General features: G+C 68.5%; 74 protein-coding genes, 3 tRNA genes, 1 pseudogene and 1 riboswitch. Of the genes and pseudogenes, 39 read left to right on the top strand and 39 right to left on the bottom strand.

Translation table 11 applies throughout. The features are described from left to right. The 3 genes from KLK06_RS30065 to KLK06_RS30055 form a co-directional block, all read right to left on the bottom strand. Window positions 1-502: winged helix-turn-helix domain-containing protein (locus KLK06_RS30065; RefSeq protein WP_214638981.1), on the bottom strand; the 502-nt coding region annotated here is incomplete at its 3' end. Between the two features lie 77 nt (window positions 503-579). Continuing rightward, window positions 580-1,599 carry a Glu/Leu/Phe/Val dehydrogenase dimerization domain-containing protein gene (locus KLK06_RS30060; RefSeq protein ID WP_214638980.1) on the bottom strand — a complete coding sequence of 340 codons (1,020 nt, stop codon included), beginning with the start codon at window positions 1,597-1,599 and terminating at the stop codon, window positions 580-582. Between the two features lie 66 nt (window positions 1,600-1,665). Then, window positions 1,666-1,914 carry an SCO4226 family nickel-binding protein gene (locus KLK06_RS30055; protein ID WP_214638979.1) on the bottom strand — a complete coding sequence of 83 codons (249 nt, stop codon included), beginning with the start codon at window positions 1,912-1,914 and terminating at the stop codon, window positions 1,666-1,668. A 206-nt stretch (window positions 1,915-2,120) separates the two neighbouring features. Here KLK06_RS30055 and KLK06_RS30050 point away from each other — a divergent pair, with 206 nt between their 5' ends. The 9 genes from KLK06_RS30050 to KLK06_RS30010 all read left to right on the top strand — a co-directional run bounded on the left by KLK06_RS30050 (window position 2,121) and on the right by KLK06_RS30010 (window position 9,051). Then, window positions 2,121-2,924 (top strand): SAM-dependent methyltransferase, encoded by an 804-nt coding sequence (locus KLK06_RS30050; RefSeq protein ID WP_214638978.1) that lies wholly within the window; start codon window positions 2,121-2,123, stop codon window positions 2,922-2,924. A gap of 65 nt (window positions 2,925-2,989) precedes the next feature. After that, window positions 2,990-3,436, top strand: a complete 447-nt coding sequence (locus tag KLK06_RS30045; protein ID WP_214638977.1) for a MarR family winged helix-turn-helix transcriptional regulator — start codon at window positions 2,990-2,992, stop codon at window positions 3,434-3,436. A gap of 77 nt (window positions 3,437-3,513) precedes the next feature. Further along, window positions 3,514-4,779, top strand: a complete 1,266-nt coding sequence (locus KLK06_RS30040; RefSeq protein WP_214638976.1) for a PP2C family protein-serine/threonine phosphatase — start codon at window positions 3,514-3,516, stop codon at window positions 4,777-4,779. Window positions 4,780-5,002: 223 nt separating this feature from the next. Then, on the top strand, window positions 5,003-5,206 hold the full coding sequence (locus tag KLK06_RS30035) for a cold-shock protein (RefSeq protein ID WP_030475722.1): 204 nt from the start codon (window positions 5,003-5,005) through the stop codon (window positions 5,204-5,206). 159 nt (window positions 5,207-5,365) lie between these two features. Beyond that, on the top strand, window positions 5,366-6,196 hold the full coding sequence (locus tag KLK06_RS30030; RefSeq protein WP_214638975.1) for an ACT domain-containing protein: 831 nt from the start codon (window positions 5,366-5,368) through the stop codon (window positions 6,194-6,196). Window positions 6,197-6,313: 117 nt separating this feature from the next. Then, window positions 6,314-6,736 carry a hypothetical protein gene (locus tag KLK06_RS30025; RefSeq protein ID WP_214638974.1) on the top strand — a complete coding sequence of 141 codons (423 nt, stop codon included), beginning with the start codon at window positions 6,314-6,316 and terminating at the stop codon, window positions 6,734-6,736. Window positions 6,737-6,741: 5 nt separating this feature from the next. Next, window positions 6,742-7,779: a hypothetical protein gene (locus KLK06_RS30020; RefSeq protein WP_214638973.1), complete on the top strand. Its 1,038-nt coding sequence runs from the start codon at window positions 6,742-6,744 to the stop codon at window positions 7,777-7,779. A 245-nt stretch (window positions 7,780-8,024) separates the two neighbouring features. Next, complete coding sequence (locus KLK06_RS30015; RefSeq protein ID WP_214638972.1) at window positions 8,025-8,816, top strand: hypothetical protein; 792 nt, start codon at window positions 8,025-8,027, stop codon at window positions 8,814-8,816. A gap of 70 nt (window positions 8,817-8,886) precedes the next feature. Further along, entirely contained in the window at window positions 8,887-9,051 is a 165-nt protein-coding gene (locus KLK06_RS30010) for a hypothetical protein (protein WP_214638971.1), read from the top strand. A 119-nt stretch (window positions 9,052-9,170) separates the two neighbouring features. Here KLK06_RS30010 and KLK06_RS30005 read toward each other — a convergent pair whose 3' ends face one another. From KLK06_RS30005 to KLK06_RS29960, 10 genes are all read right to left on the bottom strand, one after another. Next, window positions 9,171-11,009, bottom strand: a complete 1,839-nt coding sequence (locus tag KLK06_RS30005; protein ID WP_250906187.1) for a glycoside hydrolase family 2 protein — start codon at window positions 11,007-11,009, stop codon at window positions 9,171-9,173. A 108-nt stretch (window positions 11,010-11,117) separates the two neighbouring features. Next, window positions 11,118-12,533, bottom strand: coding sequence for a DHA2 family efflux MFS transporter permease subunit (locus KLK06_RS30000; protein WP_214638969.1), 1,416 nt, complete (start codon window positions 12,531-12,533; stop codon window positions 11,118-11,120). 1 nt (window position 12,534) lies between these two features. Beyond that, on the bottom strand, window positions 12,535-14,160 hold the full coding sequence (locus tag KLK06_RS29995; protein ID WP_214638968.1) for an AMP-binding protein: 1,626 nt from the start codon (window positions 14,158-14,160) through the stop codon (window positions 12,535-12,537). Window positions 14,161-14,262: 102 nt separating this feature from the next. Further along, the gene (locus tag KLK06_RS29990; RefSeq protein WP_214638967.1) at window positions 14,263-15,120 is read right to left on the bottom strand and encodes a family 3 encapsulin nanocompartment shell protein; all 858 of its coding nucleotides are present in this window, start codon (window positions 15,118-15,120) and stop codon (window positions 14,263-14,265) included. Between the two features lie 12 nt (window positions 15,121-15,132). Next, complete coding sequence (locus KLK06_RS29985) at window positions 15,133-15,855, bottom strand: hypothetical protein (protein ID WP_214638966.1); 723 nt, start codon at window positions 15,853-15,855, stop codon at window positions 15,133-15,135. After that, complete coding sequence (locus KLK06_RS29980; protein ID WP_214638965.1) at window positions 15,852-16,835, bottom strand: aldo/keto reductase; 984 nt, start codon at window positions 16,833-16,835, stop codon at window positions 15,852-15,854. The genes KLK06_RS29985 and KLK06_RS29980 overlap by 4 nt, the downstream gene beginning before the upstream one ends. Window positions 16,836-16,855: 20 nt before the next feature. Further along, on the bottom strand, window positions 16,856-19,909 hold the full coding sequence (locus KLK06_RS29975; RefSeq protein WP_214638964.1) for an amino acid adenylation domain-containing protein: 3,054 nt from the start codon (window positions 19,907-19,909) through the stop codon (window positions 16,856-16,858). 82 nt (window positions 19,910-19,991) lie between these two features. Beyond that, the gene (locus tag KLK06_RS29970) at window positions 19,992-21,134 is read right to left on the bottom strand and encodes an FAD-binding oxidoreductase (protein ID WP_214638963.1); all 1,143 of its coding nucleotides are present in this window, start codon (window positions 21,132-21,134) and stop codon (window positions 19,992-19,994) included. A gap of 403 nt (window positions 21,135-21,537) precedes the next feature. Continuing rightward, entirely contained in the window at window positions 21,538-22,050 is a 513-nt protein-coding gene (locus tag KLK06_RS60260; protein WP_250906186.1) for a calmodulin-binding protein, read from the bottom strand. A 103-nt stretch (window positions 22,051-22,153) separates the two neighbouring features. Continuing rightward, the gene (locus KLK06_RS29960) at window positions 22,154-22,765 is read right to left on the bottom strand and encodes a helix-turn-helix domain-containing protein (protein WP_214638962.1); all 612 of its coding nucleotides are present in this window, start codon (window positions 22,763-22,765) and stop codon (window positions 22,154-22,156) included. Window positions 22,766-22,917: 152 nt separating this feature from the next. Between KLK06_RS29960 and KLK06_RS29955 the strand changes: the two genes are divergently transcribed. The 3 genes from KLK06_RS29955 to KLK06_RS63145 all read left to right on the top strand — a co-directional run bounded on the left by KLK06_RS29955 (window position 22,918) and on the right by KLK06_RS63145 (window position 25,878). Beyond that, complete coding sequence (locus tag KLK06_RS29955; RefSeq protein WP_214638961.1) at window positions 22,918-24,471, top strand: NCS1 family nucleobase:cation symporter-1; 1,554 nt, start codon at window positions 22,918-22,920, stop codon at window positions 24,469-24,471. Next, a complete protein-coding gene (locus KLK06_RS29950; RefSeq protein ID WP_214638960.1) occupies window positions 24,471-25,208 on the top strand; it encodes an aspartate/glutamate racemase family protein in 738 nt (245 codons plus the stop codon). Before KLK06_RS29955 ends, KLK06_RS29950 begins: the two co-directional genes overlap by 1 nt. Window positions 25,209-25,332: 124 nt before the next feature. Then, window positions 25,333-25,878: an ATP-binding protein gene (locus KLK06_RS63145; RefSeq protein WP_374197158.1), complete on the top strand. Its 546-nt coding sequence runs from the start codon at window positions 25,333-25,335 to the stop codon at window positions 25,876-25,878. Window positions 25,879-26,110: 232 nt separating this feature from the next. Here the strand turns inward: KLK06_RS63145 and KLK06_RS29940 are convergent, their stop codons facing one another. Then, window positions 26,111-28,174: an NB-ARC domain-containing protein gene (locus KLK06_RS29940; RefSeq protein ID WP_214638958.1), complete on the bottom strand. Its 2,064-nt coding sequence runs from the start codon at window positions 28,172-28,174 to the stop codon at window positions 26,111-26,113. A 226-nt stretch (window positions 28,175-28,400) separates the two neighbouring features. On the opposite strand from KLK06_RS29940, the gene KLK06_RS29935 reads away from it, so the two are divergent. Both KLK06_RS29935 and KLK06_RS29930 read left to right on the top strand, forming a co-directional pair. Continuing rightward, window positions 28,401-30,764, top strand: a complete 2,364-nt coding sequence (locus tag KLK06_RS29935) for a LuxR C-terminal-related transcriptional regulator (protein WP_214638957.1) — start codon at window positions 28,401-28,403, stop codon at window positions 30,762-30,764. A gap of 105 nt (window positions 30,765-30,869) precedes the next feature. Next, window positions 30,870-31,706: an SAM-dependent methyltransferase gene (locus KLK06_RS29930; protein ID WP_308168507.1), complete on the top strand. Its 837-nt coding sequence runs from the start codon at window positions 30,870-30,872 to the stop codon at window positions 31,704-31,706. Between the two features lies 1 nt (window position 31,707). On the opposite strand, the gene KLK06_RS29925 is transcribed toward KLK06_RS29930, so the two are convergent. Continuing rightward, window positions 31,708-32,880, bottom strand: coding sequence for a cytochrome P450 (locus KLK06_RS29925; protein WP_214638955.1), 1,173 nt, complete (start codon window positions 32,878-32,880; stop codon window positions 31,708-31,710). Window positions 32,881-33,097: 217 nt separating this feature from the next. On the opposite strand from KLK06_RS29925, the gene KLK06_RS29920 reads away from it, so the two are divergent. Continuing rightward, window positions 33,098-34,492 (top strand): amino acid permease, encoded by a 1,395-nt coding sequence (locus KLK06_RS29920; protein WP_214638954.1) that lies wholly within the window; start codon window positions 33,098-33,100, stop codon window positions 34,490-34,492. 48 nt (window positions 34,493-34,540) lie between these two features. Here KLK06_RS29920 and KLK06_RS29915 read toward each other — a convergent pair. The 4 genes from KLK06_RS29915 to KLK06_RS29895 form a co-directional block, all read right to left on the bottom strand. After that, a tRNA-Val gene (locus KLK06_RS29915) sits at window positions 34,541-34,615 on the bottom strand. A 22-nt stretch (window positions 34,616-34,637) separates the two neighbouring features. Beyond that, a tRNA-Gly gene (locus KLK06_RS29910) sits at window positions 34,638-34,709 on the bottom strand. Window positions 34,710-34,794: 85 nt separating this feature from the next. Further along, window positions 34,795-37,011, bottom strand: a complete 2,217-nt coding sequence (locus KLK06_RS29905; protein WP_250906184.1) for an N-acetylmuramoyl-L-alanine amidase — start codon at window positions 37,009-37,011, stop codon at window positions 34,795-34,797. Window positions 37,012-37,254: 243 nt separating this feature from the next. Then, window positions 37,255-37,869, bottom strand: coding sequence for a TetR/AcrR family transcriptional regulator (locus KLK06_RS29895; RefSeq protein WP_214638953.1), 615 nt, complete (start codon window positions 37,867-37,869; stop codon window positions 37,255-37,257). Window positions 37,870-37,926: 57 nt separating this feature from the next. On the opposite strand from KLK06_RS29895, the gene KLK06_RS29890 reads away from it, so the two are divergent. From KLK06_RS29890 to KLK06_RS29850, 9 genes are all read left to right on the top strand, one after another. Next, window positions 37,927-38,733: an ABC transporter ATP-binding protein gene (locus KLK06_RS29890; protein WP_214638952.1), complete on the top strand. Its 807-nt coding sequence runs from the start codon at window positions 37,927-37,929 to the stop codon at window positions 38,731-38,733. Further along, window positions 38,723-39,463 (top strand): ABC transporter permease, encoded by a 741-nt coding sequence (locus tag KLK06_RS29885; RefSeq protein ID WP_214638951.1) that lies wholly within the window; start codon window positions 38,723-38,725, stop codon window positions 39,461-39,463. The genes KLK06_RS29890 and KLK06_RS29885 overlap by 11 nt, the downstream gene beginning before the upstream one ends. Window positions 39,464-39,499: 36 nt before the next feature. Next, window positions 39,500-39,808 carry a hypothetical protein gene (locus KLK06_RS29880; RefSeq protein WP_214638950.1) on the top strand — a complete coding sequence of 103 codons (309 nt, stop codon included), beginning with the start codon at window positions 39,500-39,502 and terminating at the stop codon, window positions 39,806-39,808. 52 nt (window positions 39,809-39,860) lie between these two features. Further along, on the top strand, window positions 39,861-41,681 hold the full coding sequence (glmS, locus tag KLK06_RS29875; RefSeq protein ID WP_214638949.1) for a glutamine--fructose-6-phosphate transaminase (isomerizing): 1,821 nt from the start codon (window positions 39,861-39,863) through the stop codon (window positions 41,679-41,681). Window positions 41,682-41,718: 37 nt separating this feature from the next. Next, window positions 41,719-42,522 carry an SAM-dependent methyltransferase gene (locus tag KLK06_RS29870; protein WP_308168506.1) on the top strand — a complete coding sequence of 268 codons (804 nt, stop codon included), beginning with the start codon at window positions 41,719-41,721 and terminating at the stop codon, window positions 42,520-42,522. Between the two features lie 106 nt (window positions 42,523-42,628). Continuing rightward, entirely contained in the window at window positions 42,629-43,594 is a 966-nt protein-coding gene (locus tag KLK06_RS29865; protein ID WP_214638947.1) for a tripartite tricarboxylate transporter substrate binding protein, read from the top strand. Window positions 43,595-43,598: 4 nt separating this feature from the next. Beyond that, a riboswitch (cobalamin riboswitch) is annotated at window positions 43,599-43,798 on the top strand. 125 nt (window positions 43,799-43,923) lie between these two features. Continuing rightward, window positions 43,924-46,116 (top strand): ribonucleoside-diphosphate reductase subunit alpha, encoded by a 2,193-nt coding sequence (locus tag KLK06_RS29860; RefSeq protein WP_214638946.1) that lies wholly within the window; start codon window positions 43,924-43,926, stop codon window positions 46,114-46,116. 24 nt (window positions 46,117-46,140) lie between these two features. Continuing rightward, the gene (locus KLK06_RS29855; protein WP_214638945.1) at window positions 46,141-47,136 is read left to right on the top strand and encodes a ribonucleotide-diphosphate reductase subunit beta; all 996 of its coding nucleotides are present in this window, start codon (window positions 46,141-46,143) and stop codon (window positions 47,134-47,136) included. 12 nt (window positions 47,137-47,148) lie between these two features. Beyond that, window positions 47,149-48,234 (top strand): mechanosensitive ion channel family protein, encoded by a 1,086-nt coding sequence (locus tag KLK06_RS29850; protein ID WP_214638944.1) that lies wholly within the window; start codon window positions 47,149-47,151, stop codon window positions 48,232-48,234. A gap of 26 nt (window positions 48,235-48,260) precedes the next feature. Here KLK06_RS29850 and KLK06_RS29845 read toward each other — a convergent pair whose 3' ends face one another. Then, window positions 48,261-49,136, bottom strand: coding sequence for an EamA family transporter (locus KLK06_RS29845; protein WP_308168505.1), 876 nt, complete (start codon window positions 49,134-49,136; stop codon window positions 48,261-48,263). Window positions 49,137-49,219: 83 nt separating this feature from the next. Between KLK06_RS29845 and KLK06_RS29840 the strand changes: the two genes are divergently transcribed. Further along, window positions 49,220-49,771 (top strand): ABATE domain-containing protein, encoded by a 552-nt coding sequence (locus tag KLK06_RS29840; protein ID WP_214638943.1) that lies wholly within the window; start codon window positions 49,220-49,222, stop codon window positions 49,769-49,771. 12 nt (window positions 49,772-49,783) lie between these two features. Here KLK06_RS29840 and KLK06_RS29835 read toward each other — a convergent pair whose 3' ends face one another. Genes KLK06_RS29835 through KLK06_RS29825 form a run of 3 tightly spaced genes read right to left on the bottom strand, consistent with a single transcriptional unit; the run spans window position 49,784 to window position 51,855 of the window. Continuing rightward, window positions 49,784-50,596 (bottom strand): cytochrome c biogenesis CcdA family protein, encoded by an 813-nt coding sequence (locus KLK06_RS29835; RefSeq protein WP_214638942.1) that lies wholly within the window; start codon window positions 50,594-50,596, stop codon window positions 49,784-49,786. Continuing rightward, the gene (locus KLK06_RS29830) at window positions 50,593-51,438 is read right to left on the bottom strand and encodes a thioredoxin domain-containing protein (RefSeq protein ID WP_214638941.1); all 846 of its coding nucleotides are present in this window, start codon (window positions 51,436-51,438) and stop codon (window positions 50,593-50,595) included. Before KLK06_RS29830 ends, KLK06_RS29835 begins: the two co-directional genes overlap by 4 nt. Window positions 51,439-51,483: 45 nt before the next feature. Beyond that, complete coding sequence (locus tag KLK06_RS29825) at window positions 51,484-51,855, bottom strand: YciI family protein (RefSeq protein WP_214638940.1); 372 nt, start codon at window positions 51,853-51,855, stop codon at window positions 51,484-51,486. Between the two features lie 393 nt (window positions 51,856-52,248). Here KLK06_RS29825 and KLK06_RS29820 point away from each other — a divergent pair. From KLK06_RS29820 to KLK06_RS60255, 3 genes and pseudogenes are all read left to right on the top strand, one after another. After that, window positions 52,249-52,322, top strand: a tRNA-Leu gene (locus KLK06_RS29820). Between the two features lie 254 nt (window positions 52,323-52,576). After that, window positions 52,577-53,961 (top strand): annotated as a pseudogene (locus tag KLK06_RS29815) (ISL3 family transposase). Between the two features lie 516 nt (window positions 53,962-54,477). Continuing rightward, a complete protein-coding gene (locus tag KLK06_RS60255) occupies window positions 54,478-56,337 on the top strand; it encodes an ATP-dependent endonuclease (RefSeq protein WP_214638939.1) in 1,860 nt (619 codons plus the stop codon). Between the two features lie 567 nt (window positions 56,338-56,904). On the opposite strand, the gene KLK06_RS62530 is transcribed toward KLK06_RS60255, so the two are convergent. Both KLK06_RS62530 and KLK06_RS29800 read right to left on the bottom strand, forming a co-directional pair. Further along, entirely contained in the window at window positions 56,905-60,642 is a 3,738-nt protein-coding gene (locus KLK06_RS62530; RefSeq protein ID WP_214638938.1) for a WD40 repeat domain-containing protein, read from the bottom strand. 747 nt (window positions 60,643-61,389) lie between these two features. Beyond that, window positions 61,390-62,319, bottom strand: a complete 930-nt coding sequence (locus KLK06_RS29800; protein ID WP_214638937.1) for a hypothetical protein — start codon at window positions 62,317-62,319, stop codon at window positions 61,390-61,392. Window positions 62,320-62,484: 165 nt separating this feature from the next. Between KLK06_RS29800 and KLK06_RS29795 the strand changes: the two genes are divergently transcribed. The 3 genes from KLK06_RS29795 to KLK06_RS29785 all read left to right on the top strand — a co-directional run bounded on the left by KLK06_RS29795 (window position 62,485) and on the right by KLK06_RS29785 (window position 65,071). After that, entirely contained in the window at window positions 62,485-63,534 is a 1,050-nt protein-coding gene (locus KLK06_RS29795) for an SH3-like domain-containing protein (RefSeq protein ID WP_214638936.1), read from the top strand. Between the two features lie 296 nt (window positions 63,535-63,830). Then, window positions 63,831-64,289 carry a hypothetical protein gene (locus KLK06_RS29790; protein ID WP_214638935.1) on the top strand — a complete coding sequence of 153 codons (459 nt, stop codon included), beginning with the start codon at window positions 63,831-63,833 and terminating at the stop codon, window positions 64,287-64,289. Between the two features lie 182 nt (window positions 64,290-64,471). Continuing rightward, entirely contained in the window at window positions 64,472-65,071 is a 600-nt protein-coding gene (locus KLK06_RS29785; RefSeq protein ID WP_214638934.1) for a hypothetical protein, read from the top strand. Window positions 65,072-65,295: 224 nt separating this feature from the next. On the opposite strand, the gene KLK06_RS29780 is transcribed toward KLK06_RS29785, so the two are convergent. Further along, complete coding sequence (locus KLK06_RS29780; RefSeq protein WP_214638933.1) at window positions 65,296-65,538, bottom strand: hypothetical protein; 243 nt, start codon at window positions 65,536-65,538, stop codon at window positions 65,296-65,298. Between the two features lie 338 nt (window positions 65,539-65,876). On the opposite strand from KLK06_RS29780, the gene KLK06_RS29775 reads away from it, so the two are divergent. Next, entirely contained in the window at window positions 65,877-66,365 is a 489-nt protein-coding gene (locus tag KLK06_RS29775; RefSeq protein ID WP_308168504.1) for a hypothetical protein, read from the top strand. Window positions 66,366-67,035: 670 nt separating this feature from the next. Here KLK06_RS29775 and KLK06_RS29770 read toward each other — a convergent pair. From KLK06_RS29770 to KLK06_RS29740, 7 genes are all read right to left on the bottom strand, one after another. Continuing rightward, window positions 67,036-67,722 (bottom strand): FadR/GntR family transcriptional regulator, encoded by a 687-nt coding sequence (locus KLK06_RS29770; RefSeq protein WP_214638931.1) that lies wholly within the window; start codon window positions 67,720-67,722, stop codon window positions 67,036-67,038. Window positions 67,723-68,088: 366 nt separating this feature from the next. Beyond that, window positions 68,089-69,990 carry a sialidase family protein gene (locus KLK06_RS29765; RefSeq protein WP_214638930.1) on the bottom strand — a complete coding sequence of 634 codons (1,902 nt, stop codon included), beginning with the start codon at window positions 69,988-69,990 and terminating at the stop codon, window positions 68,089-68,091. A gap of 259 nt (window positions 69,991-70,249) precedes the next feature. Then, complete coding sequence (locus KLK06_RS29760) at window positions 70,250-71,725, bottom strand: alpha-N-arabinofuranosidase (RefSeq protein WP_214638929.1); 1,476 nt, start codon at window positions 71,723-71,725, stop codon at window positions 70,250-70,252. 3 nt (window positions 71,726-71,728) lie between these two features. Then, the gene (locus tag KLK06_RS29755; protein ID WP_214638928.1) at window positions 71,729-73,852 is read right to left on the bottom strand and encodes a family 43 glycosylhydrolase; all 2,124 of its coding nucleotides are present in this window, start codon (window positions 73,850-73,852) and stop codon (window positions 71,729-71,731) included. Window positions 73,853-73,855: 3 nt separating this feature from the next. Further along, the gene (locus tag KLK06_RS29750; RefSeq protein WP_214638927.1) at window positions 73,856-74,665 is read right to left on the bottom strand and encodes a carbohydrate ABC transporter permease; all 810 of its coding nucleotides are present in this window, start codon (window positions 74,663-74,665) and stop codon (window positions 73,856-73,858) included. After that, a complete protein-coding gene (locus tag KLK06_RS29745; protein ID WP_214638926.1) occupies window positions 74,662-75,573 on the bottom strand; it encodes a carbohydrate ABC transporter permease in 912 nt (303 codons plus the stop codon). Before KLK06_RS29745 ends, KLK06_RS29750 begins: the two co-directional genes overlap by 4 nt. Further along, a complete protein-coding gene (locus KLK06_RS29740; protein WP_214638925.1) occupies window positions 75,573-76,904 on the bottom strand; it encodes an ABC transporter substrate-binding protein in 1,332 nt (443 codons plus the stop codon). Before KLK06_RS29740 ends, KLK06_RS29745 begins: the two co-directional genes overlap by 1 nt. A 124-nt stretch (window positions 76,905-77,028) precedes the next feature. On the opposite strand from KLK06_RS29740, the gene KLK06_RS29735 reads away from it, so the two are divergent. Continuing rightward, entirely contained in the window at window positions 77,029-78,069 is a 1,041-nt protein-coding gene (locus KLK06_RS29735; protein ID WP_214638924.1) for a LacI family DNA-binding transcriptional regulator, read from the top strand. A 557-nt stretch (window positions 78,070-78,626) separates the two neighbouring features. On the opposite strand, the gene KLK06_RS29730 is transcribed toward KLK06_RS29735, so the two are convergent. Beyond that, window positions 78,627-79,049, bottom strand: coding sequence for a MarR family winged helix-turn-helix transcriptional regulator (locus KLK06_RS29730; protein WP_214638923.1), 423 nt, complete (start codon window positions 79,047-79,049; stop codon window positions 78,627-78,629). Window positions 79,050-79,091: 42 nt separating this feature from the next. Here KLK06_RS29730 and KLK06_RS29725 point away from each other — a divergent pair, with 42 nt between their 5' ends. The 4 genes from KLK06_RS29725 (at window position 79,092) to KLK06_RS29710 (ending at window position 84,074) form a co-directional block, all read left to right on the top strand. Further along, window positions 79,092-79,433, top strand: coding sequence for an antibiotic biosynthesis monooxygenase (locus KLK06_RS29725; protein WP_250906181.1), 342 nt, complete (start codon window positions 79,092-79,094; stop codon window positions 79,431-79,433). An 83-nt stretch (window positions 79,434-79,516) separates the two neighbouring features. Continuing rightward, the gene (locus KLK06_RS29720; protein WP_214638922.1) at window positions 79,517-81,541 is read left to right on the top strand and encodes a hydantoinase/oxoprolinase family protein; all 2,025 of its coding nucleotides are present in this window, start codon (window positions 79,517-79,519) and stop codon (window positions 81,539-81,541) included. After that, the gene (locus tag KLK06_RS29715; RefSeq protein WP_214638921.1) at window positions 81,538-83,112 is read left to right on the top strand and encodes a hydantoinase B/oxoprolinase family protein; all 1,575 of its coding nucleotides are present in this window, start codon (window positions 81,538-81,540) and stop codon (window positions 83,110-83,112) included. Before KLK06_RS29720 ends, KLK06_RS29715 begins: the two co-directional genes overlap by 4 nt. A 425-nt stretch (window positions 83,113-83,537) precedes the next feature. Further along, window positions 83,538-84,074, top strand: coding sequence for a GtrA family protein (locus KLK06_RS29710; protein ID WP_250906254.1), 537 nt, complete (start codon window positions 83,538-83,540; stop codon window positions 84,072-84,074). Window positions 84,075-84,291: 217 nt separating this feature from the next. Here the strand turns inward: KLK06_RS29710 and KLK06_RS29705 are convergent, their stop codons facing one another. From KLK06_RS29705 to KLK06_RS29685, 5 genes are all read right to left on the bottom strand, one after another. Next, a complete protein-coding gene (locus KLK06_RS29705; protein ID WP_214638920.1) occupies window positions 84,292-86,154 on the bottom strand; it encodes an ABC transporter ATP-binding protein in 1,863 nt (620 codons plus the stop codon). After that, on the bottom strand, window positions 86,147-86,524 hold the full coding sequence (locus KLK06_RS29700) for a hypothetical protein (RefSeq protein ID WP_214638919.1): 378 nt from the start codon (window positions 86,522-86,524) through the stop codon (window positions 86,147-86,149). The genes KLK06_RS29705 and KLK06_RS29700 overlap by 8 nt, the downstream gene beginning before the upstream one ends. 72 nt (window positions 86,525-86,596) lie before the next feature. Then, window positions 86,597-87,592 carry an N-acetylglucosamine kinase gene (locus KLK06_RS29695; RefSeq protein WP_214638918.1) on the bottom strand — a complete coding sequence of 332 codons (996 nt, stop codon included), beginning with the start codon at window positions 87,590-87,592 and terminating at the stop codon, window positions 86,597-86,599. Next, complete coding sequence (locus KLK06_RS29690; RefSeq protein ID WP_214638917.1) at window positions 87,593-88,489, bottom strand: N-acetylmuramic acid 6-phosphate etherase; 897 nt, start codon at window positions 88,487-88,489, stop codon at window positions 87,593-87,595. Between the two features lie 8 nt (window positions 88,490-88,497). After that, window positions 88,498-90,654: an alpha-N-acetylglucosaminidase gene (locus KLK06_RS29685; RefSeq protein ID WP_214638916.1), complete on the bottom strand. Its 2,157-nt coding sequence runs from the start codon at window positions 90,652-90,654 to the stop codon at window positions 88,498-88,500. A gap of 87 nt (window positions 90,655-90,741) precedes the next feature. Between KLK06_RS29685 and KLK06_RS29680 the strand changes: the two genes are divergently transcribed. Together KLK06_RS29680 and KLK06_RS29675 are read left to right on the top strand one after the other, a co-directional pair. Beyond that, window positions 90,742-92,010: an ROK family transcriptional regulator gene (locus KLK06_RS29680; protein WP_214638915.1), complete on the top strand. Its 1,269-nt coding sequence runs from the start codon at window positions 90,742-90,744 to the stop codon at window positions 92,008-92,010. 55 nt (window positions 92,011-92,065) lie between these two features. Further along, window positions 92,066-93,361, top strand: a 1,296-nt coding sequence (locus KLK06_RS29675) for an ABC transporter substrate-binding protein (RefSeq protein ID WP_250906180.1), incomplete at its 3' end; no start/stop codon positions are given.

Raw genomic sequence — 93,361 nt, 5'->3', positions numbered from 1 at the left:
GCCGGAGCAGCCCGGCCGCCTCGCCCCGCGCCGCCGCCGCCCAAGGCGCGTCGGATTCCCCATCCAGTACGGCACCGCCGTCGAGCAGTTCGATCGCCCGCGTCGCCGCGGCGACGGCCACGGCCGCCTCGTCCACCGCCAGCCGGCCCTCCGCCTCCGCGACCAGCGCGGTGGCCTCGTCGAGGTCCACGCTCACCGCCGGCGGATCGCCGAGCCGGTAGCACCGCCTGCCGCCCGTCACGGCCTCCGGGCCGAGTGTCCTGCGCAGCCGGCTCACCAGCGTGGCGACGTTCTCCACCGGCCGCTTCGGTGGGCGGTCGCCCCACAGCGCCTCCACGACGCGGTCGGTGGGCACGGCGTGGCCGCGCTCGACCGCGAGCAGTTTCAGCAGCGTCCTGGCCCGGCCGCCGACCGTCCCGCGCAGGCCATCCCGCTCAACCGCGAACGACCCCACCAGCCGGATCAGCACTCTGCTCTCGCGTCCGCCTGTCCCATCGATCATGGTGTTCCCGCCGCCTCCCGTCCCCCCACCTAGGAGGCGTGACAGGATGTTCCACGGCGTTCGCACCTCGATCGCCGTCAGCTACCGAGGCTTTGTGCCGCCAGTCTGGCGTGCGCGATCGCGGTGGCGGCTTCGACCGTGGTGATGTGCTCGCGGTCCGCCCGCTCGAAGACGTCGGCGACGATCTCTCCCACGCGTTCGACGCGCTCGCTCGAGCGGGCGTCGTCGTGGCCGAGGAGCCGGCCCTCCAGATACACCAGCCCTCCGGCGTTGGCGAGGAAGTCCGGCGCGTACAGGATGCCTCGCCTGGCGAGCGCGTCGGCGAGTCCCGGTTTGGCGAGCACGTTGTTCGCGCCCCCGGCGATCACGCGGCACCGCAGCCGGGGCAGCGTCTCCTCCGTCACCACCTCACCGAGAGCACAGGGCGCGAACACGTCACAGTGGGCCGAGACGATGTCCTGCGGTGACATCCGCCGCGCGCCGTACCGTTCGGCCACGTCGCGGGCGCGTTCGTCGACGAGGTCGGCGATCACCACCTCGGCCGACTCGGCACGCAGGAGGCGGGTCAGGTGGGATCCGACGTTGCCGGCTCCCTGTACGGCCACGGTCGCTCCCGCGAGCTCGCCGGAGCCTTGGGCGGCGCGCAGCCCGGCACGGATCGACGCGAGAACCCCCAGAGCCGTGTACGGAGAGGGGTCGCCTTTGTCACAGACGGGCGCGGTCTCGCGGCCGATGACCTCGATATCCGCCTGTACGGTTCCGACGTCGTTGACCGGGATGAACCGGCCGCCCAGCGTGGCGATGAACCGGCCGTGGGCGAGCAGGAGGGCTTCGGACTTGTCGCGTGCCGGATCGCCGATGACGATGGCGGCGCCGCCGCCGAGGCCGAGCCCCGCGGCCGCGGCCTTCAGCGTCATGGCCCGTGCCAGGCGCAGGCCGTCGGCGAGCGCCGCTGCCTCGCTCGCGTACGGCCACATCCGCACCCCGCCCAGTGCGGGCCCGAGCGTGGTGTCGTGGATGACGATGATCGAGCGCAGCCCGGTGGCCGGGTCACTCTCGAACACGACCTGTTCCGCCTCGTCCGTTGTCTTCGACATACGGCGACTCTAGGAGGCTTCGGCGGCCGTGCCCGCTGGAACGGCCGCTGGGCTGGGACGCGGCGGTCAGAGCGCCAGCGGCACGGGGTGGATCTCGTCGGCGGGGTGGCCCGACCGCTGGTGAATCCGCTGTACGGCCTCCGCGCTCGGCGCGTCGGACAGGCAGTAGATGACACCTTCGTCGGGATCCGCCCACGCCTGCACGAAGGACACCCCTTCCTCACCCTGGATCGCGAGGTCGGCCTCGTGCGCTTCACGGAACTGCTCGTCAGTGATGCCCACCATGTTGTGGTGAACGTCCATGAACCTCGTCATGGGGTCCTCCAGCTGTAGACGGCGAAATCCCTCCCAGCCTAAATCCGACATACGCCATTAATCACCCCAAGATTCATCAAATGGCATGTCAGGGAATGGTCGCTTACCCGGGTTTAGTGGCCTGCTTATCACCTTAAAACTGCGTCTTCCTCATCTTTCCGTCATATGATCATCAAGACTGTTTCCGACCTCGCGAGGAGTCCACTGTGACCGACAAGTCGGACTTGTGGGCAAACGGCATCGACACAACGCGGCCCAGCATCGCCCGGGCCTATGACGTCGTGCTCAACGGCAAGGACAACTTCGAGGTCGACCGCGCATTCGTCGCCGAGATCGTGAAGGTCGTCCCCGAGATCTACGATGTGGCCACGTACAACAGGCAGGTTCTCGGCCGGGGCGTGCGCTTTCTCGCCGAGCGTGGCATCACGCAGTTCATCGACCTCGGCTCCGGCCTGCCGACGGTGGAGAACACGCATCACGTCGCGCAGCGGGCGAACCCGGACTCGCACGTGGTGTACGTCGACAACGACCCGATGGTGCTGGCCCACGGCCGGGCGATCCTGGCCGAGAACGACCTGACCGGGGTGGTCACGTCCGACCTGCGTGACCCGGCGGCGATCCTGGCCGACGAGACGGTCAAGCGGCTCATCGACCTGGACCGGCCGGTGGGCCTGATGCTGGTCGGCATCCTGCACCACCTGCACGACAGCGAGGACCCCAAGGGCATCGTCGATGCCTACATGGCGGCGATCCCGTCGGGCAGCTACCTGTTCATCACCCATTTCTGCTCCGCCACCCAGGACGCGCGTGACGCGGAGAAGAAGTTCCTCGCGCTGCTCGGCACCGGCCGCTTCCGGACCCCCGAGGAGATCACCGGGTTCTTCGACGGGTTCGAACTGCTCGAGCCGGGGGTCGTCCCGCTGCCCCTGTGGCGTCCCGATGACACCGTCCCCGAGGTGCTCAGCGTTGGTCAGCGCCTCATGTACGGTGGCATCGCCAGGAAGCCCTGACCCGCTGCCGGGCCGACGGTAACGGGAATCGTGGGTAGCGCCAACGGATTGGCTAGACTTCCCGCATGGAGACAGCCCCCAGCCGCCTGCGCGGGAAAGCCAGTTGGCTGATCAACAAGACCTCGCTGCACGCGCACCGGCTGATCACCGAGGGGCTGAGCCCGATCGACGCCCGGGGCTACCACTTCGCGATACTCGCCGCGCTGGAGGAGTATGGTCCCGCGAGCCAGGCGAGCCTCAGCCAGCGCTGCGGGATCGACCGCAGCGACACCGTCGCGATGGTCAACGAACTCGCCGATCAGCAGCTGGTCGTACGCGCTCCCGATCCGGACGACCGGCGGCGCAACGTCATCACCATGACCCCGGAGGGTCGCCGGCGGCTCGATCAACTGGACGCCGTGCTGGGCGAGGTCCAGCGCGACCTGCTGGCCCCGCTGTCACCCGCCGACCGCGAGCGGCTGGTCGAGCTGCTGGGCCGCGTCCTGGACCACCACACCTCGTCGAGCAGGTGACCGGGCGCACCGGATCTTCTCGATAGGCTGTTCCAAAGTCCGGCATCACCTGCCGGGCGAGCCAGGCGTAGAAGGCGGTGAAGGCACTGGACGCCCTGGAGCGCCTGGGCCTGCTCTCGGAAGTGTCCAAGGCGATGAACAGCAGCCTGGACGCCGACACGGCCCTGCACCGCCTGGCCCGGCTCCTGGTGCCCCGGCTGGCCGACTGGTGCGCGGTCGACCTGGTCGAGAACGACACCGTCCGGCGGGTGAGCGTGGCCCATCGCGGCTCGCACGCGCAGGCCGCGGGCCTGCCGGACGTCCTCGGACCGCTGCCCCTGGACGTGGAGACGCCGCTGCTGCGCGCGCTGCGCAGCTCCGGCCCGCTGCTGATCAACTCCGCGTCGGCGGACAGCCCGGACGACGGCACGCTCCGCGAGGCCCGTGTGCTGCTCCACCGGCTGCTGGGCGCCGACTCCGCGTTCGTGGCCCCCATCCGCGTGCGCGGCAACGTGCTGGGCGCGCTGACCCTGGTACGCGTCCAGCCGGGCGCCGCCTTCACTCTCGACGACCTGCCGGTGGTCGAGGACCTGGCCCACCGCGCGGGGCTCGCCCTGGACAACGCGCGCCTGTACGGCCTGCAGCACGAGATGGCCTACCGGCTCCAGCATTCGCTCCTGCCCCAGTTGCCGGACGTCCACCCGCTGCGACTGGCCGCCCGCTACCTGCCGGCCCGCCAGTCCTCCCGGGTCGGCGGCGACTGGTACGACGCCTTCGTCCTTTCCGGCGGAGCGGTCACCCTGGTGATCGGCGACGTCGCCGGTCACGACATCGCCGCGGCCGCGCAGATGAGCGAGGTCCGCAACATGCTCCGCGCGCTGGCCTTCGACCGGCGCGAGCCGCCGAGCGGCATCGTGACCCGCCTGGACCGGGCGCTCACCGGCCTCGGCGGCGGCTTCATCGCGACCATGGTGCTGGCCCGGGTGGAAGGCCCGCCGGGCGGGCCCTGGCGAATGCGCTGGACCAACGCCGGCCATCCGGCGCCGCTGTTGATCACCCGTGAGGGCGGCACCCGCTTCCTCGAGGACGGCCGCGCGACCCTGCTCGGCGTCGACGCGGCCCTTCCCCGGCAGAACGCCGTCGAAGCGCTGCCGCCCCACTCGACCGTCGTGCTCTACACCGACGGGTTGATCGAACGCCGCACCGAGCCGTTGGAACGCGGCATGACCAGGCTGCGCAGGCGGGCCGCCGCGCTGGCCGGGGCCGAGGTCGAGACGTTCTGCGACGAGCTGCTGGCCGCGAACGGCACCGCCAACGAGGACGACATCGCCCTGCTGGCCGTCCGTCTGCCCGGCCGCTCATGAAGGCGGTCGCCGCGGTGGCCGCGTGTCGGCCCATCGACGGGGGGTACGTGCTATCCTGAACTCAGTTGCAGTTCTGGTACCCAATGAACTTTGTGTGCGCCTGACGGGACGTAGCCCTCGGGCGCATTTTGTTTGCCGGTCATTTCCGGATGGGTCATTTCGGCGACGTGGGGCCCGTGACGTGCGGGTTCTGACTACTGCGCCTATCCAAGAGGAGATCGACATGGCGACTGGCACCGTGAAGTGGTTCAACGCAGAAAAGGGTTTCGGCTTCATCGAGCAGGACGGCGGCGGCGCTGACGTCTTCGCCCACTACTCGAACATCGCCGCCCAGGGCTTCCGCGAGCTGCAGGAAGGCCAGAAGGTCAGCTTCGACATCACCCAGGGCCAGAAGGGCCCGCAGGCCGAGAACATCGTTCCCGCCTGACGTTACGCACAACGAGCCGGGGCTCGCACCTGAAGAGGTGCGGGCCCCGGCTCGTTCGCGTTGTGGGCCCGAGTCGCGGGCGCGGCGCCCCGTGAGGATTAATGTCGGCGAAACCGCACGTCACGTGGCCGCGAAACAGCCGGCTGCCATCCTGCCTCCATGAGCGATGCGAAAGATGTAGATCGGGCGCACACTCCTGAGCAGGCCACCGCCTCGTGGAAGCGTGAGGTCGTAGAGCTGGCGGTGCTGTTCGTCGCGGTCGGTCTTGCCCACCTGTTCGCCACTCTTATGGGGCACTCCGCCCCGGGCCCCGCGGTGCTGATCGCACTCGGTGCGGGGCTGATCGTCTGCGCCTTCGTCCACAAACGGCTCGGCGCGCGGCGCGGAACCCGGCGCCCCGCCGCCGAAGTGATCGATATCGAGGGAGGCCGGCCCATGAAGCTGTGGCGTATCCGCACTCGGGTGGTCGACCGTCCGGGCCGGCTGGCGGAACTGGCGGCGGCGTTCGCCAGGCTGGACTGCAACGTCCTGGCCCTGCACATCGCCGCGACGGGCAGCAGCGCGATCTCTCCGTCCGGCTGCGACGCGCTGGACGAGTTCGTGGTCGAGGCGCCCGCTGAGCTGAGCGAGAAGAACCTGCGGTCGGCGGTCGACAAGGCCGGCGGGCTCGACATCGTCATCGTCCGCGCGTACGTCAAAGATCTGGTAGATCTCGGTGTCCAGGCCCTCGTCCTGGCCCACGCCGTCAGCGAGGATCCCGAGCAGTTGCCCCACGCGATGGCGGAGCTCCTGCGCGCCACGGACGTCCAATGGCGACTGCCCGGAGACACCGTCGCCGACGGTGGCGAGTCCGGCACCACCATGGTGATCTCCGTCCATCCCGAACGGGCGCTCCTGGTCAGCCGCCCCGCATTGCCGTTCACGCCGGCGGAGGCGGCCCGAGCCGCCGCGCTGGCCGCCAGCGTGAGACAGCGGCGCTACTCCGACTGAACACCGACTCGCGACCACCCGGGCCCGGGCACCGCATACCATCTCTATGATGACTACATATAGTCATCTCATGATCGCAGAGGGTTGATGGATGGTTGCTCGGGCCGTTTCAGCCGGGTGATCGCGGAGCAGGATGAGATCACCCGGGAGCGCATCCAGACGGGACGCCGGGTTCTACGGAAGGAATCGGCAATGTTCAAGAGCTGTCTGCGCAACCGGCGCGCCGCGCTCGTCGCCACCTGGGTGGCGTCGGTGAACGCCTCGGCGGGAGGCTTCACGACGGGCGCCGGCACCCCCGCTGAGACCATTCCCAACACGGATGTTCTGTACTGGTCCGGCACCGCGACCGCCACCACCTTCGTCCCCGGCCAGGTCAACGCGGCGGCCGCGCAAGCGCTGAACGTATCGCGCATCGCCTTCAGCAAGACCACCGGCTCTGGTGACAACTCCGCCGTCTGGAATCCGACGATCGTCATCGATGTCCCCGCCCAAGCGGTGGAAGGCACCTGTACCGGCACGGTGAACCACTCCGTCGCCTAGTTCGTATGCCTATTTCGCTGTTGCGCAGGCCCGTCTCCGTGACGCTGACGGCGCTCCTGCTGCATGTGGTGATCAGCGCTCCCGCGGTCGCGGACTCGGGGAGCCGAGACGGGGCGAGTTCGAGCGGTAGGGACAGCATCGGCATCAAGCTGCTGGAGGTTCCCGCCAACTGGATGGACGACCCGCGTTCGCACGCCTTCATCGTCGACCATGTCAATCCCGGCACCACCTTCACCCGGAGCTTCGAGGTCTTCAGCACCTCACGCGAGCCTCAGCACGTGGAGTTGTACGCGGCCGCCGCCGGTATCAAGGACGGCCGCTACACCTTCGCGCCGGACCGCACCTCCAACGAGCTGAGCGAGTGGGTCAGGCTCAACCGTTCGTCCGTCGACCTGCCGGCGAACGGCAGGACGCGGGTGAAGGCGACCGTCGCCGTGCCGGAATGGGCCAGCAAAGGAGAGCGGTACGCCGTCGTATGGGCACAGGTCTCCTCGGACAGGCCTGGATCGAAGGGACACGTGAAGCTCGTCCATCGCGTCGGGATCCGTTCCTATCTCGACGTGGGTTTGGGCGGGGAGCCGCCCTCGGACTTCGAGATCGGCGAGGTGGTGCCAAGGCGGACCGAAGACGGACAGCCGCAGATCGTGGTGGACGTCTCCAACACCGGCGAACGCGCGCTCGACTTCGACGGAGAGCTGTCGCTGTCGGACGGGCCGAGCTTTCTGCGCGCCGGCCCCTTCCCGGTCAATCGTGACACCACCCTGGCGCCCGGGGGCCAGGGAAACGTCATCGCACTGATGGGCAAGGACCTCCCCGCCGGGCCGTGGAAGTTCCACCTCACCCTTCGCAGCGGCCGGGTCAGCCGCACGGCGAACGGAGCGCTTACCTTCCCCGAAAAGCCCGGAACGTGGGGCCTGCCGGGGTCGTTGGACTCCCCTTGGACGCTGGCCCTCGCGGCCGCCGGGCTGATAGCCCTCATCGCCGGGGTGATCCTCCTCGTCGCGTTCCGTCGCTTCCGCGCGCGCCGGCCGAGTCCGACATGAGATTTCGCACGATTATAGGGCCCGAATTGATTAGTGCCCGCGTTTCTTTTTCATTGACGCGGTGTCGAGCCCGACTAATCACATAGGTGGCTTATAGGAGAGATGTCCGATCGCTATAGTGTCGGATTGGTGATGATCCTCTGTCTATGAACGTTCTTGTGGCTACAGCGCCTGGCTCACGTTATCTTGTCACGGCGGATACTTCCGTGAACCGGTAGCTCAAGATCGGCAAAGGACGTCGGCTGATGAAAAGCAAGCGCACCTGGCAGGTCATGAGGAATTTCGCCGACAAGGCGCTCCTCAACCTTCCCGTCACGGCACTTCTTGGAATGGCGGTTCCGGGCCTTGGCGTCGCGGTGACACTTGTCGACGGGCAGGCTCATGATGCCGTTGTCTTGGCCTTATTGATGTGCGCGGCGCTCGGCGGACTTTCGATATGGCTGAGGCACACCAGCGATGCCGGCTACAAAGAGGTCGCTGCACGATTGGCCCGGACGCTCTCCGGCGGAGGTCTCCCGGTCATCGTCGCCCTTGGCCGGTTGTGCAGTAAGAACGACACAATCGAGGCGAAGGCCGCAGCCGATATTCTGATCCACCAGATCGTCGCCGCGGCCAGGCGTACCTGCAGTCATGCCAAGCAGCCGAGCTTGACGCGGGCTGCTTACTATAAGTTCGGGCCAGATGGGTATCTTCAACTGGTAAGCGCGCTTTGGGGGGTCGGCTCGCCGCGGACCAGGTTAGGTGTCGATGGTGATCACGATAGAGATCTTCTGCAATTCGCATCGAACCATCTAAGGGTGAAGCGCGTAGATGATATTAGCCTGGAGGATTCCTTCCTCGATGTCCTGGAGATGGGGAAACCCCGGTATAGGAGCTGTATCGCCAGCTCTGTCGGCGTCAAGGAGGCCGGTCTCAAAGAAGGGCTGCTTGTTGTGGTCTCGCCCGAGGCGAAAGCGTTCGAAGATTCGGATGTAGAGACGCTCAGACTGCTCGGCGGGGCGCTGGCCGCAGGTCTGGCGCATGTTCATGGTCTGTGAGACTTTGATGGCAGCGCATAGGAGGGGCAGTCAATGCAGGGAGGGAGCCTAAATGGAAAACGGACCTACGGTGAGTGACGAAGTCATCGAAAGAGCCGAGCAGGTCGCGGACGAGCGGCTCGATGTGGACGAGTATTACACGGACGTCGAACGACGCGCCGTCCTGCTGGTGGAGAACGAAGTCAAGAGGCGCCGCGCGAGACTCCGACTTCGCTGGCGGGCCACCGAAGCTTGATCGCTGGAAGTCCCCCGAGCGGCGGCGCCTGCGTTGCTGTCAACGGGTATGACTACGCAGCGCAGGCAGTTGCGGTCCCTACCCCTGAGGTTGGCTCGCGTTGTCCTTCGCCACCCGACTCAGCCGGACCGCTCGGCGGCGGTGGGCTTCAGCTGGATCGCACGGACCCTTTCGACATCGAGCTTCACCGACCGATCGAAGGTGTAGATGCCGTTCTGCTCTTGGAACACGTCGGTGAGCTGCGTATAGCAATAGCCAAACATGTCCGGATTGTCGAGTAATGCGCCGACGAGGCCGCCGAACCGCGCGTAGAACTCCTCTTCGCCGTTCGGACGGTTGCCGTATCCCCACGACCGATCGAGCGAATCACCGCCATCGTCGGCGCCCGGAACCCACCAGATCCCACCGAACTCGCTGACGAAGTACGGTTGCCCCCGATAGGCAGCGGACATCGGCTGCCCACCGTCCGGGCTCGTGTTCATGAACGGCCGCCCCGAGGCTAGGCCGGCATGGTTCGCGGCGAAGACCGCCGGCTCCTGCTCATAGTCGTGCGAGTCGACGACGTCGGTCTCCGGGACGCGGTGCGCGTAGCCCGACACGTCCAGCACGGGGCGCGTCGGATCGGCGAGCTTCGTCGCCAGCCACATCGCCCGCGTCACGTCGTCGAGCTGGGTGATCCGGTCTGTCAGGATCTGCGAGGTCTCGTTCAGCGGGCACCAGCCGACGATCGACGGGTGGCTCAGGTCGCGGCGCACGGCTTCGAGCCATTGCGTCACCATCGAGGCCGTCGGCTGCTGGTTGTCCCCGGCCGGTCCGAAGGTGTCGACCCCCCAGTCGCCGAACTCCCCCCAGACCAGATAGCCCAGCCGGTCGGCGTGATAGAGGTATCGCTCCTCGAACACCTTCTGGTGGAGCCGGGCCCCGTTGAAGCCCGCCGCGATGCCGAGCTCGATGTCGTGGGCGAGCGCGCGGTCGCTCGGGGCCGTCATCAGCGACTGCGGCCAATACCCTTGATCGAGTACGAGCCGCTGGAACACCGGCCGGCCGTTGAGCAGCAGCCGGTTGCCGTCGATCGAGACCGAACGCAGCCCGGCGTACGATCTGACCTCGTCGACCACGGCCCCACCGGCGTCGAGGATCTGGACGGTCAGGCCGTACAGGTGCGGGTCCGCCGGCGACCAGGTCCGTGCCGAGCCTTCCGGCAGCCGCAGGGTGAGCTGGGGGGAGAGGTCGAGATCCGCGCGCACCTCCGCCTCGGCCAGGACGGCGCCGGCTGGACTGTTCGTGTCGTGATCGTAGGTCTCGGTGAGCCGGAGCCGGATACGGTGACCGGGCCGGTTGGCCGGCAACAGGACGGTGACGTCGAAGCTGTCCGACGCCAGCCGGGGCACGACCCGCACCTCGCGGGCATGGACGCCGCCGACCGGCTCCAGCCACACGGTCTGCCAGATCCCCGTCGTCCTGGTGTACAGGCAGCCCGCGTTGGCGAACTGCCTTGACTGCTTGCCCCGCGCCTGCGGGCTGTGGCGGCTGTCCCGGGCCCGGACCACGATCACGGCCTGCTCGCCCGGCACGGCCACGCCGGTGACATCGGCCGTGAACGGGGTGAAGCCGCCCCGGTGCCGGACGACCTCGCGGCCGTTGACCCAGACGGTCGCGTCATGGTCGACGGCGCCGAAATGCAGCAGCACGGTGCGCCCGGACCACGCGGCGGGAACGCGGACCGTCCGCCGATACCAGACCGCCTCCATGAAGTCGACGTTCGCGACGCCGGACAGCTCGGTCTCCGGGGCGAAGGGCACGGTGATCCGGCCCGACAGCTCACGTTCGACCAGTCCGCGTTCGAGACCGGAGTCGGCGGCGTCGATCTCGAACTGCCAGTCGCCGTTCAGATTCAGCCAGTCCGTACGCATCAGGGAGGGCCGCGGATACTCCGGGCGTGGCAGGGTCGAAGGCATCGCTTCCGTCACGTCGAGTGGGGCCTTTCTCGAGATCGGCGACATACGTCCCGGATCACTCTTCCAGCAGGCCGCGGCGCGACGCCAGGCGGGCGCGGGACCCGACGGTCACGGTGGCTCCGTGCCGGGCTCGCGCTGACCGGCGTTCGCCGTGGCGGGTGCCTCCGGGCTGCGCAGGCCCGCGGCGGCGACGGCGATGAAGGCGCAGATCCCGAGCATGGTCGCCCAGACGCCGTGATAGGCGCCGATCACGCCGACGCGGTGCCCCGACAGGACCAGCACGAGCGCCGACACGCCGATGACCGCGCCGCAGGCCCGCGAGGTGACGGACAAGGCGGTGCCGGTGGCGAGCCGCGCGGGCGGGATCTCGGCGACGGCGGCCCCGCTGAGCGACGTGACCAGCACGGCGACGCCCACCCCGGTGACGACGACCGCGGGGAAGACCACCGTGAGGTACGCCTGGCCGCCTCCGGTCGCGACCGCCAGGTAGGCCGTGGCGAGCGACAGCAGCACGACACCGCACAGCGCCAGCCTGCGATGCCCGGCTTTCGCCGCCAGCCGTCCGGCGATCGGCGCGGTGAGGACCTGCGCGACCGCCCCGGGAGTGACGGCGAGCCCCGCCTGGGTCTCGGAATATCCCCAGATCCTGGTCAGGAACAGGATATTGGCCAGCGGCAGGGCGAACATCACCAGGCCGAGCAGGAACATCGCGAGGTTGGCCCGCTGAGTGCTCCGGGCCCGGAGGATTCTCAGGTCCACGATCGGAGCGGGGTGCGAGCGCGCCCGCCGGACGAACAGCACGCCGACGACGATGCCCGCGACGAGAGCGGTGATCGTACCCGGGCTGCCCGGCCCCCACGCGTCACTCTGCACGATGGCCAGTGAGGGCAGGCCGATCGCCGCCACCAGCAGGATCAGGCCGACGATGTCCGGCAGCCTGGACGGGGTGGACGGGGTGGACGGGGGCGTGCGGGCCAGGGTCCGCCACGCGCCGGCCAGCACGACGAGCCCGACCGGCAGGTGCAGGAAGAACACCGTGCGCCAGTCCCAGACGCCGACCAGCAGACCGCCGAGCGAGGGCCCGGAGGCGGTCGCCACCGACTGCGTCGCGCTCCACAGCCCGATCGCCGTGCCGCGCCGCTCCGGCGGGTAGTACGGCAGGATCAGGGCCAGGGTCAGCGGAGTGATCACGCCGCCGCCCACGCCCTGCACGACCCTGGCGGCGATCAGGATGCCGGCCGAGGGGGCGATCGCGCACAGGGCGGCGCCGATCACGAACACCGTCAGCCCGGCGAGGAAGACCCGGCGATAGCCGAACCGATCGGCCAGGCCGCCCGCCGGCAGCAGCGCCGCCGTGAACGTGATCGCGTAGCCGTTGAACACCCACGAGAGTTCCGGCAGCCCGCTGCTCGGAAAGCTCCGGAGCATGTCGGGGAAGGCGATGTTCGCCAGTTGTACGTCGATCGCACCGAGAAAGGCGCTCCCGCACAGCACCGCCAGCGGGAGCGCCCGGGATCCGCGCATCTCAGCTGGACGCCGCGCCGAACCGCTCGCGGAGCTCGACCTTCCGGATCTTGCCGGTGAGGGTCCGTGGCATCGCCTCGACGAGTTCGAGGCGCTCGGGCCAGAACCAGCTGTTCACCCCGGCGTCCTTCAGGTGGGTCCGCAGGTCCTCCAGCGTGGGCGGCTCACCCGACGGCGTCACGACGGCGCACACCAGCTCGACCAGCTTCGGATCCGGGATGCCGATGAGCGCGATGTCCCGGACGGCGGGGTGCCTGCCGAGCACCGCCTCGATGTCGCTGACCGGCAGCTTGAGACACATGTTCGCGATGATGACGTCCTTGGTCCGGCCGGAGATGCGCACGCCGCCGTAGCCGTCGTCGCGGGCGAGGTCGCCGGTGTCGAACCAGCCGTCCGGCGTGAGTGACTTGGCGTAGATCTCGTCGCGCCGGTAGTAGCCGAGGCATTGGGCCGCGCCGCGTACCTGCAACGCGCCGATCTCGCCGGCCGGGACCGGCTGGTTCTCCTCGTCGACGATGCGCGCCTGCATGCCGGCCACGACGGTGCCGTCGCTCTCTCCGGCCCGCTCCGGCGGGTCTTCGGGCCGGGTCATGGTGACGCCGCCGTTCTCGGTCATGCCCCACAGCGCGTACACCCGTACTCCGAGGATCTCGCTCACCTGCTCCACCAGGTGCGGCGGGACGGGCGCCGAGCCGGACACGAAGATCTGCAGAGTGGGGATCTTCCGCGGATTGGCCTTCTGCTCCTCGCTGATCTCCCGGGCGAAGGGCGGCGTGCCGTAATACATCGTGACGCCGTGCTCGGCCATGAGGTCGAGGTAGACGCCGGGGTTCCAGAGGTCGGCCGTGACCGCGGTGCCGCCCAGCATCAACGCCTGCAGGTACGTCATCACCAGGCCTACATAGTGCATGGAGGTCTGCGCCGTCATGATGACCAGGCTGTCGTCGAGGCCGTACGCGTCCCCGTAGCCGCGGATGGCGGCATGCAGGGTGTTCTGGCTGTGCAGCGCGCCTTTGGGCTCTCCGGTCGTCCCCGAGGTGAACAGGATGAGGAACGGATCGTCCGGACCCAGCGCGCGCCCGGCCAGCTCCGCGGGGTCACCGGGTTCGGGGTCGAGGAGGTGCTCCTCGAATCCGAGGGACCCGGGCGGGCCGTCACCGCCGAGGATGACGACGTGCTCCAGGGTCGGGATCTCGCTCGCGAGCGTCATCGCGGTTTCGGCGGTCGGCAGGTCACCGAGGCGGTTCACGGTGATGAAGACGCGCGCCTCGGTCAGCCGGATCATGAAGTCGAGCTCGCGATGCCGGTAGATGGGGAACTGCGGCGCGATACGCGCGCCGATTTTGACGCAGGCCAGCGTCAGGGGAAGCATTTCCCGGCGATTGGGTAATTGGATCGCGATATAGTCTCCCGGCCGTACGCCAAGACGGATCAGGCCGTGGGCGATTCGGTCGGTCAGCCGGTCCAGTTCCGCGTAGGTGACGACGTCGGTACGGCCGTCGGCGACCCGTCGGCTGATCAGCGCGGGCTTGCCGGGAAATGCCGCCACGTTATGCCGAAGGTCATCCAGGAAGGTCGCGCTCCGCCACCAGCCGTTGCGCCGATATTCCTCATGTGTGTCTGTCACGGCCGTCCGCCTTTCGTCAGGCGCCCCGCGGACGCCTTTGTCTCCTCATTGCCATGAAATTCAAAGTACGGCACATAGGGCGATTCATCGCCGGCCGTCTGATCAGGGTTTCTCCGCAGGAGTGACGAGGAAGAACAGCGTCGGGAGATGGACCGCGACTCCCTCCCAAACCTCCGCGCAGACGGCCACCCCCGGCCGGGCGAACGTGCCGGGCGGCGGCTCGGCCACGCGGATCACCGAGCGACGCCCGTCGAGCAGCCTGGCCGCCACGGAGATGTCACCGACGAGGGCGGACCCCGGGCTGATCCACCGGTTACGGCAGATCTTCATGCCGTTGCCCGTCGCCAGGTCCGCCAGCAAGCCGTTGCGGCCGACGAGCCAGTGGTAGTAGTCGTTCGGGTTGATGATCATCGCGTGCGGTGTGGCCCCCGACTGCTCGACCTCGTCACAGGCGGCCAGAATCCCGGCGACGTAGTCGGTGTCGTAGGGGAGCCGGGCGATCTCCGGGTGGTGGAGCAGGTGGTTGGTCAGCGCGAGGTTCTCCGCGGTGGCGAGCCGTACCAGTAATCGGTAGTCGAGGAAGGTGGCCAGCGCGGCCGGGTCGTCGGCCAGCCCGTCGGGGATCTGCACCCACGCCTGGATCGGGTGCACCCCGGCCTCGGCCATGCCGAACCTGAACGCCGCCTCGCGGCGGACGTCGGCGTCGCGTACCGCCTTCCGCTCCTCTTCGCTGGGCGGGGACTCCGTCCAGAACCGGGCGACGTCGTCGGCGGGGCGGACCTTGAGCAGGTTGCGCACGGTCAGCCGGGGCCGGTCCTTGGTCGGCTCGTGTGCCTCGGTGATGGTGTAGTCGAAGGTCACCTCCGCGTGGCGGGGATCGGCCGCGAACGCCCGCGCGAATGCCTCGCCCGGGGACTGCTTCACGGTCGGCGCGCCGGCTGGGGCTGTGTCCGTTGACATTGATGCTCCCGGTCAGAAGTCGTGCTGGATGAGCCGCTGGTAGAAGGGCAGATGGTGGTCGTAGAAGGCCTTGAGGGCGGGGTGGTTGTCGACGGTGTCCGGGTAGGTGTTCCGGCGGTCCTCGAAGCCGGCGCTGCTGCTCGCGTCGAGATGCCATCGGCGGGTCCGCCGCCACTCGGGCCGATCCCCGGAGTCCCACGTGAGCGCCCGGGGGAGGAACGGCAGGCCGGCGTACGCGCAGAAGACCTCGGCCACCTTCGCCGGCTCCCGCACCAACCGCTCCGTGCGGATGACGAGCGGCTCGCGCCCGGTGGCCGACCAGACCAGCTCGAACAGCCGGTACAGGCGCTCGTAGCCGATCTCCGCGCAGGTCACCGCCGGTTTGATCGCGTAGTGCGAGCTGATGGTCGGCTTGGGGTCGCGGACGATGAACGTGTGGACGATCCCGGCGAGCTCGTCGGGGTGGTCGAAGAGGTAGGGGTACTCGTAGTCGAGGACCTCCTTGACGAACGCCGGACGGACCCGGGCCAGCTCCTTGAGGCCGGTGAGGAGCTCCTTCTCGGAGCGTGCCGTTGCCTGGCCGCCGTCCGGCGACGGAAGCGGGACCGCTCCCTCCTCGGTCAGGGCGAGGAACGGCTCGTGCAGGACGGCCACGTCGCCGCGCTCGATCATCATGCGCTCGAACGCCGTCGAGGCGGAGCGGGAGTGCGCCCACATGATGATCACCGGGTTCACCCCGACCACCAGGCCGGGACGCGGTCCCAGCGGTGCCGGCGGAGCTCCTGGAGCAGCGGGTCATCGAGCGGCCGGCCATCGCTGACGGCGAGGTTCGCCCGTACATGTGCGGGTCGGCGCATGCCCGGGATGACCGTGCTGACCGCCGGATGATTGAGGATGAACCGGAGGGCGAGCTCGGGGAGCGACATGCCCTCGGGGACGGCCGCCTTGAGGCGCTCGGCCCGCTCGACGCTCGGCCGGAGATTCTCCGCGCAGAAGTAGGTGCTGCGCCAGTCCTCCTCCGGCCAGGTGCTGCCGGCGCTCAGCGTGCCGGTGAGCGTGCCCTCGTCGAACGGGACGCGGGCGATGATCCCGATGCCGTCGCGCAGCGCGCGGTCGAACAGCTCGTCCTCGGGCGCCTGGTCGAAGATGTTGTAGATCACCTGGATGACGTCGATGAGGCCGGTGTCGAGGGCGGCGAAGCAGTTGGCCGGTTCCCACCGGTTGACGCTGATGCCGACCGCGTCGATGACCCCCTCACGCTTGAGGTCGGTGACGGCCTCCTGCCAGCGCTCGTCGCCCGCCCACCGGTCCTCCCAGGTGTGGAACTGCATCAGGTCGATGCGCGGCACGCCAAGGTTCTCCAGGCTCTTGTGGGTGTACTCCTTGATGTGGTCCGCGGGGTAGGCGTCGTCGAGGGTGTCGTCCGGTCCCGGCGGCCATTCGCGGTTCTTCGGGGGGATCTTCGTGGCTACGTACAGCTTCCGGCCGGGATGTCGGCGGAGCAGCGCGCCGAGCAACTGTTCGCTGATCCCTCGCCCGTACACCCAGGCCGTGTCGAAGAAGGTGCAGCCCAGCGCGACGGCCTCGTCGAGGCAGCGCGGGGCGACGTCGTAGTCCCAGCCGGTGAAGTTGCCGGGGCCGCCGCCGATGCCCCACATGCCGTATCCGACCTCGCTGACTTCCCAGCCGAGGTTTCCCATCTTGCGGTGTCGCATCCCTTGAACCCTCTGTCTTGTCAGCCGGTAGGCACCTGTCGATGTCCTTTCACCGCGCGGCCGCTCGCCAGCCGGGCGTGGTACGCGGTGATCGAGCCGTCCAGGCTGCCGTCGTCGAGCTGCCACCGCTGCTCGAGCCGGCGGCACTCGTCTTTGCGGAACAGCGCGGGATTGTCGGTCAGCAGACCGGCGAACGCCCGCTTCAGTCCGTCCTCGTCCGTGCCCTGCGGGCTGGGCAGGAGTGACGCGAGCGTGGTCAGCTCGCGGTCAGAGCTCGCCCGGCCCGCCTCGCGCACCAGCGTCACGAAGTCCCCGCACGGGATCGGTGCGATGGCCGCGCCCGCGCGCAGCAGGACGTCGTCGAAGCAGACGCTCTCCGCGCGGAAGACGTGCAGGGTACGGCCCCAGGCGGCACGATCGCACACCGCCGCGGCCACGCGTGCCGCCACATAATCGACCGGGGTGTAGTCGGACCGCGTGGCGACGTCCGGCCGGACGCCCAGCCGCAGGAAGGCCGACAGCAGCAGATGGGTGAACGCCACCGGATTCGGATATCCGTTGTCCGCGCTCGGCATCACCTCGCCGAGCCTGAGCACGGTGACCAGCGCGCCCCGGCGCCGGGCCTCGGCGAGGTAACGTTCGGCGATCCACTTGGACCGGCTGTACCCGCCGGCGGGCGTCCTGGCGAGGGACGGTTCGTAGTCCTCGGGGAGGCGGTCGTCCTGCCGGAGCGCCTCGTCCTGGAGCGCCGCGAGCGTCGACACATAGTGCACCGGTACGGGCCGGTAGGCCATCCCGAGCCGGACCAGCTCGATGGTGCCCCGGACGTTGATCTGACGATGGGCGCGGTAGTCGAACAGGAAGTTGACCAGGGCGCCGTTGTGGAGCACCAGGTCGCAGGTGCGTGCCAGGTGTTCCCAGGTACGGGGGGCCAGCCCGAGGCCCGGTAACGCCAGGTCGCCCGCGTACCCCTCGAGCCGGTCGGCGAACCGCGGCTCCCACAGCCCCCGCTCGATGAGCGCCTCGACGACCCGCGCGGTCGCGCCGGTGTCGTCGGCGGCCCGGGCGAGGCAGCGTACCCGCAGGTCAGTGTGGGCCAACAGCTCATGGACCAGGCGGCTGCCGACGAAGCCGGTCGCCCCGGTGACCAGGACGGTCCGCAGCCTCCCCGACCGGTCGGCGGGCCGGATGGGCTCGCCCTCGGGCACCGTCGGGTCGCGGGCCATGAGCACGGACTCGTCCTCGATGGCCACGCCGTCGCGCCGCCGCCGTTCGATCAGGGGGGTCAGCTCGTCCGCTGTGGGGTGGTCGTACAGGTCCTTGACGTCGACCCGTACGCCGCACTCCGCGGTGATCATGTGCACCACGGACAAGGCCTGGATGGAGTCGCCGCCCGCCTCCGCGAAGTGCGCGTCGGCCGTGAGGCCAGGCCGGCCGAGCGCCGACCGCAGCGTCCGCAGGACCTGGTCGGCCAGGGTCGCCGTCGGCGCGCTCTCGGCCAGCCGGGCGGTGTCCTCGGCGAGCCGGCCGTCGAGGACCGCCTGGAGCCGCCCGCGGTCGACCTTGCCGTTGTCGTTCAGCGGCATCTCCGGCAGCAGGAAGAAGTAGCGGGGCATGCTGGTCCTGGGCAGGGTGCGGCGCAGGTGCTCGCTGAGCCCGGCCTCGGTCAGCCCGCTGCCGGAGGCGAACAACGCCAGCGCCTTCGTCCCTGCCTGCTCGGCCACCAGGACCTCGGCCTGCCGTACACCGGGGCACTTCTCGGCCGCCACCTCGATCTCGCCCAGCTCGATCCGGACACCGTGGATCTTGACCTGGAAGTCCTTGCGCCCGGAGAAGAACAACCGGCCCTCGTCATCCAGGTGACCGAGGTCGCCGGTGAGGTAGAGCCGGTCTCCAGGGATGTTCGCCGGAAACGGATTACGGACGAACGCCTTGGCGGTGGAAGTGGGGTCACCCAAGTACCCTTCACCGAGGCAGGCGCCACCGATGGCGATCTCGCCGGTGGCGCCGGGCGGCGCCGGACGCAGGTCGTCGTCGACCACCACGGCATAGCAGTTGTCGATCGGGCGGCCCAGCGGAATCGTGTCCCCATCGGCCGCGGACACGCGGTGGAAGACCATCCCGATGGACGCCTCCGTCGGCCCGTAGCCATTGGTCACCTGAAGGCCCGGCAGCAGCGTCATCAGCCGGTGCACCGCCCGCGAGTTGACCGCCTCGCTGCCGACGATGAGCCGCCGGAGCGACGCGAGCTTCCGCAGCGCCTGCTCGTCGCTGTCCACGATGGCCACCAGCGCGTTGAAGACGCTCGAGACGAAGTCCGCGGTCGTGATGCCGTACTCGGCGATCAGGTCGATGGTGTGCTGCAGGTTGAGGAACTCTCCCTGCACGGGCAGGACGGTGTGGCCGCCCGTGGTCAGCGGCCAGAACAACTGCCAGAGCGAGGAGTCGGAGGTGTGCCTGCTGTTCTGCAGGACCACGTCGTCACCGGTCGCGGCGAAGTACCGCGTCATGAAGCGAAACCGGTTGGTCAACCCCGCGTGCCGGTTCATCGCGCACTTCGGCGTGCCCGTGGTGCCCGAGGTGAAGTAGCCGTAGATCAGGTCATCGGGGCCCACCGCCACCCCCGCGCGCCGGGGCGTCGGGTCGATCCGGCCGACCTCGACGGTGACCGCGCGATGCCGTAACTCCCGCGGCAGCGCATCGGCATCGGCGCACAGGATCGGCCCGGGCGGCAGCACCCCGAAGGTGCTGCGGATCCGGTCCTCCGGCCACGACGGGTCGAGCGGTACGAACGCCGCCCCCAGCTTCATCAGCGCCAGGTAGGTGACGGGCAGTTCCAGAGAGTTGACCAGCAGGACCGCGACCACATCGCCCTTGCCCACATCGTGCTCGGCCAGCGTGACCGCCAGGCCGTTCACCAGCTCGTCCAGCCGCCGATAGGTGAGCATCCGGCCGTCGAACGACACCGCCGGGCGCTCGGGATGGCGGTCCACCTGCTCCTCGATCAGCGCCCAGATCGGTTGGAACGCACCGAAGTCAACTGCTTGGCCAGCAAAGCTCCGGAGTCCGGTCATCTCCACCTCTCCCCAAGGAATGCCCCCATGCCGGCCGGGCCCCTTCTGGACCTGAGCCGGTGCCACGCCCCTGGCGCCTTACTCATAGGCGTTCCATGCCGTTCCATGTGCGCTGGTCAAGCAGGGGGCGTTCCGGTGAGAGGTGGGCGTACGCGACATCCGGCGGCGTGCGCCGCGCCGCCGCGGCAGCGATCCGGCCGACGGCGGGTGCGGTCTGCACCCCGTAACCACTGAGCGCGGCCAGCCAGACGAAGCCCGGCGCGTCCGGTGCCTCGCCGACCACCGGCGTCTCGTCCGCCACCGCGCTACGCAGGCCGGCCCACGCGTGCCGGACACTGCGGATCTCCAACGTGGTGGCCTTGTGTAATCGCTCTACCGCGATCGCGACGTCAAGGTCCTCGGGACGGACGTCACCGGGCGGCATCGGCGTCGCGTCGGCCGGCGAGATGAGCAGCCGTCCCGACTCGGGCTTGAAGTAGAAGGTGTCCGCCACGTCGGTGACCATCGGCCAGCGGGTCGCGTCGAGTCCGCCGGGCAGATCGACGAGGAAGGCGGTGCGGCGCAGCGGCCGCAGTCCGACGGGCCGCACCCCCGCGAGCACGGCCACCTCGTCGGCCCACGCCCCGGCCGCGTTGACCAGGATCGGCGCGGCGAACTCGGCCGCGTCGGTGGCCGCCCGCCAGAGCCCGCCGCGCCGGGACAGACTCCGCACCCGCGCCGAGGTGATCACCTGGCCGCCGCGCGCCCGGATGCCGCGGAGAAAGCCCTGGTGGAGCGCGTCCACGTCGATGTCCATCGCCGCGGGTTTCAGCAGGGCGCGGCTGTACCATCCGGACCGCACGATCGGGCAGTGCCGACGCACCTCGTCCGGATCGAGCTCACGGACCGGGGTGGGGGCCGACAGCCCGTCGGCCAGCATCTCGGCGAACCGCTCCGCCGCGTCCACCGCGCCCGCCGGGCACAACGTCAGCACGCCACGCGGGGTCAGCAGCGGACCGTCCGCGAAGCCGGGCGGTGGTGTGGTGAGAAACGGGCGGCTCGCGGTGGTAAGCGCTCGTACGGCCTGATTGCCGAAATACTCGGAGAAGAGCGCGGCCGACCGTCCGGTCGCGTGGTAGCCGGGGGCGTGCTCCATCTCGAGCAGCGTCACACTGCCGGACTCAGCGAGGAAGTATCCCGCGCTGGCACCGGCCATCCCGCCGCCTACGACGAGAAAATCTCTCACGGTGGTAATCGATCATATTTCGGGCCGGATTCGCAAATATTTTCTACATTTCCTGACTATTCGTTGATTATCCGGCGGGGATCTTGCTGGCGCGGCCCGTGCGCGATAGGCGCAGGTAGCGGTTATGGTGCATGACATTAAGGGGAAGAAGATCTTCCGAAACCGATTATGGTCAAATTAGATAAACGGCTTGAAAGTGAGCTAGCTTTCCGTTTTCGGGATATGGACGTCTTTTAGTGGGTTTGGTGGATGCTGAATATTCTGGAGCGTTCCTGAGAGCTGTCGGCCGTCGGCCTTGCCTTTCAGACCGAAAACCTCCGCGGGCGTGACCGCGGAGGTTTTCGGCTGTGCGGAGGGTGGTTCGTGGCCGGGGCCGGCTTCCCGGCACCGTGCGGGGTGGTGGTCAGGCGGGGGTGGCCTCGCGGACCAGCCTCGAGGTCCAGGGGCAGAAGATGCAGCCGGGCAGGAAGGCGCCGCATGCCTCGTCGAGATGCTCCTCGACGTACGACACCGTCGCGTCACAGACCTCGATGGCCATCGCGAAGAAGTCGATCGAGTTCGGGTCGTAGTGGAAGCTCCAGTGCGGGTTGTACGGGGCCGGTCTCTTGACGATCCGGCCTACCACGTGCACCTCGTCCTTCTCCTCGCCCCTGAGGATCCGCCGGGCGTGCTCGATCTTGGTGGGGTCGGTGAGCTGGAAGACGAACGGCGCGTTCTCGATGGTGCGCATCTCGAAGTAGACCGGCGCGACCGCGGCGGCCCGCGACGCTGATGTGGCCTGCGCGCTCTGGAGGGACGCGGGCAGACACGAACGTGCCGTGGCGGCCTGAACCGGCGCGGCCGTAAGTGCGGTCGTGACTGAGACGAGCAACGCGGCGATGACGAGTGATGATGCCGCGCGGGTGGGGATGCGCATCGGCTGCCTTCCAGTCGGGAGAGGTCCTCTGCACCGATTCCCGGCGGCAAAACTACTTAACGTAACTGTTCGACTACATAAAGCTATCGAGTCGAGCGAAGGGTCAGTGATGCACGATCAGCCAGGTGGCGACGGCGGTGACGGTCTCCGAGCGGTTGCCGATGATGTGCGGCCGGCTGCACGGGAACGTGATCGAGTCGCCCTTGGCGAGGGTGACGACCTCCGACTCGAACTCGATCGTGAGCTCGCCGGCGGTGACGGTGCCGACCTCGTAGCCGTCGTGCTTCAGGAACTGGCCGTGGGCGGTGGAGACGGCCTGCGGCGGATAGGTCGACTCGAAGAACTCCACGTCGGGCGTCGGTACGGGGGAGAGCCGGCGGAAGGTCACACCTCCGCTGAGCTGGATGGCCGACACCTCCCACGAGCGGCGGATGGCGAACGCGCGGGCGTCCGCCGGCTCCTCCGGCTCGGCGGAGGCGGTGTCCGGCACGTCGAAGACGGCCGCGAGCGGCACGTCGATGGCCGAGACGTAGCCGATCAGCCTGCTCACCGACGGGCGCATCATGCCCCGCTCGATCTGGGAGACGGCGCTCGCCGAGATGCCCAGCTCGCGCGCCACCGCTCGCAGGGACTTCCCCGACTGGACGCGGAGGTCGCGAAGCCGCTGGCCGAGCAGCTCGTTGCTGACCGCTTCCATGCCCGTATCGCTGGCCATGACCTCCACACCAGTTGTCACAGGGGGTTAACGCGAACGCAATGGATTAAGGCATACGTTAACAGCAAGCGTTAAGCGCTGACTTAACACTTCGTGCGCACTCCCCAAACGGACCTTGATCCAGACCGCACACTACCCTCCAGGATGCCGCAATGACCGAATCCGGCGCCCCACCTCGGCCCAGTCCCGAAGCCCTGATCGAACCGGCGGGCACACCCGCCGAGTCCGGCTACGACCCTCGCCTGACGAACGAGGACCTGGCCCCGCTGAAGAACCAGAGCTGGACGTCGTACAACATCTTCGCCTTCTGGATGTCGGACGTGCACAGCATCGGCGGCTACGTCACCGCGGGCAGCCTGTTCGCCCTCGGCCTGGCGAGCTGGCAGGTGCTGTTCTCGCTCATCGCCGGCATCGTCATCGTCAACGTGTTCTGCAACCTGGTCGCCAAGCCCAGCCAGGCCACCGGCGTGCCGTACCCGGTGATCAACCGAGCCGTCTTCGGCGTGCTCGGCGCGAACATCCCCGCGATCGTCCGCGGCGCCATCGCCATCGCCTGGTACGGCGTGCAGACCTACCTCGCCTCGCAGTCGCTCATCATCATCTTCCTCAAGTTCTGGCCCGCCACGGCGGCGCTGAACGAGGGCGGCTTCCTCGGCCTGCCGCCGCTCGGCTACATCTGTTACGCCATCCTCTGGGTCGCGCAGGCGGCGGTGTTCTGGAAGGGGATGGAGGCGATCCGCCGGTTCATCGACTGGGCGGGGCCCGCCGTCTACGTCGTCATGGTCGTGCTCGCCATCTACTTGGTCAGCAAGGCCGGATGGGAGAACATCAGCCTGGACCTGTCCAAGGGCGAGAGTCTCGGCCTGGGCGAGTCCATCTCGGTCATGCTCGGCGCGATCGCGCTGGTGGTGTCGTACTTCTCCGGGCCGATGCTCAACTTCGGCGACTTCTCGCGGTACGGGCGCTCGTTCGCGGCGGTCAAGAAGGGCAACTTCCTCGGCCTGCCGATCAACTTCCTGTTCTTCTCGCTGCTGACCGTGATCACCGCGTCGGCCACCGTGCCCGTGTTCGGTGAGCTGATCACCGATCCGATCCACACGGTCCAGCGGATCGACACGCCGTTCGCGATCCTGCTCGGGGGCCTCACCTTCGTCCTCGCGACGGTGGGCATCAACATCGTGGCCAACTTCATCTCCCCGGCCTTCGACTTCTCCAACGTCAGCCCGCAACGCATCAGCTGGCGCACCGGGGGCATGATCGCGGCGGTGGGCTCGGTGCTGCTCACGCCCTGGAACTGGTACAGCAACCCGGACGCCATCCACTACACGCTGGGACTGCTCGGCGCGCTCATCGGCCCGCTGTTCGGGATCCTGATCGCCGGCTACTACGTCTGCGCCCGGCAGCGGGTATGGGTGGACGAGCTGTTCACCCTCGACACGGCCGGGCGCTACTGGTTCCGCAACGGCTACAACCCCAACGCGATCTGGGCGATCATCGCCAGCGGGCTGCCCGCCATCGCCTCCGTCCTCGTCCCGAAGATGCTGCTCGACCTCGGAGTCATGACGGTCGATCTGACGTGGATCGCCGACTACAGCTGGTTCATCGGCTGCGGGCTCGGGTTCGTCGCGCTGGTCGTGCTGGAGCGGCGCTCGCCCCGGATCGCCGCCGGTGATCAGGCGCTGGACGGAGCGGCCCAGGCGCGTTGATGACGCACATCAAGGTGATCAATCCCAACACCGCCCGAGCCATGACCGAGGCCATCGGCCTCTGCGCCCGGGCGGTCGCGGCACCCTCGACCACCATCACGGCGGTCAGCCCGAGCATGGGCCCCGCCTCCATCGAGAGCCACTACGACGAGGCGCTGGCCGTGCCGGGCCTGCTCGCCGAGATCGCGGCGGGCGAGCACGCCGGGGTCGATGGATACGTCATCGCCTGCTTCGGCGACCCGGGCCTGCCCGCCGCGCGGGAGCTGGCGTCCGGGCCCGTAGTGGGGATCGCCGAGGCGGCCATGCACGCCGCCACCCTCGTCGGCCGCGGCTTCAGCGTCGTGACGACCCTGTCCAGAACGGTCGGCCGCGCCTGGGACCTCGCCCATCAGTACGGCTTCGCCAACGCCTGCCGTGGCGTGCACGCCTGCGACATCCCGGTACTGGAACTGGACGATCCGGCCTCCGACGCGCGGCGCGTCGTCACCGAGCTGTGCGCCGCGGCCGCCGAGGCGGACGGGAGCGACTCGATCGTGCTGGGCTGCGCGGGCATGGCGGCGTTCTGCGCGGAGGTCTCACGTGAGGTGGGCTTCCCGGTGATCGACGGCGTCGCCGTCGCCACGAAGCTGGTGGAGGCGCTGGTCTCGCTCGGCCTGCGAACCAGCACGCGAGGTGAGTACGCCCCGCCGCGGCCCAAGGAGTACGCAGGTCTCCTGCGCGAGTTCACCGTCGAGTAGGTACCTACGTACTCGGAAATAGGTAGTGATATGGGGATTTATCACATCTCGTCATTGCGGGGCGTGAGAAAGGCTGGTGACCAATACCAGTTCCGCCCGGAAGTGAGGATCGAGGCTCCGCGCCATGTACAAGCACCAGCCCCCCAAGCCCGCCCCCCTACGTTCCCGACCGCGAGGCGCGATGCTTCGCCAGCTACTGCTTGGAGCAGGGATGGGGTCTGCGCTGTCTGGGGATGGTGTGCATGGCCGGCACAGGTTGGAGGATGACCGCCTCGCCGGAGCGCGACGGGCGGCCTCATGGAGGCTCCCGCACAAGCCTTGCTCCGTGCCCAAGGCGCGCCACCTGACCCGTGAACTGCTGAGCGACTGGGGATACACCGGCCAGGGCGAGGTCGCCGAACTGCTCGTCAGCGAGTTGGTCACCAACGCGCTGAAATACGTGCAGGGGACCGTCGACCTCAGCTTTTCCGCTGAGGACGGGCTGCTGCGTGTCGAGGTCGAGGACACCAATCCCGAACTGCCGCGCGTGCGCACACCCCGCCCGGACGACGAGAGAGGACACGGGCTCCGCCTGGTCGAGTTGCTGTCGTGCTGCTGGGGCACCGTCCGCACCGGCCGGGGAAAGGTCGTCTGGTTCGAATTGCCGGCCTGTGCCATCGCCGAAGGCTGAGCCCGCAAGCCCGCACTCCTGAAAGGCAACGAGAGAGAGTCCATGCGTCAGATCCGGGTCCGCAAGCGCCCCATCCGCACCACAGACGACCGGCCAGATCTGCGGACGCCGTCAGGACGGCGGCTGCCGTACTGATCTATGAACCATATTGAACCCCCTCAGAAGGAACGCCGGAGTCGATCGGGTCACCGCCGAGATCGGCCCGGCGTTCCCTTCTGATCTCGGGCAGCGGTCATTCGGTGTCGGACTGCTTGATCGCATAGGTGATCGCGCGCTCCACCCCGAGCCGCGACCCTTGGCGGAAGACCGCCGAGAACACCCGCCCACCCAGTTCTTCACGTGCCCGCGCCATGCACTGCTCGTGCCCGCGCACGTGCGGGAACAGCCGGGTCGGCGAGGCGCCCATCGCCCGCCACAGCGGGTGGGCGGCGCCGAGTATCCGGGCCGCGCGCTCATACCGGCCCTGCGCGCAGGCGGTCCAGGCCAGGACCTCCAGGCATTGCGTGAGGCCCCACCGGTCGTTGATCAAGCTCCGCGACTCGGTCGCCTCCCTCATCAGGGACTCGGTCCTGCGCCAGTCACCCTGGTTCCACGCGGCGATGCCCAAGGCGAACAGCGCGTACCCGCGTGACACCTGGGCCTGCCGCGCCTCGGACAGCGCGAGGAACCGCTCGCTCAGGCTGATGCCGAGCTCCGGCACCTCGGCCGAGCCATAGGCGGCGGCATAGAAGAGATTGATGCTGGCGGCGTCGATATCGCCGCCGGCCAGGTGTCCGGCGCGCGCCTCCTCCAGGAGCGCGAGACCTTGCTTGGGATCACCTGCCGAGAACGCGGCGATGCCCGATACCTGGGTGGCGAACGCGAGAGCCGACGTGTCACCCAGCCGCCGGGCCACATCATGACATTCCGCGAGCCGCGGCATGGCCGTCTTCAGGTCGCCCTGATGGAGGGCGAGCAGGCCGTCGACCCACAGGGCGTTGGCCCGCTCGGTGCTCGCCTCCGGCACGAGTCGCAGGCCACGCTCCAGCCAGTGCCGGCCCTCGGTGATGGAGCCGGCGATGATCCAGAAGATCCACAGCGCCGAGGCGATCTCCAGCCCCACAGCGGGCCGGCCGGCCCGGCCGAAGCACAGGTCGAGCGCGACGCGCACGTTGGGACTCTCCAGTTGCAACGTCCTGAGGCCCTCGAGCTGACGGGGGGAGAGCCGATCCAACCGGTGCCGCTCGACCACGCGCCGGTAGTGCTCGATGTAGCGGCTGCCCAGCACCTTCGTCTCGGCGGAGGTCAGCCGCTCACGGCCGTACGCGCGGATGCTCTCGAGCATGTGGTAGCGCACCCCGAGCTCTCGCTGCTGCGCGATGAGCACGGATTTGTCCACCAGACCGGTGATCAGGTCGATGACGTCCGGCTGGTCGATCTCCGCTCCCGAGCAGATCGCCTCCGCCGCCTCCAGCTCGATGCCACCGGCGAACATCGACAGCCGGCTCCACAACCGCTGCTCGGCCGCGGAACACAGCCCGAAACTCCAGTCCAGGGTCCCGCGCAGCGACTGGTGCCGTGGCAGCGGGGAGGGGGCGTTCGCGGCCGGCACCTCGAAGTGTTGGTCCAGTTCCCGCATCAGCTGCTCCACCGGCGTCGTACGCAGCCGTACCGCGGCCAGCTCGATCGCCAGCGGGATGCCCTCAAGGCGCTGGGACAGCCGGGCCACCGTCTCGGCGTTGGCCGTGTCGACGGCGAACTCGGGTTGTACCTGAGCCGCTCGCTCCGCGAACAGGCGGACCGCGTCGTGGCGGAGGATGTCGCGTATCGCGGCGCCGGGGTCCGGTACCGACAGTGGCGGCACGTTCAGCACCTGCTCGCCGTACACGCCGAGCGCCTGCCGGCTGGTCGCCAGGATCCGCAGCCGCGGGGCGCCGCGCAGCAGCGAGCCCGTCAGGTGGGCACACGCCTCCAGCAGGTGCTCGCAGTTGTCCAGCACCAGGAGCATCCGTCGGTCGGCCAGGTAGTTCACCAGCGTGGTCATGGAGGAGGGGGCCATCTCCCGCAAGCCGAGCGCGGCGGCGACGGTCGGCTCCAGAAGGTCGCTGTCCTCGAGAGAGGCCAGCTCGACCAGCTCCACCCCGTGCGCGAACGTCCGCCGCAGGGCCTTGGCCACCTGCATGGCCAGCCGGGTCTTGCCGACTCCGCCGGTGCCCGTCAGGGTCAGCAACCGGGTGCCGCCCAGCATGCGCCGCACCGCCGACATCTCGTGCCTGCGCCCGATGAGGCCGGGTATGTCTACCAATGGACTCGACATGGTCGGCTCTTGGTGCCTGTCACCACCACATTCACCCTGCGTCGTAGGCGGGTCACCTGATGCTTCGGTAACCGCGCCATCACCACCAGGTTATGTCCACACGTCCAGATTCACCACCGCGCCATCGGCCCTGTGCGTATGAATCGGCCTGGGCATAATCTGGATAGTGAGAGGCCCGGATACCGTGCAGCGGTGACCTGCTGACCGGGCCGACAAGAAGGCGTCGATGGCAACGGTGGTAGCGGGCAACTCCCGGCGGCAGCAGATCGGCTGGCTGCCGGCCGAGGTGACGAGTTTCGTCGGACGTCGGCACGAGGTGGCCGAGGTCAAACAGCTCCTGTCCACATCCCGTGCGGTGACCCTGCTCGGCGTGGGCGGGGTGGGCAAGACCCGGCTGGCCCTGCGCGTGGGGAACGAGGTGCGGCGGGCGTTCCGCGACGGCGTCTGGCTGGTCGAACTCGCCGCGCTGACGGATCCGGACCTGCTCGCCCAGGTCGTGGCCGAGGCCCTGGAGATTCGCGACCATACCGTCTGTTCGCCCATGCAGGTGCTCATCGGGCATCTGCGCGACAAGCAGACGCTGCTGATCCTCGACAACTGCGAGCACCTGGTCAACGAGTGCGCCGTGGTGGCCGAGACGCTCCTGCGTGCCGCCCCTGAGCTGCGGATCCTGGCGACCAGCCGACAGGCGTTGGGGATCACCGGCGAGCAGACGCTGCCCGTGCCGACGCTTCCGCTGCCGGTCTCCGACCATCCGGGGATGCCCATCGAGGCGCTCATGCAGTGCGACGCGCTGCAGCTGTTCACGGAGCGGGCCCGGGCCATCCTGCCGACGTTCGCCATCACCGAGGACAATCAGGACGCCGTGCTGCGGATCTGCCGCCGGTTGGACGGCCTGCCGCTGGCCATCGAGCTGGCGGCGGTCCGGCTGCGGGCGCTTTCGGTCGGGCAGCTACTCGACCGGCTGGACGACCGGTTCCGGCTGCTCACCGCGGGGTCGCGGGCGACGCTGCCCCGCCACCAGACGCTCCGCGCGATGATCGACTGGAGCTTCAGCCTGTGTTCGGAGCGGGAGCGGCTGCTGTGGGAGCGCGCGTCGGTGTTCGCCGGCAGCCTGGATCTGGAGGCGGCGGAGGCGGTCTGCTCCGGCGACGGCCTCAGCCGCGAGGACGTCATCGACCTGGTGATCGGCCTGGTCGACAAGTCCGTCTTCCTGCGGGAGGAGCACCGTCCCGGCGTGCGGTACCGGCTTCTGGACACGATCCGTGAGTACGGCCGCGAACGGCTCATCGCCTCGGGCCAGGAGATGGCGCTGCAACGGCGACACCGCGACTACTACCGGGCAGTGGCGGCCCGGGCGCGGGCCGAATTGTTCGGCCCGTCGCAGGTGACCTGGTTCACCCGGCTGCAGCTCGAACACGCCAACCTGCGTACCGCTCTCGAAAGCTACTACGGCGACTCGGAGGAGGTCAGGGCCGGCCTGGGCATGGCCGCCGACCTGCTCTATCACTGGATCACCAGCTACTACCTCGCCGAAGGCCGGCGTTGGCTGGGCCGGGGGCTGGTCCTGGACACCGAACCGGGCGAGGTACGCGCCAGGGCGCTGTGGGCCAACAGCTGGCTGGCCATCATCCAGGCCGACATCACCTCCGCCACGGCCATGCTGGACGAGTGCCGGGCTCTGGGGGAGCAGTTGGGGGACGAGCTGGTCCGCGGCTATGTCGCGCTCTATTCGGGCATGACCGCCATGTACCGCGGCGACACCGAATCGGCGATCAGCCTCTACGAAGAGGCGGTGGCGCGGCACCGCACCACCGAGGACCCGGTCGGTCTGGCCCTGGCCCTCATCCGGCTGTCCCTCGCGCACTCGTACCTGGGCGACTCGTCGCAGGCCATCGCCCTGGGCGAAGACTGCCTGGCCGTGTGCGACGCCTACGGGGAGGGCTGGCACAAGGCGTACACGATGATGGCGCTCGGCGTGGAGGTGTGGCGGCAGGGAGACCTCCACCGCGCGACCGAACTCGAGAAGCAGAGCCTGATCTTCAATCGCTCGCTCGACGATCCGCTGGGTGTCGGGGTCAATCTCGAGGTGCTGGCCTGGATCGCCGCGACGGAGAGGCATTACCCGCGGGCCGCCCGGCTGCTGGGGATCCTGGAGACCGTCTGGCGGTCGATCGGCGCGCCACTGTCCGGGTTCGGGCACCTGGTGCGCTATCACGACGAATGCGAGAGCCGTACGCGCCATGCTCTCGGAGACTCGGCCTTCGACGCCGCGGTCAAGCGAGGTGCCCGGCTCTCCTACGATGAGGCGCTCGGCTACGCGCTCCAGGAGGACACTCCCCCCGACGAGAAGGCGCAGGCGGACCCGGCGCGGCTCACCCGCCGCGAGAGGGAGATCGCCGCGCTGGTCGCCCAAGGGATGACCAACAAGCAGATCGCCGCGGCACTGGTGATCGCCCAGCGCACCGCCGAAGCGCACATCGAGCACATCCTCAACAAACTCGGTTTCAACTCACGCGCCCAGATCGCCGTGTGGGTCGGGGATCAGGCCCGAGCCGCGGATGAGGAGTCCGGGGACGCGCGCGGTTGACCGAATCCGGTTGGTTCATCGTCCCCTGGGGCTTTTCGGGCCACCTGTCTGCGGCGTAGCTTGCTGTCGTTGGGCATAATCGAAGAGCTATTCGACCTGTGGAGGATGCAACGCATGAGTGACGAGGCCCGGTGGTCCGCAGGTATCGATTCCAGCACACCAAACCTCGCTCGCATGCACGATTACTTCATCGGGGGCAAGGACAACTTCGCCGTCGACCGAGAGGCGGCGGAGGCGGTGCTGGCCACCGCGCCGGAAGTGCGCGTCATGGCACAAGAGCACCAGGCGTTCCACGTACGCGTGATCCGGTTTCTCGTGGAGCAGGGCCTCACCCAGTTCATCAACCTGGGCTCGGGGCTCCCCAGCGACCTCAACACGCACGAACTGGTCCGATCCCGCACCCCCGACGCCCGTGTGGTCTACGTCGACAACGACCCGGTGGTGCTCGCGCACGGCAGGGCGATCCTCGCCAAGGGGCCCAGGACCGCCGTCGTCAAGGGCGGCATCATGCACCCCGCCGCACTGCTCGCCGACCCCGACCTGCGCGAGGTGATCGACCTCGACCAGCCGGTGGCGGTGCTGCTGTTCGGCGTCCTGCAGTACATCCCCGACGGCAGCGACCCCTTCCGGCGCGTGGCCGAGCTGCGTGACGCGCTGCCGGTCGGCAGCCACATCGTCATCACGCATGTCGTCTTCGACTCCCGCCCGGAGGCCGCGGAGCCGATCGTCAGCATCTACCGGAAAATGCTGGGCCAGGCCGATGGCGGCGCCCGTACGCGCGAGACGGTGCTGCCCTTCTTCGACGGACTCGAACTGGTCGATCCCGGTCTGGTGTACGTCCGTGAGTGGCAGCCCGACAGCCCATTCCTGTCCGAGCGGCCGGACAAGGCGTGGGTGATCGTCGGCGTCGGCCGCAAGACCGGGCCGGCGCCTCGCCCCTAGCTCAGCGCCGGTCGAAGGTCAGGTGCAGCTCGGCAGGGCTGCCGAAGGGCACGCCGGCCTGACGCGGGATGTCGGCGCCCTCCTCAAGCCGGAAGTTCGTCGCCTGCTTGAGCAGTTCCTCGAAGGCGATCATCAGTTGAATCCGGGCGAAGTGCTGGCCGAGGCAGCGATGCACACCCGCCCCGAACGCCAGGTGCGGGTTGAGATGCCGGTCGAAGACCAGTTCGTCGGGGCGGTCGAAGCGCGCGGCATCGCGATTGCCCGAGTAGAACTGCACGACGACCCGATCTCCGGGTTTCAACGGGGTTCCGGCGAGTTCGGTGTCCTGAGTCACCGTACGGGCCATGAACGCCACGGTCGTCTCGAAGCGCAGGAACTCATCCAGCGGCCCGCGCCACCAGACCGGGGTCCGCAGGATCGGCTCGACATCCTCGCGGGTGGCCAGATGATAGGCGATGTTGACGATCGCGCCGCGCGTCGTGTCCAGGCCACCGAGCAGCAGCGTGGTGACGATCGCCACCTGTTCCCCGGCGGTCAGGGGCCGCCCGTCGATGCTCGCCCCGGCCAGGGCGCCGAGGACATTCCGGTCGGCCGCCGACCGGTCGCCGGCCTCGGCGATCGCCTCCATCGCCAGCAGGGCGACCGCTTCGAACGTCTCGGGCGTGCTCTCGATCGCGCACCGCTTGACCGCCGCCACCCCCCGGCTCATCAGCTCCACATTGTCGGTGGCGAAGACGACCCGGGCCAGTGACCCGGCGATGAAGGGCACCGAGTAGTCACGCGCCATCTCCAGGCGGCCGTCGCCGATGAAGCCCGCTATGGCGTCCCGGGCGATCTCGCGCAACTGATCCTCGTAGCGGAGCAGGGATGAGCGCGAGAAGTAGTGGTCGAGGAGCCTGCGGTACTGACGGTGCTCCGGCGGGTCGACATCCAGCGGGATCAGGCGGACCGGTACGCCGCGCAGCCCCGGCTGCGCCGAACTGAAGATCGCCGGTCGCAGGCAGACCGCGCGGACGTCCTCGTAGCGGGTGACCAGGTAGTAGCCACCGTCGCTGTGCGTGTGCACGACCGGGCATTCCTTGCGCGCGACGGCCAGCGCCGCGAGGAGATGTTCGCGCTGGTCGTCGGCGAATAAATCGATGTTCGCCAGGATGTCCACCGCCGATGCGGTCATCTTTCCTCCACAAGGCGCCAACGACCAAGCTCCGCGGCACCACTCCGCGAGAGCTCACACCCGTCATTAGACCGCGTAGCGCCCATTTGACCAAGCGCCCGCGGACAGTACGTGAATCGACAACCATGTACGGCCCGGCGGCATTCACATGGGCTTAGGGACGCTCTGGGCGGGAAGACCGGACGCACGGGGTTGACAATCAGTCACTGGAGTCGTCATGGTCACTTCGCGAGGCGTCTTCAGACGCAAACCGGTGGAACAGATCGCCACCGAACACGAGGGCGAACTGTCCAGGTCACTCGGTCTGTGGCAGCTCACCGCCATCGGCGTGGGCGGCATCATCGGGGCGGGGATCTTCGCCCTGGCCGGCGCGGTCGCCAACCAGACCGCCGGACCGGCCGTGCTCGTGTCGTTCCTCATCGCCGGGGTCGCCAGCGCCGCCGCGGCGCTCTCGTACGCCGAGTTCGCCGGAATGATCCCGAAGGCGGGGTCCGCCTACACCTACGGGTACGCGGTCCTGGGGGAGATCGTCGGCTGGTTCATCGGCTGGGACCTGCTGCTGGAGTACACCGCGATCGTCGCGGTGGTGGCCATCGGCATCTCCGGCTACTTCGGCTTCCTCGTTCAGGAGCTCGGGTTCCGGCTGCCCGCGTGGATGCTCGGCGCGCCCGGCACCGGCGCGGGACACGTGGTGGACCTGTTCGCGGTGCTCTTGTGCCTGCTCATCGCCTTCCTGCTGAACCTCGGCATCCGCGCCGCGGCCAGGTTCGAGACGATCGTGGTGAGCATCAAGGTCGCCGTCGTGCTGCTGGTGATCGTGGTCGGCTTCTTCCACATCAACACCGCCAACTACCACCCCTTCTTCCCGTTCGGGATCGGCGGGGCGATCACCGGGGCCGCCACCGTGTTCTTCGCGGTGTTCGGCTACGACGCGATGAGCACCGCGGCCGAGGAGTCGCGGGACGCGCGGCGGCACATGCCGAAGGCGATCATCTACTCGCTGGCCATCTCCATGGTGCTGTACGTGCTGGCCACGCTGGTGCTCACCGGCATGCAGAACTACCGTCAGATCGACCCGGAGAGCGGTTTCTCCTCGGCGTTCGCCTCGGTCGGGCTGTCCGGGCTGGCGTCCGTGATCGCGGTGGGGGCGATCGTGGGCATCCTCACGGTCATGTTCACCTTCATGCTCGGCGTCACCCGGGTCTGGTTCTCGATGAGCCGGGACGGGCTGCTGCCGCAGTGGTTCGCCAAGCTGCACCCGGTGCGGCGGGTGCCGTCGCGGGTCACCTGGATCGTGGGCGCCGCCTCGGCGGCGATCGCCGGGTTCCTGCCTATCCGGGAGGCGGCCGAGCTGACGAACATCGGGATCCTGCTGGCGTTCGTGGTCGTCTGCGTGGCGGTGATCGTGCTCCGCTATCGGCAGCCCGACCTGCCCCGCTCGTTCAGGACACCGGGAATGCCGGTGGTGCCGGCTGTCGGGGTGCTCTTCAGCCTCTGGCTGATCACTTTTCTGGACCCGGTCACGTGGCTGCGGTTCGTCGTCTGGTTCGTGCTCGGGCTGATCGTGTACTTCGCTTACGGCCGCCGGCACTCTGTGCTGGAGTCGCAATAGCTGTCCGGTATGACAACAGCCCCAGGCTCAGATGAGCTGGGGCTGTAGTGGTGGACGATACTGGGATTGAACCAGTGACCTCTTCCGTGTCAGGGAAGCGCTCTCCCGCTGAGCTAATCGTCCTTGTCGAGTTAGAGAAACTCCGAGCGGAAGACGGGATTCGAACCCGCGACCCTCACCTTGGCAAGGTGATGCTCTACCACTGAGCCACTTCCGCGTGTTTCCGGCGATGACCGGCCACGGGAAAACCATATCGCCTTCGGAGAGTGCACGTGTGCGGTGAGCGGGCGTGCGGGTGAGATTCAGTGGGTCACACGGACGTCCTTGGCCATGACGTACATGACCCGGTGGCCGAACTGGATCTGGTGGTAGCGGGCCTTGCCCTTGACCATGACGTGTCCGGCCGGGTTGAAGGAGCCCGCCGCTTGGTACGTGCCGTGCAGCGTGAGGCCGAGCGAGTAGTACTGGCCGGGCTGGATGACGTAATTGAGCGGGATCGGGGCCTGGTAGGTGACGCCCCTGCGGCGATACGCGGGTTGTCCGGGGTAGGCGAGGCCGTACACCTTGACGTGCTTCCTGAGCGGAGTGACCAGCGGGCCTCTCGCCGGGAGGGCGGTGGGGGCGGAGGCGGGGTTGTAGAACCAGGCCTTGCTGCCCAGGTACCAGATGGCCGTCCAGTCGCCCGCCCTGCCCGCCACGGCGTATCGCTGGCCGGTCGAGGCGCGGGCGCTGTGGTCGTAGACGCTGTACGTGCTGGGCTTGCCGACGCGTTTGCCGATGTCGTCGACGAGCGGGGCGTCTTCACGGGGCTCCGTGCGCAGCCACACCGTGGAGGCGCCGTGCGGGGGACAGGACTTGCCGGACTTGCCGGATTTGGCGGTGCAGCCGGTGAATTGCGGCTGATTGGCGTCGTAGTTGGGGTGGATGATGACTGACGTGCCCTTCTTGGCTGCTTTGAGGGGGTGGCCCAGCAGGTCGAAGTAGTGTGCCCAGTCCCAGTACGGGCCCGGGTCCTCGTGCATGGACGAGACGGTTGTCGGGTTCGAGCCCGGTACGTTGTCGTGGCCGAGGATGTGTGCGCGGTCGAGTGGAATGTGGTGTTTGGCGGCCAGATATTTCACGAGTTTGGCCGACGCGATGTACATGGCCTCGGTGTACCAGGTGCCGCCTTTGGCCAGGTAGCCCTCGTGTTCGATGCCGATGGAGCGGGCGTTGACGTCCCAGTTGCCGGAGTGCCAGGCGATGTCCTTTGTGCGTACGTGCTGGGCGACATGTCCGTCGCTGGAGCGGATCGTGTAGTGCCAGCTCACGTACTCCGGATCGTGCACCATCGACGGGACGCCCGCGTAGGTGCCCTCGGTGTCGTGGATCACGATGTAGTCGATGCGTCTGGGGTGGTTCAGGGTGTCGTGGTTGCCGTAGCCGCCCTTGTCGGTGCGTTTGTAGGCGGCGGGCATCCACTCGCAGGCCAGCTCGGCGGGGCATTCGATGTTCGGGTTTCTGGGCGGGGTGGGGGAACTCGCGTGGCCGTCACGTGCCGCCGGCCGGTCCGCGTCGGGTTCGGGGGGCGGCAGCGGGTCTCCCTGGGAGGAGAACTGCGTCAGACTGGCGGGTCGCCCTGAGCTGGCCGTGGGCCGCGTCTCGTCGGCCGTGGATCGCCCCAGGCTGGTCGTGGGCCGTGTCTGGTCGGTCGTAGTTCGCCCTGTGCTGGCTGTGGGCCGTGTCTGGTCGGTCGTGGGTCGCGCCGAGTCGGCTGCGGGTTGCGTCTGGTCGGTCATGGGCCGCCCTGGGCCGACTGCGGGTTGCGTCTCGTCCGCCGGGGGCCGCGCCGGGTTGCTTGCGGGCTGCGTCTGGTCGGAAGCGGGCAGCGCTGGGTGGTGCGCGTCGGTTTCGGGGGAAGCTGAGGGATCTCTATCGGTGTCGGGTGACGTTGGAGCGCTGGCCGCTACGTCGGCTGCCGAGTGGCTCGCGTCTGGGTCGAGCGGGCTGGGGTCGAGAAGGCTGGGACCGAGAGGGTGGGGGTCGAGAAGGCTGGGACCGAGAGGGTGGGGGTGGAGAGGGTTGGGGCGTGCGGGTGGGAAGAGGGCGGGGATGGCCGCCAGTCGTACCGGCTGCCCGTCGTCCGTGCGGCGGGCGGCTCCGGTGCGGATCACCGCGAACACCTCGTCGGCGAAGGCGCGAGCCGCCTGCGGGCCGGGTGCGCCCGAGTAGCGGGCGACCGCGTCGTACCAGTCGGCGGGGTTCGCGCTGGGCCGTCGCCGGTAGGAGGCGAGGACGGCGGCGCCGCCCCGGATGTTCGCGGCGGGATCGGTACGCAGTCGTGCGGGCGGCAGCCCGGTGAGCCGCTGCGCGAGCCGCAGCGGCGCCTCCACGAGATGCATCGGCCCGTAACCTCCGGCCACGCTGGGCGCCCCGGCGTTCGCGTCCCACTGGGACTCCAGGTACGACACGCCCAGCAGCACGCTCTCCGGCACCCTGAACTCCCGCGCCGCCGCCGCGAAGTCATCCTGACGCCTCAAGTCGGCCTGACGCTCCCCATCGGCCTGATGCCCTACGTCGGCCTGACGTCTCACGTCAGCCCGTTGCCCCACGTCAGCCTGAGGCCCCACGTCAGCCCGAGGCCCCCGACCGCCTTGGCTCGGCAGTCCGGGAACGGCGACGGCGGACGCGGTGAGACCGACGACGACCCACAGCAACATGGCGACCCCCACGGAAAGGCACAGCGACGCTACACACCGTAACCATTCCCTGATAGGGGTGTGTCAGACGGGGCGGATGATACGGACGAGGTCGGCGAGGTCGGCGGCGAATTCGGCGTCCAGGTCGGCGGGCGAGTCGAGATGGGCCAACAGCCGCTGATGCGCGGGAAAGTCGCCCCGGGCCCGGCGTGACCGGATGCCGTCACCGGACGCCGAGAACCGCCCATTGGCCTCGGACGTCGCGAAACCGAGCACGAACGTGGTGATCAGGCGCTCGATCCTCGGCACGTCGGCGTCGGGCACGCCCGCGTCGATCAGCGCCTGGTAGATCAAGTCCACCACCGCGACCGCGTCCGGCGTGACCGAGGGCCGGGCGAACAGCAGCGGGAAGACGCCGGGATGATCGCGGGCCAGCCGCCTGGTGGCCCAGGCGAACGCGCCGAGCCGCTGATCCCACGACTCACCCGGCAGAGCCTGCGGGAGGCTCGTCAGCAACCGCCCGACGAGCCCGTCCAGCAACTCATTCTTATTCCGGAAATATCCGTAAATGGCCATGGGTGTCACGCCGATGCGTTCGGCGACCGCTCGCATGGTCAGGGCGTCGAGCCCGTGCTCGTCGGCGATCGCGAGGGCGGCGTCGAGAATTTCCGGTTGCCGTTCGGTCTTGAGTTTCCGCACCGTGTCAGTCTACGCTGTAGAGCAGTCTACAACGTAGACCGGGGAGAGGTAGGGGACATGCTCAAGGCGACGGGACTCGTCAAGCGCTTCCAGGAGGTGACCGCGCTGGACGGCTTCTGCCTGGAAGTCGTGCCGGGGGAGATCGCGGGCCTGGTCGGCCACAACGGCGCGGGCAAGACGACCTTCTTCGAGATCGCCTCGGGTCTCATCAGCCCCGAGTCCGGAAATATCGTGATAAAGGGTCAGATGGGGGTGGCGCCGCAGCAGCTCGCGCTCTACCCGAGCGTCACCGTCCGCGAGACGCTGCGCTTCTTCGGCGGCCTGGCCGGGCTGCGCCGTACGGCGCTCAAGCGGGCCATCGACCGGATCGCCGAGGAGATGCTGCTGACGGGCGAGCTCGACCGGCGGGTGGGCATCCTGTCCGGCGGCCAGCAGCGCCGCACCCAGGCCGCCACCGCGCTGGTCGCCGCCCCCGCCGTCCTGCTGCTGGACGAGCCGACGGTCGGCGCCGACCCCGAGACACGAGCCGCCCTTCTGGCGGCCGTCCGCCGCCGGGCGAAGAACGGCGCCACGGTCGTCTACGCCACCCACTACCTGCCCGAACTGTCCGAGCTGGACGCCACGATCGCGGTCGCCAAGAGTGGCCGGGTGATCGCCAGAGGCACCGGCGAAGAGCTGCTCAAGGGCCTGCCGGGCGAGGTGCGGGTGACTCTCGACGGCGACGAGGAACTCGCCGTCACCACGGCCGACCCCACGGCCGCGCTCGCCGAACTGCTGCGCGGCCTCGACCGGCCGGTGCGCGCCATCGACATCCGCCAGCCGTCGCTCGACGACCTCTACAAGGAGCTGTCCCATGTCGCGTGACTCGCTCCACCGCATCGCGGTGCTGGTCAGACACAACGTGCTGCTCCGCAGGCGTGACCCGGCCCACCTGGTCAGCTACCTGGTGATGCCGATGGTGCTCATGCTGGTCTTCAAGTCGATGCTCGGCCGGCCCGCGCAGGTGGTCACCGGGATGCTGGTGATGTTCTCGGTGCTGTCGATGGCCGACGTGGCGATAGCCGTGCTGACCGAGCGCGTCTGGCACACCTGGGACCGGATCAGGGCGACCAGGGCGCGCGTGCCCGAGCTGATCATCGGCAAGACCCTGCCCGTCTTCGCCATCCTGGCCATCCAGCAGGTCGTCCTGCTCGGCTACGGGATCCTCGTGGTGGGCATGCGGCCCTCGGGGCCGCTATGGCCGCTCGGGCTGGCCGTCGCCGCGTGGTGCTTCGCCCTGCTCGGCGTGGGTACGGCACTGGCCGCGGTGGTACGCAGCCACGGCGAGCTCAGCACACTCTGCAACATCGGCGCGCTGTCGGTCAGCGCGCTGGGCGGGGCGCTGGTGCCGTTCGCGCTGATGCCGCCGTGGGCGCAGGCCATCGCGCCGTTCTCACCGGGCTACTGGGCGACGACCATGCTGCAGGCCGCGGTACGCGGCGACGTGTCCGGCACGGCGGGCCCCGCGGCCGTGCTCGTCGCCCTCGGCGCGGCGGCCGGAGCCTTCGCCTGCCGGCGCCTGGGCCGAGGATGGGGCCGTTCGGTCATGCGGTAAGAGCATATCCTGCCCGATTTCGGGCAGGATATTGGCATGTCGTATCCCGGCTGCGTAGTGTCCTCGTCTGTGTCCCCGGCACGGCATCCCTTCGAAGACCTCGTCGCCCATCTCGTCAGGACCAGCGGTCTCGGTCCCGGTGAGGCGGCGCGCGTGGTCGCCGACGTGCTGTCGTACTTCTCCGAGCCGGTCGAGGAGTTCGTCCGGCGGCGGCACGGCGAGCTGAAGTCCCGCGGCCTCACCAACGACGAGATCTTCCCCCGGGTCGCCGCGGAGCTGCGCGGGCGCCGGGTGGCACCGCCGGAGCTGTCGCTCCGGCAACTGCGCCGGATCGTGTACGGATAAAACGTACAAAACAGCAGAAAAGCTAGTATCAGCGGACAGAGGAGAGCGTCGGATGTGCGGAATCGTGGCTTATGTCGGTTCGAAGGACGCGGCGCCTATCCTGCTGGAGGGCCTGCAACGGTTGGAGTACCGAGGCTACGACTCGGCCGGCGTCGTCGTGTCCAACAAGGGGCTCAAGGTACGCAAGGTCAAGGGCAGGGTCGCCGACCTGGCGAAGGTCGTACCCCCGAGGTTCAAGGGCGGTCTCGGCATCGGCCATACGCGGTGGGCCACCCACGGCGTGCCCAGTGACGTCAACGCGCACCCGCACCTGTCGACCGACGAGCGGATCGCGGTCGTGCACAACGGCATCATCGAGAACGCCAACGAGCTGCGCGCCAAGCTGACCGCCGACGGGGCGGTGTTCGTCTCCGAGACCGACACCGAGGTGCTCGCGCACCTGATCGCCCGTACCGCCGAGGAGACCGACACGCTGGAGGAGGCCGTCAGGAAGGCGCTCAAGAGCATCGTCGGCACGTACGGCATCGCGGTGGTCGACAGCGAGCGGCCCGGCGAGGTGGTGGTGGCCCGCAACGGCAGCCCGATCGTGCTCGGCATCGGCGAGAAGGAGATGTTCGCCGCCTCCGACGTGGCCGCGCTCGTCCGCTACACCCGCCAGGTCGTGCACCTGGAGGACGGCGAGCTGGCCGTGCTCAAGGCCGACGGGTTCCACACCTTCGCAAGCGACGCGCGCGAGACCGCCAAGGAGCCGCTGACCGTCGACTGGGACGCCGGGCACTACGACACGGGCGGCTACGAGCACTACCTGCTCAAGGAGATCTCCGAGCAGCCCGACACAGTCTCGCGCACCATGAGCGGCCGCCTCGACGAGCGCTTCCACATCGCCCACCTGGGCGGCCTGAACATGGACGCCCGCGAGACCCGCTCCTTCCGCCGAGTGAAGATCATCGGCTGCGGTTCCGCCTACTACTCCGGCCAGATCGGTGCGCAGCTCATCGAGGAGCTGGCCCGCATCCCGGCCGACGCCGAGCCCGCCAGCGAGTTCCGCTACCGCAACCCGGTCGTCGACCCCGACACGCTCTACGTGGCGATCAGCCAGTCGGGCGAGACGTACGACACGCTCGCGGCCGTGCAGGAGCTCAAGCGCAAGGGCGGCCGGGTCATCGGCATCGTCAACGCCGTCGGCAGCGCCATCGCCCGCGAGGTCGACGGCGGCGTCTACCTGCACGCCGGGCCCGAGGTCTCGGTCGCCTCGACCAAGGCGTTCACCTCCACGTCACTGGCGTTCGCGCTGCTCGCGCTGCACTTCGGCCGGGTGCACGACCTCTCGCCCGCCGACGGCCGCCGCGTCTGCGAGGGCCTGCGCAGGCTGCCCGGCCAGATCGAGGAGATCCTGGCCCAGGGCGACAAGATCGCCGAGCTCGCGCGGAAGTACGCGAATTATCCGAGCATGATGTTCGTCGGCCGGGTCCGCGGTTATCCCGTGGCCCGCGAAGGCGCGCAGAAACTCAAGGAGATCTCGTACGTGCACGCCGAGGCTTATCCGGCCAGCGAGCTCAAGCACGGACCGCTCGCCCTTATCGGGCCGGAAATGCCGACGGTGGCGATCGTCCCCGACGACGAACTGCTCGACAAGAACCTCACCACGCTCGGCGAGATTCGCGCCCGCGGCGGAAAGGTGCTCATGGTGGGCCACCGCGAACCCGACGCCAAGCTGGCCGACGACGTCATCGTGGTGCCGAAGAACGAGATCGAGCTCGACCCGATCCTGCTCACGATCCCGCTGCAACTGCTGGCGTATCACGCCGCCGTGGCACTCGGCCGCGATGTAGATAAGCCACGCAATTTGGCTAAGAGCGTCACAGTCGAGTAACTGCTACGACACGGCGGCAACAATAGGCACATAGCCCGTGATAAGTGGACCGGCAGGACTTAAGATCGAAACTGTGCCCGAGTTCCATGCTCACACGCCAAATCTCGCACGAATGTACGATTACATGCTCGGTGGCACGGACAACTACGCCATCGATCGTGAGGCGATCGACCGGCTTGCGGCGCTGATCCCGCAAGCCGTCCCCCTCGCGCGGGCCAATCGGGCCTTCCTCCAGCGTGCGGTCCGTTACCTGGTGGACGCGGGCATCCGCCAGTTCCTCGACCTGGGCAGCGGGCTGCCGACCCAGGGCAACGTGCATGAGGTGGCGCCGGAGGCGAAAGTCGTCTACGTCGATCGTGACCCGGTCGTCGCCACGCACGCCAGAGCGCTGCTGGAGGAGGCGGGCCGGGCCGTCTTCGTCCAGGCCGACCTGCTCGACCCCGACGAGGTGCTGGCTCAGGCCGCCCGCTTCCTCGACATGAACGAGCCGGTGGGCGTGCTGCTGGTGTCAATCCTGCACTTCCTCCCCGACGTTCGCGACCCGGGCAAGATGGTGACCAGGCTGCGCGAGGCGGTGGCGCCCGGCAGCCATCTGGTGCTCACCCACGCGACCTCACGGGGGCGCTTCGGGGAGGGCGCGGCGGCGCTCCACCGGACCGCGTCGGCCGGGGCCGGCACCGACCGGACCCCGGGGGAGATCCGGGCGTTCTTCGGGGACTTCGACCTGGTCGAGCCGGGCCTGGTGCACGCCCCCGACTGGCGTCCCGACCGGCCCAGGCTGGTCAGCGAGCCCTCACTGCCCTCGTACCTGCTCGTCGGCGTCGGCAAGAAGCACTCCTAGCTTTTCGTGACTTTTCGTGATCTCCGGTAGTGAGTGCCCGATGTGTGACGATGAGTTAAGTGTCGGTGACGTGGGGTAGTTATTGGGGTGCGAGGGGAGGGACGCCATGCGCCGACGGGGGTTCTTCGCGCTCGGCCTCGGGATGATGGCCTGCGCGGCAGGATGTGGCACGGAGAGCAACCTCGGAAGCAGCGCCGTCAACGCGGCCCGCGTCTTGGGCCGGTTCGCGATCGTGCCCGGCGGCGGACGCTGGGCCCGCGTCGCCCGGGCGCTCGTCGAGGCCGCCCGCGGGGAGGGTTTCCCCGTCTCCGGCACCCCGCCCGCCACCAGGATCACCGTCACCGGGCTGCCCGCGCTGGCCGCGACCGAGCTCAACAACGGGCTGTCGCTGCTCGACACCGCCACCCCGCTGGCCAGGCTCACCGGGCAGATCGAGGTCGTGGTGGTGCCCGCCAATTCCAAGTTCGCCACCTTCGACCAGTTCGGCGCGCACCTGCTCGCCCACCCCGACCAGACGCCGCTGACGGGCGGGCCGCAGGGCGAGCCCGACCACCTGCTGTTCGGGCTGATCGCCAAGGGACTCGGCGCCGACACGCGGCAGGTCGACTACACCGGCTTCCCCGGCAGCGCGGAGGCCACGTCGGCGCTCCTCGGCGGCAAGGCCGCGGCGGCGACCGGCACGCTCGCGGACTGGCGCAAGGCCATCGACAAGGGCTGGGTGCGGGTGCTCGCCGTCTCCAGCGCGCGCCGGGTGGACGGTGTCGAGGCGCCGAGCCTGCTGGAGTGCGGGGTGCGGCTCGACTTCGCCGACTGGTGCGCGGCGGTCGGGCCCGAGGGGATGTCCGACGACAGAAAGGACTTCGCCATCCGGCTCTGCGACGAGGTCACGGAGTCCGCCGCCTGGCGGGCGGCCTGCCGTACGGAGGGATGGACCTCGATCCCGCTCAGCGGCGACGACTTCGAACAGTGGCTCGCCTCGGAGATCGGCAGGACCAGGGCCGTGCTCCGCGATCTCGGCATGCTCGATACGGCTGACACAACATGCTGGGGTAGTTGCGAGAAGGGCCACTAGATGTAGGATCCTGGTCGTCGCTGGTTCGCCCCTCGGGGCGGAGCAAAAGGGAACCCGGTGCGATTCCGGGGCTGCCCCGCAGCGGTGAGCGGGAACAACCGCCGTCACGAGCACTGGAGAGATCCGGGAAGCGACGGCCAGTAGGAGGCCCCATAGGGACCACGCCCGCGAGCCCGAAGACCTGCCGGTGACGTTGGGGGAGCCACCCGGCTCCGCCCATCGAAGTGTCCAGGGCCTCGAGGGAGGGCCGGGGGCGTCGCGGCCGGGGAACCCAGCGCCGCCGTGCTCTCGCGCGCACTCACGAGGATGAGCTCGCGAGGAGAGAGCACGTGACGCAGATCATTGAGGCCGACCGGCACCCGGCCACCGTGGACCAGCGGCCGGCCGCTGCCGACCGGCGGCTGGCCATCGAGGAGGCCGCCGCCCGGGTGATCACCGACCCGGCGAACTCCCGGGTCGCCGCCCGGCTCCTGGCCGAGGAGATCGCCGACGAGGCGGCCGGGCACGGCGTACGGACCTTCTCCGAGTCCATCGCCGCCAGCCACGCCGCCGGGCTGATCCAGGACTCGCTCGCCGCCTTCGTCGGCGCCCACGCCGCCGAGCTCGACGCGCTCGTCTCCGGCGAGGCGGACGAGCGCTTCGAGTACTTCGGCCTGCGTACGGTCTACGACCGCTACCTGCTGCGTCACCCGGAGTCGCGGGCAGTGCTCGAACGGCCCCAGCACTTCCTGCTGCGTGTGGCCTGCGGGCTGTCGGAGACGGTCGCCGAGGCCGCCGAGCTCTATGCCCTCATGTCCACGCTGTCGTACCTGCCGAGCTCGCCGACGCTGTTCAACTCGGGTTCGCGCCGGCCGCAGCTGTCGTCGTGCTTCCTGCTCGACTCGCCGCGCGACGAGCTGGAGTCGATCTACGACCGCTACGGGCAGGTGGCCAGGCTGTCGAAGTACGCCGGAGGCATCGGCATCGCGTGGACCCGGGTGCGCTCGCGCGGATCCCTTATCAGGGGCACCAACGGGCATTCCAACGGCATCGTGCCCTGGCTGCGCACGCTCGACTCCTCCGTCGCCGCGGTCAACCAGGGCGGCCGGCGCAAGGGCGCGGCCTGCGTCTACCTGGAGACCTGGCACGCCGACGTCGAGGAGTTCCTGGAGCTGCGCGACAACACGGGCGAGGACGCCCGCCGTACGCACAACCTGAACCTGGCCAACTGGGTGCCGGACGAGTTCATGCGCCGGGTGGAGGCCGACGAGGTCTGGTCGCTGTTCGACCCCAAGGAGGTCCCCGACCTCACCGACCTGTACGGCGAGGCGTTCACCCGCGCCTACCGCGCCTACGAGGCCGAGGGCCGCTACACCCGGCAACTGCCCGCCCGGACCCTCTACGGCCGGATGATGCGTACCCTCGCCCAGACCGGCAACGGCTGGATGACGTTCAAGGACGCCGCCAACCGCACCTCCAACCAGACGGCCAGGCCCGAGAACGTCATCCACCTGTCCAACCTGTGCACCGAGATCCTCGAGGTCACCAGCGACGGCGAGACGGCGGTGTGCAACCTCGGCTCGATCAACCTCGCCGCCCACCTGACCGCCGACGGCGTCGACTGGGCCCGGCTCCGCCAGACCGTCCGTACGGCCGTGCGCTTCCTGGACCGGACCATCGACCTGGGCTTCTACCCGACGCCCGAGGCCGAGGCGGCCAACAAGCGCTGGCGGCCGATCGGGCTCGGCGTGATGGGCCTGGCCGACGTGTTCTTCACGCTCAGGCTGCCGTTCGACTCGCCCGAGGCACTGGGCCTGTCCACGCGCGTCGCCGAGGAGATCGCCCTGGCCGCCTACGACACCTCCGCCGACCTGGCCGTCGAGCGCGGCCGGCACCCGTCGTACGCCGACACCAGGGCGGCGGCCGGCGTCCTGCACCCCGACCACTACGACGCCGCCGGGTCGCCGCGCTGGGACGCGCTGCGCGCGAAGATCGCCACGACCGGGCTGCGTAACTCGCTGATGGTCGCCATCGCGCCGACCGCGACGATCGCCTCCATCGCCGGTTGCTACGAGTGCATCGAGCCGCAGGTGTCCAACGTGTTCAAGCGCGAGACGCTGTCGGGTGAGTTTCTCCAGGTCAACCGCTATCTGGTGGCCGATCTGCAGGCTCGCGGGCTGTGGACGCAGCGGATGCGCGACGACCTCAAGCGGGCGGACGGCTCGATCCAGGACATCCCCGGCATCCCCAGTGACCTCAAGGTTCTCTACCGCACGGCCTGGGAGCTGCCGCAGAAGGCGCTCATCGACCTGGCCGCGGCCCGGCAGCCGTACATCGACCAGTCGCAGTCGCTCAACCTGTTCATGGCCAGCCCGACGATCGGGAAGCTGTCCTCGATGTACGCCTATGCCTGGAAGCAAGGCCTGAAGACGACCTACTACCTGCGCTCGCGCCCGGCCACCCGGATCGCCCAGACGACGGTCGCGGTCAACGCCGTCGCCTGCTCCTTGGAGAACCCGGAAACCTGCGAAGCCTGCCAGTAGCCCCCTCGAACGGAGACCTCCGCAATGCTGCTCGATCCCGGCATGGACCTGACCCTGCGTCCCATGCGCTATCCGGACTTCTATGAGCGCTACCGCGCCGCCATCCGCAACACCTGGACCGTCGAGGAGGTGGACCTGCACTCCGACCTCGCCGACCTGGCCAAGATGACGCCGCAGGAGCGCCACCTGATCCACCGGCTGGTCGCCTTCTTCGCCACCGGCGACTCCATCGTGGCCAACAACCTCGTGCTCAACCTCTATCAGCACGTCAACGCTCCCGAAGCCCGCCTGTATCTCAGCAGGCAGCTGTTCGAGGAGGCCGTGCACGTGCAGTTCTACCTGACGCTGCTCGACACGTACCTGCCCGACCTGGAGGAGCGGGTCAAGGCGTTCGGCGCCGTCGAGCACATTCCGTCCATCAGGGACAAGGCGGAGTTCTGCTTCCAGTGGATCGACTCGATCAACGGGCTCCGGCGGCTGGAGACCGCGGACGAGCGGCGGCAGTTCCTGCTCAACCTGATCTGCTTCGCCGCCTGCATCGAGGGGCTCTTCTTTTACGGCGCGTTCGCCTACGTATACTGGTTCCGGTCGAGGGGCCTGCTCAGCGGGCTGGCCACCGGCACCAACTGGGTTTTCCGCGACGAGTCCATGCACATGGAGTTCGCTTTCAGCGTGGTCGACACCGTGCGGGCCGAGGAGCCCGAGTTGTTCGATGACAAGCTGGGGGAGCAGGTCATCCGCATGATAGAGGAGGCCGTCGCCGCCGAGCTGGCCTTCGCCCGCGACCTGTGCGGCGATGGCATGCCCGGCATGAGCGTCGAGCAGATGCGCGAATACCTCCAATACGTCGCCGATCAGCGGCTGGCCCGGCTCGGGCTGCCCCAGAGGTACGGCACGGCCAACCCGTTCGGTTTCATGGAACTGCAGGACGTGCAGGAGCTGGCCAACTTCTTCGAACGGCGGGTGTCCGCATACCAAGTGGCTGTTGAGGGCAATGTGACCTTTGATGAGGCTTTCTAAGACATTGGGGGCATGAACGTGCAGTCGCCGACCGACTGGCTCATCCTCGCCATTTCAGTGGCGGGCGCCATTCTCGTGGTGGAGGTGGTCAGGCGGCTGCTGGTCAGGGTGGGCCGAAAATGGCGGCTCGCCCGGCACCTGGTGGAGCACTGCACCTGGCCGGCGTACGCGGTGGGGGTCGTGGTGGCGGCCAACCTGGTGTTCTCGCCGGGGATGCTCGGCGAGGCCGTCCGCCAACGCGAGCTCGGCGGCACGGTCGACCGGGTGCTCGGCCTGGTCACCATCGCCTGCGTCACCTGGCTGATCGTCCAGGCCAACTACGCCCTCACCGACGTCGTCCTGGACCGGCTGGTCCTCGTCCAAGGAGAGCGCAACCGCCGGGCACGGCGGATCATGACCCAGATCGGGCTGGTCCGCCGCGTCGCCGCCGTGACCATCGTCGTGCTGGCGGTCGGCGCCATGCTCTTCTCCTTCCCGCAGGTCCGGGCGCTGGGCGCCGGGCTGCTCGCCTCGGCGGGCATCGCGGGCGCCATCGTCGGCATCGCCGCCCAGCCGACCATCGGCAACATGCTGGCCGGGCTCCAGCTCGCCTTCAGCGACGCACTCCGTCTCGACGACGTGGTCGTGGTCAACGACGAGTGGGGCAGGATCGAGGAGCTCACGCTCACCTACGTCGTGGTGCGCCTGTGGGACGAGCGCCGCATGGTCCTGCCCGTCTCCTACTTCACCCAGAACCCGTTCGAGAACTGGACCAGGCACGGCAGCCGGGTCCTCGCCGTGGTGTTCCTGCGCGTCGACTGGTCGGTGCCGGTCGACAAGCTGCGCGAGGAGCTCTACCGCTACATCCAGGAAAACCCGCTGTGGGACCAGAAGGACTGGACGCTCCAGGTCACCGACGTGCTGCCGAACGGGCTGGTCGAGCTGCGGGCGCTGATGAGCGCCGCCGACTCGCCCTCCGCCTGGGACCTCAAGTGCGACGTACGCGAACATCTCGTGACGTACGTGAGAGAGAACTTCCCCGAGGCTCTGCCCCGCTTCCGCATCGAGACGCCGGAGACCCGCGCCGGGGTGCCGTGGACCGGCGCCAAGCCGTTCTGAGGACCGGCGCCGTGTGGGCCTGAGGCTCAGCGCCGGTTCGCCAGCAGCACTCCGGCGCCGCCGACCACCAGGCCCGCGACCGCCAGCGGGTGCAGCGACTGCCCGACGAACAGCCACGCCATCACCGCGGTGACCGACGGGGTGAGGAAGAACATCGTGCTCACCCGGCTCGCGGGCGCGTTCTTCAGCATGGTGTTGAGCAGCAGGAACGCGCCGATCGAGTTGACCAGCACCAGCCAGCCCACGGCGCCGGAGAACGCGCCCCAGTCCGTCACCCGCGGCGTCTCGAACACCAGCGAGGCCAGCCCCACCAGCGGCGCGCTGACGAGGAACTGCGTCGCGGTGCCCGTCCGCACGTCCATGTCCCCGGCGAACCGCTTCTGGTAAACCGTGCCCAGGCTCAACGCCAGCAGCCCGACCACACAGAACGCCACCCCGGCCAAGGAGAAGCTCAACCGATCCGCCACCGCCAGCCCCACCCCGGCCGCGCCGAGCCCGAAGCCCAGCCACTGGCGCGGGCTCACCCGCTCGCCCAGCAGCCGCCCCGCCACCAGCGCGATCAGCACCGGGTTCAGGCCCTGCACCAGCGCCACCACCGCGGCGGGCACGTGCAGGCCGATCGCCGAGTAGAACGCGCTGAACTGCACCGCCTGGACCAAGATCCCGGACCCCACCACGTGCGCCAGCCGCCGCCCACGCGGCCACGGCGCCCGTACGGCCAGCGCGAACCCGCCCAGCAACAGTCCCGCCAGCGCGAACCTGGCGAACGTCAGCAGCAGCGGCGGCGCCGACCCGACGCCGATCACCCCCGCGATGAAGGCGCTGCTCCACATCACCACGAACAGGGGCGGCATCACCGCCGACGACGTCTTGTCCCTGGTCTCCATCACGCTGATCGCCACGGCGAAGCCTCCATAACCCCTTAAAATGGTTATTTCACTGTTCCGTGCTTCGCATAACCTGTCAACGTGGTTACTATGAGAGTGTGACGGGTTTCACCTTCATCAGCGGCAATCTGGGCCTCGACCTGGCGGGCACCGTGCAGCACCGCCGCTCGGACCGGACCGACCTGCTGCGCGATCCGGCGGAGCTGGCGCGGTGGACGGTCGAGGCAGGCATCCTCGACGTACCGCCCGCGGTCGGCGACGCCGAGCTCGCGGCGGGGAAGACGGTGCGGGAGGCCATCTACCGGCTGGCCACCGGGGTGGTGCCGGGCGGGGCTCTGCCGTCGGAGGAGGATCGCCGGCTGGTCAACCGGATCGCCGCCGGGCCGCCCGCGTCCGTGCGGTTGAACGGCGCCGGGCGGGTCGAGCGTGACGGGGATCTCGACGCCGCCCTCTCGACGGTGGCCAGGGAGGCGGTCCAGTTGCTCGGCGGGCCGCGGGCCGTACAGATCAAGGAATGCGGGGGAGAGGTGTGCACCCGCCTGTACGTCGACGCCTCGCGCGGGTCGTCGCGGCGCTGGTGCGACATGCACGAGTGCGGCAACCGCGCCAAGGCGGCAGGCTTCCGCGCCCGCCGGCGCGCACCGCTTTAAGGGGCCGGTCCGTCAGCGGCGTCTGAGGCGCCACGCGGTGACGGCGGTCACCGTCAGCGCGGCGATCCCGACGACGAGCAGGTCGGGCAGTACGTCCTGGACGGACGCCGCGAGCTCCTCCAGCCGGGCTTCCCAGGAGTCGGGGATCGGCAGGGCCAGCCCGCGGGTGCCGTCGGAGAGCAGGAACAGCACCCCGAGCCCGCCGAAGACCAGTCCGGACAGCAGCGAGGTGGTGTGCAGCCGCAGCCGCCCCAGCCGTAACCCGCGACCGCGCAGCCAGCGCCGCCCGCCCAGGTCGTAGCGCTGCCACAGGCCCGCGAGCAGCAGCAGCGGGGCCGCCATGCCCGCCGCGTAGACGGCCAGCAGCACCGCCCCGCGCAGGCCGTCACCGGAGGCCGCCGCGACCGTGAGCACCGCGCCGAGCACCGGCCCCGCGCAGAACCCCGCCAGCCCGGACACCGCCCCCAGAACCAGGACGGCCCCCGCCGAATCCCCTCGAACGTGCCCCTTCAGCCGCTCCAGCGGCCCGATCGTCCAGCCCTGACCGGCCACCTGCAGCACACCCAGCCCGATCAGCGCCCAGCCCGCGACCGTGACCAGCAGCTCCTGCCGGCCGTAGAACAGGCGGCTGACCTGCGCCGACCCCATCCCCAACGGCACCAGCACCGCGCACAGCCCCACGTAGAACAGCAGCGTCCGGCCCACCAGCCGTCGCCGACCCGGGAACGCGTAGGCGAAGAACGCCGGGATCAGCAGTGCCCCGCACGGGCTGACCAGCGAGAACAGGCCGCCCAGGAACGCGGCGGCATAGCCGATGCCGCTCATCCGGCGCGGCGGGCCTTCTCGATCGCCTTCTCGAACGCGGCCAACGGCTGGGCGCCGAACAGCAGCTCACCGTTGATCAGGAACGCGGGGGTGCCGGACAGGCCGAGTTCGAGCGCGAACTCGAGGTCGCCGTCCACGACCTGCCGTACGGACTCGTCGCGCCGGTCGGCGTCGAACCTGCCCAGGTCGAGCCCGATCCGGGCGGCCACGGAGCGCAGGTTCGCGTCGGTGAGACGCGGCTGCTCGCCCGCGTAGAGGGCGTCGTGGAACTCCCAGAACCGGCCCTGCCGGGAGGCGGCGCGGGCGGCCACGGCGGCCCGTACGGAGTCGCGGCCCCTGATCGGGTAGTCGCGCCAGAACATCCGCACGATGCCGGTGTCGAGGTAGCGGCTCTTCAGCTCGGGCTCTATCCGCTGGGCGAAGCGGCGGCAGTTGGGACACTTGAAGTCACCGAACTCGACGATCGTGACCGGCGCCTGCGCCGAGCCCTTCGACAGGTTCGCGTCGACGGGCGGCGGGGGCGGCCCCTCCCAGACCTTCACCGAACTCGTCGGCGTTGGGGAGCCGGCCGGAGTCGCCGGAGTGGGGTCGGCCGGGCTGGTCGCGTTCGCGGGGGTGGAGCCGGTTGGGGTCGCCGGAGGGGGGTCGGTCACGTTCGCGGACGCACGCGGGTTCGCGGAGGCCGTCGTGCCCGGCGCGGCAGTCTCCGCAGCGGTCGCGGCGGCTTGTTCGGGGGTTTCGCCCTGGTTCAGCGCGGCGACCGCCAGCACGGCCACCACCGCGGCCCCGGCCAGCGAGCCGAGCAGCACCCGGCGCCGCGCCACCGGAGATTCCTTGGTCACCTTCGGCATCATCCCAGCCCGCCGCCGCCCACGCCGGTCGTTCCCCTATAGCTCCAGCCCCTTCATGTCGAAGATCGGCCGTACCTCCACCTCGTTGAAGGCCGCGTCGGGCACCTTGGCGGCCAGCTCCACCGCCCGCTCCATGCTGTCGCACTCGATCAGGTAGAACCCGGCCAGATGCTCCTTGACCTCGGCGAACGGCCCATCGCTTGTCATCGTCATGCCCTCGCGTACCGCGACCCGCTTGGCCGTCGACTGGTCGGCCAGCCCCTCCGACACGATCAGCTCGCCAGAGGCGGCCAGCTCTTCGGTGAAGGACAGATGGCCGCGCCCGAACTCCATGCGCTGCTCGTCGTTCAGCGTCTCCCAGACCGCCCGGCTCGTCGGGTTGCTGTAGATCAGAATGAGGTACTTCACCGGTGGCCTCCATACGGTCTCGACGATGCCGGTAACCAATATGTCGAAGCCGCCCTCGTGCCCTCGACATCCCCCTGCGGTAAATACGTGGCATTCGCCGCGATCATCCGGCTACCGTGGAGCACGTCCACCACGACAGGAAGGCAGTGCAGTGACCTACGCGAAGTCCCTCGAACTGCTTCCTGAGTTCCTCGGACCGGATTCCGGGTGATCCCTCGTAAAGAGACGACGCCGCCCGGAAACCTGCCGAGGCGGCTTTTTTCATCTCACGGACGACGGCCCATGGAACAAGGGGCCGCGGGCCTCGGTCTGGCCGACGGGAATGGCGCCCCCCAGCCGGATACAGCCCCAGCCCCGGGCTCGGCCCACGCCAGCCGAGCCCGGGGCTAACAAGCCGCTCTGGCCCAACTGGCAGAGGCGCCGCCCTCAGGAGGCGGAGGTTCAGGGTTCGAATCCCTGGGGCGGCACACAGAAGACCCTGAACTTTCAAGTGCTCCCTGCGCGGGACCCACTAGGGGACGCGTTGATGTGCCCTCTGAGCAGGGCCTTTTTTTGCAGGTCAGAGGTCAGTTCCGAGTCGGCAGGCGAAGACCGAGGCGGTCTGTCGGCTTCCGCAGCGGCGGTCTGGGGGGACTGTACGGTTTTCGGCTCTGGCCCGTAATCGGTGGTGGCGCTGAGTGATCACCTGCCAGGCTAGCCCGTGCTGAAGATCGACGATCTTATGGGTGTGGCGTTTGCGGGTCTGTCTGCCCTGGTCATCGAAGGAGTGAAGGACGAGGACGACCTCATTCCTGTCATGGCCCGTACTCGCGGTGCACCGATACCGTGCCCGGTGTGCGGGACGCTGACCGGTCGGGTGCACGGCTACTACAGCCGGACGGTGGCCGATGTCCTGGTCGATGGGCGGCGGGTGGTGGTGTCGGTACAGGTACGGCGTCTGCTCTGCCCGGCGTGGGGATGCTCTCGGCAGACGTTTCGTGAGCAGGTGCCCGGGCTGCTCGAGCGCTACCAGCGTCGAACCAGCAGGCTCACCGGCCAACAGGGGGCAGTGGTCAAAGAGCTGGCCGACCGGGCGGGGGCTCGGCTCTCGGTGGTCCTGGCCGTCGCGGTCTCAAGGTCCACGGCACTGCGCTTGCTCATGCGGCTACCGCTGCCAGCGTTATGAGTCCCGCGAGTGCTGGGTGTCGATGACTTCGCTCTCAAGCGCCGCCACCGGTATGCCACCATCCTCACCGACGCCGAGACTGGCGAGCGGATCGACGTCCTGGAGGCCTGGCTGCGATCCCACCCTGGGGTCGAGATCGTCTGCCGCGACGGGTCGGGCGCCTACGGCGAGGCGGTTCGACGTGCCCTGCCGGATGCTGTGCAGGTCGGCGACCGATGGCACCTGGGGGCGGATCCTCTGTGACAAGGTCCTCGCTGAGGTTCGTTCCCACAGCGCCTGCTGGGCCACGGTCAACCCGCCCCGGCCCGCCGGCGTGCGCGAACAGAGCACCCGCGAGCGTTGGCAGCAGATCCACGACCTGCTCAATAAGGGTGTCGGCCTCATGGAGTGCGCCCGCCGCCTGAACTTGTCCCTCAACACCGTCAAGCGCTACGCCCGCACCCGCGAACCCGAGGCCTTACGCCGCGCTCCGCGCTTCCGGCCCCAGCGGCCCGTCATCACCCCACGCCGCCTGGCCCGTCTCCTGCTCGCCCATCCCGACCGGCTGCGCGAAAGCGACACCCAACTGGTGCAGGACCTCACGGCCGCCTGCCCCGAACTGGCCGAACTCGCCCGCCATGTCCGCGACTTCGCCGAACTCCTCACCCCAACTGCAGGCAACGACACCAAGCTCACCACCTCGATCACCACCGTCCGAGCCGCTGACCTGCCCCACCTGCACGGCTTCGCCAACGGCCTCGAACTCGACCGCGACGCCGTGAACGCCGCCCTCACCCTTCAGCACCACCGCGCTCACCACTGCCCCTCAAGTACGTGACAAGACCGAAGGGGACATGATCACCCCCAACGGCTGATTCCACGTAACTTGTAAGAGGATCATGCGGCAGATGCACGGCCGCGCCGGGTTCGACCTCCTGCGCCACCGCATCCTGCTGCAATGAAGATCACTCAGCGCCCCCACCGATTACGGGCCAGAGCCATTTACTGGACACTCTCCTGAGGAGGGCGTTCCCGATATCTATTCTCCGTAATTTTACAGTCAAAGCCAAAACTCGATTGGGTGAGAGCAGGCCGGGCGGTGCCAAACCAGCCTTAGCAGGTTATGCGCCATCTTGGGCGACGCCTGTAGGGTTTGCGCAGTGTCGCCCGGTATCGCCTCGTTGAGATTGACCTGCCAGGCGTGATGATGCCTATCGAGAACCTGACTGGGAGGCGAAGCAAGTGAAGTGTCGGCCAGCATGCCATAGGAGTTTCGCCTGATCAGAAGCGTCGGATCCTTGACAGTGAGGCTCTTGGGGTCTGACTGGAGGGGAACTTGGCCTAGGGGGCAGCGGAGGGGTTCTACGATGCTCTATGAGACTCATGAGCCTCTTGGCGGCTAGTGTTGCTAAGGGGCCGGAACTTCTTGAGGGTCTGTGCCCGGGCCCTCGCTTGAATGAACGGAGCGTCCGAGCACCGTGTATCTCAGCAGCTTCTCGGTCAGCGGTTTCCGCTCGCTCGTGAACGTGACTGACATTCCCGTTAGCAGGCCAACGATCCTCGCGGGGCATAACGACGGTGGCAAGAGTGCCGTGCTCGCCTCTCTGCAATTCCTCGTCGGTAGTTACAGCCTGGACGGGGATGACCGTACGTACATGCCGACTGGTGGCGTGGACACCCAAGGCGAGGCCTCGCGTCGGTACGAACTGAGCGTGGTGGAGGGCGTCTTTACGCTTGACGAATGGGAGCAGGATACATTCCGCCTCCCACCTCAGCTCCGAATCAGGCGTTGTGCTGGAGAAGATCTGGTCGACTCCCTTGAGTGCTGGCTGCCGATCCCGGATGACGATCGACTGCGCGACTTGTCCATGTATCGGGTGCCGGAACTCAAGGAGCTGGCGAAGGAGTTGGGGATTTCCCCTGTTCCTCAGCGAAGGGCCGAGATCGAGGACCTTCTTCGGGCATACGCATCCGAACGCTCTGGGCCTCCCGGATGGGTCGCTGCCCCGGCCAGCCTCGCCGGGCGACTGCCTCAGGTGCTGGCGTTCGGCGGTCGCGCGTCAGCGATCGAAGACTCTATGAGGTCGGTCCTGCATGGCCGCTTCCAGGCGCATATGGCCGATGAAGTCCTGCAGGAGCGATTGCAGACAATCGAAGCCGATGTCAAGGAGCGGCTTCGCGCGGACGCCAAGTCTCTGTGCGATCACATTCGAAGTCGTTGCCCGGACTTCGCCGACGTGTTCGTTGAGCCTGAGATCTCCTTCACACAGGCATTTCGTGGAGCTCGCTTGCGGCTCGCTCGGACTTCGGGGGAGCACGTCGGGCTGGACCAGTCCGGTCAAGGCAGCACGCGGCGCATCGGGCTGGCCATCTGGGAATGGACGAGCCGACTTCTCTCTTCCGAGGAGGACGTGGAGCCCGAGGCTCCGCTGGAGGAAGGTGACGCGTTGCAGCCGACTCGGTGCCAGACGATCATTGTCTACGATGAGCCGGACACGCACCTTGACTACAGTCACCAGCGCAAGATCATGCAGCTCATCCGCGAGCAGTCGGCCATCTCGCACGTAAGCGTCATCGTCGCCACACACTCGATGAACCTCATCGATGGTGTCGATATCTCCGACGTGGTCAACCTGAAACTCTACGAGGGCCGTACCGTGATGGAGCGGCTCGGCGCGGAGGATCACGACAGTATCGACCTGCACCTGCAACAGCTTGCCGCCGCCTTGGGGCTTCGCAATTCTGTCTTGCTGCATGAGCGCTGTTTTCTTGCGGTGGAGGGGCCGTCGGAGCAGCGCGCGTTTCCGTTGTTGTTCCGGTTGTCCGAGGGGATGTCTCTCCAATCGGCTGGCATAGCTCTTTGGGCCTGCTGTAACAACGAAGGCGCGCTACATCTCGCTCGCTACCTGTTCGAGCACGGTCGTACCGTCGTGGTCGCGGTCGACGCTGACAGCCGAAACGCGGGCAAGGGCATGTTCAAGGAAGAGCGGTTGCGGCGCACATTCGGTGAAAAGACCCGCGAGATCGTAAAGATGATCGGTGAGCCAGAAGGCTTCAATGAGTTCGAAGAGCTGTTCGGCGACGATATGTGGGCCGTGGTGGCCAACAAGGTGTGGCCCAGAAACGATTCTCTATGGAGCGCGGAAGACTTCAAGGCGCTCCGGGGTGGTGGAAAATTCAGTTCGAGGGTGCAGAGCATGCTCCACGAGCAGAGTGAGCAGGGGCCAGGCGGCAAGCCCGAGATGATGTTTCAGCTGGCATTGGCCCTGACGCAACCCTCCGAGGTGCCGACTCAACTCCGGGAGATGTTCGCCGAGCTCAGGCAACGAGCGGCCTGAACTCTGTCAGACGGGCTTGTCCGCCGGTTTCTTGATTGCGTTGCCGGCGGGCGCGCATGCGTTCCTTGCGCTGCTCTGACGTCGGTGCCTCCCATTGATGCCAGCCCACTGGAGGTTTCCAACGCTGAAAATGGTTTCGCTCTTCGACGCCACACCACCGACATCCGTTGGGCGCAGGTATGTGCTGGTCAGAGCCATGGACATCCTGAGACATCGCCTCTCCTCTCTATGCTGATTCTGTCGGAGAGCCCCGACAATTCTTCTGATTCACCACAGGCTCGACAGGCAAACCTTAGGGAGCAAAGTGCGTACCGAGCGGCCGCTCAAGTGAAGGGTGGGAGTCCAAAAGGCGTGTTCACGTTGGGCGGGCGCACCAGCCTGTGAAGAGGCCGAACTGCTCAGAGACTGCGTGTACGGTCGACATGACCGTGCAGACGGGGGACCAATGCAGCGACGATCCGCCGAGGCGCCGAAGGATGTTGGGTCGCGAACCGGTCACGTTTTCGGAACCCACTGCCGTCACCATGCTTCTCGCTGACCGTGCAGGTGCTGCCACGTATTCCGCGATCATGGTGACCGGATCGGCCTGGGCGGGCAGGCTTGACGGTAGTCCTCTTCGGGGGCGTAGGACTCCCATTGCTCTGGAGTGAGGGAGCCGTCGGCGATGGGGCACACGCTGGCGAGGATGTGGTCATCCTCAGGCAATGCAACGTTCCACAGCCGCACCGTCTGATCCTTCGAGCCGCTTGCCAAGGTCTTGCCGTCCGAACTGAAGGCCACCGTGTAAACCACGTCCGTATGCCCGCGTAGCGGCTGTCCGATCGCTCTGCGTGTTCCCACATCCCATAGCCGCAGCGTCGTGTCCTGGCTGGCACTGGCGAGCAGCCTGCCATCCGCACTGAACGCCACCTGGGTAACGGGACCACTGTGCCCGGCGAGGGGAGCCCCCAGGGCGCGACGAGTCGCGGTGTCCCAGAGGCGGACCGTCTGGTCGTCGGAGGCGCTGGCCAGCAGTGTGCCATCGGGGCTGAACGCCACCGAGTTGACATAGCCATGATGATCGGTAAGGGCGTCGCCCACCTGCCGGTGCGTGGCCACATCCCACAGTCGGACCGTCCAGTCCCAGCTTCCAGAGACGAGCGTTTTGCCGTCTGGACTGAACGCGACCTGCTTAACCTCGGCAGTGTGGCCTTCGAGCACGGCGAGCGTGCGACCAGTCTGCACGTCCCACAGGCGGACGGTCTTGTCGTCTGAGGCGCTGGCCAGGACCGTCCCGTCAGAGCTCAGCGCCACTGAGTTGATCTTCCCCGTATGGCCTGACAGAGGTGGCCCCAGCGGACGGCGCGTGGCCGCGTCCCACAGTCGCACTGTACGATCCCAGCTTCCCGTCGCCATGATTCGCCCGTCGTGTGGGGCGAACACCACGCCCCTGACGTCGGCGGCGTGGTCGGTGATGGCATCGAGTTGCCGGTAGGTCGCCGTGTCCCAGACCCGGACCGTGTCATCGTCGCTGCCAGAGGCCATCATTGTGCTGTCCTTACGGAACGCCACGGAGCTGACCACGCCGGAATGACCGGTGAGAGTGCGAATAGGACGGTCAATCGTCATGTCCCACAACCGCACGGTGGCGTCGTCGCCTGTCGTGGCGAGAATGGCTCCGTCTGGGCTGAACGCCACGCCGTAGACCGGGCCCTTGTGCCCAGGAAGGGCACGGAGCGGGCGATGCGTCCGCATATCCCATATCCACACCGTGTTGTCGATTCCGGCCGTCGCCAGCAGCGTGCCGTCCGGGCTCGGCTCAAGGCCATAGACCGTGTTGGTGTGCGCGGTGAAGGGCACGCCCAATTGCTCGCCCGTCCGCACGTCCCATGCGCGCGCCAAGTGATCCCATCCGCCGGTGAGCAGGGTGCCATCGCGGTTAAAGGCCACCGGGTTGACAGCGCCCTTGTGGCCTCGAAGTGTCCGCAGCGGCCAGCCGGTACTCGTTGTCCATAGCCGCACCGTCCCGTCGTTGCTGGTGCTCGCCAGGGTCTTCCCGTCAGGGCTGAAGGCCACACCGACGACTGTCCCGGTATGTCCTTTAAGGGTGTGGAACAGGCGATGGCTGTTCACGCTCCACAGCCGCACGGTCCTGTCGTACCCGCCGGTGGCCAAGGTCTCGCCGTCCGGGCTGAACGCCACTCCGTAGACCGTCTCCTCGTGCCCCGTTAAGGGCTTCCCGATCTGCGTACGGGACGCCACGTCCCACAGACGCACAGTGCCATCCCGACCGGTGCTGGCCAGAGTGCCACCGTCGGAACTGAACGCCACGCGAAACACGATCCCTTGATGTCCCACGAGAGTGCCGAGCAGGCGGTGGTGAGCCGCATCCCACAGCCGGACGGTTCCGTCGGCGCCAGCAGCGGCCAAGACGCCATCTTTGTTGAACGCCACTCCGTAGATAGGACCCGTGTGAGCTGTGAGGCTGCTCCGGTAGGGAGAGCGCAATACGGCGAGCAAACTGTGGCGGGCCTCCGAGGTGTCGCCGGTGTGCCAGGCTGCGGCGGCCAGGCGAGCCGACGCGATCGGGTCACCATCCGCGGCGGCCTCGCTCTGCGCCCCAAACTGTCGGGACAACGCCATCGTGTGCTGGCTCGTCGCGTTGAAATTGGCAATCACGGCGGCCATGGACGCCGCGGCCAGCCCGGCGCATAGGGCCATCAACAGGGTGTTGCGTCGGCGCCGAGCTCGCGTACGTCTGTCCTGCGCGGCGCTGCTGGCCTCTAGGAACGCGCGTTCCACCTCGTTCAGCGGTGCGTGACGGGCGGGATCGGAGGTGACGCGGTGAGCCGCGGCGCCGGCGGTCTCCAGGAGACTTCCACCATAGAGGTAGGAGATGTCTTTCCCGTGTTCAGCCCATTCCCCAGCGCTGGCGGCTAGGCGAGTACGGACGATTCGGTCGGCGTGGGTTTCGGCGAGCCAGGTATCGCGCAGCAGCGGCCAGGCGGTGAGGAGCACCTCGTGGCTGATCTCCACCGTGTCCGCCGCAAGCATGATCAGCCGCTCGCCCGTGAACGCCTCCAGCACTCTTTCCGTATCCGCCTCCTCGCCTGCGCTCATCCCTGCCGTGAGAGCGCTCCGCGTCACCCGGGCGGCCGTGTCCATGCCATCGCTGCTGGTCGCCGTCAAGCGCATGAAGATCCGCCGGGCGGTGGCTTGCTGGGACAAGGACAAGCCGTCGTACGCCCGCTGCGCACTCGCCTCGACCGCGCCTTCGATGCCTCCCGTACGCTCGTAATCGGCCAGCGTCAGCGCTTCCTCGTCGGCGCGTCCCCGCCACGCCTGGTCCAGGGCGTGGGAGAACAGCGGAAGCACCCCCGCGCCGGACACAGCCGTGGACAGCGGACCGGCGGGTTGAACGACGTGGGAGTCGGCGTTCCGCAGCAGTTCCTCCACCAATTCAGGCTCGACCTGCGCTCGTGCCTTCTTGGCCGGTTCGGTGATGGCCAGCTGCAGCTGCCGTCGTGTCATCGATGTCACCAGATACCGGTCTTGCACCGCTTCCTCAAGCTCGGGCATGTCGGCCAGGCGCGCCTCGAAATCGGCGCGCACCAAGAGCACCGCCAACGCTCGCGGCACCTTTGCCTGCATGGTGGCGGCATGCAGAGCGGTGACGAACGCGCGTCGCTGCCACTCATCGCACTGCGTGAAGACCTGCTCGAACTGGTCGACGATGAGCAGAAGCCGCGCCCCGTCCCCATACGAGGCCGCCGCTTGGGAGGCCGTGAGTGCGAAGCCCGCCGGATCGTCGTCCAGCGCTCGCCGCACCGCACCGGCGTCGACGCCAGCCCGCAGTGCCACGCCCACGGCCAATTTGTCCAGCGGTGAACCGGTCGGCGTGAACACCACGCATGGCCAGTCCGCAGCTTCTCGCGCGCCCTCCAGGCCCATACCTCGAATACGAGGCAACACCCCAGCTCGCAAAAGCGACGATTTGCCTGCCCCCGACACCCCGGAGACCACCAGGATCCCCGAATGATCCGGCATTCGCGACATCCGCTCCAGCATGTGCGCGATCGCCTTGTCCCGTCCGAAGAAGAAAGGCGCGTCCACCTCCTCGAACGCGGCCAACCCTCGGTACGGCGAGTCCACCTCGCCTGACATATTCATCAAGGGCGGGGGCGCGACCTTGTCGCTCCAGGTCAGCCTGTTCTGGTAGACGAAGACGTATTGGACGTTGCCCGTCCCGACCTGAAGCCCCTGCGCTCCGGGCGCGACGACGTTGTAGCGGTCGCCTCCTGGTGTCGCGTCCTCGTCATTGTCCACTCGACGCCTCGCGGCCCCCACGTCCGGGGGGAGGGCCTGGGAAATGGTTCTCCTGGACGTTGCCGTTGCCGATCTGCGTCCCTTGGCTCCCCGGAGCGTAGACCGTGTACGTCTGACCATGGTGTGTTTGCCGTACCTCGGGAGCGCTTCTGGGCGGAACCTTCAGCTGCTTCACACCGTCATCCCGAGGGCTGGCCGCCCGCTGCTGACCCGCCCATCCAACGATGCCGAGCATCAGGGCGCCCAGCTCACAAAACGCCGCGACCAAGCTGGCGGGGCCGATCGCCTGGGCCGGGCCCGCCGTGACGAGGTATATCCCAAGCGCTACTGCCACGGCCGTCCCGAGAACAATCGCGCCCCAGATGACAAGTCTCCACCCCATGCCCACATCATGGCGCTGGGATCTGATCGACGGTCCAGAATGAGGGCTTTACTACTCTTTAGATATATCGGCTGGTCAGGTCGAAGCTGAGCGAGAGAAAGAACGGCGGTTGACCTCCAAGTCCGCCCAAGTCTGAGCTGTGGGACGAGTTACAGATCTACCGAGTCCTCGTCTTGTTCGAGCGGTGCGCCAGCTATTCAACGTCGGACCATGCAGATCGAACTGGGGATCGGCTGCTTATCCAGGATCCCGGAAGCTTCAGCACAGCCGCTTGATCAATACCGTTGTCCGTGACGCGTGCGGCTTCCGCAACCCGGAAACCAGCAGCTATGTGAAGTCGCCCGGTTCTGTAGACACGTCAAGGTTCAGCAGTGGGGCGACCAGTAGCGGTGGTCGGCGTAGACCCAGCCCTGGTGGTCTCGGTCGGTGATGACGTACCAAAGCTGGGTGCGTCCAGTGGGTGTGCCGCGTCGCGTCACTGTGGCGATCTCGCCGGTCTTGAGAACGTCCCCGGTACGGACGTTATCTTGATTGCGCAAGGACATGTCACGAGCGGTCACCTGGTAACGGTCGCAATGATCGGCGTCCGGTGTGGGCTCGACGCTATCCGGCGCACGACCGAGGGACGGAAGCGACGAGGCAACGGGTGGTGAGGACAAGTGAGCCGTGCCTGGAAAGCCGTCGTAGACGAGTCTGATGCAAGCGGCCACGACCATAGCCCCAGCTACGCTTGCCACCGCGACGACGACGACCATGCGTCGTCGTCGCGGTGGTGCGGGCTGGGCTGTAGGGGCAGGGGTGGGTGGACCGGGCATCGGATGAGAGTAGCCGTGCAGGGAAAATGGCTGTGCCGGGGATGCGCCGCAAGGGAGCGGTTCCGGATTGGGGAGCGCGGTTTTCATGAGTGGCTGCTCTTCCAAAGGGGTGCTGCTCACCGCATGGTGATTCAGGTCGGGAGCAGGTGGAGCCTGGACAATGGCGCTGTCCGGCTCGGCGAGCAGGGTAATCGCAGGACTTGCGGCTGCAGCTTTGAACACTTTCCAGTACGCCTGCTGCTCGGTGGTGGACAGGCGCGCGTTCTTGAGCAAGTCGCCGTAGTTAGACTCCTGCGGAAGATCTCCATTGATCCACCGGTGCAGTGTGCTCCTTGAGATACCAAGTGCGCTGGCTTGAGCTTCGATGCTGGGTTTTCCCGTGAGCCGTGCGAGAGTTTTGATCATTTCCATGAGCCGTCGGCGCTCAGGGGAGATCAACCGAATTGGTTTCGCTTCGGAACCGTGTCCCACAGTGGTCATCCCATCCCGTCTCATCGTCGCAAAACCGCATGTCACAGCGGTGCTTCGTCCCAATTGATTCCGCTGTCCCACTGCGGGTTGGGCGGCAAAGGCGGCCAGGGTTGAATCCTTACCGATCGACGTCTCCTGGGAGACGAAAACCCGAGAAATGGAACGGAGTTCTCGATGACTTATTTCTCCCGCCCGCGCGGGGTCGCTTCCCTCGCGGTGGGTATCGCGGTCTCGGCAACCCTGCTGGGCGGCGTGGCCGGCGAACCAGCTGTAGCCAACGCGGGCTGGCCAACTTCGGCCGCTCGCCCGTTGACTCCGGAGCAGGCGCGCAAGAGCGAGCCCGAGACCGTCAGGGTGTTGCAGTTGAAGTATCGAATCACCAAGGCCTGCACGATCTTCTACAACCATCCCTCACGGGCGAAGACCGGCAACAAGTCCTGGATTCTCACTCCGCGCCCGGGCAAGATCACCACGATCAAGTGGCGCTATAACGCAGACGCAGATTGGGCGGTGGTCTCGGTCGGCGGGGACGGCTACCCGCATTGGGGCTTCACCGATCGCCGTGAGGGCCACACCTGTCTGGGGACCTCGATCCGCCAGGCCGCCACGGTATACAAGGACTCAAAGAAACCGGCCACCTGGTATCCCGCCGGTGTCCCGGTCCCGAACAGAATTGGGCAGGGCCGCAGTAGGCGTATGGAGTGGCGCGCCGTCGATCAAGCCCCCCGCGCAGTGAAGATCACCCGACACGGGATTGTCACCGACGAGAATGCCACCCTGCGCGACAATGCCAACTTCGTCATCGGAAACGTTCCCAAGGGCTGGCACGTCGACCGTACGGACGATGTGCGTAAGGATGGCCACTGGACCAAGGTAAGGGTCGCCGCCCTCAACCTGTGGGGCTATGTCGAGACGCGTGCCCTGCCTGACAGGAACACCCCTCAGACGACAGCCGAGAAGGACGCCGCCCATGTCTCCGCAACGCCGACTGCCTCGACGCCGCCGACCGGGCAGGTCTGCCATTGGAAGGTGACCTGGCCTACGGCGGGGGTCTACCCCACCCCCGCTCGCACCACCCCGATCAAGACTAAGCACGCCGGGGACATTGTCGGCCAATCCTGCACCACGGTTCGCAACACCACCGAGAACGAAACCTACGTCCAGGTCACCCTCGGAACCGGCGGCGCAGGTTGGATGCGTCGCAACGCACTCAATCCTGCCTAAGCTTGCGGGCTTACCGGATCCCGTCCTGACTGCACGAGTCTGGGCGGGATCGCGGCGTTAGGGACCAGCTCAGGTGTGTACAGCACCGCGATCGGCTACCCACACGCTATTGCCCCGCCTAACACCACGGTGGGCGCGCTCGGTGCCTGCAGGATTCGGGCAGGCACCGTGCCCCGGATCATGGTCAGCCTCCGCTGGCTCGTCGGCAGATGGACTCCGGTTCCTCGGTTCTTACAACATGAGAAGGTTTCGCCTCGGCTCGTGGGCCCGTGATCCGAAGTCGAGTGCGGATAAGAATGTCTCAGCTTGCTGGCAAACCGGCGGTGGCCCTTCAGCATTTTCACGAGCGCGCTCTGCTCGGTGGCGCCTGGCGCCACGAGGGCGGCGCGAGCTTGACGACCTATTTCATGGGAGCATGCCTGCGTGTCTTCCCCAACGAATATCGCAAGTACCGCGCCTCCTGTAAGCGCTGGACACAGGCACACCTTTATGAGGCGCGTACCGTAGAGCCGGACGATCGTCCCCTTGTCGGCCCTGAGGCGATCGTCGTAGGCAACGCCCGCGTATGGGAGGACCTGCGGCGGACTGATGAGCGTACCCGGGCGATCATCGCCCTGATGATCGACGGTTATACCCAGGACAAGATTGCCGAGTTACTCCAAGAGCCTTCCGTACGCGCCGTCGAGGGCGTGATTTACCGCTGGCGGAGCAGGTATAAGCATCGGAAAGGAGGCTCTGATGACGAAGAGTTCTGACGACGCCTGGTTCGATGAATTGCTTGAGCGCTCTTCGCTTGGCGCCTCGGGCGCCTACAGTCTGCGGCGCGGTACGTCACCTGCGCACGCCGAAGTCGGCCGCAGGATTGCCGAGTTCCGCAACGCGCTAGCAGTGCGGTGCCCCGGAAGCCGCACCCGCCGCCAAGGCGCTTCTGCAGGCGTTGCATCAGCTTGGCGCTCAGGTAGCGGGGACGGCCGAATTCTCCTCCGCGAACGCCTTTGAGACGCTGACCCTGGAGGAGACGCAGGCGATCCTCCTTCTGCTGACCGGCGATCATCGGCTTGCCGACGATCTCAGCATCGACGACGCCATCGTGTTCGCGCTCAGGAAACAGGCGCTCCAGAGGCTGAGGGCGAAGCCGGCGCCCGCCACGGCGCTGAAGGTTCTGGTGGCAGGAGGGCTAGGGGTCGGTAAGTCGACGTTCATCAGCAACGTGTCGACGTCGGTTTCCCGGAACAGCCGTATCACGCCTCCCGACGTTCGCGAAAACGAAGAACCGCGGCCTTCAGCAGCCGCCCAGGTGCCGATGGACCGCGGCCAAGTGAACCTCCACACTGGGTTGACCCTTAATCTTCTCGCGCTACCGGATCCGAGCCGGTTCTTGTTTGTATGGGACGATGCGGTGCAGGGGGCTGGCGGCGCGATGGTGCTGGCGGACACTCGCCATTTGGCGGACTGCTTCCCCGCCCTACTTCGAGCAGCGGGGAGTGCCGTTCGTCGTGGTCATCAACGACCGAGACGAACGCCCTCAGTTCGATGACGACGAAATCCGGGTTGCGCTGGACCTGGATTCACGCGTCCCGTTGATGCGGGTGGATGCCCGTTCGAAGAACTTGGTCATGAACTCTTTGATCGAGCTGATCAAGTATGCGGCCGTGGACGTGGCCGGTTGCCTCGTGGGCTCCACACCTCTCGTCGAGCACGGCGGGCAAGAGTAAAGGCGGTTCATCCCACGACCGGGCCGACCCTGCAGGTGTCGAATATTCATTCGTGCAGGTCAAAGTGGAGCTGGCCCGGTTTAGCGAAGTACCCCGATGCGTTCGCGTACGCCTGCTCGTCGGTGCCGTTCACCGCCTTACCAGCGACGGTGATCGTGGGTCTCACGCCTCCAGCCTGAACCTCACCGACCCCGCTGAGGGGTATGCGCACTCCGTGCGCGCGGAGCTCGCCAGCGTACTTCCTGGGGTTGGCATCGCGTATGAATCTCCCTTCCGCCAACACGATCATGCTGACTTCAGGGTCTCCAACCAACTCGGACGGGTGCCGAGCGGACCGTGCGGTGGCATCCCGATGGTAGAAGGCTTTATCCATCCACGCCATTCACGATCCCTCGGTCGGTCTGTTTACCTGGGTGTTGGCTTTGCGTGGCTCCGCTGTTCCCCGGCTCCGACGTTGTTCTGTCAGAGGACACGGGAGGCGCGGTGACGGTGGAGAACGGGCGCGAGCACTGCGTGGTCTATAAGGCGGTGTGGGTGTAGCGACGAGATGAGCGGTAGGCGGCTGGGCGGTCGCTGTGGTCAGTTGGCTGAAGTGGGCATGGGAGCTGGTATTTCGCTGTCCAAGCCGTGGGAGCGTCGGGTCGATGGGAGCGGGTTCGGCGTGGTGGGTTCGCGAGTGCTGCGGCGGCGAGATCTGCGGGGCGTGAGTTGCTGGCGGCGGAGGCGGATGGGCCGCTCTCCGCTGGGTGCACGGCCGGGCAGTGGCTGCGGTATTGGTTGTCGGTGGTGGAGCCGCGGTTGCGGCCGACCACGCACCGGGCCTATCGGGATCACGTGGGGCTGTACCTGGTGCCGTACCTGGGCCGGATCAAGCTGACGGAGTTGTCTCGGCGGGATGTGACGCGCATGTTCGTCGCGCTAGGGCGGCGGCGGAACCGGTACGGCGAGGTGGCCGGGCTGCGCTGGGTGGACGTCGATCTGGAGCGGCGTGAGTCCACTGTGGCGCATCAGCTGGTGCATACCGACGATGGGCTGGTCTTGTGTGAGCCGAAGAGTACGGCCAGCCGGCGGACTGTGGCGCTCGATCCGGAGAGCGTGCGGCTGTTGCGTCGGTAGGAGCGTGCGCAGCGTCGGCTGCTGGGGGAGCGGTGGTCGCCGATCCGTCCGGTCTTCACCCTCGGGAACGGGGCGGCGGTGCAGCCGAGCTATCTCACCCACCGGTCCCACAGGCTGGTCGCCGATAGCGCGCTGCCGCCGATCCGGCTGCTCGATTTGCGCCATGGAGCAGCCACGATAGCGCTGGCGTCGGGGACGGAGTTGAAGGTGGTGCAGGGCACGCTGGGGCATGCCAGCATCGTGCTGACCGCCGACACCTATGTGTCGGTGCTGCCGCAGCTGTATTACGACAGCGCCCGGGCGACGGCCCGGCTGGTGCTCAAGGCGGTACGCGCGAGCAACCGGAGATCGGTAAGATGCGGGCGGGGGCGTGGCTCACATGTGGCTCACCATGACTCACGATCAGATGACACGACTACAGGTACGCGTAAAACCGCAGGTCGGCGTGGTAGGGCGGGTGAGACTTGAACCCACGGCCCACGGATTACGGGCGAAACCGGTTTTTCGAGCGGGACACGGGCACCGCGATGACGGTGACCCGGTTGCGCTGGACTGTGCGTTGAGTGGCGTCTGGCCTCGGGCGGCTTGGCGCCGCGTGCCCTGCCCCCAACCTTCGGTACTGCGGACCCGAGCAGACCACCTCGCTGCCGTCGGTCTGGTGTGACCGAGGTCAGGTCCGCGCGGGTTCCGGCCGGGCCTCCGCTCGCGCGATGCGCGCCTTGACGTCGCGGAAGTGCAGCCGCATCGCCTCCCGGGCGGCCTCGGGGTCCCGAGCGCGAAGCGCCGCCACGATCCGGCGGTGGTTGACGGCGATCTCAGCGGTCCGCTCCTCCGGCGGGCCGAGCGTCGGCTCAACCTCGTGGTAGACGTCCCAGAACAGGCCGATCAGCTGCAGCACCAGTTCGTTGCCGCACGAGTCGTACAGCAGCGCGTGGAACGCCCGATCGGCTTCCCGGTCCCGATCCATGCCATTGGCCAGGGCCTCCAACGCGGCGAGCCGAGGGGCGCTGGTGCTCTGAGCCACCTGGCCGATCAGCCCGGTCTCGAGCAGCTCGCGGACCTCGACCAGATCGTTCAGCGCGCGGATCCCGCCCGCCCCCGAACGCACCCGGAAGGCGAACGACGGGGTCAGCGCTTCGAGCGACGCGTGCCCGACGAACGTCCCATGACCGTGCCGGATCTCGACGATGCCCAACGCCTGCAGGGCCCGCACGGCCTCGCGGACGCTGTTGCGGCTTGTTCCGAGCAGCTCCATCAATTGCACTTCGGTCGGCATCGGTGACTCGGGGGCCAGTCCGCGCTCGTGAATCAGGGCGACGATGCGCTCCTGAAGCGACGCGCCGTCACGTGTAGGCATGTCACCCCCAAGCTCGTCGAAGACCTGACGTCAAACATCCCACCTCTACGTCCCGGAAGGCCAGCGAGGGCGAGAAAGTTTACGCCGACGACACAGATTGTCCGTCGGACGGCCATGGCCAGTTCGCGCACAGGTCTGGGACATACGGGGGCGCTTGGCTGCACGAGTATGACCGCGGTCAACGCGGCGAGGTGATGCGCTTCCTGGCCCGGGCACAGTTGCCCGAGCTCTTCCCCGGTGCGTAGCAGGGCATCCACAGGACGTAGGACGTCCTTCGCTGCCCGGTGATCCATGGCAGGCAGCAGATAGGCGCGGCGATGACGCCCCGGGGCCCGAGAGCGCCATCGCCAAGCGGCTCGTGTCGCCTTAGCCGACGTGATCGAACGGCAGCCGCAACCCAAGCCGGCCGCCGATCGGGAGGTTCCACTGTCGGATCAGGTCCAGCTCGGGGTCGGTCACGGCGCGCCGGTAGACGCGTACCTCGTCCAGCGTCCCACGGAAGCGGTCCACACCGTCCAACCGCTGTCCGACGTGGATTCCCGCGAGCCCGAACTCCTTGCCGAGGGTCACCGAACCGGCCGGCGCCGCCGCCGACGAGACCTGCACGCCGTCCACCAGGAGCCGGAGCTCGCCACGCACCCGCTGGAGCACCACGAAGTGCCACTGCCCGTCGTTGTACGCGCTCGGCGACTGTACGGTCACGTTGAACCGGTCGATGGAGAGGACCGCCCGGATGCGGTTGCTGGCCGGCTCGGCCCGCAGCCACAGCGCCGGCGGGTTGGTGCCCCGGTTCACCCGGTGGAACCAGAGGATCGTGTGCGCGCCGACCTGCTCCGAGTAGCGGATCCAGGAGGTCAGCGTGAAGTCCTTCGCGCCGAGGTCGATGGAGTCGTTGAACGCCACCTCCACCCGGTCGTCCACCCGGTCCAGGGCCAGCCCGTCGCCGAACCGCCCGTCGGTGGTCTGCGCATCACCGCGGACATACGCCTGGTTGCGGTAGGGCGACTTGTCCGGCGTCGTCGGGCCGGGCGCCGGGGGACCGGGGATGCCGGGCGGGGTGCCGTTCGGCGTCTCCAAGTACGCCTCGTTGAACCGCGCGAACCGGATCTGCTCGTACGGCGTGATGTTGCCGGCCTCGTACATCAGGGCCGCTTCGTCGCCGTCCAGACGCACCATGTCCGAGTACGCCGACGGCCCCCAGGAGAAGATCTTGCCCTCGTCCCAGGTCTCGAAGCGGCGCGCCTCGTCGTAGGACGACCGGATCCCCATCGCTTCCCGGGCGCCCGGGTGCATCGGCGAGGAGAAGAGGATGCGCCCGTCGCTGAACCGGAGCAGCGACGCCTGGATGTCGGTCGTCGCCAGCGCCGGCACGGTGCGGAACGGGGCGTCCCACGTCTCGCCGCTGTCGCTGCTGGTCGCGTACGCCCGGCTGCCCTCGTCGGTGCCGCGTTCGCGGGCCGAGGCGTAGATCCGCCCGTCGGTCAGCTCGACGACGGTGACCTCCTGGGCGATGACCGTGCCGTCGTCGCGGGAGGTCTCGGCGCCGATGTTCCAGGTCACCCCGCTGTCGTCGCTGTAGAGCAGGTGCGTGCCGTAGACGTGCTTGCCGACCCGGTCCCAGCTTTCGAAACTCGCCCCGACGACCAGCCGGCCGGCGTGCGGGCCGAGCTTGAGCTGGATGCCGTGCATCGGGCCGGTGGCGTACCAGAAGTTCCACTCCGGACGCTTGCCCTCGGTCATCTCCCTGGCGGCCGACCAGGTCGCCCCGTGGTCGTCACTGAACTGCACCCAGGGGTCGCGGTCACAGCCGTTCGGGCACGGCTCCCCACCGTTGTGGGTGCTCACCAGCACGACCCGCCCGGTGCGTTCGTCAACGATCGGCACCGGGTTGCCGTGGGTCGTGCCGTTGCCCTCCGAAATCACCTGCAGTGGTCCCCAGGTCCGCCCGGCGTCGGCGGAACGCCGCAGCACCAGGTCGATGTCCTCGTCGTCGCCGCAGTCCTTCACCCGTCCCTCGGCGAACGCCAGGAGCATGCCGTTCGTGGCCCGCACCACAGCGGGGATCCGGAAGCAGCCGTATCCGAAGTCGCCCTGTTTGTAGAGCACCTGCTCGTCCACGAAGGGAGCGGTGCCGGCGGTCGCGCCGGCCTCGAAGGTTTCCGCCGGCGCCGCGCTCGCCGGCACACCGAACGCGCTGACAAGTAAGCCCGCAAGCACCACTGCGGCGCCCGCCCGGCGGAGCCGGGAGCGAGGATGACCATCGTGCATGTCCTCGACCTTTCTGGCAGGAGAAGATCACGAGAGGACATCCTACGTCCAACGTCCTACGTTAAATAGATGGTGAACGTAGAATGTTCACCAGGGGGCGAGTGTGTCGCCCGGCTGGTAAAAGCGTGTCCGGTGCCACCCGCCGCCTCCGCTATGTCCTCGACCCGGACGTTGTCGAGGCCGCGCCCCAGCGCGAGCTGGACCGCGGCCTCGGACAGAGCGTCCCGGGTCTCCTGCTACTTGCGTTCGCGTAGCCCGGTCAGGCCTCCAGTTGGTCGCACTCCGCAAGAATCATCGTCCACGAGGCGGCGGGCAACCGCGCCGTCAGCCGGTCACCGTCAGCCTGTACGGTCAGCGGCCGCGGAAGGGCCTCCACCCGGTGCGGGTCGTCCCCGGCGGCGATCACCGAGGCCGACACCGGCCGGACCGCCGCCGGGAGCCGGACGGTGAGGTCGAGGTCCTGGTCGGGCGAGCGGTTGACGGCGAACAGCGCCACCTGGGACCCGTCGACGGTGGCCACCGCCGACAGCGCGGGCGCCTCGCCGTACCGTTCGGTCTCCAGGAGCGGCCCGGACGGCTCCACCCGCAGCACGGTGCCGCGCGCGTGCCGGGCCGTCAGCGCGAACGGGTGGAAGATCGTCTGACGCCAGGCCGGGCCGCCGGGCTCGGTCCTGATCGGCGCGATGATGTTGGCGAGCTGCGCCTGGCAGGCGATGCTCACCCGGTCGGCGTGCCGCAGCAGCGTGATCAGGAAGTCCCCCACCACCACGGCGTCGGCGGCGTTGAAGGTGTCCTCGATCAGCTCCGGCGCCTCCTGGAACGGCGAGCGCTCGCGTCCGGTGAACCGGCTCTGGTTCCAGACGTTCCACTCGTCGAAGGACAGGTTGATCTTCTTCTTGCGCCGGAGCTTCGCCCCGATGTGGTCGGCCGTGGCCACGATGGCCGAGATGTAGCGGTCCATGTCCACGGCGCTGCAGAGGAAGCCGGGCAGGTCGCCGTTCTCCTCGTAGTAGTTGTGCAGCGACAGGTAGTCGACCGCGTCGTAGGCGTGTTCGAGCACGGTGGCCTCCCACGCGCCGAACGTCGGCATCCCGCTGTTGGAGCTGCCGCACAGCACCAGCTCGATGTCGGGGTCGACGAGCCGCATGGCCTTGGCGGTCTCGTTCGCGAGCCGTCCGTACTCGTGCGCGGTCTTGTGGCCGATCTGCCAGGGTCCGTCCATCTCGTTGCCGAGACACCAGAGCTTGATCCCGTACGGGTTGGTCACTCCGTGTTTGACCCGCAGGTCCGACCACTGCGTACCCGAGGGGTGGTTGGTGTATTCGAGCAGGTCACAGGCCTCCTGGAGGCCCCGGGTGCCGAGGTTGACGGCCATCATCGGCTCCACCTCGGCGGCCCGGGTCCAGGTCATGAACTCGTTGAGCCCGAACGCGTTCGTCTCGATCTGCCGCCAGGCCAGGTCCAGCCGGGAGGGCCGGTCGGGGCCGACGCCGTCCTCCCAGCGGTAGCCGGAGACGAAGTTGCCTCCCGGGTAACGGACCACGCTCACGCCCATCTCGCGGGTCAGTTCCAGCACGTCGGTGCGGAAGCCGTTGTCGTCCGCCGCCGGGTGGCCCGGTTCGTAGATGCCGGTGTAGACGCACCGGCCCATGTGCTCGACGAACGAGCCGAACAGGCGCCGGTCGACGGGGGCGATGCGGAAAGAGGGGTCAAGGGTCAGGTGTGCTTGCGGCACAGGTCAGGCTCCTCGGTAGACGCGTACGTAGTCGAAGTCGGCGTTGACGGCCGGCTGGGCCCCTCCGTGGGCGACCAGGCCGATGCGCACGGCCGTGTCCTTGGGGAAGGTCCACACGCCGCCCCAGGTCCAGGTCTTGCCGTCGCGGCTGGATCCGGCGCGGAACTCGTGCTCCCCGTTGGCCGGGTCCACGTGGTGCGCCAGCCGCAGCCAGGTGGTCTTGGCGGGCGGGCCGACGATGTTTCCGCCGTAGGACAGGCGGCCGGCGAAGGTCAGCTCGCGGCCGTACTCGACCTGGCGGGTGTTCCAGATGGCGACCTGGGACAGGCGGGCGAAGTCGTCGTCGGAGGCGTAGGCGACCAGCCCGGCCTGCTGGTAGTTGCGGACGGCGTCCTCGCCCAGGTCGAGCGTGACCTTGGTCTCCACGACGTAGTCGCCCTTGGGGGCCTCGCGCAGCAGCACCGACGCCTTGTTGTCGGCCCCGACCAGGTCGGCGCCCTGGACGGGCCAGCGCAGCACGCCCTCCTCGATCTTGGCCGCGGCGTCCTGCCGCACCCAGGCCCAGCGGGAGCCGAGCGTTCCGTTGAACTCGTCGGCGTCCAGCAGCCTGCCCGTACGCGGCGTCGGCGCCGCCTTGGTGACGGCCTTGAACAGCGGGGCGGCGGAGACGTTGTCGAAGTCGGCGCCCCCGTCGGCGACCAGCCCGATCGGGCCGTTCGCGCTGCCCGTGACGGTGACGCTCGCCTGCGGGTCACGGAGCCGCGCTTCGGTCACCTCGGCGGTGATCGTCCGTCCCTTGACGGTGACGGCCAGGTTGTGCCAGGTCGCGGCCCCTCCGGGCAGCGCCACCGTACGGGACGAACCGCCCGAGGTCAGCGTCAACCCGTCGCGCGAAACGACCGCGGTCGTGCCGTCGATGCGAATCCCGGCGGACTTGTCCGTCTTGAGGTCGGTCTCGACGCGGACGTCCCCGCCGAGCGACGTGCGGCTGATGAGCGTGCCCTGGCCACGGACATATCCCTCCTGTACCGTCCAGCCGGCTGTGTTCCGCCAGCCCGACAGATCGCCCGCGAACCGATCGTCCACGACCCCGCGGGTCACCGGCGTCTCCCGCGACTGCTCGGAAGGTCCGGCCCCCGCACGCACGGCCGGCCAGCCGTCGATCCAGTCCAGCCGGTCCAGCAGCATGGGCCGCTCGTTGATCCCGTACGGCTCGTCCAGGAACGGGTCGCTTCGATCGATGGCGTGGTAGAGCATCCAGTCCTGACCGGAAAGGTCGGTGAGCTGGGCGTGGTGGCCGGTGCCGATGAAGCGGTTGCCGTTCTGGTCCAGGACAGGGGTGCCACCGGCGCGCGAGGCCAGCAGCGGCACGCCCTCGCGGTCGACGAACGGCCCGCGCGGGCTGGTCGAGCGCCCGGCCAGCACCGAGTAGCCGGTGGTCGGCCCGGCGCAGCAGTTCGCCGAGGAGCCGAGCAGGTAGTAGGAGCCGTCGTGGCGCACCACGTACGCGCCCTCGAACTTGTTGTCGATCGCGACCTGCTGCGGTTGCCCGGTGGCGTGCAGCCCGTCGGCGGACAGCTCGGTCACCCACAGGCCGCCGAAGAACCCGCCGAAGTACAGGTACTTGCGCCCGTCCACGTCGGTGAACTGCGAGGGGTCGATCGTGTTCCAGTACGAGTTGCCCGAGGGACGCGGAGCGACGACCGGGGCGTCGATGTGCGTCCACGGCCCGGTCGGCGTGGGTGCCGTGGCGGCGCCGATCGAGTAGTCCCAGTTGGCGGGCGTGGTGGCGGTGTCGGTGACGGTGAAGTACATGACGTACCGGCCGTCGAGGTAACGGATGTCCGGTGCCCAGAACAGACTGCCCGGCGCCGCGTACGACGGCAGGTTGTCCGGCCCGAACGCGTCGCCCACGTAGGTCCAGTTGACCAGGTCGCTGGAGCGGGCGATCGGCAGCCTGTGCAGGACCTTCTCGCCCTCGCGCAGCGGGTCCGACGTGCCGTAGGAGTACCAGTAGCCGTCCTGCCCGCGGATCACCGACGGGTCGGCGAAGGTGTCGGAGAAGGAGTTGGACACCGGATTGGTGAAGAGGGAGAGGATCAGCGTGGCGATGACAGCCAAGTGCATGGGTCAGCCTTTCAAGCCACTACGAGAGATGCCTTCGATGACGTACCGCTGGGTCAGACTGAAGAGGATCAGGACGGGGATGCTCGCCAGCACCGCGCCCGCCATGATCACCGGATAGTGGATCGTGTACGCGCCCTGCAGGATCGACAGGCCCGGCGGCAGCGTGAAGTACTCGGGACTGAAGATCACGTAGATCGGCCAGATGAAGTCGTTCCAGTTGGACAGGAAGCTCAGCACGGCCAGCGTGGCCAGCGCGGGCCGCGACAGCGGCAGCGTGATCCGCCAGAAGATGTGCCAGTGGTTGGCGCCCTCCATGAACGCGGCCTCGTCCAGCTCACGCGGCAGCCCGAGGAAGAACTGCCGCAGGAAGAACACCCCGAACGCGCCCGCCGCCCCCGGCACGATGAGCGCCGTCAGGCTGTCCAGCCAGCCGAGCTGGTCGACGATCAGGAACTGCGGGATGAGGAAGACGAACCCCGGCACCAGCAGCGTGCCGACGATCACCCCGAACATCAGCTTCTTGCCGCCGAACTCCAGCCTGGCCAGCGCGTACGCGGCCAGCGACGACACCACGAGCACCAGCAGCATGTGCCCTGTGGCGGCGATGAGACTGTTGGCGAACCAGCGCAGCACCGGTGTGTCCGTGGTGCCCTGGAAGACCGTCCCGTACGCGGACGTCGTCGGCTCGGCGGGCAGCAGCGTGGGCGGCACCCGGGTGGCCTCGGTCTGCGTCTTGAACGACACGCCCAGGGCCCACACCAGCGGCCCCACGAACAGCACGGCGAGGGCCAGCAGGCCCGTGTAGCGCTTCATGACCGGGTCCTGAACAGCCGGAAGTTGACCACGCTGACCAGGATCAGCAGCAGCGTGAGCAGGTAGCTCATGGCCGAGGCGCTGCCCATCTTGTACTCTCTGAGCCCCTGCTGGAGCATGTACATGATCGCGGTCCGCGTTTCCCCGCCCGGCGCTCCCTGGGTCAGCAGGTACGACTGCCCGAACATGTTCGCCGAGGCCAGGATCGTCGTCGTCACCACGAACAGCGCGACGGGCCGCAGCCCCGGCAGCGTGACGTGGACGAACGCGCCCCACCGCCCCGCGCCGTCCACCTTCGCCGCGTCGTACAGCTCGCGCGGGATGTCCTGCATCCCGGCCAGGTAGATCACCGCGTTGAACCCGAGCGTCCACCAGACCGTCACCCCGACCAGCGCGATCCAGGCCCACGGCGTCGCGGTGGTCCAGGGGATCGGCGTGCCGAGTATCCAGTCGACCAGGCCGAGGTTCGGGTCGAGCAGCAGCCGCCATATCAGGCACACCACCGCCACGCCCAGCACGAACGGCGCGAAGAACAGCCCCCGGAACAGCGTCCTGCCCCGGAAGGGCCGGTTGAGCAGCAACGCCACCCCGAGCGGCAGCACGACCAGGAACGGCACGCTGAACACGGTGAAGATCCCGGTCGCCCGCATCGACATCCAGAAGTCGCCGTAGACGGGCGACTGGTCGTCGAACAGCGCCGTGTAGTTGTCCAGGCCGACGAACGGCTTGCCCTCGAGCATGTAGTCCCAGTCGTGCAGACTCACCCAGATCCCGAACAGGGCCGGGGCCAGCACGAACACGGAGAACAGGATCAGGTACGGCGCCAGGAACAGGTACGGCGTCGCCTTGCCCGATCGGGGAACGCGCACGTCCCGCCCCGCCGCCTTCTTCGCCGAGATCGCGACCATCAGGCGCCGTACTTCTTCCGGTTGGCCTCAAGGATCTTGTCGGCCTTGGCGGCGGCCTCCGTGAGCGCGTCCTTGGGGCTCTTCTTGAGCAGGATCGCCGCGTTGATCGCCTGGTCGACGACCGCGGAGGCGTCCCCGATGCCCGCCACCGACGGCAGGAAGTACAGGTAGTCGATCTGGGTGCCGATCGTGGCCTGCTCCTTCAGCGCCGCGAACTCCGCGCTGTCGCGGATCGACTTGCGGGCCGGCACCTGGCCGCCCTTGGCCCACTCCAGCGAGTGGCCGCTGATCCAGTTGATGAACACCTTGGCCGCGGTCAGCTTGTTCTGGTCGGGCGTACGCTGCTTGAACACCACGAACTGGTGCGAGCCCGCCCACGCCGCCGGCTTCGCCCCGATCTGCGGGAGCGGCGCGACACCCCACTCCAGGTTCTTGATCTCCTTGAGCGTGTTGATGGACCAGATGCCGTTCCAGTTGAACGCGGCCTTGCCGTTCTGCAGGGCGATGAAGTCGGCGTCCTGGCCGACGTTCTTGGGGCTGTAGCCCTTGTTGACGAGGTCGACGAGCCAGGTCAGGGCATGCACGCCGGGGTCCTCGGCGAAGCGCGAGACGCCGGCGTCGTCGGCGAAGAGCTGGCCGCCGTTCTGGTAGAGCAGCGTCCCGAACTGCATGCTTCCGGTGAACGGGAACGGCGTGGCCCAGTGCCCCTGGATGCCCGCCTTCTTCAGCGCCTCCAGCGCCGTCATGTACTCCTCGCCGGTCTTGGGCGGCTGCTCCGGGTCGAGCCCGGCCTGCTTCATGACCGTCTTGTTGTAGAACATGCCGAGCGGGTGCACGTCGAGCGGGATCGAGTAGCGCGCGCCCTTGTAGGCGCCGGCCTTCCAGACCGGCGGGGAGAAGTCCGCCTCGGTGAGGCTGAGCGCGTTGGCCACGTCGTCGAGGGGCAGGACCACCTGCCGTGCGGCGTTGGTGGCGACGCTGTCGACGTGCATGATGCCGAGGTCAGGGCCTTGACCTGCGGAGACGGCCGCGGGAACCTTCGCGTAGTAGTCGGCCCACTGGTAGACGTTCATCGACACCTTGATGTTCTGGTGCTCGGCGTTGAACTGGTCCACCAGCTTCTTCATGACCGGGCCGTCGCCGCCGGTGAAGCCGTTCCAGAACTTCAGCGAGACCGAGGGACCGGTGTATTCGGTGGCCGCCGCCGTGGTGGCCGGCGCCTGTGCCTGCTTGGGGCCGCCGCCGCCTCCGCCGCAGCCCGCGGCGCCGATGACCAGCGCGCCGAGGCCCAGGCCCAGTGCGCGCCGCCTGGAGAGGTTGTCGAGGGACATGCCAGATCACTCCTGCCCATGAGGTTAGGGACGTTCTACATCGTTGGTTCCAACGTTGTAAACTGGCTGGCGTCAGTTCGTTACATCGTTGTAAAACAGGTAGGGTGCCGATGGCGAAGGGGGCATGGTGCGGCCGAGGTTGAAGGACGTCGCCGAGTTGGCCGGGGTGTCGATCAAGACCGTGTCCAACGTGGTCAACGACTATCCCCATGTCAGTGACGAGACACGCGCCCGGGTGGAGGCGGCGATAGCCGAGCTCTCCTACCGGCCGAACCTGTCGGCGCGCAGCCTGCGCGCGGGCCGCTCCGGCGTGGTCGCGCTGGCGGTGCCCGACCTGGACAACCCCTACTTCGCCGAACTGGCCACGAACGTCATCGAGGCGGCCGACCGGCGAGGCTGGACCGTGCTCATCGACCAGACCCAGGGCGACCGGGCCAAGGAACGCGTGGTGATCTCCGGGATCCGCGACCACCTCATCGACGGGCTGCTGTTCAGCCCGCTCGCGCTCACGGCCAAGGACCTGGCCGGGCGCGACGAGGGCACGCCGATGGTGCTGCTCGGAGAGCGCATCGGGACGGGCCGCTCGCCCTACGATCACGTCGGCATCGACAACGTGGCCGCCGCGCGGGCCGCCACCCTGCACCTGGCCGAGCGTGGCAGGCGCAGGATCGCCGCCATCGGCGTGCAGCGCACGGCCGTCGCCGTGACGGGCCGCCTGCGGCTGAAGGGCTACCAGCAGGCGCTCGCCGAGGCCGGCGTCCCCGCCGATCCGTCACTGGTCGCGCCGGTCGCACGCTGGGGGCGCGCCGACGGCGCCGAGGCCATGAGCCGCCTGCTCGACTCCGGCGCGCCGGACGCGGTCTTCTGCTTCAACGACGTGCTCGCCCTGGGCGCCCTGCGGACGCTGCTCAAGCGGGGGTACGAGGTGCCGGGCGACGTGATGGTGATGGGGTTCGACGACATCGAGGACGGCCGGTTCGCCACGCCCACACTGTCGACCGTGGCGCCCGACAAGGCGCTGATCGCGCAGTCGGCGGTGGACCTGCTGGCCGAGCGGCTGAGCGGCGGGACGGACAAGGCACACGAGGTGTGCGTGCCGCATCGACTGGCATTTCGGGAGAGTACGGATTTGCCGGGAAAGGGGCATTCCCGAACGCTCAACTAGAACAGCCCTCGATATTCACCACTACACAAGCCCCAGCTCACCTCTCCAGTCAGGAACGTAAAAGTTCCCACAAGAGAGACGCCCGTGACGGTGCGGTGCCGGGGTTTCGCGGGCGCGGGGCGTTGGCGCGGATCGCGTCATAACGGCTATGTCCGCCGGAAGGGCAAAACGACATTTTCGCGGCGCAAAGCCCGGCAGGGGAGCTACTCGGCATGGCTCCGGGTGGTAAAAATCCAGGTCACAAGCCCTCTTGAGGGGCAGGTTCGGGGAGCCCGAGGTGTTGTAGCGGGAGCGGGGTCAGCATCGGTCCCCGCTGAAGCCAGAATCCTAGGAGAGCACCATGTCAATTCTGTCCCTCTTCGGTCTGACCCGTCCGCCGATCCCTAAGCCTCCTGGGCTGTCTGGGGATACGAGCGATAGTGCGGCACTCGCGCGCCGTCGCCGCCGTCACCGCCACTGAGCTCGACACCTGACCCAGAAAGACGCTCGGCTGGGAAACCCCCCGCCGGGCGTCTCGTTGTGTTCCCCGCCGCCGGCGACTGAAGAGGAGCCTCTGCTCACGCCAGGTTCTCGGCGCATGTGGTGAGGAGGGTGGCCAGTTGGCGTACGTCGCCGGGCGGAAGGGTGATGAGCATGCGGCTCTCCACCTCCATCACGATCCTTTCCGCCTGGTCCAGCATGAGCCGGCCGGAGTCGGTGAGGGTGACCGGCAGGGCCCGGCCCGCCGACGGCTGTGCGGCGACGGAGGCCAGCCCGGCCTCCTTCAGCCCGGTGAGCACGTCCCGCAATGACTGGCGAGTGACGAACGTACGACGGGCGAGCTCGGCGGCCGGCGCCCCGGGCGCGTCGGCCAGCGCTCGGAGCACCGCGTACTGGGACATGGACAAGCCCACGCTGCGCAGTTGTTCCTCGCAGGCTCTGCGGAACGCCTGCTGGACCTGCTTGACCAAGTAGCCGATGCGTTCATCGAGTTGACTCATGACAGGAACCTTACACATAATGAGGAATGTAAGGATCCTGACATGAGGAGGAACTCCATGGCCACGACCATCACCCTGAACGCGCCGGTCGCCACGCTGATCAACGTCTTCACCGTCCAGAGCAGCCGGCAGCGCGAGCTCGTCGAGCTCCTGACCACCGCCACCGAAGAGGTGATGCGGCATCGGCCGGGATTCGTCGCCGCGAACATCCACGCCAGCACCGACGGCACCAGGGTGCTCAACTACGCCCAGTGGGGGAGCGCGGCGGACTTCGAGGCCATGCTGGCCGACCCGGAGGCCCAGGTGCACATGAGGCAGGCGGCCGCGATCGCCGACCACTACGACCCGCACCTGTACACCGTCGAGTCGGTGCACCACCAGTAAGGGACGGGCGGTTGGCCTCATGTGAGGCTGGAGGCTGTGGGGTGCACAGCCTCCTGAGGGCTGCCAGGCCTACCGTGGTCGCCATGACGTATCGGGTCGCGATGGACATTGGCGGCACCTTCACGGATGTGGTCTGCTACGACGAGCGGACCGGCGCGGTAGTCGCGTCGAAGGCGCCCAGCACGCCCGGGGATCTGGCTGAGGGGGTGTTCGCCGCGCTGGGATCGGTGGTGGCCGACCTCACTGAGATCTCCTTTTTCGTACACGGCACCACACAAGGGCTGAACGCGCTGCTGGAACGCAAGGGCGCCAAGGTGCTGCTGCTGGCCGGCCAGGGAGCCGGGCACGCCTACCACATCGCGCGTGGCAACCGCACGCGCATGTTCGACCTGCGGTATCGCAAGCCGGTGCCGCTGGTGCCGCGCGAGCACATCGTGGAGGTCGGCGGCCGGCTGGACTGGCGGGGCGGTGAGCTGACCGCGCTGGACGAGCAGGCGGTACGGGGGGCCGCGCGGCGGGCGTTGGCCGAGGGCTTCGACGCGGTGGCGGTGTGCCTGCTGTTCTCCTACGCCAACCCCGAGCACGAGGTGCGCGCGGCGGAGATCCTCCGCGAGGAGCTGGGTGAACGGGTGCTGGTAGTGCTCAGCCACGAGGCGGCCCGGGAATGGCGGGAGTACGAGCGGACCTCCAGCGCGGTGCTGGAGGCCTACACCGGTCCGGCGGTGCGCCGGTATCTGGCCGGCATCGAACGACGGTTCGCCGAGCGGGGACTTGGCGTGCCGGTGCACGTCATGCAGTCTTCCGGTGGGCTGGTCAACGCTTCGCACGCGATGCGCCGGCCGTTGCAGACGCTGCTGTCTGGGCCGGTCGGTGGCACGATGGGCGGGGTGGCGCTGGCCCGGCTGCTGGGTGGTCGCCGCAATGCGATCTGCGTGGACATGGGCGGCACCTCGTTCGACGTCTCCCTGGTGATGGACGGCCGGCCCGACATCACCAGCGAGGCCTCGATCGAGGGTTTCCCGGTGCTGATGCCGCTGGTGAACCTGCACACGATCGGCGCGGGCGGCGGATCGCTGGCCTATGCCGAGGCGGGGGCGCTGCGGGTAGGCCCGCAGTCAGCCGGCGCGGTGCCCGGCCCGGCCTGCTACGGGCGCGGCGGTACCCAGCCGACGGTGACCGACGCCAACGTGGTGCTGGGGCGGGTGGATCCGGAGTGGTTCGCCGGCGGGCTGATGAGCCTGGACGTGGAGGCGGCGCACCGGGCCGTGGCCGCGCTGGCCGGGCAACTGGGGATGGAGCCGGTGCGGCTGGCCGAGGGCATCTGCCAGGTGGCCAATGCCAAGATGGCGCAGGCGATCCGGACGATCACCGTGGACCACGGGATCGAGCCGCGCGAGTTCGCGCTGCTGGCCTTCGGCGGAGCGGGCGCGATGCACGCGGTGTTCATCGCGCGGGAGCTGGGCATCGGCGAGGTGGTCGTGCCACGCTTCCCCGGCGCGTTCTCCGCCTGGGGCATGCTGGAGGCCGACGTGCGGCGGGATCTGACCGAGCCGCATTTCCGCGGCCAGGAGTCGCTGGACGGACCGGCGATGGCGACGGCGCTCGCCGCGCTGGAGGCCTCCGCGCTGGCGGAACTGGCGGCCCAGGGGGTCCCGACGGCACGGCGGCGCGTGGAGCACGCCGTGGACATGCGGTACGAAGGTCAGGACTACACCCTCACCATCCCACTGGAAGGCGCCGACGAGTCCGCGGCGCCGGACTTTCTGCCGCGCGTCGCCGCGCGGTTCGCCCAGGCGCACACCGCCCGCTACGGGCATGCCACGCCGGAGGCGCCGGTGGAGGTCGTGATGCTGCGCTCGACGGGGCTGGGCACCTTTCCCCGCCTGGCGGCCGCGTCGCCAGAGGTGGAGGAGCGGGCGGCGGTGACGCGGCAGGTCGTTTTCGACGGGGTGACGCACGGGACGCCGGTGGTACGCCGGTCGGCGCTGGCCGGCGAGCTGGCGGGCCCGGCGATCGTGGTGGAGGAGACGGCCACCACGGTCATCCCGCCAGGCTGCGTGGCTTCGGTGGACGAGTTCGGATTCCTCATCATCAAGGTGGCGCCATGATCGACCCGGTCACGACAGAGATCATTCGCTGCGCGTTGCTGCAGGCGGCCGAGGACATGAACGCGACGTTGATCCGCTCGTCGTACACGCCGGTGATCTACGAGGCCAAGGACTGCGCGGTGGCGTTGCTGGACCGCGACCACAACGTGCTGGGCCAGTCGTCGGGGTTGCCGATCTTCCTGGGCAACCTGGAGGTGTGCACGCGCGAGACGGAGGCGCTGTACGGCAGGCAGGTGTGGCAGGAAGGAGACGTGTGGGTGCTCAACGACTCCTATATCGGCGGCACCCATCTCAACGACGTCACGGTGTACGGGCCGATCTTCGTTGACGGCGCGTTGGCGGGTTTCGCGGCGTCGCGGGCGCACTGGCTGGATGTGGGGTCGAAGGATCCGGGCGGGTCGATGGACTCCACCTCCATCTTCCAGGAGGGGCTCAGGCTGGGTCCGGTGAAGATCTACGCCGGTGGCCGGCCGTGCCGTGACCTGCACGAGGTGATCGCGCGTAACACGCGTTTCCCGCACGCCACGCTGGGCGACATGCGGGCGCAGGTGGCGTGCGCGATGACCGGGCAGCGGCGGCTGGCCGAGATCGTGTTGCGCTGGGGGCTGGAGACGGTCATGGCGGCGCGGGATGAGATCTTCGTGCAGACCGAGCGGCTGGAGCGGGAGGCCATCACCGCCATTCCCGACGGCGTCTACAGCGCCGGAGGATTCCTCGACAACGACGGCATTTCGCTGGATGTGCCGCTGCCGGTGAACGTCACGGTGACCGTCGCCGGGTCGGATATGTCGGTTGATCTGAGCGACTGTGCTGATCAGGCGGAGGGGCCGGTCAACTGCGGCGCTGCGCAGGCGGTGGCGGCCGCCCGCGTGGCCTTCAAGCTGCTGGTCTCCGGCGAGGTGCCGCTGAACGGCGGCTCCTTCCGTCCGCTGCGGGTGATCACCCGGCCGGGGTCGATGCTGGCCGCCCGGTCCCCGGCCGCCTGCCAGTACTACTACTCCCATCTGGGGCTGCTGATCGATCTGGTGGTCAAGGCCCTGGCCGGGGTGCTGCCGGGCAAGGCGGCCGCCGCCTCGTACGGCGACTCGATGATCGTGCAGTTCTCCGGCACCGACCCGCGTACCGGCAAGCTGTACGTCTCCCAGGAGGCCACCGTCGGTGGGTGGGGTGCCTGGGACGGTGGCGACGGCGAGAGCGCGCTGATCAACAGCGTCAACGGCGACCTGCGTGACATGCCGATCGAGGTGCTGGAGACGCTCTTCCCGGTGCGGGTGCACCGGTATGAGCTCCGCCCCGGCTCCGGCGGCGCCGGTCGCTGGCGTGGCGGCGACGGGGTGGTGCGCGAGTACGAGTTCCTCGGCCCGACCTCGCTGTCGTTGTGGTTCGAACGCTCGGTCACTCCGGCGTGGGGGCTGGCCGGTGGCCACGCGGGTGTGCCGCCACGGGTGACGTTGAACCCGGGTACGGCGGGCGAGCGGGAGGTACTGAAGGTCAACGCCCTGCCGGTGCGGGCCGGTGACGTGCTGCGGTGCGAGTCCGGGGGTGGCGGCGGGTACGGCATGCCTGGTTGAGTCCGGTCTCCGGGGCGCGGGACGGCCGCTTGATCAGGCGTGGGCGGCTCAGTGCCGCGCACCATAGGACCGCCCCCTTCCTGTTCGGCTGTGCACCGCGCATCGACGCGCGGTGCTGCCTGTGCACCACGCACTGGCCGTCAGTGTATGAGCAGATCAGAGGGTGTTTTCGCGGCAGTCCGCATCGCCTCGCCTACGGCAAGGGCGCCGGAAGCCGCGCGGGCCCGGGGTATCGACCGAGCCCGGCGGTAGGGGATGCAGGGTTCGCGCTTGCGTGAGCATTCACTGCTGCGGAAACACCCGAAATCCGGGATTGATGCGCACCGGGTTTTCGGGTTCTGGATACGTAGCGTCACGGTCCCTCAGCAGCCTCACCATCTGGCCATGAGTGTGTGTGGCTGGTGAGAAGATCGGGGGTGCTCCGAATGGCAAACGCAGTACTCGCGAGATTACCGGAACCGCTGCACGCGCTTGCGCTGAAGCACCGTGAACTGCTGAAGTTCGCGGTGGTGGGTGGAACAACGTTCTTAGTGGACAACACGGTGTTCTATGGGCTGAAGCTGACCATTTTGGAACCGAAGCCGGTGACCGCGAAGGTCATCGCGGTGCTCGTGGCGACGATCGTGTCCTACGTGTTGAATCGCGAATGGTCGTTCCGGACCAGGGGCGGCCGCGAGCGCCGTCACGAGGCGGCGCTGTTCTTCCTGGTCAGTGGCGTCGGTCTGGTGCTCAGCTCCGCGCCGCTATGGATCTCCCGGTACGCATTCCGCCTGGAGATCCCGGACGTGAGCCTGGTGGCCCAGGAGATCGCCGATTTCGTGAGCGCGCAGATCATCGGCACGCTGATCGCCATGGTCTTCCGCTTCTGGGCGCTCCGGAAGTGGGTCTTTCCCGATGAGAAGGCCCAGTCCGGCCGTGTGCGGCTGGCTCCCACTCCCGATCCCGCGGACGAGGCGGCTTGATGGCAGCGAATCCGCCCACTCTGGCTTGCTGACGCCTCCGGCCGTTCGCCAAGCGCCTCGCCCTGTCCTGCCGTATCCGGAGCGTACGGATCTACGGCATGTCCCACTCCACGGCTCGCAAAAGTCCCGTAAGTCCGACATCGCGGAACGTTATCAAAGCTCATGATCAGCCGCGCGGGCCCGGGGTATCGACCGAGCCCGGCGGTAGGGGAGGCGGCTATTGGTATGCGCTGGCTTGGAGGGTGTAGAGGTCGGCGTACAGGCCGTCCAAGGACATGAGGGTGGCGTGGTTGCCCTGCTCTGTCACCTTGCCGTGCTCCAGGACGTAGATGCGGTCGGCGTAGCGGACGCTGGCCAGCCGGTGGGTGATCAGCAGGACCGTGCGTCCGTCGGAGTGGCCGCGGATGCGTTCGAACAGGGCGTGTTCGGCGCGGGCGTCGAGGGCGGCCGTGGGTTCGTCGCAGATGAGCAGGGCCGCGTCGCGGTGGAAGCCACGGGCGACCGCGATGCGCTGCCACTGGCCGCCCGACAGCTCGTGGCCGTCCTTGAAGCGCCGGTCGAGCAGGGTGCGGTAGCCGAGCGGGAGGTCGGCGACGACCTCGTCGGCACCGGCCACCTCGGCGGCCGAGTGCAGGGCGGCATCGCCTTTGTCGGTGCCCATGGTGATGTTGTAGCGGGCGGTGAGCGGCCAGCGGGTGTGGTCCTGCGCGATGACCGCGGTGCGCAGGCGGAGGTCATCGGGGCTGACCTCTTTGAGGTTGGTCTCGTCCCAGGAGACGGTGCCGCTGTCGGGCTCGTACAGGCCGGCCAGGATCTTGGCGAGGGTGGTCTTGCCCGAGCCGTTCTCGCCGACGAAGGCGACGATCTCCCCGCGTTTGATCTCGATGGACACGTCGCAGAGGGCGGGCTCGTCGGCGCCCGGGTAGGTGAAGGTCACGGCGTCGGCGATGATGCGTTGGAAGGCTTCGGGGGCCGTGAGCGGGCGGGGGCCGGGGAGGCGGCGTTCGGCGTCGGCACAGAACTCCAGGAAGTCGGTGAAGTAGAGGCCCTGCTCGTAGAGGCGGTTGGTGGCGTACATCAGGTTGCTCAGGGACTGCTGGGCGGATCTGATCGCCAGGACGGCGGTGCCCGCCACGGCGAGCGGGATCGCGGCGATGGCCAGCAGGATGCCGAGCGCGACATAGACCAGGCCGGTGCCCAGGCCGCCGAAGGACTCGCCCACGAGCCGCGCCACCGTCTCCCGTCTTGCCAGCCGCAGCAGGACGTCCTGCTCGGCCTTGGCCACCGCGTCGTACATGCGCAGCAGGAAGCCGCGCATCGTGAACGAGCGGACCTCCGCGGCGGACTCGCGATCGGCCAGCAGCTCGGCGATGATCCACTTACGGCGGCGGGCCGGGATGAGCGCGTGCATCGTCATGTAGCGCATCCGCGCGCTACGGATCGCGGCCCAGGCGTCGGGCAGCACGGCCAGCAGGAGCAGCGGCAGCAGCACCGGGTGGAGTACGCCGAGGACGCCGGCCACGGCCGTGATGCCGACCGCGGCGGTCACCACGTCGATGGCCGAGGTCACCACCGAGTCGGCCACCGCCACGCCCCGCATGTTGGCGCGTTCGAGGGAGTCGTGGAAGTCGGGGTCGTCGTAGGCGACCAGGTCGACGCGGCTGGTCAGGCCGTAGAGCCGCTCCTCGGTGAGCCGGGAGATCTGGGGGGTGAGGCGGGATTGCGCCCAGCCGGCGCCTGCCTGCATGGCGGTGCGCAGCGCGGCGGCGGTGGCGACCAGGGCGAGGCTGGGCAGCGCGGCCGTCACGCGGTCGGGTGTGGGCCCCTGGCTGAACAGGGCGGCGAGCACGCCGGTGGTGGCCAGCAGCCCGAACGCGGTGAACACCCCGCCGAGCAGGTTGAGCGAGATGGTGGCCAGGGCGTCGCGCGGGCTGGCTCCCCACGCCATGCGCATCGCCTGGCGCACGAGCGAGGGCAGTCGGCGGGCGATGGTCAGGAAGCTGACCTCCGCCATCTTGTCGGTGTGGGCATGCCAGTCGGCGACGGAGATCTCGCCGAGTTCGAGAGGCTCATCAGACATACGCACAGTGTGCGCTCGGACACTGACAGTTTCCGTGCGCGAGGCGGCCTGGGGGAATCGGCGCAGTAGCAGGACTCCTAGTGGGGTGGTGGTTCCTCCGCCGGCGGCGACGGCTGCGGGCCGTGCCGACCACGAAGGCGAACATCAGCGACGAGGTGACGGTGACGATCACGCCGCGGACCCAGACCGTGTCGTTCACCATCCCGGGGTCGTCGCGCAGCAGGTAGGCGGCCACGAGGGTGAGCACGCTGAGGACGAAATAGCAGCCGACGAGGACCTTCATGCCGCGGAACGCCGTCAGGCTGCGCGGATGGTTCAGGTCCTCATCGGCTGTCGCGCGCGAAGGCGGGGAGTTCGTGGGATGGCGCATGCCTTCAGCGTCGCAACGCCCCGCCCGCCCGCGCATCGGCCGTTCTCATGACTCGACGGCTGAACCGCCCGATCAGCCGGACGGCTGAGCCGATCCACCGATCGGCTGAGGGCTGCCCGTCTCCGCCTCGGTGAAGACGTAGACGTAGGGGTGGTGCGGCCGTACCGATCCGTCGGCGGCGGCTCGGGCCAGGGCGAGCGCGCCATCGGCCGAGGTCCCTCGCGGTGGCCTGAAGCGAGCGTCGGGGAGCAGGGTCCGGACCGTGTTCTGGAAGGGCTCCATCAGCAGGTCCGCGGCGTCGAAGAGGCGGCCGCCCCAGGAGAAGACCGGTTCGAGTCCGGACGCGGCGGCCACCGCGGTCTGGCCGAGCTGCCGGCCGGCCTCGGTCCAGATCTGCCGGGCCACCGGGTCCCCGTCGCGTGCCGCCTCGCCGACGTACGGCGCGAACGAGGCGAAGTGGTGGGCCGCCGACCCCGAGGCGTAGACCAGCGCCACCAGCTCCGAGGGGTGCCCGAAGCGGGCCGTCAGGTGCTTGAGAAGAGCGGCCGATCCGCCGACCCGGCCGTCATGCGCGCGCAGCGCCGCGTGCAGGCCCCGCATTCCGATCCAGGCGCCGCCGCCGTGGTCGCCGAGCAGGTATCCCCACCCGTCGGACTGGTTCCAGACGCCGGCCAGGTCGGTGCCGAGGGTGATGACGCCCGTGCCCGCGGCGACGACGACTCCGGGCTGGAAGCCGAGCGCGCCGACGTGCGTGGTCACCATGTCGCCGGTGACCACGAGCGCGCCCAGGCCGAACCGATCGCGCAGCGCGTGCCAGAGCGTGCTCGGGTCCCGGACCAGGCCGGGCAGCCCGGTCGTGCCGATCGCCATGCCGGCGAACCGGTCGATCTCCAGGTCGCGTACGGCCTCCTCGATGACCCGGGTGATCCGTATCGCGAGCCGATCGAGGTCGACCCTGCCCTCCTCACGCGGTACCGGAGACGCGTCGTCCCCGGCCGCGCTCGACCCGCCGGCCTCGATCCGTACCCTGATCCCGCCACCGCCGACGTCGACGCCCGCGAAGCTCATCTAGCGCCCGCCCAGTGCGGCGACGGCCGCCCGGACGCCCGGGTGCTGTTCCAGCGCGGTCCGCGCCTGTTCGGGGGAGCAGCCGGTGAGCAGCCGTACGAGAGCCTGCGGGATGTTCCCGCCCGCGTCGGTCAGGACCGCGCGGCAGCTCGCCTCGTCCTCGCCTGTCGCCTCGACGAGCAGCCGCACCGCGCGCTCGCCGAGCTTGCCGTTGGTGGCGACCAGCCCGACCATGAGGTTCCCGTACGTCCGGCCGGCCTTGATCATGAGAGCCGTCGAGAACGAGTTGAGGATCACCTTCGTCGCCGTGCCCGCCTTGAGCCGGGTGGAGCCGGTCAGCGCCTCCGGCCCGGTGGCGGCGACGACGGTGATCTCGGCCAGCTCGCGGAGCGGGGCGTCCGGGTCGCAGGTGACCAGCACCGTGAGAGCGCCGGCGGACCGGGCCACGCGGAGCGCGCCGGCCACGTACGGAGTCGACCCGGACGCCGTGATCCCGATCGCCACGCTGGTCTCGTCGAGGATCGCGGCGTCGGCGGCGCCCAGCGCCTCGGAGTCCTCGCGATCGACGGACGAGTCGGCGACGGCGGCGGGCCCACCGGCGAAGTGGGCGGTGAACAGCTCACGCGCCACCCCGAAGGTCGGGGTGATCTCGGTGGCGTCCAGCACCGCCAGCCGCCCCGACGCGCCGGCGCCGAAGTAGTGCACCGTTCCGCCCCGGCTCAGGCGGAGATGTGCTTCGTCCACCGCCCGGGCGAGCGGGTCGATGGCCGCGCCGACGGCCTCGACCGCCCGGGCGTCCTCCTCCTGGAGCAGCCGGAGCACCTCACGGGACTCCAGGGTGTCGATGTCGGCGGTGCGTGGATTCCGGCGCTCGGTCGGCGGTACCACCTGGGGCATCGTTCTCCTCATCGATCGTTTTCTGAAGTCTGGGCCGCGTAGGCGGTGAACAGCCGGCGTGACTCGGTGGCGAGGTCGCCCAGGTCCGCCGGCGCGGGCGCCGGCCCTTCCCGCAGGAAGGTCTCGGCCCGTTCACGGAGCTGTTCCTGGAGATCCGCCTCGGGGGCGGCGCCGGGCGTGGCGAGCGCGCGGTCGAGGCCGCGCGCCCACAACTCCCAGCGATCGCGGTAGTAGCCGCCGACGAGCCCGCTCCAATGGCGTCCCGCGTAGTCGTCGAGCAGGGGACTGTCCGTGGAGCCCCACACCGTGATGATGCGGCGGGCGTTGTCCAGCAGGACGTCTCGGTCGGCCGGGTCGGCGGCCCACGACAGGGCCTTGGACTCCCAGTGCTGGAAGGTGTACTCGGGCCGGGTGGCCAGCATCCGGTCGAGGTCTTCGAAGACGCGCAGGAACCGGGCGATCTCCGGCAGGTCAGGCGTACCGCGCGACACCGACTGCTCCACGGCGTCGAGGTAGTAGCGGTCGGCGACCCTGGCCATGAACGCGATCCCCACCTCGGCGAGATCGTGCCCCAGCGGGCCGTCCGCCAGGTCGCGGTCGTGCTCGGCCACCTCGATCAGCCGTTCCCAGGCCTCCGCCAGCACGGCCGGCTCGTACCAGAGGGCCTGGGTGACGTCGGCGCGTGCCCGCTCCATCCCCGTGTAGGAGGGCTTGGCGGTGAGGATGCCGTTGAACTGCGCGGGGTAGATCCGCCGGCCTCGGGGGTCGTAGACGGAGTTCAGGAGCCCGTGCCAGGCGGTCCGCAGTGCGGCCGTGCCCCTGCCATAGCGCTGGGTCACGAAGGCGTCGAGCCAGGCGTCGAGGTCGGTGACCTGGTTCCAGATCTGGTCGGCCACCAGCTCGAAGAAGACGGGGTTGTTGCGGGTGGCCTCCATCGACAGGCCGAGGCCGGCGGGCGGGTTCGGCGCCGCCAGGGCGGTGTCGACCGAGGCCGGGACTCCGCGCAGGTCGGCGACCGGATCGGTGCGGCCGCCGAAGTTGAGCAGCGCGCACCAGAGCCAGGGCTTGCCGGCGAACTGCTCGAAGCGCTGCCACAGCGGGTCGTACTCCGCCCACAGGTCCGCGATGAGCATCCGGTCATCCGGAATCGCGTCGAGAAAGGCGGTGACGCGGTCGTCGGTCCAGAAGTCCCGCTGGTAGGAGAACGGCCAGGCCTGCATGACCCAGACCGCGTCCGGATCGGCGGCCCGCAGACCGGCCAGCGTCGCCGCCGCCACGGCTCCGGGGAAGGCCGGGTCGGCGTCGACCGGGATCATCTCGATGAACGGATCGGCGGCGTACCGGTGATCGGTGCCGAAGAACTTGATCTGCGTACGGGTGATCTCGGCGCTCAGCCGCTCGTAGAGCGGGTCGGCCGGGTCGAGGACCCAGGTCTCGAAGCCCTGCCAGTCGCGGCGGCTCGCTCGCGCCGACCCGGCGATCTCGGGCGGGACGTGCCCGGTGAAGGCCGGAAGGATGGGCGTCATGCCGAAGGCGCGCTCGCGGTCGAGGACGCGCGCCCCGAGCTCGCGATGGCGCTCGATCCAGGACGCGGAGAGCGGACCGGCGAAGCCGTCCAGGCAGCCCATGAACTGGAACGGCAGGTAGCCTGGGCCGCCCAGAAAGCCGCGGATGGTCTGGTCGTCGAGATCGAGCAGGGAGTAGGCGGCGTGCAGCACGGCCTCGTGGCCGGTGATGGCGAGCGGCATGGTGATGCCGTGCAGGGCCATCCAGTCGATCTCGCGCTCCCAGTCGGCCCAGTCCCAGTAGGGCATCGTGTAACTGAACGTGCAGAAATTGAAGTAGTAGCCGTCCTGGACCCGGGCCGCGCCCCGCCGGGGCGGGCTGTCCGTAAGGGACGTCAGCCTCAGCGGCAGCACGGTGTCCCAGCCCACGGACAGACCGCAGCGTTCCCGCAGATAGTGATGGAGAGCGACGGACGCGCTCACACCATCCGTCGCGGCGACGGTGAGCGCGCCGTCCCTCGCCTCGTACTCGTAGCCGCGCCCCGCGCCGTCGCGCGTGACGAACCGGATCGACTCGGCCACCGGTCCGAGAACACGATGAGCCAGGCCGCGGACGGTGTCCGCCCACGGTGGTGCCTGCTCGGGATCACCGGATGACATCGCAGGTCACGCCCCTCGACGAATTAGTTCCGTACGGTCCATAATTATTATGCTACCGTACCGGCAAGTCGACACCAGGGGAGAGTCATGGAGCAGGTGGTCGCGGTTGGCACGCAGTTCATGCGGGAGGTCAACGCCGGCGCCATCCTGCGGCGGCTGCGGACCGAGACCAGCATGAGCGTGTCCGCGCTGGCCAAGGCGGTAGGGCTGTCGCGGCAGGCGGTCACGCGCTCGCTCAACGCGCTGGTCGCGGAGGGTCTCGTCGAGTTCGGCTCGCTTGATCGCGACTCCAGCAGGGCGGGACGGCCCGCGCAGCTCGTACGGTTCCGGGCGGAGGCCGGCTACGTGCTCGGCCTCTCGATCAGCCCGCAGGACCTGCGGATGGCGGTGTCGGACCTCGCCGGTACGGTCATCGCGACCGACGCGGTGCAGCTCGGCGGCGGTTCGAGCGGCGAGCAGGTGGTTTCGAGCGGCGAGCAGGTGGTGGAGACACTCCTGTCCACGGTGGCGCGCACGCTCGACTCGGCGGGCATCACGACCGGCGACCTCTGGTTCGCCTCGGTGGGCACCCCCGGCATCGTCGACCCGGCGACCGGGATCATCAGGCTCATCCCGAGCATGCCCGGCCTGACCGGCGACATCCTCGCGCGCCGGATGAAGGACGCACTCGGCTGCCCGATCTACCTGGACAACGACGTCAAGCTGGCCACCCAGGGCGAGCGCTGGCGAGGCGCGGAGCGGCGCGAGGACTCACTGGTGATGGTCCACTGGGGCGAACGCGTCGGCGCCGGGATCGTGCTGAACGGCGAGCTCTATCGAGGCGCCTCCAACGACGCCGGCGACGTCGGCTTCCTGGACCTGTTCGCGGCCACCCCGCCCGAGCCCCGCCATCCGCACGGCCTCGGCCCGTTCGAGGACTGGGTGGGCGGCGAGGAGATCGTCCGCCTGGCCAGGGTGGCGGCCGAACGCGACGGCGACGACGCCTTCCGGGCCCGGATCGAGGCCGCGGGGGAGCGGGCGTTCGACGCCGTGCTGGACGCCGTCGTCGACGGCACACCGTCCGCCCTGGACGTGATCGACGTGGTCGCCCGCCGCTTCGCCAAAGGCGTCGCGGCGATCCGGGCGATCCTCGATCCACGGCTCGTGGTCATCGGCGGGCCCCTGGCCAGATGCGGCGAGACGCTGCTCGCCGCGGTCCGGCGGCACCTGTCCGAACAGCCTCTGGACCAACCGGCCCTGGAGGTCTCGACGCTCCAGGACGACGCCGTCGTCCATGGGGCCCTGCGCCACTCGCTGGACGAGCTCGAGCGCACCAGGTTCGACCTGGTGCGCAGCGGCCGTCAGGAGACTCGTTGAAGACCCCCCGGATATCGGCGACGCGGATATCAGAGATAGGCGAAAGGTCATGCACATGACAACACCAGGTCGGTGGCAGGCGCTCGTGGCGCTCGGCACCGCGGCGACACTCACCCTGACGGCCTGCGCGGGCACCGGCGGCACGACCGCTCCGGCCACCGCGAAGAAGGTCGACGTATCGACGACCGTCCCCAGCGACCCGGTCACGCTGACCCTGGCCTACAGCAATGATCCGCCCACCAAGACGCTGGTGGACGCCTTCACCAAGCTCCATCCGAACGTCACCATCAAGCCGCAGATGACGCCGTTCAACGACTACGTCAAGTCGATCAAGCTGTCGATGTCGTCCGACTCGGCGCCGGACATCGCGCAGTACAACCCCGGCGCGATGAACTCCCTGGTGCCGGCCGGGCTGATCCTGGACCTGGGCCCGTGGTCCAAGGCGTACGGCTGGGACGGCAAGTTCCCGCCGGCCAGCCTGGAGGTGCTCAGCTCGGACAAGGCGGCCAAGCGGTTCGGGACCGGCGGCCTGTACGCCGCGCCCGGCGCGCTGTCGGTGGTGGGCGTCTACTACAACAAGGAGATCCTCTCCAAGGCGGGTGTCAAGGACGTGCCGAAGACGCTCGGCGAGTTCGAGGCCGCGCTGGCGAAGGTGAAGGGCGCCGGGCAGACCCCGCTGAGCCTCGGCGCGCTCCAGGTGGGCGGGTTCCACCTGTGGAACGCGCTGCTCAACGTCACCGGTGACGTGAAGGCCTACCGGTCCTGGGTGTACGGCGAGCCGGGCGGGACGATCGAGAACCCGGGCGCGCAGAAGGCCACCAAGATGCTGATGGACTGGGCGGACAAGGGATACTTCCCCGAGTCGGCGAACGCCACGGCCGACGCCGACGCGCTGGCGAACTTCTCCAAGGGCAAGAGCGCGTTCCTGGTGACCGGCAACTGGGCAGCCACGACGCTGGAGACCGAAATGAAGGAGAACGTCGGCTTCTTCCTCATGCCCTCGGAGTCGACCACGCCGTTGAACGTCGCCTCGGGGGCGAGCGTGGCGTACGCCATCTCGGCCAAGTCGAAGTACCCGAACGTCGCCGCGGCGTTCCTGGACTTCCTGAGCTCGCCGGAGGCGGCGAAGATCGAGTTCGACGGCGGGTTCATGCCGGTCGACACCAAGGCCGAGCTGGGCGCGACGGGCCTGCGCGGCGACATCGCCAAGGCCTTCACGCCGGTGGCGCAGAACAACGGGATCGTCCCGTTCCCCGACTACGCCTCCCCCGGCATGATCGACAAGCTGACCCCTGGTGTCCAGGGCCTCATCAGCAAGAAGATGACCGCTGACGACTTCCTGCGCTCCTTG

The organism is Nonomuraea sp. NEAU-A123, assembly GCF_018603905.1.
Classification (GTDB): Bacteria; Actinomycetota; Actinomycetes; order Streptosporangiales; family Streptosporangiaceae; genus Nonomuraea.
This window is presented reverse-complemented; position numbering and strand designations above follow the sequence as displayed.

Excerpts from the sequence above, each read along its gene's own strand:
- KLK06_RS30060 (WP_214638980.1), bottom strand. The coding sequence starts at position 1,599 with ATGTCGAAGACAACGGACGAGGCGGAACAGGTCGTGTTCGAGAGTGAC.
- KLK06_RS30055 (WP_214638979.1), bottom strand. The coding sequence starts at position 1,914 with ATGACGAGGTTCATGGACGTTCACCACAACATGGTGGGCATCACTGAC.
- KLK06_RS30045 (WP_214638977.1), top strand. The coding sequence starts at position 2,990 with ATGGAGACAGCCCCCAGCCGCCTGCGCGGGAAAGCCAGTTGGCTGATC.
- KLK06_RS30035 (WP_030475722.1), top strand. The coding sequence starts at position 5,003 with ATGGCGACTGGCACCGTGAAGTGGTTCAACGCAGAAAAGGGTTTCGGC.
- KLK06_RS30030 (WP_214638975.1), top strand. The coding sequence starts at position 5,366 with ATGAGCGATGCGAAAGATGTAGATCGGGCGCACACTCCTGAGCAGGCC.
- KLK06_RS30020 (WP_214638973.1), top strand. The coding sequence starts at position 6,742 with ATGCCTATTTCGCTGTTGCGCAGGCCCGTCTCCGTGACGCTGACGGCG.
- KLK06_RS30015 (WP_214638972.1), top strand. The coding sequence starts at position 8,025 with ATGAAAAGCAAGCGCACCTGGCAGGTCATGAGGAATTTCGCCGACAAG.
- KLK06_RS30005 (WP_250906187.1), bottom strand. The coding sequence starts at position 11,009 with ATGCCTTCGACCCTGCCACGCCCGGAGTATCCGCGGCCCTCCCTGATG.
- KLK06_RS30000 (WP_214638969.1), bottom strand. The coding sequence starts at position 12,533 with ATGCGCGGATCCCGGGCGCTCCCGCTGGCGGTGCTGTGCGGGAGCGCC.
- KLK06_RS29990 (WP_214638967.1), bottom strand. The coding sequence starts at position 15,120 with ATGTCAACGGACACAGCCCCAGCCGGCGCGCCGACCGTGAAGCAGTCC.
- KLK06_RS29980 (WP_214638965.1), bottom strand. The coding sequence starts at position 16,835 with ATGCGACACCGCAAGATGGGAAACCTCGGCTGGGAAGTCAGCGAGGTC.
- KLK06_RS29975 (WP_214638964.1), bottom strand. The coding sequence starts at position 19,909 with ATGACCGGACTCCGGAGCTTTGCTGGCCAAGCAGTTGACTTCGGTGCG.
- KLK06_RS60260 (WP_250906186.1), bottom strand. The coding sequence starts at position 22,050 with ATGCGCATCCCCACCCGCGCGGCATCATCACTCGTCATCGCCGCGTTG.
- KLK06_RS29960 (WP_214638962.1), bottom strand. The coding sequence starts at position 22,765 with ATGGCCAGCGATACGGGCATGGAAGCGGTCAGCAACGAGCTGCTCGGC.
- KLK06_RS29955 (WP_214638961.1), top strand. The coding sequence starts at position 22,918 with ATGACCGAATCCGGCGCCCCACCTCGGCCCAGTCCCGAAGCCCTGATC.
- KLK06_RS29950 (WP_214638960.1), top strand. The coding sequence starts at position 24,471 with ATGACGCACATCAAGGTGATCAATCCCAACACCGCCCGAGCCATGACC.
- KLK06_RS63145 (WP_374197158.1), top strand. The coding sequence starts at position 25,333 with ATGTACAAGCACCAGCCCCCCAAGCCCGCCCCCCTACGTTCCCGACCG.
- KLK06_RS29940 (WP_214638958.1), bottom strand. The coding sequence starts at position 28,174 with ATGTCGAGTCCATTGGTAGACATACCCGGCCTCATCGGGCGCAGGCAC.
- KLK06_RS29935 (WP_214638957.1), top strand. The coding sequence starts at position 28,401 with ATGGCAACGGTGGTAGCGGGCAACTCCCGGCGGCAGCAGATCGGCTGG.
- KLK06_RS29930 (WP_308168507.1), top strand. The coding sequence starts at position 30,870 with ATGCAACGCATGAGTGACGAGGCCCGGTGGTCCGCAGGTATCGATTCC.
- KLK06_RS29925 (WP_214638955.1), bottom strand. The coding sequence starts at position 32,880 with ATGACCGCATCGGCGGTGGACATCCTGGCGAACATCGATTTATTCGCC.
- KLK06_RS29920 (WP_214638954.1), top strand. The coding sequence starts at position 33,098 with ATGGTCACTTCGCGAGGCGTCTTCAGACGCAAACCGGTGGAACAGATC.
- KLK06_RS29890 (WP_214638952.1), top strand. The coding sequence starts at position 37,927 with ATGCTCAAGGCGACGGGACTCGTCAAGCGCTTCCAGGAGGTGACCGCG.
- KLK06_RS29885 (WP_214638951.1), top strand. The coding sequence starts at position 38,723 with ATGTCGCGTGACTCGCTCCACCGCATCGCGGTGCTGGTCAGACACAAC.
- KLK06_RS29880 (WP_214638950.1), top strand. The coding sequence starts at position 39,500 with ATGTCGTATCCCGGCTGCGTAGTGTCCTCGTCTGTGTCCCCGGCACGG.
- glmS (WP_214638949.1), top strand. The coding sequence starts at position 39,861 with ATGTGCGGAATCGTGGCTTATGTCGGTTCGAAGGACGCGGCGCCTATC.
- KLK06_RS29865 (WP_214638947.1), top strand. The coding sequence starts at position 42,629 with ATGCGCCGACGGGGGTTCTTCGCGCTCGGCCTCGGGATGATGGCCTGC.
- KLK06_RS29855 (WP_214638945.1), top strand. The coding sequence starts at position 46,141 with ATGCTGCTCGATCCCGGCATGGACCTGACCCTGCGTCCCATGCGCTAT.
- KLK06_RS29850 (WP_214638944.1), top strand. The coding sequence starts at position 47,149 with ATGAACGTGCAGTCGCCGACCGACTGGCTCATCCTCGCCATTTCAGTG.
- KLK06_RS29835 (WP_214638942.1), bottom strand. The coding sequence starts at position 50,596 with ATGAGCGGCATCGGCTATGCCGCCGCGTTCCTGGGCGGCCTGTTCTCG.
- KLK06_RS29800 (WP_214638937.1), bottom strand. The coding sequence starts at position 62,319 with ATGACCACTGTGGGACACGGTTCCGAAGCGAAACCAATTCGGTTGATC.
- KLK06_RS29795 (WP_214638936.1), top strand. The coding sequence starts at position 62,485 with ATGACTTATTTCTCCCGCCCGCGCGGGGTCGCTTCCCTCGCGGTGGGT.
- KLK06_RS29790 (WP_214638935.1), top strand. The coding sequence starts at position 63,831 with ATGTCTCAGCTTGCTGGCAAACCGGCGGTGGCCCTTCAGCATTTTCAC.
- KLK06_RS29780 (WP_214638933.1), bottom strand. The coding sequence starts at position 65,538 with ATGATCGTGTTGGCGGAAGGGAGATTCATACGCGATGCCAACCCCAGG.
- KLK06_RS29770 (WP_214638931.1), bottom strand. The coding sequence starts at position 67,722 with ATGCCTACACGTGACGGCGCGTCGCTTCAGGAGCGCATCGTCGCCCTG.
- KLK06_RS29765 (WP_214638930.1), bottom strand. The coding sequence starts at position 69,990 with ATGCACGATGGTCATCCTCGCTCCCGGCTCCGCCGGGCGGGCGCCGCA.
- KLK06_RS29755 (WP_214638928.1), bottom strand. The coding sequence starts at position 73,852 with ATGCACTTGGCTGTCATCGCCACGCTGATCCTCTCCCTCTTCACCAAT.
- KLK06_RS29750 (WP_214638927.1), bottom strand. The coding sequence starts at position 74,665 with ATGAAGCGCTACACGGGCCTGCTGGCCCTCGCCGTGCTGTTCGTGGGG.
- KLK06_RS29745 (WP_214638926.1), bottom strand. The coding sequence starts at position 75,573 with ATGGTCGCGATCTCGGCGAAGAAGGCGGCGGGGCGGGACGTGCGCGTT.
- KLK06_RS29740 (WP_214638925.1), bottom strand. The coding sequence starts at position 76,904 with ATGTCCCTCGACAACCTCTCCAGGCGGCGCGCACTGGGCCTGGGCCTC.
- KLK06_RS29735 (WP_214638924.1), top strand. The coding sequence starts at position 77,029 with ATGGTGCGGCCGAGGTTGAAGGACGTCGCCGAGTTGGCCGGGGTGTCG.
- KLK06_RS29730 (WP_214638923.1), bottom strand. The coding sequence starts at position 79,049 with ATGAGTCAACTCGATGAACGCATCGGCTACTTGGTCAAGCAGGTCCAG.
- KLK06_RS29725 (WP_250906181.1), top strand. The coding sequence starts at position 79,092 with ATGAGGAGGAACTCCATGGCCACGACCATCACCCTGAACGCGCCGGTC.
- KLK06_RS29720 (WP_214638922.1), top strand. The coding sequence starts at position 79,517 with ATGACGTATCGGGTCGCGATGGACATTGGCGGCACCTTCACGGATGTG.
- KLK06_RS29715 (WP_214638921.1), top strand. The coding sequence starts at position 81,538 with ATGATCGACCCGGTCACGACAGAGATCATTCGCTGCGCGTTGCTGCAG.
- KLK06_RS29710 (WP_250906254.1), top strand. The coding sequence starts at position 83,538 with ATGGCAAACGCAGTACTCGCGAGATTACCGGAACCGCTGCACGCGCTT.
- KLK06_RS29705 (WP_214638920.1), bottom strand. The coding sequence starts at position 86,154 with ATGTCTGATGAGCCTCTCGAACTCGGCGAGATCTCCGTCGCCGACTGG.
- KLK06_RS29700 (WP_214638919.1), bottom strand. The coding sequence starts at position 86,524 with ATGCGCCATCCCACGAACTCCCCGCCTTCGCGCGCGACAGCCGATGAG.
- KLK06_RS29695 (WP_214638918.1), bottom strand. The coding sequence starts at position 87,592 with ATGAGCTTCGCGGGCGTCGACGTCGGCGGTGGCGGGATCAGGGTACGG.
- KLK06_RS29690 (WP_214638917.1), bottom strand. The coding sequence starts at position 88,489 with ATGCCCCAGGTGGTACCGCCGACCGAGCGCCGGAATCCACGCACCGCC.
- KLK06_RS29685 (WP_214638916.1), bottom strand. The coding sequence starts at position 90,654 with ATGTCATCCGGTGATCCCGAGCAGGCACCACCGTGGGCGGACACCGTC.
- KLK06_RS29680 (WP_214638915.1), top strand. The coding sequence starts at position 90,742 with ATGGAGCAGGTGGTCGCGGTTGGCACGCAGTTCATGCGGGAGGTCAAC.